Annotated in this window: 109 protein-coding genes, 2 tRNA genes and 5 pseudogenes (1 of these 116 only partly in view); 70 read left to right on the top strand and 46 right to left on the bottom strand. The window is 62.6% G+C overall.

The features are described 5' to 3' along the window. Positions 1 to 162, top strand: partial view of a hypothetical protein gene (locus tag FW796_RS05550; protein ID WP_159898299.1) — the 3' portion only. 45 nt of this gene lie to the left of the window's left edge; only the last 162 of its 207 coding nucleotides appear in the window; the start codon falls outside the window, past its left edge; its stop codon occupies positions 160 to 162. Positions 163 to 250: 88 nt separating this feature from the next. Here FW796_RS05550 and FW796_RS05545 read toward each other — a convergent pair whose 3' ends face one another. Continuing rightward, entirely contained in the window at positions 251 to 835 is a 585-nt protein-coding gene (locus FW796_RS05545; RefSeq protein WP_317069912.1) for a YajG family lipoprotein, read from the bottom strand. Between the two features lie 208 nt (positions 836 to 1,043). Here FW796_RS05545 and FW796_RS05540 point away from each other — a divergent pair, with 208 nt between their 5' ends. Both FW796_RS05540 and mqo read left to right on the top strand, forming a co-directional pair. Continuing rightward, positions 1,044 to 1,277, top strand: coding sequence for a hypothetical protein (locus tag FW796_RS05540; protein ID WP_346633832.1), 234 nt, complete (start codon positions 1,044 to 1,046; stop codon positions 1,275 to 1,277). Between the two features lie 739 nt (positions 1,278 to 2,016). After that, a complete protein-coding gene (mqo, locus tag FW796_RS05535; RefSeq protein WP_123724802.1) occupies positions 2,017 to 3,528 on the top strand; it encodes a malate dehydrogenase (quinone) in 1,512 nt (503 codons plus the stop codon). A gap of 67 nt (positions 3,529 to 3,595) precedes the next feature. Here the strand turns inward: mqo and FW796_RS05530 are convergent, their stop codons facing one another. The 4 genes from FW796_RS05530 to FW796_RS05515 all read right to left on the bottom strand — a co-directional run bounded on the left by FW796_RS05530 (position 3,596) and on the right by FW796_RS05515 (position 5,579). Continuing rightward, complete coding sequence (locus tag FW796_RS05530; RefSeq protein ID WP_346633831.1) at positions 3,596 to 3,883, bottom strand: PA4642 family protein; 288 nt, start codon at positions 3,881 to 3,883, stop codon at positions 3,596 to 3,598. Positions 3,884 to 3,946: 63 nt separating this feature from the next. Next, positions 3,947 to 4,432, bottom strand: a complete 486-nt coding sequence (locus FW796_RS05525) for a hypothetical protein (protein ID WP_102860276.1) — start codon at positions 4,430 to 4,432, stop codon at positions 3,947 to 3,949. Positions 4,433 to 4,544: 112 nt separating this feature from the next. Then, the gene (locus tag FW796_RS05520) at positions 4,545 to 5,018 is read right to left on the bottom strand and encodes a WbuC family cupin fold metalloprotein (RefSeq protein ID WP_446439130.1); all 474 of its coding nucleotides are present in this window, start codon (positions 5,016 to 5,018) and stop codon (positions 4,545 to 4,547) included. Between the two features lie 3 nt (positions 5,019 to 5,021). Next, on the bottom strand, positions 5,022 to 5,579 hold the full coding sequence (locus FW796_RS05515) for a hypoxanthine-guanine phosphoribosyltransferase (protein ID WP_042941423.1): 558 nt from the start codon (positions 5,577 to 5,579) through the stop codon (positions 5,022 to 5,024). A gap of 165 nt (positions 5,580 to 5,744) precedes the next feature. Here FW796_RS05515 and upp point away from each other — a divergent pair, with 165 nt between their 5' ends. Then, entirely contained in the window at positions 5,745 to 6,383 is a 639-nt protein-coding gene (upp, locus tag FW796_RS05510; protein ID WP_346633829.1) for a uracil phosphoribosyltransferase, read from the top strand. Positions 6,384 to 6,385: 2 nt separating this feature from the next. Beyond that, positions 6,386 to 7,660 (top strand): uracil-xanthine permease family protein, encoded by a 1,275-nt coding sequence (locus tag FW796_RS05505; RefSeq protein WP_016965962.1) that lies wholly within the window; start codon positions 6,386 to 6,388, stop codon positions 7,658 to 7,660. Positions 7,661 to 7,715: 55 nt separating this feature from the next. On the opposite strand, the gene hemH is transcribed toward FW796_RS05505, so the two are convergent. Then, positions 7,716 to 8,741 carry a ferrochelatase gene (gene hemH, locus FW796_RS05500; RefSeq protein WP_346633828.1) on the bottom strand — a complete coding sequence of 342 codons (1,026 nt, stop codon included), beginning with the start codon at positions 8,739 to 8,741 and terminating at the stop codon, positions 7,716 to 7,718. A 13-nt stretch (positions 8,742 to 8,754) separates the two neighbouring features. Further along, positions 8,755 to 9,657: a TIGR01777 family oxidoreductase gene (locus tag FW796_RS05495; RefSeq protein WP_446439129.1), complete on the bottom strand. Its 903-nt coding sequence runs from the start codon at positions 9,655 to 9,657 to the stop codon at positions 8,755 to 8,757. Positions 9,658 to 9,851: 194 nt separating this feature from the next. On the opposite strand from FW796_RS05495, the gene FW796_RS05490 reads away from it, so the two are divergent. From FW796_RS05490 to FW796_RS05435, 12 genes are all read left to right on the top strand, one after another. Then, positions 9,852 to 10,838, top strand: a complete 987-nt coding sequence (locus FW796_RS05490) for an NAD(P)/FAD-dependent oxidoreductase (protein WP_346633826.1) — start codon at positions 9,852 to 9,854, stop codon at positions 10,836 to 10,838. Beyond that, entirely contained in the window at positions 10,835 to 11,050 is a 216-nt protein-coding gene (locus FW796_RS05485) for a TIGR02450 family Trp-rich protein (protein WP_346633825.1), read from the top strand. Before FW796_RS05490 ends, FW796_RS05485 begins: the two co-directional genes overlap by 4 nt. A 120-nt stretch (positions 11,051 to 11,170) precedes the next feature. After that, positions 11,171 to 12,121: a YbgA family protein gene (locus FW796_RS05480; protein ID WP_346633824.1), complete on the top strand. Its 951-nt coding sequence runs from the start codon at positions 11,171 to 11,173 to the stop codon at positions 12,119 to 12,121. A gap of 3 nt (positions 12,122 to 12,124) precedes the next feature. Then, positions 12,125 to 13,057, top strand: a complete 933-nt coding sequence (locus tag FW796_RS05475; RefSeq protein WP_346633823.1) for a MerR family transcriptional regulator — start codon at positions 12,125 to 12,127, stop codon at positions 13,055 to 13,057. A gap of 13 nt (positions 13,058 to 13,070) precedes the next feature. Then, positions 13,071 to 14,516, top strand: a complete 1,446-nt coding sequence (gene phrB, locus FW796_RS05470) for a deoxyribodipyrimidine photo-lyase (protein ID WP_446439128.1) — start codon at positions 13,071 to 13,073, stop codon at positions 14,514 to 14,516. Further along, positions 14,509 to 14,934 (top strand): nuclear transport factor 2 family protein, encoded by a 426-nt coding sequence (locus tag FW796_RS05465; RefSeq protein WP_446439127.1) that lies wholly within the window; start codon positions 14,509 to 14,511, stop codon positions 14,932 to 14,934. Before phrB ends, FW796_RS05465 begins: the two co-directional genes overlap by 8 nt. Continuing rightward, a complete protein-coding gene (locus tag FW796_RS05460) occupies positions 14,931 to 15,701 on the top strand; it encodes an SDR family NAD(P)-dependent oxidoreductase (RefSeq protein ID WP_346633820.1) in 771 nt (256 codons plus the stop codon). The genes FW796_RS05465 and FW796_RS05460 overlap by 4 nt, the downstream gene beginning before the upstream one ends. Then, on the top strand, positions 15,698 to 16,945 hold the full coding sequence (locus FW796_RS05455) for an NAD(P)/FAD-dependent oxidoreductase (RefSeq protein ID WP_446439126.1): 1,248 nt from the start codon (positions 15,698 to 15,700) through the stop codon (positions 16,943 to 16,945). The genes FW796_RS05460 and FW796_RS05455 overlap by 4 nt, the downstream gene beginning before the upstream one ends. Continuing rightward, positions 16,942 to 17,757, top strand: coding sequence for a DUF1365 domain-containing protein (locus FW796_RS05450; protein ID WP_404937639.1), 816 nt, complete (start codon positions 16,942 to 16,944; stop codon positions 17,755 to 17,757). Before FW796_RS05455 ends, FW796_RS05450 begins: the two co-directional genes overlap by 4 nt. Then, complete coding sequence (locus FW796_RS05445; RefSeq protein ID WP_446439125.1) at positions 17,744 to 19,015, top strand: class I SAM-dependent methyltransferase; 1,272 nt, start codon at positions 17,744 to 17,746, stop codon at positions 19,013 to 19,015. The genes FW796_RS05450 and FW796_RS05445 overlap by 14 nt, the downstream gene beginning before the upstream one ends. Further along, positions 19,008 to 19,523, top strand: coding sequence for a DUF2878 domain-containing protein (locus tag FW796_RS05440; protein WP_346633816.1), 516 nt, complete (start codon positions 19,008 to 19,010; stop codon positions 19,521 to 19,523). The genes FW796_RS05445 and FW796_RS05440 overlap by 8 nt, the downstream gene beginning before the upstream one ends. Before the next feature lie 54 nt (positions 19,524 to 19,577). Beyond that, a complete protein-coding gene (locus tag FW796_RS05435; protein WP_273923104.1) occupies positions 19,578 to 19,883 on the top strand; it encodes a YkgJ family cysteine cluster protein in 306 nt (101 codons plus the stop codon). 10 nt (positions 19,884 to 19,893) lie between these two features. On the opposite strand, the gene murI is transcribed toward FW796_RS05435, so the two are convergent. Genes murI through hemA form a run of 5 tightly spaced genes read right to left on the bottom strand, consistent with a single transcriptional unit; the run spans position 19,894 to position 24,614 of the window. Then, a complete protein-coding gene (murI, locus tag FW796_RS05430) occupies positions 19,894 to 20,685 on the bottom strand; it encodes a glutamate racemase (RefSeq protein ID WP_446439124.1) in 792 nt (263 codons plus the stop codon). Continuing rightward, positions 20,678 to 21,433 carry a molybdopterin-synthase adenylyltransferase MoeB gene (locus tag FW796_RS05425; RefSeq protein WP_446439123.1) on the bottom strand — a complete coding sequence of 252 codons (756 nt, stop codon included), beginning with the start codon at positions 21,431 to 21,433 and terminating at the stop codon, positions 20,678 to 20,680. The genes murI and FW796_RS05425 overlap by 8 nt, the downstream gene beginning before the upstream one ends. Then, a complete protein-coding gene (gene prmC, locus FW796_RS05420) occupies positions 21,427 to 22,257 on the bottom strand; it encodes a peptide chain release factor N(5)-glutamine methyltransferase (protein WP_446439122.1) in 831 nt (276 codons plus the stop codon). Before prmC ends, FW796_RS05425 begins: the two co-directional genes overlap by 7 nt. After that, positions 22,258 to 23,340 carry a peptide chain release factor 1 gene (gene prfA / locus FW796_RS05415; protein WP_446439121.1) on the bottom strand — a complete coding sequence of 361 codons (1,083 nt, stop codon included), beginning with the start codon at positions 23,338 to 23,340 and terminating at the stop codon, positions 22,258 to 22,260. Next, positions 23,340 to 24,614 (bottom strand): glutamyl-tRNA reductase, encoded by a 1,275-nt coding sequence (hemA, locus tag FW796_RS05410; RefSeq protein WP_011063407.1) that lies wholly within the window; start codon positions 24,612 to 24,614, stop codon positions 23,340 to 23,342. The genes prfA and hemA overlap by 1 nt, the downstream gene beginning before the upstream one ends. A gap of 325 nt (positions 24,615 to 24,939) precedes the next feature. Between hemA and FW796_RS05405 the strand changes: the two genes are divergently transcribed. From FW796_RS05405 to ychF, 8 genes are all read left to right on the top strand, one after another. Continuing rightward, entirely contained in the window at positions 24,940 to 26,664 is a 1,725-nt protein-coding gene (locus FW796_RS05405) for a tetratricopeptide repeat protein (protein WP_346633811.1), read from the top strand. Between the two features lie 4 nt (positions 26,665 to 26,668). Then, positions 26,669 to 27,286 (top strand): lipoprotein insertase outer membrane protein LolB, encoded by a 618-nt coding sequence (lolB, locus tag FW796_RS05400; protein ID WP_123724825.1) that lies wholly within the window; start codon positions 26,669 to 26,671, stop codon positions 27,284 to 27,286. Between the two features lies 1 nt (position 27,287). Further along, positions 27,288 to 28,139 (top strand): 4-(cytidine 5'-diphospho)-2-C-methyl-D-erythritol kinase, encoded by an 852-nt coding sequence (ispE, locus tag FW796_RS05395; RefSeq protein ID WP_346633809.1) that lies wholly within the window; start codon positions 27,288 to 27,290, stop codon positions 28,137 to 28,139. Positions 28,140 to 28,175: 36 nt separating this feature from the next. After that, a tRNA-Gln gene (locus FW796_RS05390) sits at positions 28,176 to 28,250 on the top strand. Positions 28,251 to 28,298: 48 nt separating this feature from the next. Next, positions 28,299 to 29,240 carry a ribose-phosphate pyrophosphokinase gene (locus FW796_RS05385; protein ID WP_003171603.1) on the top strand — a complete coding sequence of 314 codons (942 nt, stop codon included), beginning with the start codon at positions 28,299 to 28,301 and terminating at the stop codon, positions 29,238 to 29,240. A gap of 139 nt (positions 29,241 to 29,379) precedes the next feature. Then, positions 29,380 to 29,979, top strand: a complete 600-nt coding sequence (locus FW796_RS05380) for a 50S ribosomal protein L25/general stress protein Ctc (protein WP_346633808.1) — start codon at positions 29,380 to 29,382, stop codon at positions 29,977 to 29,979. Positions 29,980 to 30,147: 168 nt separating this feature from the next. Further along, positions 30,148 to 30,732: an aminoacyl-tRNA hydrolase gene (gene pth / locus FW796_RS05375; RefSeq protein ID WP_060841030.1), complete on the top strand. Its 585-nt coding sequence runs from the start codon at positions 30,148 to 30,150 to the stop codon at positions 30,730 to 30,732. 23 nt (positions 30,733 to 30,755) lie between these two features. Then, complete coding sequence (ychF, locus tag FW796_RS05370) at positions 30,756 to 31,856, top strand: redox-regulated ATPase YchF (RefSeq protein WP_152686428.1); 1,101 nt, start codon at positions 30,756 to 30,758, stop codon at positions 31,854 to 31,856. Positions 31,857 to 31,914: 58 nt separating this feature from the next. Here ychF and FW796_RS05365 read toward each other — a convergent pair whose 3' ends face one another. Next, positions 31,915 to 33,969: a TonB-dependent receptor domain-containing protein gene (locus tag FW796_RS05365; RefSeq protein ID WP_446439120.1), complete on the bottom strand. Its 2,055-nt coding sequence runs from the start codon at positions 33,967 to 33,969 to the stop codon at positions 31,915 to 31,917. Positions 33,970 to 34,157: 188 nt separating this feature from the next. Beyond that, a complete protein-coding gene (pobA, locus tag FW796_RS05360) occupies positions 34,158 to 35,345 on the bottom strand; it encodes a 4-hydroxybenzoate 3-monooxygenase (RefSeq protein WP_446439119.1) in 1,188 nt (395 codons plus the stop codon). Positions 35,346 to 35,536: 191 nt separating this feature from the next. On the opposite strand from pobA, the gene FW796_RS05355 reads away from it, so the two are divergent. Further along, positions 35,537 to 36,421, top strand: a complete 885-nt coding sequence (locus FW796_RS05355) for a helix-turn-helix domain-containing protein (protein WP_346633805.1) — start codon at positions 35,537 to 35,539, stop codon at positions 36,419 to 36,421. A 74-nt stretch (positions 36,422 to 36,495) separates the two neighbouring features. Here FW796_RS05355 and FW796_RS05350 read toward each other — a convergent pair whose 3' ends face one another. From FW796_RS05350 to FW796_RS05340, 3 genes are all read right to left on the bottom strand, one after another. Continuing rightward, positions 36,496 to 37,713 carry an MFS transporter gene (locus FW796_RS05350; protein WP_346633804.1) on the bottom strand — a complete coding sequence of 406 codons (1,218 nt, stop codon included), beginning with the start codon at positions 37,711 to 37,713 and terminating at the stop codon, positions 36,496 to 36,498. Between the two features lie 87 nt (positions 37,714 to 37,800). Further along, complete coding sequence (locus FW796_RS05345) at positions 37,801 to 38,709, bottom strand: LysR substrate-binding domain-containing protein (RefSeq protein WP_446439118.1); 909 nt, start codon at positions 38,707 to 38,709, stop codon at positions 37,801 to 37,803. After that, positions 38,682 to 38,906, bottom strand: coding sequence for a hypothetical protein (locus tag FW796_RS05340; protein WP_446439117.1), 225 nt, complete (start codon positions 38,904 to 38,906; stop codon positions 38,682 to 38,684). The genes FW796_RS05345 and FW796_RS05340 overlap by 28 nt, the downstream gene beginning before the upstream one ends. Before the next feature lie 30 nt (positions 38,907 to 38,936). Here FW796_RS05340 and FW796_RS05335 point away from each other — a divergent pair, with 30 nt between their 5' ends. From FW796_RS05335 to FW796_RS05305, 7 genes are all read left to right on the top strand, one after another. After that, complete coding sequence (locus tag FW796_RS05335; RefSeq protein ID WP_446439116.1) at positions 38,937 to 40,055, top strand: ABC transporter ATP-binding protein; 1,119 nt, start codon at positions 38,937 to 38,939, stop codon at positions 40,053 to 40,055. A 15-nt stretch (positions 40,056 to 40,070) separates the two neighbouring features. Next, the gene (locus FW796_RS05330; protein ID WP_404937650.1) at positions 40,071 to 40,991 is read left to right on the top strand and encodes an ABC transporter permease; all 921 of its coding nucleotides are present in this window, start codon (positions 40,071 to 40,073) and stop codon (positions 40,989 to 40,991) included. Beyond that, complete coding sequence (locus FW796_RS05325) at positions 40,991 to 41,797, top strand: ABC transporter permease (protein WP_025131815.1); 807 nt, start codon at positions 40,991 to 40,993, stop codon at positions 41,795 to 41,797. Before FW796_RS05330 ends, FW796_RS05325 begins: the two co-directional genes overlap by 1 nt. A gap of 27 nt (positions 41,798 to 41,824) precedes the next feature. Next, positions 41,825 to 42,859, top strand: a complete 1,035-nt coding sequence (locus tag FW796_RS05320) for an ABC transporter substrate-binding protein (protein ID WP_346633800.1) — start codon at positions 41,825 to 41,827, stop codon at positions 42,857 to 42,859. Between the two features lie 72 nt (positions 42,860 to 42,931). After that, on the top strand, positions 42,932 to 44,404 hold the full coding sequence (locus tag FW796_RS05315) for an amidase (RefSeq protein ID WP_446439115.1): 1,473 nt from the start codon (positions 42,932 to 42,934) through the stop codon (positions 44,402 to 44,404). Positions 44,405 to 44,473: 69 nt separating this feature from the next. Continuing rightward, positions 44,474 to 44,550, top strand: a tRNA-Met gene (locus FW796_RS05310). 180 nt (positions 44,551 to 44,730) lie between these two features. After that, positions 44,731 to 45,570 carry a 5'-nucleotidase, lipoprotein e(P4) family gene (locus FW796_RS05305; RefSeq protein WP_404937652.1) on the top strand — a complete coding sequence of 280 codons (840 nt, stop codon included), beginning with the start codon at positions 44,731 to 44,733 and terminating at the stop codon, positions 45,568 to 45,570. A 287-nt stretch (positions 45,571 to 45,857) separates the two neighbouring features. Here FW796_RS05305 and FW796_RS05300 read toward each other — a convergent pair whose 3' ends face one another. Further along, positions 45,858 to 46,850: a cytochrome-c peroxidase gene (locus FW796_RS05300; protein ID WP_346633795.1), complete on the bottom strand. Its 993-nt coding sequence runs from the start codon at positions 46,848 to 46,850 to the stop codon at positions 45,858 to 45,860. A gap of 257 nt (positions 46,851 to 47,107) precedes the next feature. On the opposite strand from FW796_RS05300, the gene ggt reads away from it, so the two are divergent. The 11 genes and pseudogenes from ggt to FW796_RS05245 all read left to right on the top strand — a co-directional run bounded on the left by ggt (position 47,108) and on the right by FW796_RS05245 (position 54,908). Further along, positions 47,108 to 48,943: a gamma-glutamyltransferase gene (gene ggt / locus FW796_RS05295; protein ID WP_446439114.1), complete on the top strand. Its 1,836-nt coding sequence runs from the start codon at positions 47,108 to 47,110 to the stop codon at positions 48,941 to 48,943. Between the two features lie 154 nt (positions 48,944 to 49,097). Next, on the top strand, positions 49,098 to 49,592 hold the full coding sequence (locus FW796_RS05290; protein ID WP_404937654.1) for a GNAT family N-acetyltransferase: 495 nt from the start codon (positions 49,098 to 49,100) through the stop codon (positions 49,590 to 49,592). A gap of 306 nt (positions 49,593 to 49,898) precedes the next feature. After that, positions 49,899 to 50,141, top strand: a complete 243-nt coding sequence (locus FW796_RS05285; RefSeq protein WP_346633792.1) for a hypothetical protein — start codon at positions 49,899 to 49,901, stop codon at positions 50,139 to 50,141. Beyond that, positions 50,128 to 50,445, top strand: a pseudogene (locus tag FW796_RS05280) (helix-turn-helix domain-containing protein). Before FW796_RS05285 ends, FW796_RS05280 begins: the two are co-directional and overlap by 14 nt. Before the next feature lie 465 nt (positions 50,446 to 50,910). Next, positions 50,911 to 51,177, top strand: coding sequence for a DUF3077 domain-containing protein (locus FW796_RS05275; RefSeq protein WP_041119867.1), 267 nt, complete (start codon positions 50,911 to 50,913; stop codon positions 51,175 to 51,177). Between the two features lie 115 nt (positions 51,178 to 51,292). Beyond that, a complete protein-coding gene (locus FW796_RS05270) occupies positions 51,293 to 51,595 on the top strand; it encodes a type II toxin-antitoxin system HigB family toxin (protein WP_041119868.1) in 303 nt (100 codons plus the stop codon). A gap of 5 nt (positions 51,596 to 51,600) precedes the next feature. Further along, positions 51,601 to 51,972, top strand: a complete 372-nt coding sequence (locus FW796_RS05265; RefSeq protein ID WP_325985220.1) for a helix-turn-helix domain-containing protein — start codon at positions 51,601 to 51,603, stop codon at positions 51,970 to 51,972. Between the two features lie 147 nt (positions 51,973 to 52,119). Then, positions 52,120 to 52,932 (top strand): MerR family transcriptional regulator, encoded by an 813-nt coding sequence (locus tag FW796_RS05260; protein ID WP_446439113.1) that lies wholly within the window; start codon positions 52,120 to 52,122, stop codon positions 52,930 to 52,932. A gap of 133 nt (positions 52,933 to 53,065) precedes the next feature. Then, the gene (locus FW796_RS05255; RefSeq protein ID WP_346633790.1) at positions 53,066 to 53,782 is read left to right on the top strand and encodes a polyphenol oxidase family protein; all 717 of its coding nucleotides are present in this window, start codon (positions 53,066 to 53,068) and stop codon (positions 53,780 to 53,782) included. Further along, positions 53,779 to 54,234: a GNAT family N-acetyltransferase gene (locus FW796_RS05250; RefSeq protein ID WP_446439112.1), complete on the top strand. Its 456-nt coding sequence runs from the start codon at positions 53,779 to 53,781 to the stop codon at positions 54,232 to 54,234. Before FW796_RS05255 ends, FW796_RS05250 begins: the two co-directional genes overlap by 4 nt. Positions 54,235 to 54,326: 92 nt before the next feature. Next, a complete protein-coding gene (locus FW796_RS05245) occupies positions 54,327 to 54,908 on the top strand; it encodes a DUF4234 domain-containing protein (RefSeq protein WP_346633788.1) in 582 nt (193 codons plus the stop codon). A gap of 8 nt (positions 54,909 to 54,916) precedes the next feature. Here FW796_RS05245 and FW796_RS05240 read toward each other — a convergent pair whose 3' ends face one another. The 4 genes from FW796_RS05240 to FW796_RS05225 form a co-directional block, all read right to left on the bottom strand. Beyond that, positions 54,917 to 55,270: a gamma-glutamylcyclotransferase family protein gene (locus FW796_RS05240; RefSeq protein ID WP_337153805.1), complete on the bottom strand. Its 354-nt coding sequence runs from the start codon at positions 55,268 to 55,270 to the stop codon at positions 54,917 to 54,919. 31 nt (positions 55,271 to 55,301) lie between these two features. Then, positions 55,302 to 56,396 (bottom strand): D-alanine--D-alanine ligase, encoded by a 1,095-nt coding sequence (ddlA, locus tag FW796_RS05235; protein WP_346633787.1) that lies wholly within the window; start codon positions 56,394 to 56,396, stop codon positions 55,302 to 55,304. Positions 56,397 to 56,439: 43 nt separating this feature from the next. Next, on the bottom strand, positions 56,440 to 56,919 hold the full coding sequence (locus FW796_RS05230) for a GNAT family N-acetyltransferase (protein WP_346633786.1): 480 nt from the start codon (positions 56,917 to 56,919) through the stop codon (positions 56,440 to 56,442). A gap of 74 nt (positions 56,920 to 56,993) precedes the next feature. Continuing rightward, on the bottom strand, positions 56,994 to 57,455 hold the full coding sequence (locus tag FW796_RS05225) for a LysE family translocator (protein ID WP_446439111.1): 462 nt from the start codon (positions 57,453 to 57,455) through the stop codon (positions 56,994 to 56,996). A 238-nt stretch (positions 57,456 to 57,693) separates the two neighbouring features. On the opposite strand from FW796_RS05225, the gene FW796_RS05220 reads away from it, so the two are divergent. The 4 genes from FW796_RS05220 to FW796_RS05205 all read left to right on the top strand — a co-directional run bounded on the left by FW796_RS05220 (position 57,694) and on the right by FW796_RS05205 (position 62,074). Continuing rightward, the gene (locus tag FW796_RS05220) at positions 57,694 to 58,503 is read left to right on the top strand and encodes an AraC family transcriptional regulator (RefSeq protein WP_346633784.1); all 810 of its coding nucleotides are present in this window, start codon (positions 57,694 to 57,696) and stop codon (positions 58,501 to 58,503) included. Between the two features lie 80 nt (positions 58,504 to 58,583). After that, positions 58,584 to 58,970 carry a cupin domain-containing protein gene (locus tag FW796_RS05215; RefSeq protein WP_346633783.1) on the top strand — a complete coding sequence of 129 codons (387 nt, stop codon included), beginning with the start codon at positions 58,584 to 58,586 and terminating at the stop codon, positions 58,968 to 58,970. Between the two features lie 258 nt (positions 58,971 to 59,228). Beyond that, positions 59,229 to 59,843 carry a biliverdin-producing heme oxygenase gene (locus tag FW796_RS05210; RefSeq protein WP_346633782.1) on the top strand — a complete coding sequence of 205 codons (615 nt, stop codon included), beginning with the start codon at positions 59,229 to 59,231 and terminating at the stop codon, positions 59,841 to 59,843. Further along, positions 59,840 to 62,074 (top strand): ATP-binding protein, encoded by a 2,235-nt coding sequence (locus FW796_RS05205; RefSeq protein ID WP_446439110.1) that lies wholly within the window; start codon positions 59,840 to 59,842, stop codon positions 62,072 to 62,074. Before FW796_RS05210 ends, FW796_RS05205 begins: the two co-directional genes overlap by 4 nt. Positions 62,075 to 62,110: 36 nt before the next feature. Here FW796_RS05205 and FW796_RS05200 read toward each other — a convergent pair whose 3' ends face one another. Continuing rightward, positions 62,111 to 63,010 (bottom strand): LysR substrate-binding domain-containing protein, encoded by a 900-nt coding sequence (locus FW796_RS05200; RefSeq protein WP_446439109.1) that lies wholly within the window; start codon positions 63,008 to 63,010, stop codon positions 62,111 to 62,113. Positions 63,011 to 63,112: 102 nt separating this feature from the next. Between FW796_RS05200 and FW796_RS05195 the strand changes: the two genes are divergently transcribed. Continuing rightward, the gene (locus FW796_RS05195) at positions 63,113 to 64,042 is read left to right on the top strand and encodes a DMT family transporter (RefSeq protein ID WP_346633780.1); all 930 of its coding nucleotides are present in this window, start codon (positions 63,113 to 63,115) and stop codon (positions 64,040 to 64,042) included. Positions 64,043 to 64,049: 7 nt separating this feature from the next. Here FW796_RS05195 and FW796_RS05190 read toward each other — a convergent pair whose 3' ends face one another. Beyond that, the gene (locus tag FW796_RS05190; protein WP_346633779.1) at positions 64,050 to 65,456 is read right to left on the bottom strand and encodes an MFS transporter; all 1,407 of its coding nucleotides are present in this window, start codon (positions 65,454 to 65,456) and stop codon (positions 64,050 to 64,052) included. Between the two features lie 97 nt (positions 65,457 to 65,553). On the opposite strand from FW796_RS05190, the gene FW796_RS05185 reads away from it, so the two are divergent. Then, positions 65,554 to 66,438, top strand: a complete 885-nt coding sequence (locus tag FW796_RS05185; protein ID WP_446439108.1) for a LysR family transcriptional regulator — start codon at positions 65,554 to 65,556, stop codon at positions 66,436 to 66,438. A gap of 7 nt (positions 66,439 to 66,445) precedes the next feature. Here the strand turns inward: FW796_RS05185 and FW796_RS05180 are convergent, their stop codons facing one another. Together FW796_RS05180 and FW796_RS05175 are read right to left on the bottom strand one after the other, a co-directional pair. Then, a complete protein-coding gene (locus FW796_RS05180) occupies positions 66,446 to 66,952 on the bottom strand; it encodes a YbaK/prolyl-tRNA synthetase associated domain-containing protein (RefSeq protein WP_346633777.1) in 507 nt (168 codons plus the stop codon). A 69-nt stretch (positions 66,953 to 67,021) separates the two neighbouring features. Beyond that, the gene (locus FW796_RS05175; RefSeq protein WP_346633776.1) at positions 67,022 to 67,924 is read right to left on the bottom strand and encodes a LysR family transcriptional regulator; all 903 of its coding nucleotides are present in this window, start codon (positions 67,922 to 67,924) and stop codon (positions 67,022 to 67,024) included. Positions 67,925 to 68,019: 95 nt separating this feature from the next. Here FW796_RS05175 and FW796_RS05170 point away from each other — a divergent pair, with 95 nt between their 5' ends. Further along, complete coding sequence (locus tag FW796_RS05170) at positions 68,020 to 69,102, top strand: SDR family oxidoreductase (protein ID WP_446439107.1); 1,083 nt, start codon at positions 68,020 to 68,022, stop codon at positions 69,100 to 69,102. 1 nt (position 69,103) lies between these two features. Here FW796_RS05170 and FW796_RS05165 read toward each other — a convergent pair whose 3' ends face one another. After that, the gene (locus FW796_RS05165; RefSeq protein ID WP_446439106.1) at positions 69,104 to 69,709 is read right to left on the bottom strand and encodes a flavin reductase family protein; all 606 of its coding nucleotides are present in this window, start codon (positions 69,707 to 69,709) and stop codon (positions 69,104 to 69,106) included. 162 nt (positions 69,710 to 69,871) lie between these two features. Here FW796_RS05165 and FW796_RS05160 point away from each other — a divergent pair, with 162 nt between their 5' ends. The 3 genes from FW796_RS05160 (at position 69,872) to FW796_RS05150 (ending at position 72,245) form a co-directional block, all read left to right on the top strand. Continuing rightward, positions 69,872 to 70,645, top strand: a complete 774-nt coding sequence (locus tag FW796_RS05160) for an SDR family oxidoreductase (protein ID WP_346633773.1) — start codon at positions 69,872 to 69,874, stop codon at positions 70,643 to 70,645. A gap of 109 nt (positions 70,646 to 70,754) precedes the next feature. Then, positions 70,755 to 71,660 (top strand): LysR family transcriptional regulator, encoded by a 906-nt coding sequence (locus FW796_RS05155; RefSeq protein WP_446439105.1) that lies wholly within the window; start codon positions 70,755 to 70,757, stop codon positions 71,658 to 71,660. Between the two features lie 57 nt (positions 71,661 to 71,717). Further along, complete coding sequence (locus tag FW796_RS05150; protein ID WP_346633771.1) at positions 71,718 to 72,245, top strand: GNAT family N-acetyltransferase; 528 nt, start codon at positions 71,718 to 71,720, stop codon at positions 72,243 to 72,245. Between the two features lie 57 nt (positions 72,246 to 72,302). Here FW796_RS05150 and FW796_RS05145 read toward each other — a convergent pair. From FW796_RS05145 to FW796_RS05130, 4 pseudogenes are all read right to left on the bottom strand, one after another. After that, positions 72,303 to 72,737, bottom strand: a pseudogene (locus FW796_RS05145) (methyl-accepting chemotaxis protein); the annotation flags it as partial. A gap of 108 nt (positions 72,738 to 72,845) precedes the next feature. After that, positions 72,846 to 73,619: pseudogene (locus tag FW796_RS05140) on the bottom strand (PAS domain-containing protein); the annotation flags it as partial. Positions 73,620 to 73,809: 190 nt separating this feature from the next. Beyond that, a pseudogene (locus tag FW796_RS05135) lies at positions 73,810 to 74,241 on the bottom strand (methyl-accepting chemotaxis protein); the annotation flags it as partial. A gap of 162 nt (positions 74,242 to 74,403) precedes the next feature. After that, positions 74,404 to 75,036, bottom strand: a pseudogene (locus FW796_RS05130) (PAS domain-containing protein); the annotation flags it as partial. Positions 75,037 to 75,346: 310 nt separating this feature from the next. On the opposite strand from FW796_RS05130, the gene FW796_RS05125 reads away from it, so the two are divergent. After that, entirely contained in the window at positions 75,347 to 75,841 is a 495-nt protein-coding gene (locus tag FW796_RS05125; RefSeq protein ID WP_346633768.1) for a RidA family protein, read from the top strand. 24 nt (positions 75,842 to 75,865) lie between these two features. Here the strand turns inward: FW796_RS05125 and FW796_RS05120 are convergent, their stop codons facing one another. Continuing rightward, on the bottom strand, positions 75,866 to 76,198 hold the full coding sequence (locus tag FW796_RS05120; protein ID WP_346633767.1) for a DUF2790 domain-containing protein: 333 nt from the start codon (positions 76,196 to 76,198) through the stop codon (positions 75,866 to 75,868). A gap of 330 nt (positions 76,199 to 76,528) precedes the next feature. Between FW796_RS05120 and FW796_RS05115 the strand changes: the two genes are divergently transcribed. Continuing rightward, positions 76,529 to 77,857 (top strand): OprD family porin, encoded by a 1,329-nt coding sequence (locus tag FW796_RS05115; RefSeq protein ID WP_446439104.1) that lies wholly within the window; start codon positions 76,529 to 76,531, stop codon positions 77,855 to 77,857. Positions 77,858 to 78,033: 176 nt separating this feature from the next. Beyond that, positions 78,034 to 78,252 carry a hypothetical protein gene (locus FW796_RS05110; protein ID WP_346633765.1) on the top strand — a complete coding sequence of 73 codons (219 nt, stop codon included), beginning with the start codon at positions 78,034 to 78,036 and terminating at the stop codon, positions 78,250 to 78,252. 742 nt (positions 78,253 to 78,994) lie between these two features. Here the strand turns inward: FW796_RS05110 and FW796_RS05105 are convergent. The 3 genes from FW796_RS05105 to FW796_RS05095 all read right to left on the bottom strand — a co-directional run bounded on the left by FW796_RS05105 (position 78,995) and on the right by FW796_RS05095 (position 84,791). Then, complete coding sequence (locus FW796_RS05105) at positions 78,995 to 82,132, bottom strand: CusA/CzcA family heavy metal efflux RND transporter (protein ID WP_346633764.1); 3,138 nt, start codon at positions 82,130 to 82,132, stop codon at positions 78,995 to 78,997. 26 nt (positions 82,133 to 82,158) lie between these two features. Next, positions 82,159 to 83,343 (bottom strand): efflux RND transporter periplasmic adaptor subunit, encoded by a 1,185-nt coding sequence (locus FW796_RS05100; protein ID WP_404937666.1) that lies wholly within the window; start codon positions 83,341 to 83,343, stop codon positions 82,159 to 82,161. A 197-nt stretch (positions 83,344 to 83,540) separates the two neighbouring features. Continuing rightward, positions 83,541 to 84,791 (bottom strand): TolC family protein, encoded by a 1,251-nt coding sequence (locus tag FW796_RS05095; protein WP_446439103.1) that lies wholly within the window; start codon positions 84,789 to 84,791, stop codon positions 83,541 to 83,543. 32 nt (positions 84,792 to 84,823) lie between these two features. On the opposite strand from FW796_RS05095, the gene FW796_RS05090 reads away from it, so the two are divergent. Continuing rightward, entirely contained in the window at positions 84,824 to 84,904 is an 81-nt protein-coding gene (locus tag FW796_RS05090; RefSeq protein WP_430962725.1) for a helix-turn-helix domain-containing protein, read from the top strand. A gap of 272 nt (positions 84,905 to 85,176) precedes the next feature. Further along, complete coding sequence (locus tag FW796_RS05085; RefSeq protein ID WP_123724863.1) at positions 85,177 to 85,851, top strand: heavy metal response regulator transcription factor; 675 nt, start codon at positions 85,177 to 85,179, stop codon at positions 85,849 to 85,851. A gap of 66 nt (positions 85,852 to 85,917) precedes the next feature. Here the strand turns inward: FW796_RS05085 and FW796_RS05080 are convergent, their stop codons facing one another. Beyond that, positions 85,918 to 86,814, bottom strand: coding sequence for a cation diffusion facilitator family transporter (locus FW796_RS05080; RefSeq protein WP_346633761.1), 897 nt, complete (start codon positions 86,812 to 86,814; stop codon positions 85,918 to 85,920). Positions 86,815 to 87,153: 339 nt separating this feature from the next. Here FW796_RS05080 and FW796_RS05075 point away from each other — a divergent pair, with 339 nt between their 5' ends. Beyond that, positions 87,154 to 87,570: a lysozyme inhibitor LprI family protein gene (locus tag FW796_RS05075; protein WP_346633760.1), complete on the top strand. Its 417-nt coding sequence runs from the start codon at positions 87,154 to 87,156 to the stop codon at positions 87,568 to 87,570. A 220-nt stretch (positions 87,571 to 87,790) separates the two neighbouring features. Here the strand turns inward: FW796_RS05075 and FW796_RS05070 are convergent, their stop codons facing one another. Beyond that, complete coding sequence (locus FW796_RS05070; RefSeq protein WP_404937669.1) at positions 87,791 to 88,309, bottom strand: hypothetical protein; 519 nt, start codon at positions 88,307 to 88,309, stop codon at positions 87,791 to 87,793. Positions 88,310 to 88,489: 180 nt separating this feature from the next. Next, positions 88,490 to 89,809 (bottom strand): MFS transporter, encoded by a 1,320-nt coding sequence (locus tag FW796_RS05065; protein WP_404937670.1) that lies wholly within the window; start codon positions 89,807 to 89,809, stop codon positions 88,490 to 88,492. 176 nt (positions 89,810 to 89,985) lie between these two features. Here FW796_RS05065 and panB point away from each other — a divergent pair, with 176 nt between their 5' ends. Beyond that, on the top strand, positions 89,986 to 90,813 hold the full coding sequence (gene panB, locus FW796_RS05060; RefSeq protein WP_404937671.1) for a 3-methyl-2-oxobutanoate hydroxymethyltransferase: 828 nt from the start codon (positions 89,986 to 89,988) through the stop codon (positions 90,811 to 90,813). Here panB and FW796_RS05055 read toward each other — a convergent pair. Together FW796_RS05055 and FW796_RS05050 are read right to left on the bottom strand one after the other, a co-directional pair. Continuing rightward, complete coding sequence (locus tag FW796_RS05055; protein ID WP_446439102.1) at positions 90,801 to 92,189, bottom strand: aminotransferase-like domain-containing protein; 1,389 nt, start codon at positions 92,187 to 92,189, stop codon at positions 90,801 to 90,803. The genes panB and FW796_RS05055 overlap by 13 nt on opposite strands. Before the next feature lie 4 nt (positions 92,190 to 92,193). Beyond that, positions 92,194 to 92,427 (bottom strand): helix-hairpin-helix domain-containing protein, encoded by a 234-nt coding sequence (locus tag FW796_RS05050; protein WP_346633755.1) that lies wholly within the window; start codon positions 92,425 to 92,427, stop codon positions 92,194 to 92,196. Positions 92,428 to 92,541: 114 nt separating this feature from the next. Here FW796_RS05050 and FW796_RS05045 point away from each other — a divergent pair, with 114 nt between their 5' ends. The 5 genes from FW796_RS05045 (at position 92,542) to FW796_RS05025 (ending at position 100,768) form a co-directional block, all read left to right on the top strand. Further along, positions 92,542 to 93,960, top strand: coding sequence for a short-chain fatty acid transporter (locus FW796_RS05045; protein ID WP_346633754.1), 1,419 nt, complete (start codon positions 92,542 to 92,544; stop codon positions 93,958 to 93,960). A gap of 195 nt (positions 93,961 to 94,155) precedes the next feature. Then, positions 94,156 to 95,856, top strand: a complete 1,701-nt coding sequence (locus tag FW796_RS05040) for an acid phosphatase (RefSeq protein ID WP_346633753.1) — start codon at positions 94,156 to 94,158, stop codon at positions 95,854 to 95,856. 192 nt (positions 95,857 to 96,048) lie between these two features. Further along, positions 96,049 to 97,746 carry a molecular chaperone HscC gene (locus FW796_RS05035; protein ID WP_404937674.1) on the top strand — a complete coding sequence of 566 codons (1,698 nt, stop codon included), beginning with the start codon at positions 96,049 to 96,051 and terminating at the stop codon, positions 97,744 to 97,746. 11 nt (positions 97,747 to 97,757) lie between these two features. Continuing rightward, positions 97,758 to 99,479 carry a J domain-containing protein gene (locus tag FW796_RS05030; RefSeq protein ID WP_404937675.1) on the top strand — a complete coding sequence of 574 codons (1,722 nt, stop codon included), beginning with the start codon at positions 97,758 to 97,760 and terminating at the stop codon, positions 99,477 to 99,479. A 116-nt stretch (positions 99,480 to 99,595) separates the two neighbouring features. Beyond that, complete coding sequence (locus tag FW796_RS05025; RefSeq protein ID WP_446439101.1) at positions 99,596 to 100,768, top strand: hypothetical protein; 1,173 nt, start codon at positions 99,596 to 99,598, stop codon at positions 100,766 to 100,768. Between the two features lie 47 nt (positions 100,769 to 100,815). Here FW796_RS05025 and can read toward each other — a convergent pair whose 3' ends face one another. Next, positions 100,816 to 101,460 carry a carbonate dehydratase gene (gene can, locus FW796_RS05020; protein WP_346633749.1) on the bottom strand — a complete coding sequence of 215 codons (645 nt, stop codon included), beginning with the start codon at positions 101,458 to 101,460 and terminating at the stop codon, positions 100,816 to 100,818. Positions 101,461 to 101,612: 152 nt separating this feature from the next. On the opposite strand from can, the gene FW796_RS05015 reads away from it, so the two are divergent. Beyond that, a complete protein-coding gene (locus FW796_RS05015; RefSeq protein ID WP_346633748.1) occupies positions 101,613 to 101,945 on the top strand; it encodes a serine kinase/phosphatase in 333 nt (110 codons plus the stop codon). Between the two features lie 134 nt (positions 101,946 to 102,079). On the opposite strand, the gene rimI is transcribed toward FW796_RS05015, so the two are convergent. Beyond that, entirely contained in the window at positions 102,080 to 102,532 is a 453-nt protein-coding gene (gene rimI / locus FW796_RS05010; RefSeq protein ID WP_047285456.1) for a ribosomal protein S18-alanine N-acetyltransferase, read from the bottom strand. Continuing rightward, positions 102,529 to 103,329, bottom strand: coding sequence for an energy transducer TonB (locus FW796_RS05005; protein WP_346633747.1), 801 nt, complete (start codon positions 103,327 to 103,329; stop codon positions 102,529 to 102,531). Before FW796_RS05005 ends, rimI begins: the two co-directional genes overlap by 4 nt. Before the next feature lie 179 nt (positions 103,330 to 103,508). On the opposite strand from FW796_RS05005, the gene mksB reads away from it, so the two are divergent. From mksB to mksF, 3 genes are read left to right on the top strand one after another with little or no spacing between them, the layout of a single operon-like run. Beyond that, positions 103,509 to 104,786, top strand: a complete 1,278-nt coding sequence (gene mksB / locus FW796_RS05000) for an Mks condensin complex protein MksB (RefSeq protein WP_446439303.1) — start codon at positions 103,509 to 103,511, stop codon at positions 104,784 to 104,786. Next, the gene (gene mksE / locus FW796_RS04995) at positions 104,776 to 105,483 is read left to right on the top strand and encodes an Mks condensin complex protein MksE (RefSeq protein ID WP_015637041.1); all 708 of its coding nucleotides are present in this window, start codon (positions 104,776 to 104,778) and stop codon (positions 105,481 to 105,483) included. Before mksB ends, mksE begins: the two co-directional genes overlap by 11 nt. Further along, the gene (gene mksF, locus FW796_RS04990) at positions 105,480 to 108,329 is read left to right on the top strand and encodes an Mks condensin complex protein MksF (RefSeq protein WP_346633746.1); all 2,850 of its coding nucleotides are present in this window, start codon (positions 105,480 to 105,482) and stop codon (positions 108,327 to 108,329) included. The genes mksE and mksF overlap by 4 nt, the downstream gene beginning before the upstream one ends. A gap of 144 nt (positions 108,330 to 108,473) precedes the next feature. On the opposite strand, the gene FW796_RS04985 is transcribed toward mksF, so the two are convergent. Genes FW796_RS04985 through FW796_RS04975 form a run of 3 tightly spaced genes read right to left on the bottom strand, consistent with a single transcriptional unit; the run spans position 108,474 to position 112,039 of the window. Then, complete coding sequence (locus FW796_RS04985; RefSeq protein ID WP_346633745.1) at positions 108,474 to 110,777, bottom strand: PqiB family protein; 2,304 nt, start codon at positions 110,775 to 110,777, stop codon at positions 108,474 to 108,476. Next, positions 110,770 to 111,393: a paraquat-inducible protein A gene (locus FW796_RS04980; protein WP_346633744.1), complete on the bottom strand. Its 624-nt coding sequence runs from the start codon at positions 111,391 to 111,393 to the stop codon at positions 110,770 to 110,772. Before FW796_RS04980 ends, FW796_RS04985 begins: the two co-directional genes overlap by 8 nt. Further along, the gene (locus FW796_RS04975; protein WP_123724883.1) at positions 111,380 to 112,039 is read right to left on the bottom strand and encodes a paraquat-inducible protein A; all 660 of its coding nucleotides are present in this window, start codon (positions 112,037 to 112,039) and stop codon (positions 111,380 to 111,382) included. The genes FW796_RS04980 and FW796_RS04975 overlap by 14 nt, the downstream gene beginning before the upstream one ends. Positions 112,040 to 112,137: the final 98 nt, after the last annotated feature.

The following is a 112,137-nucleotide window of genomic DNA, read 5'->3' as shown; positions in this document are numbered from 1 at the left end:
AGTGAAGAACAGCAGGCGCTGGTGGACGCCCTGGCCTTCAACGTTCAGGACCGGCACTGGCTGGTGTATTGCGCCCTGGGTGGGCATCAGCATGCGGACCTGCCGGAAACCGATCTGCTGACCGGCGTCAGCATGCTGGACTTCTACGTCGAAGCGGCCTGATCTGCGCCCATAAAAAAGCCCGGCTCGCCATCAGGCAGCCGGGCTTTGGCATTACTTGGCCAGGGCTCAGGCCCCGGCCAGGCACGGATTACTCACCGAGGATCTGGCCCACGGTCGGATCCTTGAACAGACGGGTCAAGGCATCGCTCAGTACATCGCCCACCAGCTTGGTGTTGGTGTCCTGGTTCGGTGCCATGCCGAAACGCTGGTCAAGGGACGCGCCATAGCGACCGCTGTAGCGCCGGTTGGCGTTCTGCACATCGGAACGGAAGGTGGCGCCAATGGTGGCCTCGGTCACGTACAGGCCTTCTTTGGGCGACTGGTACTTGAGCTCGGCCAGGGTCACGGTCAACTGTGGAGCATTGCTGCCGCCCGCCGTCGGGGTGAAGCCCAACAGACGCACCGCGGCTTCGGCCTGGGCCTGCAGCTTCGGCAGGATCTGCGCGCTCTGCACAGTAATGGCACTGGTTTCCGGATACAGGCCGCCACGGGTACCCAGGGTTGGCGATGGACGTCCATCAACCACTTTCACCACCACCGGCTGGCCATGGCCAACGGGGGCCAACTGGGTCGTGAGCTTCGGCTCCGGGCTCAGTTGTTGCGGGCTGTGGGCGCAACCCACCAGCGACAGGCTGGTCACAGTGATCAAACCGAACAACAGGCGTTGCAACATGCTCATCTCTCCAGGAATCAGGCACAAACAGGGCCGCAGTATAGCGGTGCATAACCGCGACGAACCAGCGTCAGGCAAGAGTTAGTCAAGTCTCAGACAGGTGCCGTACAACCAGGTTCCTGTAACCTGCCGTTCACTCGCAATACATCATGATGTAACGGCTCAAGGGCACTCTTATCGTCAATGACACACTCACAGGTGTTCGGTTATGAACTTCCTTCGCTCCCTGTTCGCCCCGCGTCAGCAGTTCCGCAGTTTTGCCCTGCTCGATGGCCAAGGCCGTTGCTGCGCCTTCAAGCACTGCCCCACAGCCCCCGTGGGTGACGGCTGGGTGGAAATCGAAGAGATTCGCCTGAACTGGTTGCACCAGGTATTGCCCGCCAGCGCCCGGATCAGCCCACGCTGCGCCCGGTCCGTGGTGCAACCGATACTGGCCACCTGACCAACAGCCTAATAAAAGTCACGAAACAGGATCATTTCTGCGCATTTCTTCGTTACAATCTCCCCCCGATTATAAGGACGTCTCCTGATCGGGCCTCGCAGTACCGCCAACGCCACTGCATTGGCACCCCGCACCGCCCACAGAGAGCCGCCCACACAGATCGAGTGAAGCTGGCGTGCTTGCTGTACCACCTTGCAAACCTCCACTTTTCGCGAATCTGCAGAGCTGCCATTGCTCGGCCACTGAAGCTGTTTGCCCGTTGTGCCCGCATGCCTTGCATGCCGGCGACACCGCTCGGGCCAGGTGCCAGGCCGAGGCAGCCCTTTTTTGAGGTTCACGTCTTCAAAAGAGCGTGAAAAAACGGGTTTTCACAACTTCACAAGAGTGTGGCGAGCAAATGAATAGTTTTGCGTCTGAACTGGCACCATTAGCCTCTACAACAGCCCAATTACACAGGACCGAGCCCTCCTCAGACACTTGCGCTTGATGCCTGTCCGCTGACGGATTTGGTTGCACGAACGGATGTATCGACCATAAGTCGAATTGCCCGAGGCTCCCCGAGATGCGTTCATATGCACCTTGAGGCCCGATTGGCAGCGTCCGCAGTAGTTGCAAAGAATTGCGAAGATTCGGACATGGCAATCCTGGCCATGGGTAACCTGGGGCATCACGTGAACCGCCCCATCACTCCTGGCAGCCATGCCGTCAATTTGGTGCTGCAGATTTTGGAGACGCGTTAATGGCGCATAACGAAGCAGTAGACGTCGTATTGGTTGGGGCCGGCATCATGAGTGCCACCCTCGCTGTACTGCTCAAAGAGCTCGACCCCGCAATCAAGCTGGAAGTCGTCGAGCTGATGGATTCGGGTGCCGCGGAGAGTTCCAACCCGTGGAACAACGCCGGCACCGGCCACGCAGGTCTCTGTGAGCTGAACTACACGCCACAGGCCGCCGATGGCAGCGTTGATATCAAGAAAGCCGTGCACATCAACACCCAGTTCGAGGTGTCGAAGCAGTTCTGGTCCTACTTGACCAAGCAAGGCACGTTCGGCTCGTCCAAGTCATTCATCAGCCCAGTGCCGCACCTGAGCTTCGTGCAGGGCGACAAGGGTGTGTCCTTCCTCAAGAAGCGTTTTGAAGTGCTGAGCCAGCACCATGCCTTCGCGGACATGGAATACACCGAAGACAAGGCCAAGATGGCCGAGTGGATGCCGCTGATGATGCCGGGCCGCCCGGCAGACGAAACCATCGCCGCGACCCGGGTGATCAACGGCACCGACGTCAACTTCGGCGCCTTGACCAACCAGTTGCTCAAGCACCTGACCAGCGCCCCCGATGCCCAGGTCAAGTACTGCAAGCGCGTGACCGGCCTCAAGCGCAACAAGGACAACGGTTGGACCGTGAGCATCAAGGACGTCAACAGCGGCAACAGCCGTGAAGTCGACGCAAAGTTCGTGTTCCTCGGTGCGGGTGGCGCGGCCCTGCCGCTGCTGCAGGCTTCAGGCATTGAAGAAAGCAAAGGCTTCGGCGGCTTCCCGGTGAGCGGCCAGTGGCTGCGTTGCGACAACCCGGAAGTGGTCAAGCAGCACCAGGCCAAGGTCTACAGCCAGGCCGCCGTGGGTTCGCCACCAATGTCCGTGCCGCACCTGGACACCCGCGTGGTCGATGGCAAGAAGTCCCTGCTGTTCGGACCTTATGCCGGCTTCACCACCAAGTTCCTCAAACATGGCTCGTTCCTGGACCTGCCGATGTCGGTACGCGCCGGCAACATCGGGCCGATGCTGGCCGTGGCCCGGGACAACATGGACCTGACCAAGTACCTGGTCAGCGAAGTCATGCAGTCCATGGAGCAGCGCCTGGAATCCCTGCGTCGCTTCTACCCGGAGGCCAAGGCCGAAGACTGGCGCCTGGAAGTGGCCGGCCAACGGGTGCAGATCATCAAGAAGGACCCGAAGAAAGGCGGCATCCTGCAGTTCGGTACCGAGCTGGTGGCGGCCAAGGACGGCTCTCTGGCCGCCCTGCTCGGCGCTTCGCCGGGTGCTTCGGTGACCGTTTCGATCATGCTGGAACTGATCGAGCGCTGCTTCCCGGCCAAGGCCAATGGCGAATGGGCTGCAAAGCTCAAGGAAATTTTCCCGGCGCGGGAAAAGGTCCTGGAAACCGACGCGGCGCTCTACCACAAGATCAACAGCGAAAATAACCTGAGCCTGGAGCTGGTCGAGCCAAGCAAGGAAACCGAAAGCTGCGCCTGATCTGACGCCCATAAAAAACGCCCCGGCCTGCAAAGGACGGGGCGTTTTTTTATGCCTTTTGAGCGGTTCAGCCGCGGGCGTTGTCCATCAGTTCGATGTAGTCGGCGGCGTTACGCTGATCCTTGATCAGGTCGACGAAGGTCTGGCCGTGCTCATCCTTGCCGTCCAGATCCAGACCGGCTGCAACGAAGAAGGTCAGGAAGCGCTCAAAGTCGTCGATACGCAGGCCACGATAGGCCTTGATCAGTTTGTGCAGGGACGGCGAAGTGGCGTCGACCGGCTCGAAATCGAGGAACAACTTGATCTGCTCATCGCCGATCTCGTCACCAATCACTTGTTTCTTATCTTTACGCATCGCCGACTCCAGCTCGCAGACATTTCACGGGGCGGGCAGTTTACCCTCAGCCCGCCTCAGGCCTCAACGCGGACGCACGCTGCCGGTGTGCAAGTCAGCCCAGATATGGCCATTGGCATAACTGAGGAACTGGCAATACACAGTGTCGTTACGCAACAGGTCCATCACCGCCCGGTACTGGGCCAGGGGGTAATACAAGGTCAGGGTTCTGGACTTGGCATCGTACTGGGGCTTTTTCAGGCTTTTGCTTTCACCATCGAAATTCACCAGCACCTGGCTGATGGTGGCGCCCTTGTTCAGCGGCTTGCCCTTGAGTCGCACCCATACCGGCGATGTCACCGGAATCGGCTGCTGATTGGATTGGCGCTGGCTGCCGATCACCACGGAATACTCGGTGACCTGCAACAGCTGCTGCTGTTCAGGGACCGAGTCGCGCAGAGTCAGGTCGTCAGGCGGCAGAAATTGCCCATGCAGGGGCGCCGGGGCGGCTGCCAGGGGTAGGCTCAAGCTCAGAAGAAGGGCCGCGCTAGTGCGAATCAACAGGCTCATGACAGGCTCCAATCAAGGGCTGAGCACTCTAGCACGGGTTTTTACCGCAAATCCTGCGCCGCAGTCTGAGGCGACTGCCCCAGGCTGCGGATGCGACAAGCGGGGCACACCATCAGTCGAATTGCGCGCGCATCCAGGCCTGGTATTGCGCCACACCGGGTTCGCCTTCCCGAGGGGCCCAACTGGCCTGCTCGCCCTCGCCCACCGGACGGTAAGGCCCGGCCTTGCACTCGAACATCAGGCTGTCGGGCTCAAGCACCACCAGACCATGGAAGACCCCGGCCGGCAGATCAACACCGATGCAGTCACCACCGGCCTGCAAGACCCGTTTGCCCTGGACCTGGCCCGCTTCATCGAAAATCAGCACGCCAAGCCGCCCCTTGAGCACCAGCAGGGTCTCGGCCTTGTCGGCACTCAGGTGCCGGTGCGGCGGAACGTAGGTGCAAGGTTGCAGCGCCACTGCCATGCGATGGCAGGGCTCTTCCATGGCATGGAAGTTGTGATGCTGACGACCACGGGGATTGGCCGAGGCCTTCTCAGCCAGGTCGCTGAACAACGCTTGATCGAGAAAGCTCGGCCCGGACATGTCTTACATCCCCTTCACGGCGTAAATGCCGGCTGCGTTGCGCCAGTAGCCTTTGTAATCCATGCCGTAGCCGAAGACGTAACGGTCGACGCAAGGCAGGCCCATGTAGTCGGCCTTCAGGTCCGGACGGGCCTTGCGATCGTGTTCCTTGTCGATCAGCACCGCGGTGTGTACTGCACGGGCACCGGCGTGCTTGCAGAAGTCGATGATGGCGCCCAGGGTGTGACCTTCATCAAGAATGTCGTCGATGATCAGCACGTCGCGATCAATAAAGGAGACTTCCGGCTTGGACTTCCAGAACAGCTCGCCGCCGCTGGTTTCGTTGCGATAACGAGTGGCGTGCAGGTAGGAGGCTTCCAGGGGGAACTGCAGGTGGGTCAGCAGTTTGCCGGCGAAGATCAGGCCGCCGTTCATGACGCAGAACACCACCGGATTGCGCTCAGCCAGTTCTTCAGTGATTTGTGCACCGACACGGGCGATGGCCGCCTCGACTTCAGCTTCGGTGTACAGGCAGTCAGCCTCGCGCATGATTTGACGGATATGCTCGAGATCAGCGGACATGGCGCTCTCCAAGGGGGTGGCAGTTTCGGAAAAGCGGGCAAAGGTACGCATCCGGCCCGATCAGATCAAGCGTTTCTGGACTAACGTACTTTATGTCTATAGGACAACAACCCCGGATAGATTAATCTAGGCCGTTTTTTTTGCCCGCCGCCGGAGCCTTTCCCTATGCCCATCCGTGAGATCCGCCATCCGCTGATCCGACACAAACTTGGCCTTATGCGCCGCGCAGACATTAGCACGAAGAACTTTCGCGAGCTCGCTCAGGAAGTCGGTGCCCTGCTGACGTACGAAGCCACCAAAGACCTGCCCCTGGAAAGCTACGAGATTCCAGGCTGGTGCGGCCCTGTCCAGGTCGAGAAAATCGCCGGCAAGAAGATTACCGTAGTACCGATCCTGCGCGCCGGTATCGGCATGCTCGAAGGCGTGCTGAGCCTGATCCCGGGCGCCAAGGTCAGCGCCGTGGGCGTGGCCCGCAACGAAGAAACCCTGCAGGCCCACACCTACCTGGAAAAACTGGTTCCGGAGATCGACGAACGTCTGGCGATGATCATCGACCCGATGCTGGCCACCGGCAGCTCCATGGTCGCCACCATCGACCTGCTGAAAAAAGCCGGCTGCCGGGATATCCGCGCCATGGTCCTGGTGGCCGCCCCGGAAGGCATCGCCGCCGTGGAAAAGGCCCACCCGGACGTGACCATCTACACCGCATCCATCGATCAGAAGCTCAACGAGCATGGCTACATCATTCCAGGTCTGGGTGATGCCGGTGACAAGATCTTCGGCACCAAGCAGAAGGACTCCTGATCATGCAGGACGAGTTCAACGATCCGCTCTGGCGCCAGGTATTGTCTGGCGCGCAGATGCTCTTCGTGGCCTTTGGCGCCCTGGTGTTGATGCCGCTGATTACCGGTCTTGACCCGAACGTGGCGCTGTTCACGGCGGGTCTCGGGACTCTGTTGTTCCAGGTAGTGACCGGACGCCAGGTGCCGGTCTTCCTGGCGTCGAGCTTTGCCTTCATCACCCCGATCATTCTCGCCAAGGGCCAGTTCGGCCTCGCGGCGACCATGGGCGGGGTGATGGCGGCAGGCTTCGTCTACACCTTTCTGGGGCTGGCGGTGAAGATCAAGGGCACCGGTTTCATCGACCGTCTGCTGCCACCCGTGGTCATCGGCCCGGTGATCATCTCCATCGGCCTGGCCATGGCCCCGATCGCCGCCAACATGGCCATGGGCAAGGCTGGCGATGGCAGCGAGCTGATTCATTACCAGACGGCGATGATGATCTCGATGCCGGCGCTGCTCACCACGCTGATTGTCGCGGTGTTCGGCAAAGGCATCTTCCGTCTCGTACCGATCATTTCCGGGGTGCTGGTGGGCTTTGCCCTGTCCTTCTACTTCGGCGTGGTGGACACCGCGAAGATCGCCGCCGCTCCCTGGCTGGCACTGCCGCATTTCACTGCTCCGGAGTTCAACTGGCAGGCGATCCTGTTCATCGTCCCGGTCGCCCTGGCTCCGGCCATCGAACACATCGGCGGTGTGATTGCCGTCGGCAGCGTCACCGGTCGCGACTACCTGAAGAAACCCGGCCTGCATCGCACCCTGTTCGGTGACGGCATCGCCACCACCGCTGCCGGCCTGTTCGGCGGCCCGCCCAACACCACCTATGCCGAAGTCACTGGTGCGGTGATGCTGACCAAGAACTACAACCCGAAAATCATGACCTGGGCGGCGGTCTTCGCCATCACCCTGGCCTTTATCGGCAAGTTCGGCGCGCTGCTGCAAAGCATCCCGGTACCCGTGATGGGCGGGATTCTCTGCCTGCTGTTCGGTTCGATTGCAGCGGTAGGCATGAACACCCTGATCCGTCACAAGATCGATCTGGGGGAAGCCCGCAACCTGGTGATCGTTTCGGTGACTCTGGTGTTCGGCATCGGTGGCGTGCTGGTGGGAACCGGTACCGGTCCGGACGACTTCGGCCTCAAGGGCATTGCCCTGTGCGCCATCGTCGCCATTGTGCTGAACCTGGTGCTGCCGGGTAACGACGGCTGGAAGAACAAGAAGGCCGACGAGCCTCTGATCTGAAGACGCGTTCGCCGGCAAGTCTGCTCCGTAGGAGCCGGCTTGCCGGCGAAGCTGTTTACAACGCCAACGGCGCCCTGGCGCACAAGGTGTTCAAGGCCTGAGCCCATTGCGGGTCGTCATTCAGGCACGGGATCAACACCAGATCCTCCCCTCCGGCTTCGCGGAACTGCTCAAGACCGCGATCACCAATTTCCTCCAGGGTCTCGATGCAATCGGCGACAAATGCCGGGCACATCACCATGACCTTCTTCACCCCCTGCTTGGCCAATTCATCAAGCCGCGCCTCGGTGTAAGGCTCGATCCATTTGGCCCGTCCCAAACGCGACTGGAACGACACAGACCATGTGCCATCCGCCAACCCCAGGTACGCGGCCAGGGCCGACGCCGTCCGCATGCACTGGGCGCGATAACAGGTGGCCAATACCGCCGCAGATGCATTGCGGCAGCAATCGGCGTCCTTGAAGCAATGCTGGCCGGTAGGGTCCAGCTTGGTCAGGTGACGCTCCGGCAGGCCGTGAAAGCTGAGCAGCAGGTGATCATGTTCCTGGGCCAGGTACGGTTTGGCACTGGCCGCCAGGGCCTCGATGTACTCCGGCTGATCGTAGAAGGGTTGCAACACGCTGAACTGCACATCCAGCTTGCGCTCGCGCACCACGCGCTTGGCCTCTTCGATCACCGTAGTCACGGTACTGTCGGCGAACTGTGGATAGAGCGGTGCCAGGGTGATTTTCTTCTGTCCCTGGGCCACCAGCTTGAGCAGCGCCGACTCGATCGAAGGCTCGCCGTAACGCATCGCCAACTCCACCGGGCCCTGCTTCCACTGCTCGCTCATCACCTGTTGCAGCCGGCGGCTGAGCACCACCAGCGGCGAACCCTCCTCCCACCAGATCGACGCATAGGCGTGAGCGGACTGCTCAGGGCGCTTGATCAGGATCAGCGACACCAGCAAGCGCCGCACCGGCCAGGGCAGGTCGATGACATAGGGGTCCATGAGGAATTGGTTGAGGTAGCTGCGCACATCCGCCACCGAGGTGGAGGCCGGCGAACCGAGATTGACCAGGAGCAACGCGTGATCGGTCATGCAACGTCCTATTTCAAAGGCGGCTGGACACATCGTCCAGGGCCGCGGACAAATCAGTGAACTGGAAAGTGAATCCTGCCTCCAGCAACCGCGCGGGAACGGCACGCTGGCCACCCAGCAAGAGCAACGACAACTCACCCAGCGCCAGGCGCAAGACAAAAGCCGGCAGCGGTATCAGCGCCGGCCGGCGCAGCACGCGCCCCAGGCTCTTGGCGAATTCGCGGTTGCGCACCGGCTTCGGCGCGCAGGCATTATAAGGACCACGTGCCTCATCCTGATGCACAAGAAAATCAATCAGAGCGATTTGGTCGTCGATATGAATCCACGGCATCCACTGACGACCGTTGCCAATCGGCCCGCCCAGCCCCAGCTTGAACGGCAGCAGCAGGCGCGACAAAAAGCCGCCCTCGGCCGCCAGCACCAAACCAGTGCGCACCAGCACCACACGCACGCCCATGGCTTCGGCACGTTGGGCAGTTTCTTCCCAGGCAATGCACAACTGGCTGGCAAAGTCCTCGTTGACCGGAGGCGAATCCTCGCTCAGCTCCCGCTCGCCACCGTCGCCGTACCAACCCACTGCCGAACCAGAGACCAGTACCCGTGGCTTTTGCTCGCGACTTTCAAGCCAGGCCAGCAGGGTTTCGGTGAGGGTGATACGACTGTTCCACAGCAGCGCCTTGCGCTTGTGGGTCCAGGGTCGACCGGCAATCGGTGCTCCGGCCAGATTGATCACCGCGTCCAACGGCGTCTGGTCCAGCTCTTGCAAAGTCTTGATGGCCCGTACCTGGGGACCGCACAGGGCGGCAACTTTTTCGGGTTGGCGAGTCCATACACTTAGCTGGTGACCCTGGGCCTGCCAATGACGACACAGTGCACGCCCGATCAAACCAGTACCGCCGGTCAGCAATATATGCATGACATCTTCCTCACGTGGCGTTTTACCCGAATCACTAGTCTATTTTTATAAGCAGGGATCTTTTCAAGCGGACAGGCTGTTATCTAACGATAGACAACCTGCCCAACCGATGACGCCGAAAGCTATACCAAAAAACAATATTGTACAGGTTTTAGTAGCGGCGTAATCTGTACAGAATGGTAAACGAGGCCCCTATGACAGTACCCATCGCAATCATTGGTACCGGCATCGCCGGACTCTCCGCCGCCCAGGCACTTCGAGATGCCGGGCACAGCGTCCAACTCTTCGACAAAAGCCGCGGCAGTGGTGGGCGTATGTCGAGCAAACGCAGCGATGCCGGCAGCCTGGACCTGGGGGCCCAGTATTTTACCGCCCGCGACCGCCGTTTCGTGACCGAAGTCCAGCGCTGGCAAGCCAAGGGCTGGGTCGCCGAATGGGCGCCGCAACTCTACAACTCCCACGGCGGACAACTCAGTCCTTCTCCCGATGAACAGACTCGCTGGGTCGGCACGCCGCGCATGAGCGCCATCACTCGCGCCCTGATCGGCGACCTGGAAGTGCACTTTGCCTGCCGCATCACGGAAGTCTTCCGCGGCGAACAACACTGGCACCTGCAGGACGCCGAAGGCTTTACCCATGGTCCCTTCAGCCACGTTGTGATCGCCACTCCGGCGCCCCAGGCCACGGCCCTGCTGGCAGCCGCGCCGAAGCTCGCCGGAGTCGCCGCCGGGGTGAAAATGGACCCGACCTGGGCGGTCGCCCTGGCCTTCGATACGCCTCTGGAAACCCCCATGGAGGGTTGCTTCGTCCAGGACAGCCCACTGGACTGGCTGGCCCGCAACCGCAGCAAACCCGGACGCGACAGCCATCTCGACACCTGGATTCTGCATGCCACCAGTGCCTGGAGCCGGCAACACATTGACCTCAGCAAAGAGGCCGTGACCGAGCAACTGCACGGCGCCTTCGCCGAATTGCTGCACAGCGTCATGCCTGCCCCGACCTTCAGCCTGGCCCATCGCTGGCTCTACGCCCGACCGGCAACCAGCCATGAATGGGGCGCGCTGGCCGACGCCGACCTGGGGCTGTACGTATGTGGTGACTGGTGCCTGTCCGGTCGGGTCGAAGGCGCTTGGCTCAGTGGCCAGGAAGCCGCACGCCGTTTGCACGAGAGCCTGCAGTGAATCGACTCAACCCGCGCAAACTGCTGCTGTCGAAATGGACAGCAGCCCACCCGCAACACCGCGAGAAACACTTCCTGGTCACCGAGCTTTTCTGCGACGAAGAAGGCACCGTGCTGGACATCGAACTGCAAGCCGTACTCACCCGACGCAGCCAGCGCCTGAATTGGCAAACCCTGCTCAACGACAGCGACTGGCGAATGGGCTGGCAGTAACCCGACAACCTATCGAGCAATACCTATACAAATAATTTGACTTGTACAACTTTAATTCTATGATGAAGACAAGTTGTACAACGTTGCTTTTTTGTACAGGTAAGCCCCGGAGGTTGCACCATGTCCACCAAGCCGAAAATTGCCATCAGCGCCTGCCTGATGGGCGTCGAGGTCCGCTACAACGGTGGACACAAGGAGTCTCGTCTGTGCAGCCGAGTACTCAGTGACTACTTCGATTTCGTGCCTCTGTGTCCAGAAGTTGCGATCGGCATGGGCACCCCCCGCGAACCTATTCGACTGGTCGGCGACCCCGAGCAACCTCGGGCCGTAGGCACCGTGGATGCCAGCCTGGATGTCACCCTGCCCCTGGCGGAATATGGCGAGCGCATGGCGGCCCAGGTAGGCGATATCTGTGGCTACATCTTCATGCAGAACTCACCATCCTGCGGGCTGGAGCGGGTCAAGGTGTACCAGGCCAACGGCATTCCCCATAGAAACGGCGGCCGGGGCGTCTATGCCCAGGCATTCTGCGCACAGCATCCCAATCTGCCGGTGGAAGAAGCCGGACGCCTGAACGACCCGGTACTGCGGGAAAACTTCCTGACCCGGGTCTACGTCTATCGCGACTGGCAGGCGCTGCTCAAGCAAGGCCTGACCCGCCGCGCCCTCACCGACTTCCACTCGCGCTGCAAATACCTGCTGATGGCTCACCATCCCGTACAGTACAAGACCCTGGGCAATCTGCTGGGCAGCATGGGCAAGGGCGATCCGACCCTGATCGGCCCGCGCTACTTCAGTGAACTGATGGCAGCATTGAGCAAATGCGCGACCCGTGGCACCCACAGCAATGTCCTGCAGCACCTGAGCGGCTATCTCAAGCAGTCCATCAGCGCCGAGGACAAGCAGGAAGTGCAACACGTAATCGGCCAATACCGCCACGGCATCGTGCCTCTAGTCGTGCCGCTGACCCTGCTCAAGCACCACTTTCGCCAACACCCCGACCCCTACATCGCGCAGCAGTTATATCTGCAGCCACATCCGGAAAATCTCAGCCTGCGCAACGCGATCTGAGCCATGAAACAACTCGCTCAAGAAGCCGACAACAGCGCCCAGTACCGACGCGCCCTGGAACAGGGATGGCTGCCGATTCGCGAAGTGGCGCGCCAGACCGGGGTCAACGCCGTCACCCTGCGCGCCTGGGAGCGCCGCTACGGATTGATCGTGCCCCTGCGTACGCCCAAGGGCCATCGCCTGTATTCCCAGGATCAGGTGCAAGAAATCCTGACCATTCTTACCTGGCTCAATCGCGGGGTCGCGGTCAGCCAGGTCAAGCACTTGCTGGACAGCGCCCCAAGCATCAGCACACCGGCCGAGAATGACTGGCAGCGCCTGCGCCAGACCCTGAGCCTGGCCATCAGCCAATTGGCGGAACGCAAGGTCGACGACACCTTCAATCAGGCCATGGCCCTGTACCCGCCCCGCACCCTGTGCGAGCACTTGCTGATGCCATTGCTGGCGGAGCTGGAACAGCACTGGCAGGGCCAGTTCGGCAGCCAGATGGAGCAGGTGTTCTTCTATTCCTGGCTACGCAGCAAGCTGGGGGCGCGGATCTACCACAACAACCGCCAACTGCAGGGCCCTCCACTGCTGCTGGTCAACCAGTCGGACCTGGCCCTGGAACCCCATCTGTGGCTGACCGCCTGGCTGGCCAGCAGCGCCGACTGCCCGGTGGAGGTCTTCGACTGGCCGTTGCCCGGCGCCGAACTGTCCCTGGCCATCGAACGCCTGCAAGCCCGCGGCCTGCTGCTGTATTCCAGCAAAGCGCTCAATCCCGCGCTGTTGCCCAGGCTGCTCAACGGCATTGCCTGCAAAAAAATCATTGCCGGCCCCGCGGTGTGCATCCACCCCGCCGACTGGTCCGTATGTATCACTGAAATCGCTGATCTGTACCTGGCCCAGGACCCGATCTCGGCCTGCCAGGCACTGCTTGAGCGAGGACTCTTCTGAACCGGGAATCAGCATGCAATTGATCTGGCTGCGCAGCGACCTGCGCCTACATGACAACACCGCCCTGAGCGCCGCCGCCCAGCGTGGCCCCACCGTGGCCGTGTACCTGCTCAGCCCGGAACAGTGGCAAGCCCATGATGATGCACCGTGCAAGGTCGACTTCTGGCTGCGCAACCTGCAAACCCTGAGCAGCGCCCTGGGCCGCTTGAACATACCCTTGCTGATCCGCAGCGCCAGCACCTGGGACCAGACACCCCAGGTGCTGCTGGAACTGTGCCGGCAACTGCAGGTACGCATGCTGCACTTCAACCAGGAGTACGGCATTCACGAGAGCCGCCGCGATGCCGCCGTGACCCGGGTCCTGGAAGAAGCCGACATCAGCGTCCAGAGCTACCTCGATCAATTACTGTTCCAACCCGGCACCGTGCTGACCAAGAGCGGCGGCTACTTCCAGGTCTTCAGCCAGTTCCGCAAAGTCTGCTACAGCCGCCTGCACAGCGCACTCCCGCCCTTGGTGAGCGGCCCCAGGGCGCAACTGCCACTCTCGATCAATGCCGACCCGTTGCCGCGCCGGATCGAAGGTTTCCCGCAGCCCAGCCAGGCTCTGCGTGACCTCTGGCCCGCAGGTGAAGATGAAGCCCTGGGCCGTCTGGAACAGTTCACCGACGAGCAGATCAACTACTACCAGAGCGAACGCGACTTCCCGGCCAAGCCCGGCACCAGTCAACTCTCGCCCTACCTCGCCGCCGGGGTGATCTCGCCCCGACAGTGCCTGCACGCCGCCTTGCGCTGTAACCAGGGAGAGTTCGAAAGCGGTAATCCCGGTGCCGTCACCTGGATCAACGAACTGCTGTGGCGCGAGTTCTACAAACACATCCTGGTGGGCTACCCGAGGGTTTCCCGGCACCGCGCCTTCCGTCCGGAAACCGAAGCCGTGGCCTGGCGCGACGCACCCGAGGAACTCGCTGCCTGGCAGGAAGGCCGCACCGGCCTGCCGATCATCGATGCCGCCATGCGCCAACTGCTGGAAACAGGCTGGATGCACAATCGCCTGCGGATGGTGGTGGCCATGTTCCTGACCAAGAACCTGTTGATCGACTGGCGTGAAGGCGAGCGTTTCTTCATGCGCCACCTGATCGACGGAGACCTGGCGGCGAACAATGGCGGTTGGCAGTGGAGCTCCTCCACCGGCACCGACGCCGCGCCCTACTTCCGCATCTTCAACCCGGTCAGCCAGTCGGAACGCTTCGACGCGGAAGGACGCTTCATCAAGCACTGGTTGCCACAACTGGCGGGGTTGAACAAAAAAGATATCCACAACCCTGGCGCCATGGGCGGGCTGTTCGCTGTCGCCGATTACCCGGCGCCCATGGTCAACCTGTCGATGTCCCGGGATCGAGCTCTGGCGGCGTTCAAAGCCCTGCCTTCGCGCCTGGATGCGGGAGACGCCCATGAATGACTTCCTCGACCGCTTTGCCCGGGATTTCTCCAGCCTCGACAAGCACAGCTTGCAACGCCTGGACCAGCTCTACAGCGAGGACATCCAGTTCACCGACCCGCTGCACGAGATCAATGGCCTGCCGCGCTTGCGGCACTACTTTGCCGAGCTGTACGCCAACGTCAGCGAACTGCGCTTCGACTTCCATGGCGCGGCCCCCTGCGGCGAGGACCAAGGCTATCTGCGCTGGACCATGAGCTACTGCCACCCGCGCCTCAAGGGCGGCCAGATGATCCGGGTCCCCGGCTGCTCGCACCTGCACTGGCGCGACGGCAAGGTCTACCGCCACCGGGACTATTTCGACGCCGGTGCCTTGCTCTATGAACACCTGCCCGTGCTCGGTGCGGTGATCGCCTGGCTGAAAAGGAGGCTCGGATGAACCCTGCAATGCCCCGGCGGATCTGGCTCACCGGTGCCAGTAGCGGCATCGGTGCGGCGCTGGCCGAAGAACTGCTCAAGACCGGCGCCCAAGTGGCCATCAGTGCTCGCTCGCGCGAGCCCCTGGAAGCGCTGGCCCTGCGTTATCCGGGCCGGGTGCTGGTGGTGCCCGGCGATCTCACCGACGCCCTGCAGGTGCGCGAGATCGGCAAGCGCATCGCCCAGGCCTGGGGTGCCCTGGACACGGCGATCCTCAATGCCGGGACCTGTGAATACATCGATGTGCAGCAATTCGACGCGGCGTTGATCGAGCGTGTGCTGAACAGCAACCTGCTGTCCGCCAGTTATTGCATCGAGGCTGCGCTGCCGCTGCTGCGCGCCGGCAATCGCCCCCATCTGGTGGGCGTGGCCAGTTCCGTGACCTATCTGCCGCTGCCACGGGCCGGCGCCTATGGTGCTTCAAAGGCCGCCTTGCGCTACCTGCTGCAATCCTTGCGCATTGACCTAGCCGCCGAGGGCATCGACGTCACCGTGGTCAGCCCCGGGTTCGTCGATACCCCGCTGACCGCGCGCAACGACTTTGCCATGCCCATGAGTTGGTCCGCCGAGAGGGCCGCCCGACACATCCACAAGCATCTGTCACGCCGGGATCTGGAGATCGCTTTCCCCGCCCCGTTCATCTTCGGCCTCAAGCTGCTGTCCTGGCTGCCCGGCCGCCTGCAACTGGCCATCGCCAAACGCCTGGCCCGCACGGGGAATGCATCGTGAAAATCGCCATTATCGGTAGCGGCATCGCCGGCCTGACCTGCGCCTACGTCCTGAACCGTCGCCATGACATTCGGGTCTATGAGGCCGGCAGCTGGATCGGCGGCCACACCCATACCCTGGATGTCAGCCTGAACGGCGAAACCCAGGCCGTGGACACCGGTTTCATCGTCTTCAACGACTGGACCTACCCCAACTTCATCCGCCTGCTGGGGCAGATCGGGGTCAAGTTCAAACCCACCGAAATGAGTTTCTCGGTGTGCGATCCGGCCTCGGGCCTGGAGTACAACGGCAACAACCTCAACAGCCTCTTCGCCCAGCGCCGCAACCTGCTGTCGCCCGGGTTCTGGGGCATGCTGCGGGACATTCTGCGCTTCAACAAAGCGGCCCTGCGCGACTTGCAGCAGCAACGCATCAGCGCTGACACCACCCTCGGCGACTACCTCCGGGACCAGAGCTACGGCGAGCGTTTCATCCAGCATTACATCGTGCCCATGGGCTCGGCGATCTGGTCGATGTCGCGGGTGCAGATGCTGGGTTTTCCCCTGCAGTTCTTTGTGCGTTTTTTCAAGAACCACGGCCTGCTGTCGGTGAGCAATCGTCCGCAGTGGTGCGTGATCGAAGGCGGCTCAAGCCGCTACATCGAGCCGCTGACCGCCTCGTTCCGCCAGCACATCCGCCTCGACTGCCCGGTGCAGCGAGTCGAGCGTGACGAACTGGGCGTGGTGATCCACAGCGCTGCGGGCAGCGAGCGTTTCGACAAGGTGGTGTTCGCCTGTCACAGCGACCAGGCCCTGCAGCTGCTGGCCAGCCCCAGCCGGGCCGAACGGGAGATTCTCCAGGCCCTGCCCTACGCCGACAACGAAGTGGTGCTGCACACCGATACCCGGCTGTTGCCTCGGCGGCGCCTGGCCTGGGCCAGCTGGAACTACCGCCTCGACGCCAGCGGCGAGAAAGCTGCCGCCGTGACCTACGACATGAACATTCTGCAAGGTCTGAAGAGTGACACCACCTTCTGCGTCAGCCTCAACCAGACCGCCGCCATCGATCCGACGCAGATCCTCGCCCGCTTCACTTACGCCCACCCGCAATACAGCCTCGGCGCGGTAGCGGCCCAGGGGCGCTGGGGTGAACTGCAAGGCGCCCAGCACAGCTTCTACTGCGGCGCCTACTGGGCCAACGGTTTCCACGAGGACGGTGTGGTCAGCGCGCTGCGCGTGGCCCAGGCCTTTGGTGAACAACTGTGAACAGCGCCCTGTACAGCGGCTGGATCAGCCATCGGCGCTTTGCCCCCAAGGGCCATGCCTTCCGCTACCGGATCGGCCTGCTGTACCTGGATCTGGAAGAGCAGGACAGGGTGCTGGGGCTTTCGCCCCTGGCAGGCCAGAGTCGCTTCGCGCCGTTCGCCTTCCGCGAAAGCGACTACCTCAAGGGCTTCACCGGCCAGGGCATGCGCCTGATCGACGCCGTACGCCAGCAAGTGGCTGAGGCGATCGGTCATGTGCCCGGGGGCTCAGTGCGCCTGCTGACCCAGGTTCGCAGCTGGGGCCTGGCGTTCAACCCGGTGAGTTTCTTCTACTGCTTCGAGGCCGACGGGCAACTGGCGGCGATTCTCTGCGAGGTCACCAACACCCCCTGGCGCGAGCGCTACCACTATGTACTGCCGGCCCGCCCAGGCAGCGCCACCGCTCCCGAGCACCAGCACTTCGCCGTGACCAAGGCCTTTCACGTGTCGCCGTTTCTACCGCGGGACCTTGAGTACCGCATGAGCTTCAGCCCCCCGGCCGAACGGCTCGGGGTGCACATGGCCGACTGGCAGGGCGAGCTCAAGGTGTTCGACGCCACTCTCAGCCTGCAACGCCAGCCCCTGGACCGCCGCAGCCTGCACCAGTATCTGCTGCGCTTTCCGTGGATGACCGCCAAGACCTGCCTGGCGATCTACTGGCAGGCCCTGCGCCTGGCCGCTAAGGGCATCAAGTTCTTTCCCCACGAGGCTGCCGACGGCGCCTATCGCACAGCCGCTGTACAACCCAAGGATCGCCGCCATGAAATCCTCTAGCGTATCGGCCAGAAACACCCTGTTCAGCACCCACAGCCTCACTGCCAGTCTGTTGCGCCGTGGCGTACTGCGACAACTGGGGCAACTCAAGCACGGGCAACTGCTGATCGTCGAAGACGGCGAGCGCCTGGTCTTCGGCAGCAACAGCGCGCCCCTGATCGGGGAAATCCACATTCATGACAGCAGCGTCTGGGGGCTGGTGGCCAGCAGCGGTTCGATCGGCGCCGGCGAGGCCTTTATCCATGGCTACTGGAGCACTCCGGATCTGACGGCGGTGATCCGCGTATTCGTCAGCAACCTTGAGGTACTGGACGCCATGGAAGGCGGCCTGGCGCGACTCGGTCGGCCCCTGGTGCGTGGTCTGCACTGGCTCAATCGCAACACCCGCAAAGGCTCGCAGAAAAACATCGCCGCCCACTACGACCTCGGCAATGAGCTGTTCGAGCAGTTTCTCGATCCCACCATGATGTATTCCGCCGCACAGTTTCGCAGCGACGACGACAGCCTGGAGCAGGCCCAGTTGAACAAGCTGGAACGCATCTGCCAGAAGCTCGCCTTGCAGCCCGAGGATCACCTGCTGGAGATCGGCACCGGCTGGGGCAGCATGGCGCTGTATGCAGCCCAGCATTACGGCTGCCGCGTGACCACCACCACCCTGTCCAAGGAGCAGTTCGCCTTTACCCGGCAACGCATCGACGCCGCCGGCCTGCAGGATCGCGTCACCCTGCTACTGGAGGACTATCGCGACCTCACCGGGCAATACGACAAGCTGGTGTCCATCGAAATGATCGAAGCCGTGGGCCATCGTTTCCTGCCCACCTACTTCAAGCAGTGTGCGCAGTTGCTGAAAAGCAACGGCCTGATGCTGCTGCAGGCCATCACCATCCGCGACCAGCGCTACGAACAGGCGAAGAACGGCGTGGACTTCATCCAACGCTACATCTTCCCCGGCGGCGCCCTGCCCAGCGTGCAGAAAATGCTTGAAGTGGTCGGTCGCGACACCGACATGAATCTGTTGCACATGGAGGACTTCGGCCTGCACTACGCCCGTACCCTGCGCCTGTGGCACGAGAACTTCCGGCGCGCCCACGGTCGCCTGAGCGAGCTGGGCTATGACCCGTACTTTCTGCGGCTGTGGGAGTTCTACCTGTGCTACTGCGAAGGCGGCTTCATGGAACGCAGCATCGGCACCGCGCAGATGCTCCTGGCCAAGCCCTCGGCAGTGCCGCAACCCTTGCTGGGCCGTTTCGATGCGTAAGCAACTGGCCAACGCCCTGCTGTTCCAGCTGGGCTGGTTCATCTGCGTGCTGTCTGGCGACAGCCCCTGGCTGCTGCTGGGGGTAGCCATCCTGCTGGCGCATTTACGCTGGATCGGCAGTTGGGCCGGGGAAGGTCGAATGATTGTCGGCATCGCCCTGATCGGCATCACCCTGGACAGCTTCCTGCACTGGCTGGGAGTGCTCCAGTTCAAGGAAGTGAGCCTGCTGATTCCCCTCTGGCTGATGCTGCTCTGGATGTTGCTGGGCACCACTCTGCGCCATTGCCTGGCATGGACGGCACGTCCCTGGTGGCTGGCCTGCATCCTCGGGGCGCTGTGCGGACCGCTGTCCTACTACGCCGGGGGCCGCTTGGCCGGAGTGACCTTTGCCTACGGCCTATGGCCAACCCTGCTGGGGCTGAGCCTGCTCTGGGCAGTGCTCCTGCCGCTGTTCCACGTGCTTGCACGTCCCACTGTCGAAGCGCCTCAACCGGCCATTCAGGACTGAGCGTCCGTCAGGGCTTTCACACAGCCCTGGCCCACTGCCTTACACTGCGCGCCTATGACTAACATCCCCGTTACCCCCATACCCGAACCGGCCATCAGTTGCTCGACCTGCGCTGCTTGCTGCTGCCAGCTGGAAGTCATGCTGATCACCGACACCGGGGTGCCCGAACGCTTTATCGATACCGATGATTGGGGCGGCGAAGTCATGCGCCGCCTGGACGACGGCTGGTGCGCAGCACTGGATCGCGACAGCATGCGCTGCACCATCTATGAGTTGCGGCCGCTGATCTGCCGCGAGTTCGAACTGGGAGAGGCAGACTGCCTGAGCGAGCGCCGGGGAATCGCCACGGCGTATCGCTGAACCGGCTTTTTCACAAGTCGAAACGCTGAACGCTACCCGGATTGTTCCATAGCAGAGGAAGCACCTGAGCAAAGTGCTGGACATCGCCACTGGTCCAAAAGCGCGCCTCACGGGCGACTCCCCGGGCACGCAGGTCGCTCTCGTCCAACAGGCGCTGCAACTGCCGGGCAACCGCAGCACCGGTGTCGATCAGGCTGATGTGGGCAGGCAGCATCTGCACCAGCACCGGCTTGAGAAACGGGTAATGGGTGCAGCCCAGAATGATGGTGTCGCAACCGGCGGCCAGCAGCGGTTCGACATAGCCCTGCAACAGTTGGCACAGGGCGCTACTGTTGAGGTCGCCGTTTTCGATCATTTCCACCAGGCCGGGGCAAGGCTGGGTGACCACCTTCACATCAGCGGCAAAACGATCGAGCAAGGCGGCGAACTTGGCGCTCTGCAAGGTGCCGGTGGTCGCCAGCACCCCCACCACACCGCTGCGGGTCGCAGCCGCTGCGGGCTTGACCGCAGGTTCCATGCCGACGATGGGCCAGTCCGGAAAGTCCCGGCGCAGCTCGGCCACTGCGGCCACGGTCGCAGTGTTACAGGCCAGTACCAGCGCCTTGGCGCCCTGCTCGCGGAAGTAACTCGCCATCAGTGCGCAGCGCTGGCGAATGAACTCCGGGGTCTTCTCGCCATAGGGGATATACCCGCAATCGCCAAAGTACAGCAACGATTCGTTGGGGAGTAGTTGCTGTATTTCCGCCAGTACCGACAGGCCGCCAACACCGGAATCGAACACCGCAATGGGCGCTTCACTCATGATGAACTCCGCAGACACTGCAACCGGGATCACGCTTGACTCGCAGTTCACGAAAGCGCGTGCCCAAGGCATCGATCAATAACAGTCGGCCCACCAGTGGCTCACCAAATCCGGCCAGCAGTTTCAGGGCTTCCAGCGCTTGCAGACTGCCCACGGTGCCCACCAGCGGGCCAAGCACCCCGGCTTCACTGCAGGTCAGCTCGGCTTCGCTGCCATGCCCGTACAAGCAGTGGTAGCAAGGGCTTTCCGGGCGCCGCGGGTCGAACACCGACAACTGCCCTTCCAGGCGAATCGCCGCGCCACTGACCAAGGGCTTGGCGGCCGCCACGCAAGCGGCGTTCACCGCCTCGCGGGTGGTGAAGTTGTCAGAGCAATCAAGCACCAGGTCCACCGCGGCCACGGTAGCGGCCAGGCTGTCGACGTCCAGCGCGTGACGATGAGGCACCAGGCGGATTTCCGGGTTGAGGGCAGACAGCCGGCTGATGGCCGAGTCCACCTTGCTGACCCCGACACTGGCACTGTCGTGAATGATCTGCCGTTGCAGGTTGGTCACATCCACCGTGTCGAAGTCTGCCAAGTGCAGCTCACCGACACCGGCGGCCGCCAGGTACAAGGCCGCCGGGGCCCCCAGGCCACCCAGGCCGACTATCAGTACCCGGCTTTGCTTGAGGCGCAATTGACCGTCGATATCGACGTGTTGCAACAGAATCTGCCGGCTATAACGCAACAGTTCCTGATCGGTCAGCATGGCAGGCAACCGAGAGTGATGCGCTCATGCCCACCCAGGTCAACGCGGCTGTGGACCTCGATAAAACCCTGGGCCGTCAACAATTCGCGCACCGCTGCAGCCTGGTCGTAACCGTGCTCCAGCATCAGCCAGCCGCCGGCTTCCAGATGTTGCGGAGCCTGGGTGACGATCAGGCGCAGGTCATCCAGGCCGTCCTGGCCCGCCACCAGGGCGCTTTCGGGCTCGAAACGCACATCGCCGGCCACCAGATGGGGATCGGCCTCGGCAATATAAGGAGGGTTGCTGACGATCAACTGGAAGCGCTGGGACTCGACCGCGCTGAACCAGTGGCTGCTGAGCACGGTGACGTTGTTCAGTTGCAGGCGCTGGCGGTTGCGCTCGGCCAGGGCCACGGCTTCCATCACCCGGTCCACGGCCGTTACCTCCCAGGCTGGACGTTCGCTGGCCAGGGCCAGGGCGATGGCGCCGCTGCCGGTCCCCAGGTCGAGGACCTTGGCCGGGCTCGCCGGCAGCAGCTCCAACGCCGCCTCCACCAGCAGTTCAGTGTCGGGACGCGGGATCAGGGTGTGCGGTGCCACTTCCAGATCCAGTTTCCAGAAGCCCTGCTGGCCGAGGATGTAGGCCACCGGTTCGCCGGAACGGCGTCGTTGCAGGTATTCAGTGAACAGCAACACGGCCTCGCTGGGCACGATGCGCTCTGGCCAGGTATGGAGAAAACTCCGCGGCTTGCCCAGGGCTGCCGCCAGGAGCAGTTCGGCATCCAGGCGCGGCGTCGGCGAATCGGGCAATTGGGCTGCGCGCAGCAGGCTGGCGATGATGGTCATTTACTCACCCAATGCCGCAAGTTGATCGGCCTGATATTCGGCCAGCAGCGGTTCGATCACCGCCTCCACGCCCCCGGCAAGGATTTCGTCCAGGGAATACAGGGTCAGGTTGACCCGATGATCAGTGACCCGGCCCTGGGGGAAGTTGTAGGTACGAATGCGCTCGGAGCGATCCCCCGAGCCCACCAGCAACTTGCGCTCGCTGGCAATGGCGTTGGCCGCAGCGCTGGTCTGCTGGTCGTTGAGCTTGGCCGAGAGCCAGGACATGGCCCGGGCCCGGTTCTTGTGCTGGGAACGCTCTTCCTGGCACTCCACCACGATCCCCGAAGGAATGTGGGTGATGCGGATCGCCGAGTCGGTCTTGTTCACGTGCTGACCGCCGGCACCCGAGGAGCGATAGGTATCGATGCGCAGGTCCGCCGGATTGATCTCGATGGTTTCCTGCTCATCCGGCTCCGGTAGCACCGCCACGGTGCAGGCCGAGGTGTGGATGCGGCCCTGTGATTCGGTGGCCGGTACCCGCTGCACACGGTGCGCGCCGGATTCGAACTTCAGCTTGCCGTAGACGTTCTCGCCTTCGACCCGGGCAATGACTTCCTTGTAGCCGCCGTGCTCACCCTCGTTTTCCGAGAGGATCTCCAGCCGCCAGCCACGCCGCTCGGCGTAACGGGAATACATGCGGAACAGGTCGCCGGAGAAAATCGCCGCCTCATCGCCGCCGGTACCGGCGCGGATTTCCAGGAACACGTTGCGACCGTCGTTGGGGTCCTTGGGCAACAGCATGCGTTGCAGGGCGCTTTCCAGCTCGGCCAGTTGCTCCTTGGCCTCACGCACTTCCTCGGCAGCCATTTCTCGCAGGTCCGGGTCGTTGTCCTTGAGCAGCGCCTGGGCACCTTCAAGGTCGGACTGGAGTTTGAGTACCTGTTTATAGGAGGCGACGATCGGTTCGACTTCTGCGTATTCCTTGGAGTAGGCGCGGAACTTGGCCTGATCGGAAATGACCTCAGCATCGCCGAGTAAGGCGGTCAGTTCCTCGAAACGGTCCTGGAGAATGTCCAGCTTACTGAGCAGTGACGCTTTCATTACGGGGTTTTATCCGATGAGCCCTCACCGAGGGCAAAGAGTTCTTGGGCCATGGCCAGCGCATCGAGGCGGCCTTCGGCGGAGAGCTTTTTCAACTGCACGCTCGGCGCGTGCAACAATTTGTTGGTCAGGCCGCGGGCCAGTTGGGCCAGCACGTCCTCGGCGCCGCTGCCATTGGCCAGCATGCGCAGGGCTTTCTGCAATTCTTCGTCGCGCAGGCGCTCGCTCTGTTGACGATAGGCCTTGAGTACGTCCACCGCCGCCAATTCACGCAGGCGCACCATGAAATCCTCGGCGCCGATGTTCACCAGCTCCTCGGCGGCCTGGGCCGCGCCCTGACGGCTCTTGAGGTTTTCCGCGACCACTTCGTGCAGGTCATCGACGGTGTAGAGGTAAACGTCGTCCAACTCGCCGACTTCTGGCTCGATATCCCGGGGAACGGCGATATCCACCATGAAAATCGGCTTGTGCTTGCGCAGCTTCAGAGCGCTTTCCACCGCGCCCTTGCCGAGGATCGGCAACTGGCTGGCAGTGGAACTGATGACGATATCGCTGTGCACCAGCTCCTGGGGGATGTCCGACAACAGCACCGCGTGGGCGCCGAACTGCTCCGCCAGGAGACTGGCCCGCTCCAGGGTGCGGTTGGCAACGACGATGCGCTTGACCCCAAGGTCGTGCAGGTGCCGGGCCACCAGGGTAATGGTCTCGCCCGCGCCGATCAGCAACGCCTGGCTGCGCTGCAGATCACTGAAAATCTGTTTCGCCAGGCTCACCGCAGCAAAGGCCACGGACACCGGGTTCTCGCCAATGGCGGTATCGGTGCGTACTTGCTTGGCGGCACTGAAGGTAGCCTGGAACAGCCGCCCCAGCAGTGGGCCGACAGTCCCGGCCTCCCGGGCCACAGCGTAGGCGGACTTCATCTGCCCGAGAATCTGCGGCTCGCCCAACACCAGCGAATCCAGCCCCGAAGCCACCCGCATCATGTGACGAACTGCCGCATCATCTTCATGCACATAGGCGCTGGCACGAAGCTCGTCTAGGCTCAGGTGGTGATATTCCGCCAGCCAGCGCAGCACCACATCCGCAGAAAGATGATCCTGTTCTATATAGAGCTCACTGCGATTGCAGGTGGAGAGGATCGCAGCTTCGCGGCTGTCGGTGAGTCGGCAGAGCTGCTGCAAGGCCTCAACCAACTGCTCAGGGGTAAAGGCCACGCGCTCGCGGACGTCTACAGAAGCAGTCTTGTGGTTAATACCGAGTGCAAGGAAGGCCATTCAAGGTCGCTGATGATGTCGAGAAGCCGACAATTGTCCTACTTCGACAGACGCAGAACAACTACCGCCGACTATTGTCCTAGTTTTGTGCCAAAACTCGCCGAGCGAAGATCAGGCAAGGCGAAAACAGGCGAGGAAGCGGAGTTTAGGGGCCTAAATGAGCATTCCGAGCCTGTTTTCAACGCAGCATGATCGAAGCGCAGGCAGTTTTCGCGCAGAAACTAATAGACTGCCTCTGTTCTGGCATCCCGTTGAGTCTCGGTTATGTTTGGCCGAAGGCTTGTGTCATGATGATCCGACCGCAGGTTAGTCGCCCTCTTCCTATATGAATAGATCTTCCGCGTTGCTCCTCGCCTTTGTCTTCCTCAGCGGTTGCCAGTCACTGGCCCCCGTTTCATCGGACGCTACGTCGCCGGTGGAAGACAGCACCCCCGCCCCTGAAAAGCCCAAGGTCTATTCATCGTTCAGCGAAGACACCATCTTCAGTCTGCTGAGCGCTGAACTGGCGGGCCAGCGCAATCGTTTCGACATTGCCCTGGACAACTACGTGACCCAGGCCATCAACACCCAGGACCCGGGCATCTCCGAGCGTGCCTTTCGCATTGCCGAGTACCTGGGAGCCGACCAGGCAGCCCTGGACACTTCGCTGATCTGGGCAAAGAACGCTCCCGACGATCTGGAAGCGCAACGGGCTGCCGCCATCCAATTGGCACGAGCCGGACGCTACGACGACTCCATGCTGTATATGGAGAAGGTTCTGCAGGGCAAGGGCGACACCCACTTCGACTTTCTTGCGCTGTCGGCTGCCGATACCGACCAGGACACACGCAACGGTCTGATGAAAAGCTTCGATCGTCTGTTGCAGAAGCACCCGCACAACAGTCAACTGATCTTCGGCAAGGCCCTGTTGATGCAGCAGGATGGCGACGCCAAGGATGCCCTGACCCTGCTGGAGCAGAATCCCCCGGAAGACGGCGAGGTGGCGCCGCTGCTGTTGCGCGCCCGCTTGCTGCAGAGCCTGAACCGCGGTAAGGAAGCCTTGCCGCTGCTGGAAAAAAGCATCCGCAAGTACCCGGACGACAAGCGTCTGCGCCTGACCTACGCCCGCATGCTGGTGGAGCAGGACCGCATGGAGGACGCCAAGACCCAGTTCTCCAGCCTGGTCCAGCAATATCCGGAAGACGATGAACTGCGCTATTCCCTGGCACTGGTCTGCCTGGAAGCCAAGGCCTGGGAAGAGGCCAAGGGTTACCTGGAAGACCTGATCGCCCGGGAAAGCCACGAAGACTCCGCACACCTGAACCTGGGACGAATCGCCGAAGAGCTCAATGACCCGCAAGGAGCGCTGATCGAATACGCTCAGGTCGGACCGGGTAACGATTACCTACCGGCGCAACTGCGACAGGCCGATATCCTGATGAACAACGGCCGCACCGACGAGGCGCAAAAGCGCCTGGTGGCGGCTCGCGACGCCCAACCCGACTACGCCATCCAGCTATACCTGATCGAAGTCGAGACACTGTCGGCGAACAATCAGGGCGATCGCGCCTGGAAAGTTATTCAGCAGGCGCTGCAACAGTATCCCGATGACGTGAACCTGCTCTATACCCGTGCCATGCAAGCGGAAAAACGCAATGACCTGGCACAGCTGGAAAAAGACCTGCGCCTGATCATCCAGCGTGAGCCGGATAACGCCATGGCCTTGAATGCCCTGGGCTACACCTTGTCGGACCGCACGACCCGCTACACCGAAGCCAAGGCACTGATCGAGCAAGCCCACCAACTGACCCCGGAAGACCCGGCGGTACTGGACAGCCTGGGCTGGGTAAACTTCCGTCTGGGTAACCTCGACGAAGCCGAGCGCCTGCTGCGCCAGGCCCTGGAGCGCTTCCCGGATCAGGAAGTGGCCGCACATTTGGGCGAGGTCCTGTGGAACAACGGCAAGCAGCGCGAGGCCAAACAGATCTGGAGCAAGTTCATCAAGGACCAGCCAGACAGCCCCGTATTGCGCGACACCATCAAACGCCTGACCGGATCAGAGACTCTTTAAGACTATGTTTTTGCGCCACGTTATTGTTTTCAGCTTTATCGCCCTACTTGCCGGCTGCGCCGGCTTTGGCGCCCGTGAGTCCGTCCAGGGCCAGGGCAACCCTGCCCAATGGCGCCAGCACAAGGATCAGTTGACCGGCCTCGACGGCTGGCAGATCAACGGCAAAATCGGCATTCGGGCCCCCAAGGATTCCGGCAGCGGCACGCTGTTCTGGCTACAACGCCAGGACTATTACGACATTCGTCTGTCCGGTCCGCTGGGCCGTGGCGCTGCACGCCTGACCGGCCGTCCCGGCCAGGTCAGCCTGGAAGTGGCCAATCAGGGTCGTTACGAAGCGGCCAGTCCGGAAACCCTGCTTGAAGAACAAATGGGCTGGAAACTACCCGTCTCCCACCTCGCCTGGTGGGTTCGCGGCCTGCCCGCCCCCGACAGCAAAAGCCGCCTGACCCTGGATGGCGACAGCCACCTGGCGAGCCTGGAGCAGGATGGCTGGCAAGTGGAATACAGCAGTTACTCCGAGCAGAACGGCTACTGGCTGCCCGAGCGGATCAAACTGCATGGCAGCGACCTTGACGTCACCCTGGTGATCAAGGAATGGCTGCCTCGCAAGCTGGGGCAATGACATGTCCGTGGAAAAACTGACACTGCCCTCCCCGGCCAAGCTCAATCTGATGCTGCACATTCTGGGTCGCCGTGAAGACGGTTATCACGAGCTGCAGACCCTGTTCCAGTTTCTCGACTACGGCGATGAAATCACTTTCGCCCTGCGCGATGACGGCGTGATTCGCCTGCACACCGCGTTCGAGGGCGTGCCCCACGACAGCAATCTGATCGTCAAGGCCGCGAAAAAACTCCAGGAACAGTCCGGCTGCACCCAGGGCATCGACATCTGGATCGACAAAATCCTGCCTATGGGCGGCGGCATCGGCGGCGGCAGTTCCAATGCCGCTACTACCCTGCTGGGCCTCAACCATCTGTGGCAACTGGGCTGGGACGAAGACCGCTTGGCAGCACTCGGACTGACCCTGGGCGCTGATGTCCCGGTTTTCGTGCGTGGGCATGCAGCCTTTGCCGAAGGAGTCGGGGAAAAACTCACCCCTGAATACCCCGAAGAACCCTGGTATCTGGTACTGGTCCCGCAAGTGTCTGTTAGTACAGCAGAAATTTTTTCCGATCCGCTGTTGACACGTGACACTCCGCCCATTAAAGTGCGCCCCGTTCCCAAGGGAAACAGCAGAAATGACTGCCTTCCGGTAGTTGCAAGGCGTTATCCAGAAGTTCGTAACGCATTGAATTTGCTAGGTAAATTTACCGAAGCAAAACTGACTGGAACTGGAAGTTGTGTGTTTGGGGGCTTCCCAAGCAAAGCTGAAGCTGATAAAGTCTCGGCCCTTCTTACAGAGACCCTTACAGGGTTTGTAGCGAAAGGAAGCAACGTTTCGATGTTGCATCGCAAGCTACAGAGTCTGCTCTAAAGGAACCGAGTGCCAGGCACTCGAAGCAACAGATACAGGGGCGTCGCCAAGCGGTAAGGCAGCAGGTTTTGATCCTGCCATGCGTTGGTTCGAATCCAGCCGCCCCTGCCATTTTCCTTATACTCATCCAGGTATACCCTCAGCCTTCAGGTACTGCGCGTGTCCAAGATGATGGTCTTTACGGGGAACGCTAACCCCGATCTGGCTCGGCGTGTCGTACGTCAGCTGCATATCCCTCTCGGTGACATCTCTGTTGGAAAATTTTCCGACGGCGAAATTACTGCCGAGATCAATGAAAATGTCCGCGGTAAAGACGTCTTCATTATTCAGCCGACTTGCGCTCCGACCAACGATAACCTGATGGAACTCGTGGTGATGGCCGACGCCTTCCGCCGTTCCTCAGCAACTCGTATCACTGCTGTTATTCCTTATTTTGGTTATGCCCGTCAGGATCGCCGTCCGCGTTCCGCACGTGTGGCTATCAGCGCGAAAGTCGTGGCTGACATGCTCACCGTAGTCGGCATCGACCGTGTCCTCACGGTTGATCTGCATGCTGACCAGATTCAGGGTTTCTTCGATATTCCGGTAGATAACATCTACGGCTCCCCCGTTCTGGTGGATGACATCGAAGACCAGCGTTTCGAAAACCTGATGATCGTGTCCCCGGACATTGGCGGCGTCGTGCGTGCACGTGCCGTGGCCAAGTCCCTGGGCGTGGATCTCGGGATCATCGACAAGCGTCGTGAGAAAGCCAATCACTCCGAAGTGATGCATATCATCGGCGACGTCGAAGGACGCACCTGCATTCTGGTCGATGACATGGTCGATACCGCCGGCACCCTGTGCCACGCGGCCAAGGCCCTGAAAGAGCATGGCGCAGCCAAGGTCTTTGCCTACTGCACACACCCTGTGCTGTCGGGTCGGGCCATCGAGAACATTGAAAATTCCGTGCTGGACGAGCTGGTGGTGACCAACACCATCCCGCTGTCCGCTGCAGCACAAGCCTGTGCGCGTATCCGCCAACTGGATATCGCACCGGTAGTTGCCGAGGCGGTCCGCCGCATCAGCAATGAAGAATCGATCAGCGCGATGTTCCGCTAAGGGCTAGTCCCTGGCAAAACATCCCGATGACGAAAAGCGCCCCGTCCCAACCTGTGTTGGGACGGGGCTTTTTTGCCCATATCGCCTTTAGCGCTGGTCGCAAACGCTGGGGCGAGTGTGGTTATTTTGGAGATACAACATGAACGATTTTACTCTGAATGCTGAAGTGCGTTCCGACCTGGGGAAAGGTGCGAGCCGCCGCCTGCGTCGTCTCGCAAGCCTGGTTCCAGCTGTAGTTTACGGTGGCGACAAAGCCCCTGAATCCATCAGCATGCTGGCCAAAGAAGTGGCCAAGCTGCTGGAAAACGAAGCTGCCTACAGCCACATCATCGAACTGAACGTTGGTGGCACCAAGCAGAACGTCGTGATCAAGGCCCTGCAACGTCACCCGGCCAAAGGCCACGTGATGCACGCTGACTTCGTTCGCGTAGTTGCTGGTCAGAAACTGACCGCCATGGTTCCAGTGCACCTGATCAACGAAGCAGCACCGATCAAGAAAGGCGGCGAGATCTTCCGCGCAGCCACCGAGATCGAAGTTTCCTGCCTGCCGAAAGACCTGCCTGAGTTCATCGAAGTCGACATGGCTGAGACCGACATCGGCACCGTGATCCACCTGTCCAACCTCACCGCTCCTAAAGGCGTTGAGTTTGTTGCTCTGGCACACGGCAACGACCTGGCAGTAGCCAACGTCTACGCACCACGTGTTGCTTCTGAGAAAGAAGAAGGCGCTGCAGAGTAATTCACTCTGACGCCGGAGTTGAGCGGAACACATCGCGGACTGGAACGTAGCGAGAAAGCGGGCGAGAACGCGAAGTTTGCCGCAAGGCAACCAAGCTCTTGTCGTCCCCTTTCGCCGTAGCACCGGTTGCGGCGATGTTATCCACCACTCCAAAGAAGGGCCCCTATCGTGACTGCCATCAAACTGATCGTTGGCCTGGGTAATCCAGGCGCCGAATACGAACAGACCCGGCATAACGCAGGGGCCCTTTTTGTTGAGCGCATCGCTGAAAAACAAGGTGTCAACCTTGTTGCCGATCGCAAATATTTCGGCCTGACCGGGCGCTTCAGTCACCAGGGTCAGGACATTCGTCTGTTGATTCCCACCACCTACATGAACCGCAGCGGCCAGGCCGTGGCGGCGCTTGCCGGCTTCTTCCGCATCAAGCCGGAAGAGATCCTGGTGGCCCACGACGAACTCGACTTGCCACCCGGCGTCGCCAAGCTCAAGACCGGCGGCGGGCATGGCGGGCACAACGGACTGCGGGACATCATCGCGCAGCTCGGTAATCAGAATACCTTTCACCGCCTGCGGCTCGGCATCGGCCACCCGGGTGTTGCCAGTATGGTTTCAAACTTTGTCCTGGGTCGTGCGCCACGCGCCGAACAGGAAAAACTCGATGCCAGCATCGATTTTGCCCTCGGCGTGCTGCCGGATATCTTCGCCGGTGAATGGAACCGTGCGATGAAAAACCTGCACAGCCAGAAGGCCTGACTCTACTCCTAGGGGAATACACCATGGGATTCAATTGCGGCATCGTCGGCCTGCCTAACGTCGGCAAGTCCACCCTGTTCAACGCCCTGACCAAATCCGGGATCGCGGCCGAGAACTTCCCCTTCTGCACCATCGAGCCCAACAGCGGCATCGTGCCGATGCCCGACCCGCGCCTGGACGCCCTGGCCGCCATCGTCGTGCCTGAGCGCGTGCTGCCGACCACCATGGAGTTCGTCGATATCGCCGGCCTGGTAGCCGGTGCCTCGAAAGGTGAAGGCCTGGGTAACAAGTTCCTGGCCAACATCCGCGAAACCGATGCCATCGCCCACGTGGTCCGCTGCTTCGAAGACGACAACGTGATCCACGTGTCCAACAGCGTCGATCCCAAGCGCGACATCGAGATCATCGACCTGGAACTGATCTTTGCCGACCTCGACAGCTGCGAGAAGCAACTGCAGAAAGTCGCCCGCAACGCCAAGGGCGGTGACAAGGATGCCGTGGCCCAGAAAGCCCTGCTGGAGCAGTTGATCGCCCACTTCACCGAAGGCAAGCCGGCCCGCAGCCTGATGAAGGACATGAGCGCCGACGAGAAGCTGATCATCCGTGGCTTCCACCTGCTGACCACCAAGCCGGTGATGTACATCGCCAACGTTGCCGAAGACGGCTTCGAGAACAACCCCCTTCTAGACGTGGTCAAGGCCATTGCCGAGGAAGAAGGCGCGATCGTGGTGCCGGTGTGCAACAAGATCGAGGCGGAAATCGCCGAGCTCGATGACGGCGAAGAAAAGGACATGTTCCTTGAAGCCCTGGGCCTGGAAGAGCCTGGCCTGAATCGGGTGATCCGTGCCGGCTACGAAATGCTCAACCTGCAGACCTACTTCACCGCAGGTGTGAAGGAAGTTCGCGCCTGGACCGTGCGTGTCGGCGCCACCGCGCCACAAGCGGCCGCCGTGATCCACACCGACTTCGAAAAAGGCTTCATCCGCGCCGAAGTCATCGCCTACAACGACTTCATCCAGTTCAAGGGTGAAGCCGGTGCCAAGGAAGCCGGTAAATGGCGCCTGGAAGGCAAGGAATACATCGTCAAGGACGGCGACGTGATGCACTTCCGCTTCAACGTGTGATCCCCTTCAGCCCCATTGCCTGGCAATGGGGCTGATTCCCCCGCTACATCCAGCGGCCTCAGAAGTAAGTGGTCGCCCCCGCGAAAAACGCCCGTCCGGGCACATAGAAGTTGGTCGATCCGTCCCGCAGGTCCTTGTCCATCAAGTTCTGTACCCCGCCATTCAGGGTCAGCCACTTGGTCACCGCCAGATTCGCCGTCAGGTCGTAAGTGGTGTAGGACTGCACGAAATCAGTGCCTATGCCCCGTTGCTTGCCGACGTGCTGCGCCGACAGTTCGGTACTCAAACGGTCGTTGACCTGCCAGTCCAACGCACTAAACGCCGACAGCTTGGGCGAGCTGATCAAGTCTTCGCCGGTAGACAGGTTCTTGCTTTCCAGCATGTAGGTGGCGTTGGTACGCCACGTCACGGAGTCACCCAGCGGAACCCGGGTGGTGCCTTCCCAACCACGGGTGCGGGCCTTGTCGACGTTTTCCAGCATGGTCCACCAGCGGCCCTGGTACTGGCCCAACGGACCGTATTCGATCTTGTCGGTGAAGTCGGTGTGGAAGTAGGTCAGGCCGGCTTCCCAGCCGTCATGATCGAACGACACCCCCATTTCCTTGTTGGTGCTGGTTTCCGGCATCAGGTTCGGATTGCCGGCCATCCAGCAACTTCCGGTGACATAGCCCAACGGACGCAAGGAACCACAACCACGGCCACCGGATTCAGTCGCCGCTCCCGCACTGCCTTCCTTCAGGCTCGGCGCACGAAAGCCCTTGGAAACACCGCCACGCACGGTCCAGTCCGGGTGCGGGTGATAAACCACATAAGCCCGCGGACTGTTGTGGTTGCCGTACTTGTCACTGTGGTCGAAACGGTTGCCCAGGGTCAGGGACAGGTTGTCCAGCAGAAACAACTCATCTTCGATAAAGGCCGCCGAGTAATCACCCTTCAAGGTCGAGCCATTGACGGGCGTGCCCTGGTAATCCACCGGTACGGTGCCAAGGGTATTGGTGTTGGTCAGCTCCTCGCGCTTCCATTGCCCACCCAGCGTCAGGCGCTGATCCACCAGCAGCTCGAAAGGCAGATTGAGACTGCCCTCGACAATCTTCTCCTCGGAGTTGGCTTTGCCCATATCCAGGTCGTTGCGGTACTTGTTCAGGTAGGCATCGAGCTTCGTGGTACCAAAGCTCCAGTCACCAGTGTGGGACAGGATGTAGCTGTCGCGAGTCAGTCGGCTGGGGCCAAAGGCGCCACCAATGGTCTCGTCCCAATAACCAAAGGTCTTCTTTGATGCCCAGGAACGTTCCACGCCATGCACCGCCTCGAAGGACAAGCTCTGTTCCTCGTTGATCTGCCAGTCCAGCAGTGCATTGAAGCTCTGGTCCTTGGAACCGCCCGCGCCGTCGTCGTACATGAAATCGCCTTGGGCATCGCGCCGCGCCTCGACCTCATCCGCAGCCCGACGCGTGACGTTGGCCCCCAGGCGCAACCCCAGGGATTCGGTCAATGGGCCCGACGCATTCACGCTGTACTGAGTGGTCTGGCCGCGATCGGAGTCCTTGGGCACGGTGATGTTGGTGCTGGCCGAACCGGTCCAGGTCCGCGAGACCTTGCGGGTGATGATGTTGATCACCCCGCCCATGGCGTCCGAGCCATAGAGTGACGACATCGGCCCACGCACGATCTCGATGCGCTCGATCATGTTCGGCGAGATCCAGTTCAGATCCTGGCGCGCCAGATCCCGGCGATAACTCAGGTCACTGGAGCTGCCGACACGTTTGCCGTCCACCAGGATCAACGTGTATTTGTCGTCCAGGCCCCGCAACTTGATCTTCGACTGCTCGCCCACCGGGCCGAAACCACCGGTCACTCCCGGCACACGGCGCAACAGCGTATTGAGGTCATAGACTGGCTGGCGTTCGATTTCCTCACGGGTGATGACGCTGACACTGGCCGGAGCATCCTTGAGATCCGTGGCGCCGCCGGTGGCGGTGACGAAGGCGGTGTCCAGTTCCAACGGCGCCGGTTTGACCTCTTCTGAGGCCTCGCCGGCCTGCGCCAGCGGAGCCAGCAGGCCGACACCGGCGCTGAGCAGAAGCGAATTGAACAGGCAGGAGCTGACTTTCATTACAAACGATCCTTGTCGATGCAATGCACCTTGGTGGTGCATCAAGGGAGAGGGGATCGAAGTGTAATGCTAATAAATATCATTTAGAAATAGGAATGTTTCTCGACCGATACATTTCGGCCCCTGCCTGGCTGCAAACACTGCCCTGAAACCACCCCCTATGCGCAGGCGGTTCCAAGGCCGATGGTTCAGCAGATTTCTTCGTAAGGCAGGCCCACATAGTTCTCGGCAATGTTCACCAGACCCGCGTGGGAATTGAGGAAATACTCCCGATCGGCCTGCTGCATCTTGTGGTCCCAGGCGTCCTGATGCTCGCCGAAATCGTGCAGCAGGTTAGTCATGAACCAGCTGAAACGCTCGCCCTTCCAGACCCGTCGCAAGGCCAGTTCGGAGTATTTTTCCAGCAGGTCGCGGCGCCCTTCGCGATAGACCTTGACCAGGATGCGGTACAGGTAGCACACGTCGGACGCCGCCAGGTTCAAGCCCTTGGCTCCGGTCGGCGGAACGATATGGGCCGCGTCTCCCACCAGGAACAGCTTGCCGTACTGCATCGGTTCAACCACAGAGCTGCGCAACGGCGCGATGCTTTTCTCCAGGGACGGTCCGGTGATCAGATCGTCCGCCACCTGCGCCGGCAAGCGGGCCTTGAGCTCATTCCAGAAGCGCTCATCGGACCAGTCTTCGACCTTGTCGGTCAGTGGCACTTGCAGGTAATAGCGGCTGCGGGTCAGCGAGCGCTGGCTGCACAGCACAAAGCCACGCTCATGCTGGCCATAGATCAGCTCATGGTTGACCGGCGGCGTATCGGACAACAGTCCAAGCCAGCCGAAGGGGTACTCGCGCTCGTAGTGAGTCAGCACATCCTCGGGAATACTCTTGCGCGCCACGCCATGAAAACCGTCGCAGCCGGCGATGTAGTCGCAATCGATGCGATGCAGCTGGCCGTCCTTTTCATAGGTGATGTAGGGCTGTGCGCCCTTCATGTCATGGGGCTGCACCTGATTTGCCGAGTAGATGATCGGTGCTCCGCTGGCGGCGCGCGCCTCCATCAGATCGCGAGTGACTTCGGTCTGGCCATAGACCATCACCGTCTTGCCGCCGGTCAGGGCCTTGAGGTCGATGCGCACACGCTTGCCGCCCATCAACAACTCCACCCCTTCGTGAACCAGGCCTTCGGCGTCCATGCGCTGCGCCACTCCAGCCTCGCGCAGCATGTCTACCGTGCCTTGCTCCAGCACGCCGGCGCGAATTCGGCCCAGGACGTAGTCCGGGGTCTGGCGCTCGACAATCACCGTATCGATGCCGGCCTTGTGCAGCAGTTGGCCCAGCAGAAGGCCGGAAGGTCCGGCGCCAATAATCGCAACCTGAGTTTTCATGCTGTCATCTCATTAGGGCATTCCAGTCACCGCGCAGGCGAAATCCGGAATTTATGGTTATTGTTGTACCCCTGCATTTTTGCCGACAAAAACCGTAAAAAAAGGTGATTTACCGGCGTAAAAATGCACTTTTGATAACAGCGTTCGATTATCGAGCATTCCTACGTCGCACATCCGCAGGGTCGCGCCCAATGAAAGCCAACCGCTCCAGCATCCCGGTGTTCAAGCTCTATGGTGAAAACCAGGCTTGGCCGACCCCGGACCTGCTGCACTGCGAATCCATCCCCAAGCGCAGTAGCCTGCACCATTGGGAAATCAAGCCGCACCGCCACGCCGACCTCTATCAACTGCTCTACGTGCAAGGCGGCCAGGCCCTGGTGGACGTCGAAGGACAGCGCGAGGAAGTGCGCGAGGCGGCGATCCAGGTGGTTCCGCCGTTGATGGTCCACGGTTTTCAGTTTTCCGAAAATATCGAGGGCTACGTACTGACCCTCGGAGCCCCGCTGGTGGCTCAGTTGGAAAGCCAGCTGGGCGCACCACTGGCGGTGCTGGCCGCTGCCGGCTGCTATCCGGTGGGCCGTGACCGGCGCAGCCTCAACAGCTTGTTCAAGACCCTGCTGGAGGAATACGAAGGCAGCGCCTCGGCACGGGACCTGTTGCTGCATTCGCTGGTCAACGTACTGCTGGTGTGGATCAGTCGTCGCCGCCAGCAGAACGTAGCGCCGAGCAATCGCAGCGAGCGCAATCAACAGCTGCTGGGGCACTTCATAAAGCTGGTGGAGCAGCACTACCAGGAGCACCCCACCGTGGAATCCCTGGCCCACCGCATCGGCCTGTCCAGCGTGCACCTCAATACCCTGTGCCGGGAACTGGCCGGACAGACCGCACTGCAGATCCTCCACCAACGCCTGATGCTGGAGGCCAAGCGCAGTTTGATCTACACCAACATCAGCATCAGCCAGCTCTCGGACAACCTCGGCTTCAGCGACCCCACCTACTTCTCCCGCTTCTTCAAGCGCCTCAGCGGCCAATCGCCCAACACTTTCCGCCAGGGCGCCGGCTCACAGGACGGCTAAAGCACTCCGAAATGCAAAACGCCCGAGGCCAAAGCCTCGGGCGTTTTTGCATCAACCACTCACACAGGCGGCTTTCAGGCTTTCCTGGTGCGCGGCAGGAAAATGGCCAGCACCCCGAACAACGGCAGGAACGAGCACAGGTAGTACACGTATTCGATACCATGGATGTCCGCCAGGTGCCCCAGCAGCGCCGCGCCGATCCCGCCAAAACCGAACATCAGGCCGAAGAATACCCCGGCGATCATGCCGACATTGCCCGGCACCAGTTCCTGGGCGTAGACCACGATAGCGGAGAACGCCGAGGCCAGGATAAAGCCGATCACCACGCTGAGGACGCTGGTCCAGAACAGGTCGACATGGGGCAGCAACAGGGTGAACGGCGCCACCCCGAGGATCGAGAACCAGATCACTGCCTTGCGCCCGATCTTGTCGCCAATCGGCCCGCCGAAGAAAGTCCCCGCCGCCACAGCTCCCAAGAACAGGAACAGATGCAATTGCGAGCTGGCCACCGACAGGTCGAATTTCTCGATCAGGTAGAAGGTGAAGTAGCTGGTGAAGCTGGCCATGTAGAAATACTTGGAGAACACCAGCAGCCCAAGGACCACCAGGGCGCTGATCACCCGGTTCCTCGACAGGCCATGGGTCGCCGCCTGGCCCTGCTTGAGTTTGTACAGGCGCAGATGGTTGGCGTACCAACGGCTGATGGCGTAGAGCACCACCAGGGCAAACAGCGCAAACAGGCCGAACCAGGCCACATTGCCCTGGCCGTAGGGAATGATGATGGCCGCGGCCAGCAAGGGGCCGAAGGCGGTGCCGGCATTGCCGCCGACCTGAAAGCTCGACTGGGCCAGGCCATAGCGCCCGCCCGAGGCCAGCCGCGCGACCCGCGAAGCCTCCGGATGGAAGGTCGAGGAGCCAATGCCGATCAATGCAGCCGCCAGCAGGATCAAGGGAAAGCTGCCGACCTGAGACATCATCATGATGCCGATCAGGGTGCAGATCATTCCCGCCGGCAGCAGGAACGGCAGGGGCCGCCGATCGGTGTAAAAACCCACCCAGGGCTGCAGCAGGGAGGCGGTAAGCTGGAACGTCAGGGTAATCAGGCCGACCTGGGTGAAGGTCAGGCCGTAGTTGTCCTTGAGCATCGGGTAGATCGCCGGCAACACCGCCTGGATCAGGTCGTTGATCAAGTGCGCCAGGGCCACCGCGCCAATGATGCGCAGGACCAGTGGGCTGCTTTGCGAAGCGGGAGATGCTGTCGCTGCGACGCTCGGGGAGTTGCTGCTAGCCATAGAATTTTCCGTACAACGGGTGGGTGCACAGGGGCAGGTGCGTCAATGTGCCATTTTTTAGTGCGCCCGCGCCATCCCATTAGCTTGCTAACGACCCACTATCCGCGCCTCGGGGAAATCCGCTTCAAGCTCGGTCTTGAGCCATTGGATGAACCACTCGACGTCCTCCGACCACTCAGTGGCCGGGGTCAGCACTCGGTAGCTTTCCAGCTTCACCTGATCCTCCAGCACCCGTACCAGCGTGCCGGCCTTGAGTTCCTCGCGCACCAGCACTTCATTGGCCAGGGCAATGCCGCCACCGCTTTCAGCCACCGACAGGGCATGATCGTTGTTCACATAGATCAGGTCGGACGTGAGGTGGATATCCAGGCCATTGGCGGCAAACCACAGGTTCCACCACTCACCGTCATCAAAATGGATCAGCTCGTGACGGGCCAGATCCGCCGGGCCCTTGATCGGCTCGATTCCGGCCAGGTAAGCCGGGGTGCAGATCGGAAACACCCGAGGGCAGATCAGACCGACCCGGGACTCGGCATATTGCCCGTCCAGGCCATAGGCGATGCCCAGGTCGGCGCTCTTGGCGTCGACTTCGGTGAAGGTGGAGTTCGGCTCGATGGCGAACTTCAAACCCGGACGCACATGCCGCAGCGCCTCCAGGCGCGGAGTCAGCCAGCGCTTGGCGAACCCCGGCACCACCATGATCCGCAACCAGCGCTCGGCGGCCTTGGGCTGCGCCTCGCGTCCGGCCTCGATGATCAGTTGCAAAGCGGCGGCGATCTTGCGGTGGTACTTCTCCCCTGCCGGCGTCAGGGTCACCCCACGGGAGGTGCGCTCGAACAACTGCACGCCAAGCCAGTCCTCCAGCAACTTCACATGACGGCCAATGGCGGGCTGGGTCACGTGCAGCGCCCTGGACGCTTCGACATAGCTGCCCAGACGCGCCGCGGCATCAAAAGCCCGCACCGCATTCAATGGCGGCAAACGCTGTTCGGCCATGGTTCTGCACGCTCTCTGCTATTAAATTTTTTAACAGCCGGTATGTTAAAATTGATGTTTCGCCCCTGCAACCCCTCACTGATAATCAGCCCCAGCAGAACAATAAAAACTCCCTGAGAAGCCTGGAAAAACAGGCTCTTCAGACACCCGAACACATCTCGATCCTGCCCAAGAAAAACAATATCCATGGCCTGCACGGCAGCTCATGGGGGAATCGGAGGTAAGGCATGAATGCTCTGCATTCGCTGCAAACACTGGCGGTGTCCATCCGCTCGGTGCGCAAGGTTTACGGCGATCCACACAGCGGCCCGGTGGCCCTGAAGAACATCGACCTGAATATCCGCGACAACGAATTTTTCACCCTCCTGGGGCCCTCCGGCTGCGGCAAGACCACCCTCTTGCGGATGATCGCCGGGTTCGAATTCCCGACCCAGGGCGAGATCCTCCTTTATGGCGAGAACATCGCCGACCGTCCGCCCTTCGAGCGTCCGGTGAACACCGTGTTCCAGCACTACGCCCTGTTCCCCCACATGACCCTGGCCGAGAACCTGGCCTTTGGCCTGGAATCCCGGCCCATGGGTCAGGTACTGAGCAAGGCGCAGATCGCCGAGCGGGTGCGCGAGATGCTGGCCCTGGTACAGATGGAACGCTTCGCCGGGCGCAAGCCCAACCAGTTGTCCGGCGGCCAGCAACAACGCATCGCCCTGGCCCGAGCCCTGGCGCCCCATCCCAAGGTGCTGTTGCTGGACGAACCGCTGTCGGCCCTGGACCTCAAGCTGCGTCAGGCCATGCGCGAAGAACTCAAGGCGATCCAGGCCAAGACCGGCATCACCTTCATCTTCGTCACCCACGACCAGGAAGAAGCCCTGACCCTCTCCGACCGTATCGCCGTGCTCTCCGAAGGCGAAGTGCAGCAAGTCGGCCGCCCGGAAGAGATCTACGAGCAGCCGCGCAATCGCTTCGTCGCCGACTTTATCGGTGAGACCAACTTTATCCAGGCCACCGTCAGCCGCATCGAAGCAGGCCTGGCCTGGTTCAGCGGCCCCGCCGGACAAGCCTTGCCGGCGCAGCCCTGCAAAGAGGTGCAAGTGGGCCAGCAAGTGACGCTGTCGGTACGCCCCGAGCGCCTGCACTTGTGCAGCGCTGCCACTGACGGCGCCTTGCCCTGCCGGATCGAAACCCAGATCTACCTGGGCACCGACCTGCAGTACCAAGTCAGTCTCGGCGACGGCACACGCCTTACGGTGCGCACGCCCAACAGCGTTGAGCACAACCAGCGCCTGGCCGTGGGCAGCAGTGCCGGGCTGATGTTCGAACGCGGCAGCGCCAGCGTCCTGCTGGATTGACCACGAGGATCCGCCATGCACGCCTCATCGATTTCCCTCCATCTGGAACGGCGCAAAGCCTTGCGCAGTGTGCTCGGGGTCAGCCCGGCGCTGATTGCCATCGGCCTGTTTCTGATCGTGCCGATCCTGATCGTCATCGGTTACTCACTGATGGAAGCCAACCCCTACGGCGGGGTGAACAAGGTTTTCAGCAGCGACGCCTACACCTCACTGCTGTTCGAACGGCAGCTGGATGACAGCCTGGCCTTCGCCGACTCCTACCTGCTGATCGCCCTGCGCTCCATCGGCATTGCCGGGCTGACCACCATCATCACCCTGCTGATCGGATTTCCGGTGGCGGTGTGGCTGGCCATGCAACCGGTGCAGCGTCGGGGCCTACTGATCTTCCTGATTACCGTGCCGTTCTGGGCCAACCTGCTGATCCGCACCTACGCCTGGATCCTGCTGCTGCGCAACACCGGGGTGATCAACAACAGCCTGATGGGCCTGGGGGTCATCCACGAGCCGTTGCAACTGCTGTACACCGACGGCGCGGTGCTGCTGGGTCTGGTCTACACCTACGCGCCCTTCGTGGTACTGCCGATCTACGCCACCCTGGAGAAAATGGACATCCGCCTGCTGGAAGCGGCCCAGGACCTCTACGCCGGACGCTGGCGCACCTTGCGCAAAGTGGTGCTGCCAATCGCCAAACCGGGGATTTTCGCCGGCGCGATCCTGACCTTCGTGCCCTGCCTGGGGGCGATGATCGCTCCGGAACTGCTGGGCGGCGGCACTCGGATGATGCTCGGCAACCTGATCTTCCGCCAGTTCAGCGACGCCCGTAACTGGCCCTTCGGCGCGGCCCTGTCCCTGGTGCTGATGGCCGCGGTGATGCTGGTGCTGACCGTCTACGCCCTGCGCGCCCAGCGCCAGAAAACCCTTCAGGAAGGTGCATGATGATCAGCCTGTTCAAACGCAACGGCCTCGGCGTCCAGGACTTTCCCGGCTTCGGCGGTTTCAGCTTCCTGTTCTACCTGTACCTCTACGCGCCGATCCTGGTGCTGGTGGTGTTCTCCTTCAACGCCAACCAGTCGGCCACGGTGTGGAGCGGCTTCAGCCTCGACTGGTACCGCGCGGCGTTCGCCAACCAGGCCCTGCGCCAGGCGGCGGGCAACAGCCTGCTGATCGCCGTGTGCGCCAGCATGGCGGCCACCGCCATCGCCACCCTGGCGGCTCTGGGCACCTCACGCGGGGCGAAGTTCAAGGGCCTGCAACTGTCCATGGGCGCCATCATGCTGCCCCTGGTGCTGCCGGAAATCGTCGTCGGTGTGGCCACCCTGGCGCTGTTCTCCACGCTGGGGCTGTCCCTGGGCTACGGCAACCTGATCATCGCCCACACGGTGTTCTGCATCCCCTTCGCCTATTTGCCGATCCGCGCCCGCCTCAACGACATGGACCTGTCCCTGGAGCATGCGGCGGCGGACCTGTACGCCGGCCCCTGGCGCACCTTCCGCAAGGTGACCCTGCCGCTGCTGATGCCGGGGATCGTCTCCGGGCTGATGCTGGCCTTCATCGTCTCCCTGGATAACTTCGTGATCTCGATGATGGTGTCCCAGGCTGGCACCACCACCCTGCCGATCTTCATCTTCGGCCTGTTGCGCATGGGCGTGACACCCGACGTCAACGCCGTGTCGACGCTGATCCTCGGCGTCTCGGTGCTGTTCGTCAGCCTCTCTTATCTGCTGAGCAAGAAACACGCTTGAACCTTCCACTGACCTTGGGGAAATGACATGAGCAAGTTGATCGCAAGCCTGGGTACCTCGTTGTTGCTGAGCCTGCCACTGGCCGTGCAGGCCGCCGAGAAACTCAACGTCGTGAGCTGGAGCGGCTACTTTTCGCCGGAAATTCTCGCCAAGTTCCAGAAGCAGACCGGTATCGAGGTCACGGTGGACTCCTACGATTCCAACGAAACCCTGCTGGCCAAGCTTAAACAGGGCGGCACCGGCTATGACGTGGCGATCCCGTCCCACCAGTTCATCCCGATCCTGATCAAGGAGCAGTTGCTGGAACGCTTCGACCCGGCCAAGCAGTCCTATTACGCCAGCGTGGTCGACAACCTGAAGCAGCCCACCTGGGACCCGGAAGGCGCCTACTCGGTGCCCTTCATCTGGGGCACCACCAGCGTGGTGCTCAACGGCGAACGCTACACAGGCCCGAGCGACAGCTACAAGGTGCTCTACGAGCCGCCGGCAGAGCTGCAAGGACGGATCAACATGTTCGACTCGGTGAGCGAAGTGATCGACATGGCCAGCCTGTACCTGAACATCCCGCTGTGCAGCGAGGACCCCAAGCAGATGCAGCAGATCCTTGGCCTGCTCAAGGCGCAGAAGCCCTTCGTCAAGACCTACAGCTCCAAGGCCGGGGCGATCCGCGAGAACCTGGCGGCCGGGGAAATCGACATGTCGATGTTCTGGGGCGGCTCGTCGATGCGTGCCCGGGAGATGAAGCCCGGCCTGAAGTACCTCTATCCGAAAGAAGGTGTGCTGGCCTGGGTGGACAACATGGTCATCCCCAAGGGCAGCAAGAATCCGGCGAACGCCAAGGCCTTCATCGCCTTCCTCAGCCAACCTGAGAACGCCGCCATGACCCAGAACTTTCTCAAGCACCAGAGCCCGATCAAGGGCGTCGAACCCTTCCTCGACGCCGGGTTGAAGGATGCCCCCGAGCTGCACATTCCCGAGGGCACCAAGGTGGTCTTCAGCCAGACCTGCGGCGAAGGCGCGATCCGCCTCGCCGACCGTCTGTGGACCAACCTGATGCGCTGAGCTGCGTCGACTTCTGTCGCCCCGGCCTGGATGCCGGGGCGTTTCTAAAGCCGTTTGAAAGGCCCTCCTGCCATGATCGCCACCCCCCCCAGCGAACTGGTCCTGCTCCAGGCCCATGAACTCGCCGAGCGTATCCGCCTGCGTCAGGTTTCCTGCCGGGAAGTGATGCAGACCTACCTTGCCCACATCGAAAGCTACAACCCCAAGGTCAATGCCCTGGTCAGCCTGCAACCGGCCGACAGCCTGCTGGCCCAGGCCGAGCAGCGCGATGCTGAACTGGCCCGTGGCGAATATCGCGGCTGGATGCACGGCCTGCCCCACGCGATCAAGGATCTGTCCCTGACTCAAGGCATCCGCACCACCCTGGGTTCGCCGCTGTACCGGGATTTCATCCCCGAGCGCGACGGCATCATGGTGGAACGAATCAAGGCCGCCGGTGCGATCCTGATCGGCAAGAGCAACACCCCGGAGTTCGGCCTCGGCTCCCAGACTTACAACCCGCTGTTCGGCGCCACCGGCTGTGCCTATGACCCGAGCAAGACCGCCGGCGGCAGCAGTGGTGGCGCCGCCGCGGCCCTGGCCTTGCACCTGGTGCCGGTGGCCGACGGCAGCGACATGATGGGCTCGCTGCGCAACCCGGCGGCCTTCAACAACATCTTCGGCTTCCGACCGTCCCAGGGCCGGGTGCCCTTCGACGACAGCAGCGATCTGTTCATCGACCAGCTCGGCTACGAAGGGCCCATGGCCCGCAGCGTGCGCGACGCGGCCCTGCTGCTGTCGGTACAGGCCGGCGGCGATGCCCGGGCGCCGCTGTCCATCGCCGAATCCGGCCAGGGCTTCGCTGCCCCACTGGAGCGCGACTTCAAAGGCACGCGCCTGGGTTGGCTGGGGGACTTCAACGGTTACCTGCCGATGGAAAAAGGAGTAATGGAGCTCTGCGAAAAGGCCTTGGGCGATTTCCGCAGCCTGGGCTGCAGCGTTGAACCGGCCAGCCCCGACTTCGCCCCCGAGCGCCTGTGGAGCAGCTGGCGCACCCTGCGCCACTGGATGGTCGCCGGGTCTCTGGGCAGCACCTATGCCGATCCACAGAAGCGCACACAGCTCAAGGACGAGGCCATATGGGAAGTGGAGAACGGACTCAAGCTCTCCGCCAGTCAGGTATTCGAAGCCTCGGTGATTCGTAGCGACTGGTACCGCGCCATCTCCCGGCTGTTCGAACGCTTCGATTACCTGCTGCTGCCCAGCGCCCAGGTCTTCCCTTTCGACAAGAACAGCCCCTGGCCGCGCAGCATCGAAGGCGTGACCATGGACACCTACCACCGCTGGATGGAGGTGGTGATTCCCGGCACCTTGTCCGGCTGCCCAGTGGCCAGCGTCCAGGCCGGCTTCAATGCCAGCGGCCTGCCCATGGGCTTGCAGATCATCGGCAAGCACCAGGCCGACTTCGCCGTCCTGCAACTGGCATACGCCTACGAACAGGGCAGCCGCTGGTTCCAGCGCTGCCCGTCGCCGCTGATTTTCGGGGGGGAAGGGATAAACGGTTGATAGCGTAGATAATTTTTTTATAAAAACGCTTGACGCATTGTCGTTCTGCGCGAATAATGCGCGCCACTTGGCTACATAGCTCAGTTGGTTAGAGCATAGCATTCATAATGCTGGGGTCCGGGGTTCAAGTCCCTGTGTAGCCACCAAGTACTAAAAACGGCTTACCGCAAGGTAGGCCGTTTTTTTATGCCTGCAGAAAAGTGCCGGAGATTACGCCGCATTGATCCACAAACGCGACACCTGCATTGAGCCCCCGCCCGGGGTGAGATAGAACACCGGGGCAGTGTTTGTGAGAGCTGCGCAATCCTCACTTCAAGGGCTCGATAATGACAATAAAAAACCACAGGACTTCAGTCGCCCCCTGGCTGTTCTCGCTCCTGGCAATCACCTGTACTCCAGCCTTCGCCGAACAGGCCCCTACCCCGCCCTCCAACCTGCTGACCGCCGCCGTCGCCTGGAAACAGACCGCCGCCGAATTCGAGGCGCTGTACTATCAGGGCTTCAACATCGCCCGCCTGCAACTGGATCGCGCCCTGCAAGAACACAAGGCCGGCGACCGGCCGCTGGCGATCATCAGCGACGTTGACGACACGGTGCTCAGCAGCAACAGCTACTGGGGCTACATGATCAATTCGGGCAAAGAGTTCTTCGATGACGAGGCCTGGGACAAGTGGGTCGCCGACAATGGCCCGGTAGCCACCCCAGGCGCTGTGGAATTCCTCAAGTACGCGCAATCCAAGGGCGTCGAGGTGTTCTACGTCACCAGCCGCGATCAAGGGGAAAAAACCTACGAATACGCCCTGGCCAACCTGCGCAAGAACCAGCTGCCCTATGCCGACGAGCAGCACCTGACGGTGTATCGCGACAGCTCCAACAAGGAACCGCGGCAGCAGGAAATCGCCAAGGAGCACAACGTGGTACTGATGCTGGGCGACAACCTCAACGACTTCAAACGCAAGTACTACGTGGCCGACGTCAAGCAACGCAACAGCCTGATGACCGAGGACAAGGAACAGTTCGGGCGCAAGTTCATCCTCTTCCCCAACCCCACCGACGGCCATTGGCTGAAGGCGATCTTCGGTGATTCCGAACCGCCGGCCACCCCGGAAAACCGCGCCAAGTTCAAGGCGGCGGCCGCGTCAACGGCCTGGCAGGACAAGCCCTGACAGGACTTGGCAGACTGTGCGCAGCGCTGGCCCGCAATGGCCAGTGTTGCGCGCGCCCTGGGACGTCATAAACCGCCAGCCCCTGTATTCAGGGACCAGTCCCCCTATTCGATGGGTTCTTGTCCCCAGCGCTGGCAACGCGCCGAAAGCTGCCGCAGCCCCGGCGACTTAGAACCCTCGCCTGGCCACACCATCGATGACCGGTTCAATTGCGCCACCGGGGACAAGCAGGGCTGACCCAGAACGTCGGGCTAAAAAAACCGCAGCAAGCCGCGGTTTTTTTTCGCTCAGTTGAACGGTTGCGGACGCGGTGTCTGCGCCGAGGATGGCGGCAGGATCGGCAGCTTGAAGTCCGGCTGATCACCGGTCAGGGTCTCGAGGAACGCCACGATCTGCTGGATCTCCTCATCGCCCAGTTTGCGCCCCAATTGCAGGCGGGCCATCACGTCCACTGCCTCTTCCAGCTTCCAGTAGGCGCCATCGTGAAAGTAGGGGTAAGTCAGCGCCACGTTGCGCAAGGTCGGAACCTTGAACAGCATGCGGTCGGCATCCTTTCCGGTCAGCCCGGCCACGCCCTGGGCCGGGTTCTGGGTGACATAGGGTTCGATCATGCCCATCTTCTGGAACGAGCCGCCGCCCACCGCCTCACCGTTGTGGCAAGCCACGCAGCCAATGGACTTGAACAGTTGATAGCCCTTGAGCGCCGTCGGGCTGATCGCCGCCTTGTCGCCCTTGAGCCAGCGGTCGAACGGCGCATTGGGCGTCACCAGAGTGTCTTCGAACGCGGCAATGGCGTTGGTGGCGTCCTCGAACTTGATCTCATCGTTGCCATACACGTGCTTGAAAGAGGCCCGGTATTGGGGAATGGAACGCAGCACGTCCACCGCCAACTCATGGGTGAAGCCCATCTCCCCCGGGTTGGTGATCGGGCCGCTGGCCTGTTCCTGGAGCGTGGCCGCACGGCCATCCCAGTACTGGGCGAAGCTCAATCCGGAGTTGAGCACGGTGGGCGAGTTGATCGGCCCCTGGTGCCAGTTGTGGCCGATGGAGGTGGGCAGGTTGTCGCTGCCGCCCATGCTCAGGTTGTGGCAGGAGTTGCAGGAAATGAAACCGGACTTGGATAACCGTGGATCGAAGAACAATTGCTTGCCCAGCTCCACCTTGTCCACATCGGTAATCTTCGCCGGCTGTATCGGCAAGATCGGTTCACTGGGGGTTTCCCCCCGTACCTCGCCCCCCAACAGCAATCCGAACACAAGTAACCACTTACAACGGTGCATGGCGTCCTCTCATCAGGCTTATGGTTTGCTGCACCATGTGCCCAACAGTCCCCAGTTACCCTGACTCAGATCAAGCGGTGATCGAGTGCGACAGTGGCTGCGACCCCGTGAACAGGGGAGATCGCCGTTTCATGTCACCTTGCCGCTTCCATGGCCAGCACGCCCCTGAACCGCGTTCGGGGTCCAACTGCCAGCGCCACTGCTGTACATTCCCCCCACGGACGACACCTCATTTCCCAGTGAACGGAGCTCAACGCGTGTTCTCGATCTTCCATCCGCGTCACCACCGGCTGGCCCGCCTCAGCCTGCTCGCCGCCGCCCTCAGCCTCAGCGCCTGCAACAACCCGCCCTCTTCCAGCGCCCTGCCCGCCGCCCCGGAGATCGCCTCGGGCTACCGCAGCGACATGCAGACCCGGCACGCCGACAAACACATGGCGGCCGCCGCCAACCCCCTGGCCGCCGAAGCCGGGCGCGAGATGCTGCGCAAAGGTGGCTCGGCCATCGACGCGGCGATTGCCATGCAAGCGGTGCTGACGCTGGTGGAACCACAGTCCTCGGGGATTGGCGGCGGCGCGATGATCGTGCTCTGGGACGGCAAGGCCGTGCGCACTTATGACGGTCGGGAAACCGCGCCGGCCGGCGCCACCGAGCAGCTCTTCCTGCAGGCGGACGGCAAGCCCATGGCCTTCCCTCAGGCGCAGATCGGTGGACGCTCGGTGGGCACCCCAGGCGTGCTGCGCGCCCTGGAAATGGCCCACCAGAAACACGGCCGCCTGCCTTGGGCACAATTGTTCGAACCGGCGATCCGCCTGGCCGAGCAAGGCTTCGCCATCTCGCCACGGCTGCACACCATGATCAGCGCCGATCCGTTCCTGGCGCGCTCGCCGGACATGGCCGCGTACTTCCTGAATGCCGACGGCACGCCAAAAGCCGTGGGCACCCTGCTGAAGAACCCGCCACTGGCCGCGGTGCTCAAGCGCATCGCCAAGGAAGGTCCGGACGCTCTGTACAAAGGCCCGGTGGCCGCAGAAATCGTCGCCAAGGTCCAGGGCCACGCCAACCCCGGCAGCCTGTCGCTCAACGACCTGCAAGGCTACCGCGCCAAGGAACGCGCACCGCTGTGCAGCGACTACAAGCGCTGGCAGGTGTGCGGCATGCCGCCGCCCTCTTCCGGCGGCGTGGCGGTGGCGCAGATTCTCGGCACCCTGCAGGCCCTGGAACAGCGCGACCCGCGCTACACCCTGGCCAACCTCAAACCGCAGAAAACCAACCTGCCCGCCGGCCTGGAGCCAGCGCCACAAGCGGTACACCTGATCGCCGAAGCCGAGCGCCTGGCCTATGCCGACCGTGGCCTGTACGTGGCCGACAGCGATTTTGTGCCAGTGCCGGTGGCCGGCCTGATCGCCCCGGACTACCTGGCCAAACGCGCCGCGCTGATTGGCGAACGCAGCATGGGCAAGGCCGAACCGGGCAAGCCCCAGGGCATCCAGGTGGCCTACGCACCGGACCGTTCGCCAATGCGCATCTCCACCTCGCAAGTGGTGGCAGTGGATGACCTGGGCGGCGCCGTATCGATGACCACCACCGTGGAGGCGGCGTTCGGCTCGCACCTGATGGTCCAGGGCTTCATGCTCAACAACCAGATGACCGACTTCTCCTTCATCCCCGAGGAAAATGGCCAGCCGGTGGCCAACCGCGTCGAACCCGGCAAGCGCCCGCGCTCGTCCATGGCGCCGACCCTGGTCTTCGACCGCGCCAGCGGTGAACTGCTGGCCAGCGTCGGCTCCCCCGGCGGCTCGCAGATCATCGAGTACGTGGCCAAGTCGCTGGTGGGCATGCTCGACTGGAACCTCGACCCGCAAACCGCCGTCGGCCTGCCCAACTTCGGCAGCCGCAATGGCCCCACCGAACTGGAGAAAGGCCAATTCAGCCCGGCGCTGAAACAGGCACTGCAAGCTCAGGGGCATGAGGTCAACGAGATCGACATGACCAGCGGCACCCAGGCCATCGTTCGCGTGCGTGATGCCCAGGGCAAGGCCTCCTGGGCCGGCGGCGCCGATCCACGGCGTGAAGGGGAAGCGCTGGGGGATTGAGAGTAATCGGATGAACCCGAGGGCTGGCCGTGAGGCTGGCCCTTTTTTGTGGGCGGGAAACAACGACGCTGTATGCAAAATTTTGCGGCGGTCTGTGTCTGACCCGGCCTGGGGATCTGCCCTAGCATCGTCCCTGTCCACCGAGGAACCGACGATGAACGAAATTGCAGCCGACCTAGATATCCCAGGCCTGAGTCCACGACGCCTGACGCCCCAGGACCTTGAACTGATCTGCCGCCATCGCCAGGCGATGTTTCTCGATGCGGGTAAGGATCTCTGCACCTTGCAAGTAATGACCGAGCACTTTCACCCCTGGTTGCGTGAACGCCTGGAGGACGGCCGCTACTACGGCTTCGCCCTGATGGACGCCGAGCAGAGCGTGGCCAGCATCGGCCTGATGAGCATCGACTGGCCGCCCCACCCTTCCCATCCGACCCAGGATCAACGCGGCTACGTGCTCAACGTCTACGTCGAACCGGCCTACCGGCGGCGCGGCCTGGCTTCGGCGCTGATGAAACTGGCAGAGGCCGAGTTCAGCCAGCGCGGGCTGGGCTTTGCTGTGCTGCATGCGACTGAGGCTGGCAAGCCGCTGTATCAGGGGCTGGGTTGGGCGGCGACCAGTGAAATGGCGAAGGTGTTGGAGGGTTGAGTGAGCGGCTTCGAATCATGGAACCGCCCTGAGCAGAGTTGCCCGGGTTTCAGGTCATGCAAAAGGTGACATCGGGGGCATGGATCACACACAAGAAAACGAATGGGCTGACTGGAAATCAGGACTCCGCTCATTGGAGTTGCAACTCCACGTTCTTAATCTTTCAGGAGTCATCTCCTAGCACCCACCATTGCCGCAAGGTACGTCAAAGACGTAAAACCCTCCCGCATGCTGGCGATCATAGAATCTCCGCTGTTTTCCAGACTCTGGCCCGATTACTGGTCCGAAGAAGAGCGTGGAGCGTTCATGACATTTCTTGCCAGCGACCCAGAGCCCGGCGTTGTCATCCCGGGTTCTGGCGGTTGCAGGAAAATCAGATGGAGCGTTGATGGACGTGGAAAAAGTGGCTCGGTGCGGGTCATCCATACCACCCAGCTCGCATGCGGAGCCCTGGTTGCGCTGGTGATCTATGGCAAAGGCGCTACCGAAAACATTCCAGCACCTGTTCTACGCAGAATTGCGAAGGAGATGAATCATGCCCCTTACTGAAAAAGAACTATTGGAGCGCGATGCCAAGCGCAATATCGGCCTGGAGCTTCTGGACGCGATCATCGATGTCAAAGCCGGCCGGCATGGCCATACCCATAGCATTCCGCTCACCAAGGCCGCCGAAGCGCGCGGTAAAACCGGGTTGTCGTAACCCAAGTTTGCCCAACTGCTTGGCGTCTCGGTAAGGACCCTTCAGGAGTGGGAGCAAGGTCGGCGCTCGCCTTCCGGAGCGGCCCGTTCATTGCTGCATATCGCGATGCTCAGGCCCGATGTGTTTCGTGAGGTGCTGGCACAACCTCTGTAGCCGCTGCGGCAGGCTGCGATAAGGACCGAAGGGCCTTCGGCGCCTGGGAGATCGCTGCGACCGTTCCGATCGTTCGCAGCCTGCGGCAGCGGCTAAAGGGTTGGTTCACAAAATGTCGCAGTAATGCCGTTGCGGCGCCCCCTAGTCCAACCTATGGTTCGACCGTCGCTGCAAAATCAGCGAACAGGCTTGGCGGCCTGATAGAATCGAGGCGCAACAGCGCCCCCACCAATCATGCAGGCGCTTTTTTTGCGCCCGCATACCTGCGTTATGGCGGGTTGCGTGGGAGAACCTTCGGGTTCGCCGGTTCCTTGATTCCCGGTCCGCCAATCCTGCGCAATCCGCCACCCTGATCTGCTTGGCGGCAGACGGTGACGGTCCTTCGAATCAAGGAGTCGTGACCATGAACTGCTTCTGCAATCTGCTTCCCCAACACCTCCCGTCACACAAAACCGGAGGTGCCCGATGACCACTCAATCGCCCCTGACTACCCTCGGTGAAATCCGCTTTTCCCACTGCGGCGAACACTCGTATCCGCTGTTTCGGGTGAATGCCGACGTGCCGATCAACGACGCCCTGGAACACGCCTCGACCCTGTTGCATCTGGCAAAGCAATTCACCCTGGAGGCGGCCATGGAGCCCCGGTGCGACCGCTATGCTTGGGCGGCACACTACCTGGCGGAGATGGGCAAGGCACTGATGGACGACGTGCACGCCACGCTCTCTGCATGACCTGATCGTCACCGAGCCGACGTCGCCTGCGCGGGCAGATCCAGCGATCTGCCCGTACATCGCCTGATGCACTTGGTGACTTGTTTAAGTCCCATGACGGGACTAGGATCGCGCCATGAGAATTATTGCAGTCAGTCAGTTGAAGGCCTTCTGGGAGAAGTACCCGGATGCAGAGCAGCCTTTACTGGCTTGGATCGATGAAGCAAGGAATGCCGAGTGGTCCAACCCTGCGCAGATCAAGGAGCAGTATCGCAACGCAAGCATTCTCAAAAGCCGCAGGGTGGTCTTCAACATCAAGGGCAACGAGTATCGGCTGGTCGTTGCCGTGGCCTATCGTTTCGGCGCGCTGTACATCAAGTTCGTAGGCACCCACCGGCAGTACGACGCCATTGATGCCGACAGCGCAGACATGGAGTAACCCAGATGAACATCCGCCCTATCCACACCGACCAGGACTACCGCGCCGCGCTGAAAAGCGTCTCGCCCCTGTTCGACAACGAACCGCAGCCCGGAACACCTGAAGGCGATTACTTCGACGTGATGATCACCCTGATCGAGGCGTACGAAGCCAAACAGTTTCCCCTGGACCTGCCCAACCCGATCGAGGCGATCAAGTTCCGCATGGAACAATCCGGGTTGTCTGCCGCCGACCTGGCCCCCGCCATCGGCCGCACCAACCGCGTCTACGAAGTGCTCAACGGCAAGCGCGCGCTGACCCTGCCCATGATCTGGAAACTGCACCAGCTGTTCGGCATTCCCGCCGAGAGCCTGATCAAGCCGACCAAGTCGTCCTGAGCCGGGGCCTCATCGCCTGGCGCTGCATGGCAGGCAGTAACAAGACCCGATTGGGAGGGCACGTCGCCGGCGTTGAACCAGGACTTGAGCTTGCCCTTGGGTAAACCCTCAGACTGCCGTCCAGCCCCACCACCCAAAGGACGCTCCATGCTCACCATCGGACAAATGGCCCGCTGCCACAGCCTCACCACCAAAACCCTGCGCCACTACGACAGCATCGGCCTGTTCACCCCGGCCCTCACCGGCCGTGACAACGGCTATCGCTACTACAGCCCGGAGCAGATCGTGACCCTGGGCCGCATCGTCTGGCTGCGGCAACTGGGCATGTCCCTGGAAGACATCCGCGCCCTGGCGGATCAAGGTGGCCTGGACAGCGTGCTGCACATGCAGCAATCACTGCAGAACCACGCCCGGCATCTGGAAAGCGAGATTGCCCGCAGCCAGAAGGTGCTCGGCCATCTGCAACGCTATCTGGCGCAACCGCAACGCCAGATTCCTGCGCCGCAAACGCCGGAAAAAGTGCTCTTGGCGCCGCTGCGGATCATCGGCATGGCCTGGCAGCAGGATGATCCGGGCTCCATCGCCGAACTCTGGCAACGCTTCGAACCCCGTGAGCAGGAGATCCAGCGATTGGCCGACCCCGTTGGCACTTACGGTATCTGCCAACCCCTGAACGACGGCCACTGGCGCTACATAGCCGGCTTGCCGGTGGCGGCCGACGCGCCCTTGGTGCCGGGCATGGTGGAGTTGCAAATCCCCGGCCGCCACTACGCCAGGGTCGAGCATCACGGCACGGTGCAAACCTTGCCGGAAACCTTCCGCGCCGCCTACAGCGAGTGGCTGCCTGCGGCCGGGCTGCGGCCCATCGAAGCCCTGGAATTCGAGTACAGCGGCGAACGCTTTCTCGGCCCCATGAATCCCCACAGCGTGGTGGAGCTGTATATCCCGTTGAGCGCCTGAAACGCCCGGCAGACGGGCCCGCACTGGGACGACCGCTGGTCTGGCACCCTGCCCGGGCCAGTCGTTGTCAGCAAAAGTACCGCAGATGCCGTTATGCTCTGCAACCATTCCCAGGTAACCGAGCGAAGGCCCGATGAGTTTCCAGGCAGGTGTGTTGCAGCAGATAACCGGTATCCGTCATGACTTTTCCATCGTGGGCGCTGCCCTGCCGGCCAATCTGTTCTTCTGCTCCCAGGTCCACAGCGGCGAAGTGGTCGAAGCCAGTACCACCCTGCCCAGCGGCATCATTCGCGGCGACGCGGTGCTGACCCGCTCGAGCCGGCCGATTGCGGTGGTCACCGCCGATTGCCTGCCGATGCTGATCAGCAGCCACGATGGCGCCTGGGTGGCAGCGGTGCACGGCGGCTGGAAAGGCCTGCACGGCGGGATCATTGCCAATGTGCTGGAACACTTCGCCGCCCGGGGCATCGGCGTGCATCAATTGCGCGTGGCCATCGGGCCGTCGATCAAGCCTTGCTGCTATGAAGTCAGCGCGGATTTCGTCAATCACCTGTCTGCCAGCCAAGGCCATCTGTGGCCCGCAGCGCAGGCCCCCTGGAGTCGTCAGCAACCGGCCCCATTGCTGCCGCCCGAGATCACCCCGCCGCAACCCACTCAGGAGGGTTCACTGTGGTTCGACCTGAGCCGCTATGCCCTGTACTTGCTGCGTGCGGCCGGGGTGAATGATGAACAGGTCGAGTTCAGTCCGCTGTGCACCTACTGCTCGACCCCGAAGCTGGCCAGCTACCGGCGCCGGGGCCATCGAGGTGACGAGAAGGCCTTTCAATACTCCTGGATTGCCCGCACATGAGCCCGGCGATTGCATTGCTGGCCACCACCGTGAACGATCTGGAAACCCTAGTAAAAATGCGTATAACGGCCATGCGCGACAGCCTGGAACGCATCGGACGCTTCGACCCGCAGCGCGCCCGAGAACGCTTTGTGGCAAGTTTTGCTTGCGAACGATGCGAATTCATCTGTCTCAACGGACAGCATGTAGGCTTCATTCAGAGCCAAGCCTATAGCGATCATTTGCTTTTGCAGCACCTGTACGTCATGCCTGATTTTCAGGGGCAGGGCATCGGCGAGAAGGCCTTGAAACCGCTGATTGATCGATCAACCCTGGAACAGTTGCCGATCCGCCTGGATGCTCTGCGTGGCAGTGACTCGAATCGTTTTTATCAACGCCTGGGTTTTGTTCAGGCCAGTGAAAGCGAATGGGATATTCATTACCTTCGCCCGGCAGATCCGCTGGGTCGTTGAGGCATCCTACGCAGACCTGCCTGAATGCCAGTAGGCGTCCCCCCGAGCGGCGCTAACAATGCCGCTTCTTCAGACCCAACCAAGGAGTGCCCGTGTCTGACAACCTCTATGCCCCGCCCAAGGCGGAACTAGTCACCCCTGATGCCCAAGCGCCGCTACAGCCCTTCTATGTGGTGTCCCGGGTCAAGTTCATCACCCTGTACATCGTCACTTTCGGCATCTACCAAGTGTATTGGGCCTACAAGAACTGGCATCAATTCAGGCATGCCAGCGGCCAGGAGCTGTGGCCGGTGGCCCGGGCCTTCTTTGCCATCTTTTTCACCCACGCGCTGTACCGCGAAGCCGATGCACAGCTCAAGCGCGACGGCCGTAGTCATGACTGGCGGCCCGGTGAGCTGGCAACCCTGTTTGTAGTGGGGCTAATCATCAACAACGTGGTGGATGCGCTGTCGCGCAAGAACATCGGCTACCCGGTGACCGACATCGCCAGTCTGGCGCTGCTGCCCGTTCTGGCGTGGATCACCTGGCTCGGCCAGCGGGGTCTGAATGCTGCAGCGGGCGATCCCGAGGGTCGCAGCAACGCCCGCTTCACACCGATCAACTATGTGTTCATCGTGCTCGGGGCGCTGCTGCTGGCGCTGGCTTGCATCGGGGTGATGCTGCCACCGGAATGAGCCCGGAATCAGGCGCTGACGTAGACCCAGGCTTCGATCCCGGAGGCCAGGGTCACGCTGACCCGCTTGTAGTCCGAGACTTCATAGCTGTCGGCCGCCGCCAGCTCCTTGGGCGTGATGCGAAACACCGTGCCGGCGATCGGCGCGCTGTCTGCCGACCCCGGGCGCAGGATCGGGTGATGGGTCTTGCCGCTGGCAGCCAGGACGTCGGGGTCGGTGATTTCCACCCAGCTCTGCTCGTAACCAAGCATCGCGTCCTTGCTGCCCTGTAGCTCACGGCCGAAGTTGGCCAGTTGAACCGCTTTGTCCTGCAAAGTGCCGTAGGAAAAAAGAAAAACCGATGCTTCTGTTACCACGCTCATCCGTTACTTCCCTAGTCAATTGAGCCCCACCTCAGCGGGTGATTTTCAAGGTTTGGCGCTCGCCATGACGCTCCAGGGCCAGCTCGATCAGCCGGCTGACCAGCTCGCTGTAGCTCATGCCGGCGGCCTGCCAGAGTTTGGGGTACATGCTGATACGCGTGAACCCCGGCAGGGAATTGATTTCATTGATCAGCACTTCACCACTGTCGGTGAGAAACACGTCAACCCGGGCCAGCCCGGAGCAACCCAGCACCTGAAATGCCTCGATGGCCAGGGCCTGAATCCGCTGGCTATCAGCCGGGCTGATCGCCGCCGGTACCACCACCTGGGCCGCCTGCTCGTCGATGTACTTGCTGTCATAGGAATAGAAACCCTTGCTGACCACGATCTCGCCACAGCCACTGGCAAGCGGCTGGTCATTGCCCAGCACTGCGCATTCGATTTCCCGTCCGCGCACTGCCGACTCCACCAGCACCTTGTGGTCAAAGCCCAGCGCCAGCTCCACAGCGGCCAGATAATCGGCTTCGTTTTCGACCTTGCTCACCCCCACCGACGAGCCCTGGTTCGCCGGTTTGACGAACAGCGGCAGGCCGAGCTTGTCCCGGACCTGAGCAAAACCGTAGCGGCCACGACTGGCTCGGGTCAGGGTGATAAACGGCGTAACCGCCAGCCCGGCATCGCGCAGCAGGCGCTTGCTGATGTCCTTGTCCATGCACACCGCCGAGCCCAGCACATCGGAGCCGACAAAGGGCAGGTCGGCCATGCGCAACAAGCCCTGCAGGCAACCGTCTTCCCCCAGGGTGCCGTGGACGATGGGGAAGATCACATCGACATGCCCCAACAGTTCCTGGCTGGAGGTCTCCACCAGTTGCTGGCTGGCCTTGCCCGGTACCACCGCCAGTTCGCGGTTGGATTGGTTGAGGGCGATCAGTGCAGGGTTTTCCTGGTTGATCAGAAAGTTCGAGGTGTCATTGAGGTGCCAGTGGCCCTGCTTGTCGATGCCGATCAGCACCGGCTCGAAACGCGAGCGATCCAGGGCATCGACGATGTTGCGCGCCGACTGCAGCGACACTTCGTGTTCGGCCGAACGGCCACCAAAAATAATTCCGACCCGCAACTTGCTCATAAATGGTTTCCGTTGAAAAAGTGATTGCTGACGGCTGTTGGTTTCAGCTGGGGCTGTAGCGCAAATGGATCAGCGCCACCCGCTCCTGCTCCTTGTTCTTGCGCTCTTCGATGGCGAACGGCACAAAACCCAGCTTCGGATAGAGCAGCAACCCCGCCACGTTGCTGTTGAAGCACGACAGCGTCACCTCGCAGGCTTGGTGCTTGCTGTGGGCGATGTGGATCATCTGCCCGATCAGTTGCGCCGCCAGGCCCGCGCCGCGCACCTCTGGGTCGACGATGACATTGCCGATGGTGCAGGTGCCGCCGCTGGCCCAGCGGTAGAAGTTGGCAAAACCCACCACCTGCCCGTCACGCTCGATCACCGTCGAGTCGCTGCGCTGGGCGATGGAATCGCGCAGTTGCGCGTGGGTCAGTGGCCAGGTGGCGGCAGGAAAGAAGAAATACAACTCCTGGGGATTGCCCACGAAACTGCAGATCCGCGGAATGTCCGCCTCTGCCACCGGGCGAAAAACAACAGCCATGTTCAGTCTCCTGATACGGGGACGGGTCGTCCTTGTTGGGGGGCGTATCCTGGCCAGCGCAAGGCGCCGGCCGTTCAGCGGTTGGCCAGCAGATGCCCGCCAAACAGCACATAACAACCACCGGCCAGACGGTCCAGCCAGCGACGGGCCCGGGCGTAGAACCCGGCCACCCGGCTGCTGGCGAAAAACAGCGCCACGCAGCAGTACCAGGACAGCGACAGGCCGGCCATGGTCAGCACTGCCAGCCCAAGCAGCAGAGGTGGCGGGGAAGCCGGCATCGACGTGGCAAAGATAGTGGCCACGAACAGCGCCGGCGCCGCGCTGAACAGCGACTTGATGCCCAAACCTCCCGCCAGCCCCCAGAGCACGGTGCCGCTGGCCACCCCCAAGGCGGCGAACAGACCATGGCGCCGCGAGTTGCCCGCCGCCAGTTGTGCGGTGGTGAAAAAGTTCGGTCCGGGGGTGATCACCGCCACGCTCCAGAGCAGGGCCAGCGACAACAGCGGGGCAAGGTAAACCAGGTGTGGGGCGTGCATGAGTGCGAGTGGCCGTAAAGGGGGTCCGGGGGAACGACGCTACTCCACTCGCGCCTGCCCAGGCAACCGCCGATTGGCCTCGAAACCCGGCTCAGGCAATAGGCCGCGCGGCACCGGAGCCCTCCTGCAAGGCCCCCGGCTTCCGGCATCACCGCCACGGCGTGAACCGAGGGGCAAGACAGCCAGCGCGCCCCTGAGTTAACGTACCGCCCTCGGTTTCATCCATCAGGACCGTTCCATGGCCAAACCCGCAGCTGTCACCGACTGGGTTCACCGCGCGCCGCCCGCCCGGGGCCTGGAGCGCATCGAGGCGTATTTCGCCGGCCATGGCTATGACATGCACCGCCACGACACTTACGCCATCGGCCGCACCCTGCGCGGGGTCCAGAGCTTCCAGTACCGCGGCGGCTGGCGCCATAGCCTGCCCGGCGCCACCATGGTCCTGCACCCCGATGAAGCCCACGACGGCGAGGCCGGCACCCATGACGGCTTTCACTACCGCATGCTGTATGTCGAGCCGGCGCTGATCCAGCAGATCCTCGGCGGCCAGCCCCTGCCCTTCATTACCGGCGGCCTGTCCAACGACCCGCGACTGTTCGCCGCTACCGAGGCCCTGCTGCGCGGGGTCGAAAGCCCCATGGACCCGCTGGAACAGGAAGACGCCCTGTTCGACCTGGCCCATGCCCTGAACAGCGTCTCCGGTGTCGCCCAATCGCGGCAGCGCTTCGACTATGTGGCGGCCGAGCGAGCCCGGGAATACATTCACAGCGCCCTGGACCGTACCCTGACCCTGGAGGAACTGGCGGCCCACAGCGGGCGTGACCGCTGGAGCCTGTCCCGGGATTTTCGCCTGCTGTTCGGCACCAGCCCCTACCGTTACCTGAGCATGCGCCGCCTGGACCTGGTCCGCGCGCTGCTGGTGCAGGGCCAGACTCTGGCCAACGCCGCACTGATCGCCGGCTTCACCGACCAGAGCCACATGACCCGGCAGTTTCGCCAGACCTACGGCCTGCCACCGGCACGCTGGCTGAAGATGCTCGGCCGCTGAGCCACACACGATCGTTCAAGAAACCTTCGCCCCTGGCTGTTTACCCTCAGTGCTCATTCATCACTGAGGTGGACCGCAACATGCAAAACCCTGCCCCGCAAAACGCCTACCAGAGCATCAACTTCGCCCAGAAACTCGGCCTGTTCAGCGAACACTGGACCCCCAAGGTGATCGCCGAGATGAACGACTACCAATTCAAGATCTCCAAGCTGCAGGGAGAGTTCGTCTGGCACTGCCACGCCGACACCGATGAAACCTTCATCGTGCTCGAGGGCCTGCTGCACATCGACTTCCGTGACGGCCGGGTGACCATTGGCAGTGGCGAGATGTTCGTGGTGCCCAAGGGCGTCGAGCACAAGCCCTGGGCCGAACAGGAGGTCAAGCTGCTGCTGATCGAACCCAAGGGCGTGCTCAACACCGGCGATCAGGGTGGCGAACGCACCGCCCAGAACGACGTCTGGATCTAACCCTCACCGCAGAATCCGCGAGACGGAAAAAGGAATTTCTGCCTCATTAACGGAGTCAGACACAGCAACACGTCATCGATCAACTACCCTTTGCCGACCAATGGTGCGTCAAAAACTGTACGTCGGTGCAAAAAGCACAGGTAGAGTGACGCTCTCATTTTTCTGTGCGATGGCTCTAGTGCAGGGACTACAGCCTGGTCCCGGCTTTCGATGACGCCCATGGCGCGTCCATTACCTGTTGCGACCCCTGATCCCTGAATGCCCAAACCGCACCAAAACACTGCCGCTCCCACCCTGCTTCAAGACCTGCGCGCCGGCACCGCGACCTTGCACGTAGCCCTGGAAAAACGCCTGCCGTTTTTCTCCGAGCATCTTGATGGCGCCTGGTATCGACGCCTGATCCAGGCCTACTACGGCTTCTATCAGCCCCTGGAGGCGGCCCTGCATGACAGCGGCCTGATCCCTGCGGGCTACGATCCGAGCCAACGCCTGAAGACCCCGGCCCTACGAGGGGATCTGCATGCCCTGGGCTTGAATGCAGCCAGCATCGAGGCCCTGCCCCGCTGTGAGCAACTGCCGCACCTGAGCAGCGCCGGTGCCTGCCTCGGCACCCTCTACGTACTGGAAGGCGCGACCCTGGGCGGACAGATCCTGCGCCGGGAGATGGCCCAACGCCTGGATCTCGACGCCGATAACGGTGGCGCTTTTCTGGACATCTATGGCGCGGCCACCGGCCGGCGCTGGAAGGACTTTCTCGATTATCTGGGGCGCATGCCCGAAGACGCGAAGGCACGCCAACAAGTGGTCAGCGCCGCGCAATCCACATTTGCCTGTTTCGAACGCTGGCTCGACCGCCGCGAGGTGCTGCTATGACCCCACAAGACTCCCAAGCCTTCGAAAAGCTACTGGCCAACTGCGCCAACGAGCCGATCCGCTCCCCGGGAGCGATCCAGCCCCACGGTGTGTTGCTGACCCTGTCCGAGCCGCAACTGCGCATCCAGCAGATCAGTGCCAACGTCGACATCCTATTGGGTCGGCCGGCCGAACCGCTGCTGGGTCAGCCCCTGGAGCAATTGCTGGGAGAAGCGAATGGCCAACGCATCCGTGAAGTGCTGCAACTGGATCGGCTGTTCGATGCCCCGCCGCTGCACCTGTCACTCAACGGCACGCGCTTCGAAGGCTTGTTGCATCGCCATCAGGGGGTGCTGATGCTGGAGCTGGAAATCCAGCCCGATCACCCGCAACACCAGCACCTCAAGCAGCAGACCGAGAATCTCGGGCGCCTGCTGCGGCGCCTGCAAGCGGCCAAGACCTTGCACGAGCTGTACAGCATCAGCGTCGCCGAGATCCAGGCCATGACCGGCTACGACCGGGTGCTGATCTACCGCTTCGAAGAGGAAGGCCACGGCCAGGTGATCGCCGAAGCCACCCGCCCCGACATGGAGGTGTTCAACGGCCTGTTCTTCCCCGCTTCGGACATTCCGCAACAGGCGCGCGAGCTGTATCGCAGCAACTGGCTGCGGATCATCCCCAATGCCGACTACCAGCCAGTGCCGCTGCTGCCGACCCTGCGCCCGGACACCCAGGAGGCCCTGGACCTGAGTTTCGCCACCCTGCGCAGTGTGTCGCCGATCCACTGCCAGTACATGAAGAACATGGGCGTGCTGTCGTCCATGAGCATTTCCCTGCTCAAGGACGATCAGCTCTGGGGCCTGATCAGCTGTGGCAACCGCCAGCCGCTGCTGGTGCCCCACGAGCTGCGCATTGCCTGCCAGACCATCGGCCAGGTGCTGTCGTTGCAGATCAGTGCCATGCAAGCCCTGGACATCAGTCGCCAGCGAGAAGAAAAAGTCGCCGCCCTGGCCAGCCTCGACCAGGCCATGCGCGACTCCCCCGACAGCGTCTTCGACGGCCTGGCCCAGGCGTCGCAACAGCTGCTGGAACTGACCCAGGCCGGTGGCGTGGCGATCATCGAGGACAAACAGCTGCACTGCTTCGGCAACTGCCCGCCCCAGGACGAAATCCGCGCCCTGTACCGTTGGCTGCAAGGCACCGGGCAAGCGGTGTTCGCCAGCCATCACCTGGCCAGCGTCTACCCGCCGGCGGCGAGTTATCAACAGGTCGCCAGCGGCGTCCTGGCCATGAGCCTGCCCAAGCCTGTGGATAACGGCGTGCTGTGGTTCCGCCCCGAAGTGAAGGAAAACATCAACTGGAGCGGCAACCCGGAAAAGCCCCTGGACCTGGAAAACTCAGACGCCGGTCTGCGACCGCGCACCTCGTTCGAGATCTGGAAGGTGGAGATGGCCGGCATTTCCAGCAAGTGGAGCCACGGCGACCACTTCGCCGCCAACGACCTGCGCCGCTCGGCTCTGGAAAACGACCTGGCACGCCAGGTACTGCGTGAACAACAGGCCGTGCGCGCCCGAGACGAGCTGGTGGCGGTGGTGTCCCACGACCTGCGCAATCCGATGACGGTGATTTCCATGCTCTGCGGCATGATGCAAAAAGCCTTCAGCTCCGACGGCCCACACACGTCACGGCGCATTTCCTCGGCCATCGACACCATGCAACAAGCCGCCAGCCGCATGAACAACCTGCTGGAGGACTTGCTGGATACCTCGAAGATCGAAGCCGGGCGCTACAGCATTGCGCCGCAGCCGCTGGAGGTCAGCCAGATCTTTGAAGAAGCCTATTCGCTGCTGGCGCCCCTGGCTCTGGACAAGGCCATCGACATCAGCTTTCACGCCGAGCCGGACCTGACCATCAATGCCGACCCCGAGCGGTTGTTCCAGGTGCTGTCGAACCTGGTGGGCAACGCCATCAAGTTCACCCCCAAGCAGGGCAAGGTCGGGGTGGTGGCGATGTCCGACGGCGAGCAGATCGTATTCAGCGTCCGCGACACCGGGGAAGGCATTCCCGCCGATCAGCTACCGTTCATCTTCGATCGCTACTGGACCCTGAAGGAAGGCAACCCCAACGGCACCGGCCTGGGGTTGTACATCACCCAGGGCATCATTCATGCCCACGGTGGCAAGATCGAGGCCCACAGTGAAGTGGGCAAGGGCAGCGAGTTCCGCTTCAGCGTGCCCCGGGCCAGCCTCTAGACCGCACTCCGGGGCTCCCTGCCGAGCCCCGCCCCCTCATTCAACAGATTGCGCCACCAGCCAGTCGCGAAACAGCTGGCCGCTGGCGGACAGGCGCTTGTGCCGCACATGCGCCAGAAAGTCTGCCTGCCCGGTGCGAAACGCCCACTGGCCGACGCGCTGCAACTCGCCCTGGGCCACCAACTCACTGGCCATGAAATCCCAGCCCAGGCCAACCCCCATGCCCTGCTGCACGGCACTGAACATCAGCGTCAATTGGTTGAACCCCATGGCCCCTGGCGGTGCGCTGTAGTCCAGTCCGAAATGCCGGAACCAGTCGCGCCAGTCGATGCAGTTCCAGGCTGAGGCATCCAGCTGGATCAAGGGCAGCTCGGCCAGTTGTGCCAGCGCGTCAATGGCCGGCAACTCCAGGCGCCGGCTGGCGATGGGATAGACCATCTCGGCGAACAACGGCGTGGCGGTCAGGGACGACCAGTGCCCGGCGCCGTAGAGAATGGCGAAGTCGTGCTCGGCCACGCTGGACTCGTCCATGTCGTTGTTGGCGTGGATGCTCACGGTGATGTCCGGGTGTTGTTTGTTGAACGCCAGCAAGCGCGGAAACAACCAGAACTGTGCCACTGCATGGGTGCATTGCACGGTGATGGTGTTGGCGTCGCGCCCGGCCCGCAGACGGCTGACGCTGCGCAGTAACGCTTCCAACTGGGTACTGACCTCAGCAAACAGCGAGGCACCGCTGACGGTGAGTTTCACCCCCCGGGCCTGGCGCTCGAACAGCTCGGTCTTGAGCGACAGCTCCAGGGCACGAATCTGCTTGCTCACTGCACTCTGGGTCAGGCACAGCTCGGTGGCGGCGCGGGTGAAACTGGCGCTGCGTCCCACCGCCTCGAAGGTCACCAGGGTTTCCAATGGTGGTAAATGGCGGGCAAAGCGGCTCATCAGGCATTCCCCAGAAGAATAGGTGGGTGCCTATATATCCTTTGTCCGGTCGGTCAGCAATGACTAGGCTGCGCGCTTTGATGAATCGCTGCGAGTGTGTGCATGAAACGCGGAGTTGCTTACGCCGCCCTGGCCGGCGCGGTCTGGGGCCTGGCCATTGTGGTGCCCAGCCTGTTGCCGGAGTTCAGTCCGCTGATGCTCAGCTGTGCCCGCTTCACGCTGTATGGCGCATTCTCCCTGCTCCTGGCTGCGCCCCAGGCCCGGGAGCTGCTACAACGCCTGACCTGGGGCGACGCCGCCTTGCTGGTGAAGCTGGCGCTGACCGGCAACCTGATCTATTTCATGCTCCTGGCCACTGCCATCCAATGGGCCGGAGTGGCCAGCACCGCGCTGATCGTCGGCCTGCTGCCCCTGACCATCACTCTGGCCGGACGCGCCGACGCCGACGCGCTGCCCCTGCGCCGACTGCGCTGGCCGCTGCTGCTGGTGTTCGCCGGCATCTGCTGCATCAACCTCGACACTCTGCTCACGGCACACAGCGATTCCGTGGAACTGGGCCAACGGGCCCTGGGTCTGCTCTGCGCTTTCGGTGCGTTGCTGTGCTGGACCTGGTTCGCCACCGACAACGCCCGTTACCTGAAGAGCAGCCGCTTCAACAGCGGTCAGTGGTCGACCCTGTGGGGCATCACCACCGGTCTGATGAGTGCCGTGGTCTGGCTGCTGGCCCAGGGCTTTTCACTGCCGGGTACCCAGATCGAGGCCAGCGATCAACGCTGGATGCTGTTCTGGGGCCTGAGCCTGTCCAGTGCCGTGTTGGGTTCCTGGTTCGGCAATCGCATGTGGAATGCCTCGACCCGGCGCTTGCCCTTGACCCTCAGTGGCCAGTTGATCGTGTTCGAGACCCTGTTCGCCCTGCTGTACGGCTTTATCTGCCTGCAACACCTGCCGAGCCTGATGCAAAGCTCGGCAGCCCTGCTGTTGCTGGCCGGGGTGCTGTGGGCCGTGCGCCGCCACTTGCCCCAGCCCGATTAAATCCCCCTCAGCCCTGGGCCACGGAACAGGCCGGCAAGGCCGCTGAGGCCCGGGGCAGGCGCAGCGCCAGGAGTGCCCCGAGCAAGGCCAGCAAGGCGCTGGCCGCAGTGGCCATTTCGATGCCATAAGCCTGGTTGCCCGTAGGGCTCAAGGTATTGGCCAGGGACACCAGCAACGCCAGCCCCAGCGCCCCGCCGATCTGCTGGCTGGTGGAGGCCACCCCCGCTGCCACCCCTTGCTCGGACGCAGCGATACCCTGCCCGGCCGAGACCCACATTGAGGTCCAGGTCATGCCCTGGCCGATGCTCATGACCACGATCCCCGGCAACAGGCCGACAAAACCGCTGCTGCCGGGCAAGGCCAGGTACATCATGCCGATGCCCACCGCCCCAAGCAGCAAGCCGCTGACCAGGGTCGCCCGCAAGCCGATACGCAGCAGCGCCCGCTCCGCCACCCAGATCCCGGCCGTGCACAGCAGGGTCGAAGGCAGGAACGCCAACCCGCTCTGCAACACGCTGAACTGGTAGACCTGTTGGAAATACAGGCTGAGAAAGTAGTACTGCACGCCAAAGCTGCTCATGAACAATGCGGTAATCACCATGGCCATGCGCAGTTGTGGATAACCCAGCAAGCGCAGCGGCATCAAGGGGTCCGGGCTGCGCTGTTCAAGTCGGACAAACAGCCAGAGCAACGCCAGGGACAGCATCAGGCAAGCCAGGGTCGCCGGCGCGGTCCAACCCCACTCCGGCCCCTGAACAATGGAAAACACCAGCAGAGTGCCCCCCAGGGTCACAGTCAGGGCACCGCGCAGATCGAACTGGCGACCGCGCTGGCGCGCCGGGTCGGCGGGAATCCAGCGCCGGGCCATCAGCGCGCAGGCACCGGCCAGGGGCACGTTAACCAGGAACACCGCTTCCCAGCCCCAGTACTGGGTCAACACCCCGCCCAGCAACGCCCCCAGGGCCAGCCCCGCCGCCGAGGCCGCGCTCCACACCGCAAAGGCGCGGTTACGTGCCGGGCCTTCGGCGTAGTAGGTGTTGATCAGGGCCAGGGTGGCCGGGAACAGCATCGCCCCGCCGACGCCCTGCACGGCCCGGGCCAGCACCAGCAACAGGGCGCTGCCTCCCAGGCCGCCGGCCAGTGACGCCAGGGCGTACAGGGACTGGCCAATGATGTAGAAACGCCGCTTGCCCAGCAGGTCCGCCGCACGCCCGCCCAGCAGTAGGAAACCGCCAAAGGCCACGCTGTAGGCACTGACCACCCATTGCAGTTGCTGGGCGGAGAACCCCAGACGCTGGCCAATGTCCGGCAGGGCAACAAAGACGATGGTGGCGTCCAGGGCGATGATCAACTGCGCGGTGGCCAGCAGTAACAGCATCCAACCCGACGGCTTGGTTAACGGGGTCGCGGACATCGCGAAAATCCTTGTATGAAATTAAGCGGCGGCCAGTGTCATCGATGCCGTTTAAATGATAAACAAGCCATTCTCTCTTTCAGTAATGACTTTAATCATGGATCTGAACGCCCTTCGCCTGTTGGTCCGCGTGGCCGAGACCCGCAGCTTCACCCGGGCCGCCGGCGACCTGGGGTTGACTCAATCCGGCCTGTCCCGGGCCATCTCCCGCCTGGAACAGCAACTGGGCGTGCGCCTGCTGCAGCGCAATACCCGCAGTGTCAGCCTGACCCCGGACGGCCAGGTCCTGGTGGACCGGGCAGGACCGCTGCTGGCGGAACTGGCCCATACCGAGCATCTGCTGCTGGACCGCCGGGACTCTCCCACCGGAGCGCTGAAGATCAGCACGCCCTCACTGTTCGGGCGCAAGGTAGTGATGCCGGTGATTGGCGAGCTGACCGCCCGCTATCCCGAGTTGAGCATCGAGGCGGTAATGACCGATCGGGTGGTGGACATCATCGACGAAGGCTTCGACGCGGTGCTGCGTACCGGGGTGATCAACGACCAGCGCCTGATCGCCCGGCCCCTGGCGCCCCTGCGCTGGGTAACCGTGGCGGCGCCGGCTTATCTGCAGCGCCATGGCACGCCCCGGCAACTGGCGGACTTGCAGCAGCACAACTGCCTGACCGTGCGTAACCTGCGCAGCGGCCGCCTGGGGGAATGGCAGTTCATGGACCAAGGCAAGCCCCTGGACCTGGCGGTCCAGGGACGGCTGATCTTCGACATCGGCGACGCCCTGGTGGACGCGGTGCTGGGCGGCTTCGGCATCGCCCAGTTGATGGAGTTCGCCGTGCGCGATGCCCTCGACGCAGGCCTTGTGGTGCCGGTTCTTCAGGCCCATGACGGACGCTGCCGGGAACTGTCCCTGGTCTACCCGCCCTCACGCCAATGCTCGCCGAAGCTCAACGCCTTTGCCGACGCCCTGGGGCAGGTGAGCTGGTAGCCAAGGCTCAGTCGGGGGCGGTGCTCTGGGCTTGCAGATCCTGGGTCACGTCCAGCAGACGAGGCTGGGCGATCCTCAGGTAGTCCTGGGTATCGAGCACCATGGACGCATCCAGGCGCCCGGCATTGAAAGCAACTTGCGCGTAGCGTTCGATCAGGTGCGGATCGACGATCAGCAGGATGCGCGGATCGAAACTCAGCGGTGGAATGGCACCGATCACACAACCGGTCAGTTCTCTGGCCAACTCCGCCGATACCAGTTGCGCCTTCTTGCCCCCCAGGGCCGCACCGACCTTTTTCATGTCGAGCTTCTGGTCCCCGGAGAGAATCACCAGCCCATACACATCACTCGCTCCCTTGAGACTGCAAAGCATGGCCTTGGCCCCCTGCCCCGGTTCGGTACCGCGAATCTCGGCAACCCGCGCCGACTGCCCTTCGGCCGGGTGCAGGATCACCCGATAGCGCGCCTGGTGGCTGTCAAGCAGGCTCACCAGACGCTGGAAAACTTCATGCATGTTCTGTCCTTGGAAAAGTCGCCAGGGGGTTGATTCAAGCATCCGCCGCCGCACCTGACCAGAGGCAGGCTACAAGCGCACCCGCTGCGCCAGGAAGTCGACGAACACCCGTACCCGCGACGGCACGTGGCCGCCCTGGCCGACATAGAGCGCATAAAAACTTTCCAGCGGCGCCTGGTTGAAGGCTTCCAGCACCGGCACCAGCCGGCCGCTGGCCAGGTCATCGGCGATGGTGAAGGCCGCCAGTTGCGCCAGCCCCGCGCCGTGCAACGCCAGATGGCGCAAAGCTTCGCCGTCGCTGGCCTGGACCCGGCCATTGGGCTGCAGCAGCTGGCTCTCGCCCGCCACGCCCAGGCGCCAGCCCGGCACTGCCCGGGCGTAGTCGAAGCCGAGCAAGTGGTGCGCGGCCAGATCCTCCAGGGTCTGCGGTACGCCGCAACGGGCCAGGTAGGCCGGGGAGCCGACGACAACGCCGCGGGTTTCCCCGAGCTTGCGGGCAATCAATTGCGAATCCGCCAGCGGCCCGGTACGGATCGCCACATCGGTCTGCTCCCCCAGCAGGTCCACCAGGGCATCGCTGTGCACCAGGTCCAGGGAAACTTCCGGGTACAGTTGAAGAAACTCCGCCACCAGGGGCGCCAGCACATGCAGGCCAAAGGACGCGCTGGTGTTGACCCGCACCCGGCCCACCGGGGCCCGGGCGCTGCTGGCCTCGCCTTCCACTTCACGCAGGTCCGCCAGCAGGCGCACGCTGTTTTCATAGAAGCCGCGCCCCTCCGGGGTCAGTTGCAACTGGCGCGTGGAGCGGTTGAGCAAGCGCACCCCCAGGCGTGCTTCAAGCCGCGCCAGCAACTTGCTCACCGAGGAAGGCGTCACCTGCTTCAATCGTGCCGCGGCCGACAAGCCGCCACACTCCACCACCGCGATAAAGGTTTCCATCTCGGCAAACCGGTTGATCTCGCTGCCCGCCATATGAATTCAACTCACAGATGCTGTGCCGGCCGGCAGTCTATTTCACTCAAGGGCCCGACTCTATGCTGGCGATCCCTTTATTCGAGGTATCCCCGATGAGCGTTTCAACTTCCCCGGACCGTCACTTGCTGGTGATCGGCGGCTATGGCGTGGTCGGCACCGCAGTGGTCGAGCTGATGCACCGTACCCCGGGCTGGCAACTGACCACCGCCGCCCGCCGCAGCCCACCAGCCAGCCTGCTGGACGGCAGCCCGGCACCGGCCCATCTCAGCGCCGACCTACTGGACGCCGCCGGCACCGCCCGCGCCTTTGCCGAACTGGGCAGCGTCACCGACCTGGTGTTCTGCGCCTACAGCGAGCGGGAAACCATGGCCGCCACAGTGGCACCGAACCTGGCGATGCTCGACCACAGCCTCCAGGCCCTGCGTCAGGCCGGGGCGAAACTGCGTCAGGTGGTGCTGATCGGCGGCGGCAAATCCTACGGTGAACACCTGGGGCCCTATAAGACGCCGGCCAGGGAGAGCGATCCGCGCTTCATGGGGCCGATCTTCTACAACGATCAGGAAGACCTGCTGTGGCGCGAAGCCGAACGCCAGGGTTTTGCCTGGACGGTGTTGCGCCCGGACGGAATCATGGGCCCCAGCCTCAACTCACCGATGAATATCCTCACCGGCATCGCCAGCTTCGCCGCCATCAGCCAGGCACTGAAGCTGCCGCTGCGCTTCCCCGGCAGCCTGCAGGCCTGGTCGGCGCTGCACCAGGCCACCGACTCCCGGGTGCTGGCCCAGGCCGTGCTCTGGGCCCTGACCTCACCGCAGGCACAGCAGCAGGTGTTCAACGTGACCAATGGCGATCACTTCCGCTGGCAGCACCTGTGGCCAGAAATTGCCGCTTTCTTCGGCCTGGACTGCGCAACACCGCAACCGATGCACCTGGGGGTGCAGATGGCCGACAAGGCACCGCTGTGGGCACGCATTGTCCAGGAGCAGCAGCTGCGCCCCACGCCCTGGGAACAGATTGCCGCCTGGCCCTTCGTCGATGGCTGGCTCAACGCCGGCTACGACATGGTGCAAAGCACCATCAAGATCCGCCAGGCCGGCTTTACCGGCTGCATCGACAGCCATCAGAGCGTGCTCGAACAGTTGCAGCGGCTGCGTGACTATCGGCTGATTCCCTGACTCAGGACTCGCCGACCAAGGGCAACTGGTGACCGTCAACGGCGCCACCGATGGTCAGGAAGTGCCCGCCCGCCACATGGTGCAAAGTGCGCAGCGGGTCCTGACCGTCGAAGTGCCAACGCCCTTCGCTGAACACCCGGGCATCGGCCTGGGCGGCAATCACTTCGCCAAGGAACAGGTCGTACTGCTGGTGGTTGTGGGGCTCGGGCAACAGCCGGCATTCCAGCCAGGCTACGCAGCCTTGCAGCAGCGGAGCCTCAAGGGCCTGGCCGGCAAAGGTCGACAAACCATAGGCGGTAAACTTGTCGCGGCCGGCGTGGTTCAGCTCCAGTCCGGAGCTGTTGCCCAGGCTCTGCACAATGTCCACTTGAGCGGCGCAAGGCACGTTGAGAACGAAGGTGCCCGAAGCCTCCAGCAGTTGCCGGGTCCAGGTGGACTTGTCGAGTACCACCGCCACCTTCGGCGGCTCGAAATCCAGGGGCATGGCCCAGGCAGCGGCCATGATGTTGCGCTGGCCGCCCTGGGCGGCGCTGACCAGCACGGTCGGCCCGTGATTGAGCAGGCGGTAGGCCTTTTCCAAAGGGACCGGACGACGAAATGCGGGCATGGCAGGCTCCTGAAAAAATCCGATTGTAGCCCTATCCAGCCCCCGGGCAGACCACAGCATTAGATGGATTTTCTGGATAATCCGTCCAGCCGTCGACGGCTTATCCGTACCCCTCCAGAGACTAGACTCAGCCTTCACCTCAACCGTCGAAGGAGCCGCACCATGGCTGATCATTCCTTGAACAACAAAGTCGTGCTGATTGCCGGAGGGGTGAAAAACCTCGGCGGCCTGATTGCCCGTGACCTTGCCAGCCACGGGGCCAAAGCGCTGGCCGTGCACTACAACAGCCACGCCAGCCAGGCCGATGCCGAACGCACCCTGGCGGCGCTCAAGGCCCTGGGGGTCGAGGCCCACGCCTGGCAGGCCGACCTCACCAGCGCCGCTGCCGTGGAGCGTCTGTTCAGTGAGGTCAAGGCGCGCTTCGGCAAGATCGACATCGCCATCAACACCGTGGGCAAGGTGCTGAAAAAACCCATAGTCGACATCAGCGAAGACGAGTACGACCAGATGTTTGCGGTCAATGCCAAGAGCGCTTTCTTCTTTATCAAGGAAGCCGGCAAACACCTGGAGGACAATGGCAAGCTGGTGACCCTGGTGACTTCGCTGCTGGGGGCCTTCACCCCGTTCTATGCCGCCTACGGCGGTTCCAAGGCACCGGTGGAACACTTCACCCGGGCCGCGGCCAAGGAGTTCGGTGCCCGGGGCATCTCGGTCACCGCTGTAGGACCAGGTCCCATGGACACGCCGTTCTTCTACCCTGCCGAAGGGGACGACGCCGTGGCCTACCACAAGAGCGCCGCGGCGCTGTCGCCTTCGAGCAAGACCGGACTCACCGATATCGAGGACGTGGTGCCCTTCATTCGCCATCTGGTGACCGAGGGTTGGTGGATCACCGGCCAGACCTTACTGATCAACGGCGGCTACACCACCAAGTAATCCTGGCGTTCAAGGGGTAAATTGGCCTGCCGAGCCGCTGCATCGATCGCCTCGGACGATGCAGTAATTCACTGCCGCTCGGCGTCCCCGAACCAGGATCGTTCATACGATGGATAAGCTTGAACAATACCGCGTGTTCATCCAGGTGGCCGACATGGGCAGCTTCATCAAGGCTGCCCATACTCTGGAGCTGCCACGGGCCACCGTCTCCTCCGCCGTGCAGCAACTGGAAACCGGCCTCGGTACTCGCCTGCTGCACCGCACGACCCGGCATGTGCAATTGACTGCCGACGGCGCCATCCTCCTGGAGCGAGCTCGGCGCCTGCTGGCGGATGCATCCGAACTCAGCCAACTGTTCCACCATCGCCAGGTGGACGTCAGCGGGCGCTTGAACATCGACGTGCCCAGCCGTATCGCCCGGCGCCTGATCGTACCTGCCCTGCCCCAATGGCTGGCGCAATACCCGGGCCTGCAACTGTCCCTGGGGGCCAGCGATCGCAGCATCGATCTGGTCCAGGAAGGCATCGACTGCGCGATCCGCGTCGGCAGCCTGGCGGACAGCAGCCTGATCGCCCGCCCCCTCGGGCGCCTGGCACTGATCAACTGCGCCAGCCCCGCCTACCTCGCCGAACAAGGCGAACCCCACACGCCCCAGGATTTGCAGAACGGCCAGTGGATGGTCGGTTACGCCTCCCCGGACACTGGCCGCGAACAGCCCTGGGAATACCTGCTGGAAGGTCGCGAGCACCTGCTGGGCCTGCCCAGTCGGGTGATCGTCAACAACGTCGAGAACTACATTGCCTGCTGTCGCCAGGGCCTGGGGCTGATCCAGGTGCCGCGCTTCGATGTGCAGCACCTGCTGGAGCGTGGCGAATTGGTGCAGGTGCTTCATGAACTGCCGGTGGCGCCCATGGAAATCAGCGCACTGTACCCCGACCGCCGCCATCGCTCGCGCCGTCTCAATGTGTTTATCGAATGGTTCGCCGAGCTGATCAAACCGCACCTGGAGGCTTGAAGCCGACCTGCAGAACGTGAGATGAAGGCGCCTTCAACGGATTGAGGCCACCGGACCATGACGCACCTGTACATCACCGCCCCACAGCCTGACGACGTGCATGAACTGCTGACTTTTGAAGAAGAAAACCGCGCTTTTTTCGAAGCCTCGATCAACGCCCGACCCGCTGCGTACTACTGTGCCGAAGGCGTCGCCGAGGCCATCGCCCAGGCTCGACAGGACGCCGAAGCGGATCGCGGCTATCAATTCCTGATCCGTGAAAACTCACAGCTGGTGGGACGCATCAACCTGCACCGGGTGCAGCGCCCCTATTTCAATTGCGCCGAACTGGGCTATCGAGTGGGCGCCCGTTTCAACGGTCGCGGCATCGCCCGGGCAGCGGTGGAGCAAGTCCTGCAACGAGCCTTCGGGGAGTTGCAACTGAGCCGTATCGAAGCCAACGCCCGACCGGAGAACCTCGGCTCGGTGCGCGTACTGGAGGCGTCCGGGTTCTCCTGCTACGGCCATTCACGCCGCAGCTTCCTGCTGCACGGGCAGTGGTTCGACCGTTTGCATTACGAATGCCATGGGCCGTTGCAGCACTGAGACCCTCCGCGTCCGCTGGGCCAGGCGGACGCGAAACTTGAACCCTCAGCGTGGCACTCAGTTGGACAGCTGACTGGCAAACTGCCCCACCGCGCCCACCACTTTCTGCGCACCGTCCTGGATCTCGACAATCACCGTGCCGGCCTCCGCCGCCAGGGTCAGGCCCTGCTCGGCCTGCTGCCGACCTTCGGCCATCAGTTCCACGGCCGAGCGGGCCATGTCCTGGTTGTGCCGGACCACACCGACGATTTCGTCGGTGGCCTTGCTGGTACGCGAGGCCAGTTGTCGGACCTCATCGGCGACCACGGCGAAACCGCGCCCCTGTTCACCGGCCCGAGCGGCCTCGATGGCCGCGTTGAGGGCCAGCAGGTTGGTCTGTTCGGCAATCCCGCTGATGGTCTTGACGATGCTGCCAATCACCAGGGACTGCTCGTTCAAGGCTTCGATACCGTCACCGGCCTCTTGCATGCACTTGGCCAGGTCACGCATCACGTCCAGGGTTTCGGTGACCACTGCCGAGCCGCGCTGGGCACTGGTGTCGGTTTGCCGGGAGATGCTGTAGGCGATGTCGGCGGCCTCGGCCACCGAGCGTTCCTGATTCACCTGATCAGTGATCAGGGTGGCGAACTTCACCACCTTGTAGAGTTGGCCGCTGGCATCCAGCACCGGGTTGTAGGAGGCGTCTAGCCACACGACCCGGCCCTGGCTGTCGATACGCTTGAAGCGGTCGGCGACATACTCGCCAGCGTTCAAGCGCGCCCAGAACTCCTGGTACGACGCCCCTTCATATTCCTGGGGTTCGCAAAACAGACGGTGGTTCTGCCCCTGGACTTCATCGAGGCGGTAACCCATGCACGCCAGAAAGCGCGGGTTGGCGGTCAGCACCCGGCCTTGCAGATCGAACTCGATCACCGCCGTGGAACGCAGCAACGCCGCCATCAGGTTTTCATGCTCGCAGGCGCTTTCCACCGACGCCGTCTGGTCGGTGCAGATCAAGGTGTAATGGTCGAGCCGCCCGGCACCGTCGCGAATCGGCTGAACACAGGTATGCAACCAGGCATCGCGGCCGTTGCCACGCTGCAGGCGCAGTTGACCGACATAGCTTTCATTGCGGCCCAGAGCCGACTTGAAGGCACGGTACAGCTCAGTCGCTTGTGGGTGGCGCGACACGATGCGCTCCAGGGAGTGTCCACAGAGCTGTTGGCCGTCGAGGTCCAGCACTTGAGTGAAGTTCTGGTTGATCCGGCGGATCATCCCCTCGCCATCGAGCTCGATGCTGAGCACCTGGGTTTCCAGACAGGCCTTGAACTGCTGCAGAGCATTGAGCTCGTCGCTCAAGGTGGCAAGCTGTTGCTTCAAACGTTTGTTGAACATGGATACACCGACAGACTGAGAGTGGATACAGCGATCCTCTTGCCATCGGCGCCCCGTAACCTTTCTCCAAGCCGTGTTCGGCGTTTCAGAATATTCTTAAGGCCTCTTCGGAAACATCCTAAAGGCTGTCGGGGCCGGCGAGCGCCGCCCCGGGAGGATGAGCTGTGCCCCGTCACCGGGGCCCCACGACTCAGGTCGACAGTTGATTGGCGAACTGCCCGACCGCGCTCACCACTTTCTGTGCGCCGTCCTGGATCTCGACGATCACCGTGCCGGCTTCCGCGGCCAGGGCCAGGCCCTGCTCCGCCTGCAGCTTGCCTTCGGCCATCAACTCCACGGCTTCACGCGCCATGTCCTGGTTCTGCCGGACCACGCCGACGATTTCCTCGGTGGCCTTGCTGGTACGCGAGGCCAATTGCCGGACCTCATCGGCGACCACGGCAAAACCCCGTCCCTGCTCACCGGCACGGGCCGCCTCGATCGCCGCGTTGAGGGCCAGCAGGTTGGTCTGCTCGGCAATCCCGCTGATGGTCTTGACGATGCTGCCAATCACCAGGGACTGCTCGTTCAGGGCGCCGATGCCTTCGCCGGCGTCCTGCATGTGCTTGGCCAGATCACGCATGACGTTCACCGCCTCGGTGACCACCGTGGTGCCACGCTGGGCGCTGTTGTCGGTCTGCAAAGAGGTGCTGTAGGCAATGTTCGCCGCCTCGGCCACCGCCAGCTCCTGGTTCACCTGATCGGTGATCACCGTGGCGAACTTCACCACTTTGTAGAGCTTGTTGTTGGCATCCAGCACCGGGTTGTAGGAGGCCTCCAGCCAGACCACGCGACCATGGGCATCGATCCGCTTGAAGCGTTCAGCGATGAACTCCCCGGCATTCAGACGTCTCCAGAACGCCTGGTAGGCCGCGCTGTTGTACTCCTCCGGCTCACAGAACATGCGGTGATGCTTGCCCTTGATCTGCGCCAGGCTGTAACCCATGCCGACCAGGAAACGGTCATTGGCGGTCAGCACATGGCCATTGAGGTCGAACTCGATCAGCGCGGTGGAACGCATCAGCGCGCCGATCAGGTTCTCGTGCTCGCGGGAGGCTTCGATGGTGCGGGTCAGGTCGCTGGAAAAGATCGCGAAGTACTTGATCCGTCCCTCGGAGTCACGAATCGGCTGGGAAATGGAGCGCAGCCAGGCTTCCTCACCGTTGCCCCGCAGCAAGCGCACCGCCCCGGCAAAATGCTCGCCCCGTGCCAGGGTCGCCTTGAAGCGTTGATGGAACTCGTCGTGCTTGACGTGATCCGGAACGATGTCCTCCAGGGCACGGCCCACCAGATCACCCCCCTTGTAGAGCATTTCCTGGGCGAAGTTGTGGTTGACCGATTGAATCCGTCCATCGGCGCTCAAATTGATCACGAGCATCTCGCTTTCAAGACTTTCCTTCACTTGCTGAAGGCTCGAGAGTTCTTCACGAAGCGCCGACAGCTCTTGCTTCAAGCGTTTATTGAACATGAGGATGCACCGGGGGCGGGGGACTGAAAAAATAGGCTGCTTTGGGCCTAACATCGGCCCTGAAAGAATTTTCTTAATAGCAACTGCGACTTGTCCGACAAAAAAACTTCAACGGCAGGCAAAGCCCGTCGATACGGGGCTTTCACCGAAGATTCATCGCCGCGTTGGAGCGCGTATAGTCGGCTTCGGGAAATTCCACGGCGATCGACGGAGTTGGACTATGGATGCAACACGCAAGACACTTTTCCAGCAGGCGGCAGCCCGGATCGGGCACAGTTTCGAAGGCGAGATGCGCATTGGCGGCAACTATGTACCGGCGGTGCGCAATGGTGATGAGGTCTATGTCAGCGGGCAGATCCCGCGCATCGAAAACACCGTGATGGTGGTCGGCCGGGTTGGCGCCGAGACCTCCCTGGAACAGGCCCGGCACGGGGCACAGATCTGTACCCTGCGAGCTCTGGCGATCCTGGAACAGATGCTGGGCGACCTGCAGCGGATCAAGCGCATTCTGCGAATCAACGTCTATGTGCAGAGCGCTGCGGATTTCACCCAGCAGAGCGAAGTGGCAGATGGCGCCTCAGAGATCCTGTATTCGGTCTTTGCCGAGGCCGGCGTGCACACACGCACTTCGCTGGGGGTCTATCAATTGCCGAAAAACGCCTCGGTGGAAGTCGACATGATCGTTGCCCTGCACCCCGAGCCGGGCGACGCCTGAGGGCACGGCATCAAGGGCCCAGAGTCAGCTGCCGTTGTTACGGCACTGACCCACGACCTGATATTCGAGGGTCTTGAGCTGGCCGGCGGAGTCTTCATAGGTCATGCGTGAGGGCACCACCTCGCAGGACTTGATCGGAGGCGTCACGTTGACCACCCTGGCGATATCCAGCGCCATACCATAGCGGTAGTTCTGCACCACCGGGGCCGGTTTGCCCTGGCTCGCGGCATAGCGCTCCATGGCCTTCTGGTTCTCCACCATGGCGCGGGTAAAGGTGCGATCACCGCCGCCCTCGGCCAGAGCCAGGGAAGAAATGGACAGCAGCAGCGCGGCGATACTCAAGTTGAAAGGCTTCATGACAGTTTCCTCGTCCAGTTGACACCAGCGAGGATAAGGAACCGACCCTGTCAGAATGATCGCGGGCACATTACTTATCTGTAATGCCCCTTCAGGCAACCTCGTCCCTCATCGCCAGAGCCCCTGTTCATAGGGGATTCAGAGGCTTTTGCCGACCGCTATCACGGCGCTTTCTTGCACAATTGTAATCACCGGGTCACCCCGCCGTTATCGACTGTTTGCAACTATCGACCGCGACTTTCATGGCGTTTCTGCGCCTGTCAGTCCCCCCAATAAGAACGCCTCTGGCGATATAAAAGTTGATAGCTGCCAACACTCAGGAGCGACCCCATGCGAATCAATCCCCCTCTGTCCCTGTCCGTGCTTGCCGCGGTACTGGGGCTGTGTCCCGTGGCGGCGGTAGCCGCCGAGGAACAGCCCGAAGGCTTTGTCGAAGGCAGCCGCCTCGACCTGCTGCTGCGCAACTTCTACTTCAACCGCGATGATCGCAAAGGCCAGTCCAGCCCCACCGGCAACGGCTACTCCGAAGCTTGGGCCCAGGGCCTGATCGGCAAGTTCGAGTCAGGCTTCACCCAGGGCACTGTCGGATTCGGCATCGATGCCTTCGCCATGTACGGCCTCAAGCTGGATTCCGGCACCGGTCGCAGCGGTGGCGGTGGCTCCTTCGGCATGCTGCCGGTGAACCACGACAACGAGCCCGCCGACGGCTACGGCAAGGCCGGGGGCGCGGTAAAACTGCGAGCCCTGGATACCACGCTGAAAGTGGGCGACGTGTTCCCCAAGACGCCGGTGGTGCACTACGGCGACTCGCGCCTGCTGCCGGAAAGCTTTCGCGGGGTGACCCTGGAGAACACCAGCATCGACGGCCTGGATTTGCAGGGCGGACGCCTGCACGCCATGAGTCAGCCCGACAGCAGTGGCATGCGCGATGGCTTCGCCACCTTCTACGCGGGCAAGGTGGATTCGCCCTGGGTCGGCTACTTCGGTGGCGACTACAAGCTCAACTCCAACCTCGGTTTCAGCCTCTACAGCAGCCGCCTGAAAGACGCCTGGGATCAGTACTACCTTGGCGTCACGGGCAATTACCCGCTGTCCGACGAGTTGAGCCTGTTCAGCGGCTTCAACTATTACAAGGCCGTGGATGAGGGCAAGAAACTGTTGGGCGAGTTCGACAACAACATCTGGAGCGCCAAGGTCGGCGCCACCTACGGCGCCCACACCCTGGCCCTGTCGCACCAGCGCAACAACGGCAACGACGACTTCGATTATCTGCGCCAGTCGGACTCGATCTTCCTCGACAACTCGATCCAGTACAGCGACTTCAACTCGCCCAAGGAGCGCTCGTGGATGGTCCGCTACGACCTGGACATGCAGACCCTGGGCATCCCCGGCCTGTCGTTCATGACCCGCTACGGGCGCGGCAGCGGCGCCGACTACAGCAACGCCAACTCGGTATATATGCGCCGCGACGCGGCGGGTGATCCGCTGACCGATCAACGTCGCTGGGAGCGGGACATCGAAGCCAAGTACGTGTTCCAGGGCGGCACACTCAAGGACCTGTCCCTGCGTATCCGCCAGGCGACCATCCGCTCCAGCCAGTTCGAGTCCGACCTGGAAGAGTTCCGACTGATCGTCGAGTACCCCCTGGCCCTGCTCTGAAGTACCTGGCCGGGCAGGTTGACGCCTGCCCGGTGTTAAAACTTCTTCACAGACTCATGGCTTTCAGAACTGTAATATCGGCCTCACCTTCTCGTTAGGTTGGTCTCCATATACTCCCGAACACACTCGAATCCGCCGTGATTCCCCCGGCCGGCGAGCTTGTCAGGAGAAGCACCATGGGTCCCACCCGACTGTTGTTGATCGGCCTTCTGGCCACTACCAGCTCCGCCATCTGGGCTGCTGATGGCAGCGAACGCCCACAGCAGGCCCGCCAAACCTTCCTGGCCAGCCAGGAACAGATTCACGGCGACGCCAACCAGGAAACAGCCGCCGCTGACACCGGCACTCCCCCTTGCGACGCTTGCGCATCCGCTGCGGCCGAGGAAGATATTTAACGGCGATTGCCTACCGAGCACATTCATCTCTTGAAGCGTTTTTTTGATGCTCCTTTGGAAAGAGATGAATTTTTAGCGTCCCGCATGGGGCGCTTTTTTTTGCCTGCCCATTGAGCAGCGTCCTGCAGGAACTGACTTGCCGGCGCAGACATCCTCAAGAACGCCTTCGCCGGCAAGCCGGCTCCTACAGAAATTGACGCGATGTGCCTGTCCTCCGTAGGAGCTGGCTTGCCAGCGAGGACACCCTCAAGATCGCCTTCGCCGGCAAGCCGGCTCCTACAGAAATTGACGCGATGTACCTGCCCTCCGTAGGAGCTGGCTTGCCAGCGAGGACACCCTCAAGATCGCCTTCGCCGGCAAGCTGGCTCCTACGAGAATTGACGCGATGTGCCTGCCCTCCGTAGGAGCTGGCTTGCCAGCGAGGACATCCTCAAGAACGCCTTCGCCGGCAAGCCGGCTCCTACAGAAATTGACGCGATGTGCCTGCCCTCCGTAGGAGCTGGCTTGCCAGCGAGGACACCCTCAAGATCGCCTTCGCCGGCAAGCCGGCTCCTGCAGGAAGTGACGCGATGTGCCTGCCCTCCGTAGGAGCTGGCTTGCCAGCGAGGACACCCTCAAGATCGCCTTCGCCGGCAAGCCGGCTCCTACAGGAATTGACGCGATGTGCCTGCCCTCCGTAGGAGCTGGCTTGCCAGCGAAGACGCCCGCAAGAGCACCTTCGCCAACAGTCCAGCTAAAGGGGCTAGTCCTCTTCCTTGCGATGCGCCCATTGATACAGCGCCGGCAAGACCAGAAGAGTGAGGATGGTGGAGGACAGGATGCCGCCAATCACCACGGTAGCCAGGGGCCGTTGCACTTCAGCGCCGGTGCCGGTGGCCAGGGCCATGGGGATAAAGCCCAGGGACGCCACCAGGGCGGTCATCAGCACCGGGCGCAAGCGGGTCAGGGCACCTTCATGAATAGCCATGGACAGGGAACGCCCCTCCTCCCGCAGGTTGCGGATGAAGGCAATCATCACCAGGCCATTGAGCACCGCCACCCCCGACAAGGCGATAAACCCCACCCCCGCCGAGATCGACAGCGGAATGTCCCGCAGCCACAGGGCCATGATCCCGCCGGTCAGGGCAAAGGGGATGCCGGTGAAGACCAACAGGCCGTCCTTGAGGTTGTTGAACATCATGAACAACAACCCGAACACCAGCAGCAGTGCCACCGGCACCACCACTTGCAAACGCTGGGACGCTTCCTGCAATTGCTCGAACTGGCCGCCCCAAGTGGTCCAGTACCCCGCAGGGACCTTGACCTTCTCGCCGATCAACGCCGTGGCTTCCTCGACGAAGGAACCGATATCGCGCCCGCGCACGTTGGCGCTGACGATCACCAGGCGCTTGCCATTCTCGCGGCTGACCTGATTGGGACCCAACACCAGATCGAGACTGGCCACTTCCGACAGGGCGATAAAGCCGATCTGCCCATTGCCACTGCCCGCCGTCGCCGGGATCGGGATCAACAGCCGCGACAGGCCGTCAATGTCAGTACGCAACTGGTCGGACAGGCGCACCACCATATCGAAACGGCGGTCGCCTTCGTACAAGGTGCCGGCCTGGCGCCCGCCCACGGCCACCGCAATGGTGTCTTGCACATCGCCCACGTTCAGGCCGAAGCGCGCCGCCTTGTCGCGGTCGATATTGATGGTCAGTACCGGCAGGCCGGAGGTCTGTTCGACCTTGACTTCCGAGGCACCGGACAACCCCTGCAGGGCCGTGGCGATTTCATTGGCGGTCTTGTTCAGCACGTTCATGTCGTCCCCGAAAACCTTGACCGCCACATCGCTGCGCACCCCGGAAATCAGCTCGTTGAAACGCAACTGGATCGGCTGCGACAGTTCATAGGCGCTGCCCGGCACCAAGGCGCTGGCGCGCTGGATATCGGCAATCAGCGCCTCCCGTGACTTGCCCGGGTCCGGCCATTGCGCCTTGGGCTTGAGCATCACGTAACTGTCGGAAATATTCGGCGGCATCGGGTCCGAGGCAATCTCCGCGGTGCCGGTGCGGGCAAACACCCGCTCGATCTCCGGCACCTGCGCCAGCAGGGTTTTCTCCAGGCGCTGCTGCATGTCCACCGATTGCGTGAGGCTGGTGCCGGGCACCCGCAGAGCCTGTTGGGCGAAGTCGCCTTCGCTGAGGCTGGGAATGAATTCACTGCCCATGCGGCTGGCCAGCAGACCGCTGCCCAACAGGATCGCCACGGCCAGGGCGAAGGTCGGCGCACGATGGCCCATGACCCAATCGAGCACCGGCGCGTAGCCGCGCTTGGCGCTGCGCATCAGCAGGTTTTCCTCTTCCTTGACCTTGCCGGTGACGAACAGCGCAATGGCCGCCGGGACGAAGGTCACCGAGAGGATCATCGCCCCCAGCAGAGCCATGACCACGGTGAAGGCCATGGGATGGAACATCTTCCCGGCCACCCCGGTGAGGGCGAAGATCGGCAGGTACACCACCATGATGATCAACTGACCGAAGATCAGCGCACGCCGGGCCTCCTTGGCTGCGGCGAAGACTTCATGCAGGCGTTCGGAGCGGGTCAGCATGCGGCCGTGGTGCTGCTGGGCATGGGCCAGGCGGCGGATGGCGTTCTCCACAATCACCACCGCGCCGTCGACGATGATGCCGAAGTCCAGGGCGCCGAGGCTCATCAGGTTGGCACTGACCTTATTGCTGAACATGCCGGTAAAGGTGAACAGCATCGACAGTGGAATCACCAGTGCGGTGATCAATGCGGCGCGGATGTTGCCCAGGAACAGGAACAGAATCACGATCACCAGCAACGCGCCTTCGAAGAGGTTCTTCTTCACCGTGGCGATGGCTTTTTCCACCAGGTTGGTGCGGTCGTACACCGTGACTGCCACCACCCCTTCAGGCAGCGAGCGGTTGATCTCTTCGAGCTTTTTCGCCACGGCCTGGGACACGCTGCGGCTGTTCTCGCCAATCAGCATGAACACCGTCCCCAGCACCACTTCCCGGCCGTTCTCGGTGGCCGCGCCGGTACGCAATTCGCGACCGATCTGCACCTGGGCGACATTGCGCACGCGGATCGGCGTGCCGTCGCTGCTGCTGATGACGATGTTGGCGATGTCCTCGATGGACGCCAGTTGCCCTGGCGCACGGATCAGCAACTGCTCGCCGCTGCGCTCGATATAGCCGGCGCCGACGTTGGCGTTGTTGCGCTCCAGGGCCGTCACCAGATCATTGAGGGTCAGCTTGTAGGCCGCCAGGCGCTTGGGGTCCGGAGCGATCTGGTACTCCTTGGCGAAGCCGCCGATGGTGTTGATCTCCGCCACGCCCTGAACGTTGCGCAGTTGCGGCTTGATGATCCAGTCCTGAATCACCCGCAAGTCGGTGGGGGTGTAGGGGGTGCCATCTTCCTTGCGGGCACCGTCCTCGGCCTCCACGGTCCAGAGGAAGATTTCCCCCAGCCCGGTGGAGATCGGCCCCATCACGGCCTCCACGCCTTCGGGCAGTTGCTCCCGAGCCACTTGCAAGCGCTCGTTGACCAATTGCCGGGCGAAGAACAGGTCGGTGCCGTCCTTGAAGATCACCGTCACCTGGGACAGTCCCGAGCGCGACAGCGAGCGGGTCTGCTGCAACCCCGGCAAGCCGGCCATGGCGGTCTCGATGGGAAAGGTGATGCGCTGCTCGGTTTCCAGGGGCGAGAACCCTGGCGCTGCGGAGTTGATCTGCACCTGGACGTTGGTGATGTCGGGGACCGCGTCGATCGGCAGTTTCTGGTAGCTGGCGATGCCGACCCCGGCCATCAACAGCACCGCCAGGAGGACGATGATGCGCTGCTCGATGGCGAATTGAATGATGCGCTCAAACATGGGAAATCACTCTGTGCTGTGACCGATCAATGGCCATGGTCGGCCGAGCCTTTGCCCAGCTCGGACTTGAGGGTGAAGCTGCCACGGGTGGCGACCTGGGCACCGGCGGCCAGGCCTTCGCGGATTTCGACGAAACCGTCTTGAGTGGCTCCGGTGACCACCGGCGTGGCCTGGAAGCCCTCGGCTACCCGGACAAACACCGAAGGCCGGTCTTCCAGGGTCTGGATCGCCGTCTGCGGCACGCTGACCGGTGCTTCGAAGGCTTCAGTGGCCACTTGCACCGAGACGAACAGTCCCGGGCGCCAGGCGTCATCAGGGTTGGCCAGGGTCACCCGCACGGTGGCGGTCCGGGTCTGCTCCCCCAGCAGGCTGCCGACGTAGGCCACCTTGCCCTGGACCTGGGTCCCCAGCTCACTGGAGCTGACATTCACCGCCTGGCCGACCCGGACTTTGTCCAGGTCCTTGGGGAATACCCCGAAGGTGGCCCAGACCCGGGACAGATCCGAAAGGGTGAAAGCGGCGCTGGTTTCACCCACCACTTCGCCGACGCTGAGGTGTTTCTCCACCACCACGCCATCGAATGGCGCGCGCATTTCATAGCGATTGCCTCCCACCAACTGCGCACTGCCACTCAAGGCACTCATCTTCTGCCGGGCGTTGTTGAGGGCGATTTCCGCTTCTTGCAGGGTCTGGCGCGCCAACAGGTAATCCTGCTCGGCGGAGATCTGGTCGACCCACAACTGGCGTTCGCGCTCGAAGGTAGTGCGGGCCAGCTCCACCCGCCGCCCGGCAGCCGCCAGTTCGCTGCGCTGGTCGGACACCTGCTGGCTGGCAATGACCGCCAGCAGTTCGCCACGCTTGACCGCCTGACCGAGATTGACCTGCACCGACTCCACCACGCCGGCAGCCCGGGGCACGATGTGGGAGGTGCGATCCTCGTCAAAGCGGATTTCCCCCGGCAGGCTGAGCAGGCGGTTGAGGCGCCGGGGCCCGGCCTCGACCAGTTCGATACCGGCCGCCTGGATCTGCTCGGGGCTGAGCTCCAGATGCCCTTCAGGTTCTTCCTCGCCATGCCCGGCCGGCTCTGCCACTGCAGGTGCCTGGGTGCGGGCGGGGGTCGGGGTAGCGAACAGGTCCGGCAGCAGCAAGGCCGCCGCTCCCAGGCCGACCACCGCTGAAATGGCCATGACAAGGCTGCGTTTTTTATCCATGGGTGCTCCTGACAATCGATGTTCGGCAGCGCGAAAAGCGCCTTACGAGGTAGGCGGAAAGAAAAATGCGTCGAGAGCCCGGTGCCATTCATGGACACACCAGTGCCGGGGCGGCTCATCCGGCGGCGCCAGTGGTGCACCGCTGCAATCGCTGACCAGCAGGGCGGCCAGGCACGCGAGGCCCCTCAACCAGGCTTTCACCAACGGCTGAGGTCGCCGTAGATGCGTTCGATCCGCACCCAGGCCTCGGTGGTTTGCGCCACGGCGGCAAGGTACTGGCTGCGGGCGCCGATCAAAGTGCGCTGGGCATCCAGTACTTCGAGGAAGCTGAACTTGCCCATCTCGAAGCCTCGGGTGGCACTGTCCACCGCGCGTTGGGCCGCGGGCAGGATGGTCTGGTTGAACGACTGCACCTCGCCCCTGGCAGTGCTCCATTGCTCCAGGGCCTGGCGGGTTTCGGTGCGCAGACGCAGCTCGGTGGCGTTGCGCAGGTCCCGGGCCTGATCGGCGCGACGGGCGGCGGACAGCACATTGCCCTGGTTGCGGTTGAACAGCGGCAGCGGCATCGACAGCCCCACCAGGTTCACCCGTTCACGGGCGGTGGCGTCGTACTGACTGCCAACGCTGACGTCGAGGTCGGGAATGCGCTGGGCTTTTTCCAGGCCCAGAGACGCCTCGCGCTGGACAATCTCCTGCTCCGCCAGACGCAGTTCTGCGGTCTCCTGCAACCGATTCAGCAATTGCGCCGAAGCCGGCAAAGTCGCCACCGACAGCGAAGGCTCCTGCACGGCGGCAAAGTCCGTGGTGGCTGCGCCCGTGACCCGGGCCAACTGCCGATAGGCATTGTCCTGCTCCATCTGGCCACGATTGAGCTCCAGGCGAACTTCCGCCAACTGCACCTGGGCCCGGGTAGCCTCCACCGGCGAGGCCTTGCCGGCCTTGACCCGGCCCTGGGCCACCGTGACACCACGCTCGGCCAGGGCCAGGGAACGCCCGGCCAGTTGCGTGCGCTCCTGGGCCCGCAGGGCGGCGTAGAAAGCCTCCAGGACATCGGCCCGCAGTTGGTTGCCCCGTCGTTCCAGCTCCAGGGCCGCCAGCGCCTGTCCGCGGCTGGCCACCTCCACCCGCGCTCCGCGCTTGCCTCCCAGTTCCAGCGCCTGGCTGAGTTTGACCGAGGTGGTGCGCGTATCCCTGCGGGTGTCCTCGGCATCCACCGACAGCACCGGATTGGGCATCAGCCCAGCCTGTTGGCGAGCGCCCTGGGCGATTTCGATCTCCCAGCGCGCGGCGGCCAGTTCAGGGTTGTTGGCAAAGGCATTGGCCAGAGCGTTGTCGAGGCTCAGCGAGGCGGGCTCGGCCGCACTCGGGGACTGCGCCAGCAGCGCCAGCAGCAGCGCCGCGGAGCAGCGCCAGGCGGCCCGGGGAAGTGTTCTCGGGAAAGTCGGCATAACAGGTTCCGGCCCCTACAGAGGCAAAGTTTCTGCGAAAGTGCGGCGGAACATATCGGTGGTTATTCAACAGAGCCCTGGCCGATATGAAACTGCAACATTCCGCCCATTGACAGGGAGAGTTTCAATATCGACCAAGGGTAACTTTCGCTGCTTATCAGCAGGGTGGCGCAAAGATTACAAATCCGTTAGTAAAGGCTCTGGCTCAATGTTCTGTATTAATATTCCGCCATCCAAAGACAGTGCCAGACACACTTTCAAAGCGCCCAGCACAAAGTTAAAGGCGCCTCAAGCCGTCTGTATAAAAGTGCACTTTCAAATTATTACCCCAGTCATTTACAGCAACTTCCCTTTATTGCCGCTTATCGCCGAGAACCTCATCAGCATGCGTATCCTGGTTATCGAAGACGAACTCAAAACTGCCGACTACCTGCATCAGGGACTGACTGAAAGTGGTTATGTGGTGGATTGCGCCAATACCGGCGCGGATGGCCTGCACCTGACCCGCCAGCACGCCTACGATCTGGTGATCCTGGACGTCAACCTGCCGCAGATCGACGGCTGGGGGGTGCTGTGCCAGATCCGCGAGGACAGCAACACCCGAGTGATGATGCTCACGGCCCAGGGACGGCTGGCGGACAAGATCCGCGGGCTGGACCTGGGGGCCGATGATTACCTGGTCAAGCCGTTCGAGTTTCCCGAATTGCTGGCCCGGGTCCGCACCCTGATGCGCCGCAGCGAACAGGCACCAGTGCCCGACGTACTCAGGGTGGCCGACCTGGAACTGGACCAAGGGCGGCACCGGGCCTTTCGCGGCAAACAACGCATCGACCTGACCACCAAGGAGTTCGCCCTGCTGCACCTGCTGATGCGTCAGAGCGGGGTAGTGCTGTCCCGGACCCAGATCATCTCTTTTGTCTGGGACATGAACTTCGATTGCGACACCAACGTGGTGGAAGTCTCGATCCGCCGCTTGCGCGCGAAGATCGACGACCCTTTCGAGCGCAAACTGATCCACACCCTGCGGGGCGTGGGCTACGTACTCGAAGAGCGTGACTGAGCCGCGCACCAGCCCCACCGCCCCGTAGGAGCCGGCTTGCCAGCGAAGAGGCCGGCAAGGCCACCTTCAATGCTCATCCACCTGCTGATGAAACCCCGCCTGCTCCACCTGCAGGGTGACGTGGGCGATCTCGAACCGCTCCTGCAGCAACTCGGTGACCCGGGCCAGGACCTCCTGTTCATCCCGGCCCTGCAACTGCGCCACCAGATGGGCACTGAGCACGTTCTTGCCACTGGTCAGGGCCCAGATATGCAAGTCATGCACATCGCTGACCCCGGGCACCTCGCGAATGCCCTGCTCCACCTGCTCGATATCGATCCCGTCCGGCACACCTTGCAGCAGCACGTTCATGCTCTCCTTGAGCAGGGTCCAGGTCCGTGGCAGTACCCAGAAGCCAATCGCCGCCGCCACCACGGAATCGACCCAGCCCCAGCCGGTGAACAGAATCACCAAGGCGGCGATGATTACCCCCAGCGAGCCAAGCATGTCGCTCCACACCTCCAGGTACGCGCCCTTGACGTTGAGGCTCTCGCTGCTGGCCGAGGCCAGCAGGCGCATGGAGATCAGGTTGACGATCAACCCCAGGATCGCGATCACCAACATCCCGATGGACTGGATCTGCGCCGGTGCCTGCACCCGTTGCCAGGCTTCGAACAGGATGTAGAACGCCACCACGAACAACAGCAAGGCATTGAATGCGGCGGCCAGGATTTCGAAACGGGCATAACCGAACGTGCGCTTGCGGTCCGCCGGGCGCTTGGCAACCTGGATCGCCACCAGGGAAATCGCCAGCGCCAGGGCGTCGGTCATCATGTGGGCGGCATCCGACAACAGCGCCAGGCTGCCGGTGACAAAAGCGCCAATGACCTCGGCAATCATGAAACTGCCGGTCAGGCCCAGGGCCATCCACAACTTGCGTTCATGCCCGGCTCGCACCTGGCCGTGACTGTGTCCTGCACCCATGGAACATCCTCCCGTGGCTTAAACAAGCGTCGGCCTGATGATAGTTCGATTGCCCGCCGCACCTGCACTGGATAACCCCATTGTCATGCTGCCGTTAGCGGGCGGTTATCTGCAGCCAGGCATCGTTAGCCGGGCAGCGAATGCGCCAAAAGCAGGCAAACACCCGCCGATTGCCGTCGGCGCCCTGTTCAGCGCCCCGACCCAAGGCCCTAAGCCGGGCCTCCGGTTCGGCGATGGTCGCCATTACCACGGCCGCGCAAGGGGCGTACGCGTACGCCCCTTCTGCATCGGCAACAGCTCTGTAGAATGCCTGCTCCATTCTCAGCGCAAGGGACCGACATGCCTCATCAGCCATGGATCTTTGGCCTTGTCATCGCCGTACTCGCCAGTACCGCTGGCTGGGCGCCTGCCCGAGCCGCTGCGCTGGACTGCGAGCACATCAGCGTCAGCGAACAGGTCGATCGCTGCGCCCAGCAGGACAAGGATCGCGCCGACGCTGCGCTCAACCAGAGCTATCAGGCGCTGCTGGTGCGGGTTCACAACCTGTATCCCAGCAGCCTGCTGCAAGAACAGGAATACCTCGGCAAATTGAAGAATGCCCAACGTGCCTGGATCAAATTCCGCGACAGCACCTGCGTGCTGGAGGCTTTCGAAGTGGAACCGGGCAAGCCGGCCCACGTCACCCTGATCAACCTCTGCGTGACCCGCCTGAGCAACGAACGCACCCGCTACCTGGACCAACTGCTGCCCCAGTAACCGCCCCACTTGCCCTATAGCAGCTGGCTTGCCAGCGAAGGTGTCCATGAGGGCGATGTGGGGCTTGAAGGACTTCGCCGGCAAGCCGGCTCCTACGGAAGAAAGGTGTACGGCCGCCTGTTGTAGGAGCTGGCTTGCCAGCGAAAGCGCCCCTGAGAGCGATGCAAGGCTTGAGGGCCTCTTCGCCGGCAAGCCGGCTCCTACGGGGCGGGGAAGCTCATCAGCGTTCCGTTCGCCGGGAGAACGGGCGGGGGCGGTAGGTGTGCAGCAGCAGGCAGGCCAGACTGACGAGCCAGGTAAAGCACAGCATGCCCAGGGAAGACTCGCGCCCGCGTAGGCGTTCCTGGCACTGCTCGGCGTTGATGCACTGGGCGGTGCACCACGGTTGATCGTCGCGACTGCAACTGAGCAGGTAACCCCGCAGGTGACTCAGTACCAGGGTCTGCCCTGTCAGTTGCGTGAGCGGCACCTGGAGTTGACTGAGGTCGCGACTCAGACGTAAACGCTGGCGCTCCCCAGTGTCGAGTTGTTCCACCAGCAGCGCCCCCGTCTCCACCGCCAGCACTCGGGCACTGAGGCTGTCGGGACTGGCGCCCTCCAGGCCGTAGTCCACCAGGTTGCAGGTCCAGGCCTCGATCAGGGCAAAAACCAGCCCCAGCACAAAGCTCACCAGCGCCACTTGCAACAGTGGCTCCAGGGTGGAGAAATTTCGCAAGGAACACAGCGTCGAACGAATCAAGACAGCTCCCGGAAACCCAAGCGCAGGCCGCGCATTCCGGGAGAGTAGCGGGAAAAAACCTTGGGGCTGAAGGCGAATTTTCAGCCCGATTGCTTCCTGGATTCAGAGGTTGAATGGCAAGGGCTCTAGCTCGCTGTTTCGCACAATCGCAATCCTCTGAAGAAAATTCAGCGAAGCTGATCAGTAGCAACCATCACTGTGCGCTGATGCGTGCCGAGCCCCACCCACGCGCCCACCAAAGTAGCCGGCACTGGCCGCCCCCACCGCCCCCATCACCGCGCAATAGATCACGCAGATCCATGGGCTCCAGGGCATCAGGGCAATCAGCAACAACGGCGTGGTGCTGGCCCAGAGGGCATAGGCGATGTTGTAGGTGAAGGAAATGCCCGAGACGCGAATCCGCGGCGGAAACAGGCTGACCATCACCGAGGGCACCGCCCCCACCACCCCGCAGCCCAGGCCGGCGATGGCGTAGGCCAGGCCGATCCACTCGCCGCCGCTGATCAGACAGCCATAGAGCACGGCAATGCCCAGGGGCAGCAGCAGGCTGTAGAGCATCACCGTGCGCCAGGCGCCGAGGCGGTCGACGATCAGCCCAGCCAGGATGCAGCCGATGTTGAGGAAAACGATGCCCAGGCTGCTCAGGGCAAAGGTATGGCTGGCGCTCATGCCGAAGCTCTTCTGCATCATGGTCGGGGTGATGACCACGAACACCACCACCGCCGAGGTCAGCACGCAGGTGAGGATCAGCGCCGGCAGGATCGCCAGCCGGTGCTCCCGCAGCACGGTCCGCAGGGGCAATTCGCCGGCGCTGTCGCGTTGGTTCTGCAGGGCCATGAACACCGGGGTTTCACTCAGCCAACGGCGCAGCCAAACGCCGATCACCCCAAACACCCCACCCAGCAGGAAGGGGTAGCGCCAGGCATGATCGAGGATTTCCTCGGGGCTGAAGACCCGCGCCAGCAGGGTCGCTGTCAGCGCGCCCAGCAGGTAGCCGAAGGTCAGGCCGGCCTGGAGGAAGCCCAGGGCATAACCGCGATGGGCCCGGGGCGCGTGCTCGGCGACGAACACCCAGGCGCTGGGCACTTCACCCCCCACCGCGGCGCCTTGCAGCACGCGCAGGGCCAACAGCAGCAAGGGCGCGAAGTAACCGATCTGGGCATAGGTGGGCATGATGCCGATCAGCAGGCAAGGCAGCGCCATCATCAGGATGCTCAGGCTGAAGACCTTCTTGCGCCCCAGCCGGTCGGCGAAGTGGGCCATGAGAATGCCCCCCAACGGCCGGGCCAGATAGCCGGTGACAAAGATCCCGAAGCTTTGCAGCAGGCGCAGCCATTCAGGCATTTCTGGAGGAAAGAACAGCTGACTCAGGGTCAGGGCGAAAAATACGAAGATGATGAAGTCGTAGATTTCCAGGGCACCGCCCAGGGCGGCCAGGCCCAGGGTCTTGTAGTCGGAGCGGGAAAAGCGCGCCGGCGACGATTCTGTGGAGGGGGTCATAAAGGCAACTCGGGTGGCAGTCCAAAGCGAAGGCGCCATGGTCTACGCAAAAGATCCGGTGAACAACCCGTTGCGGGGCCTGGGTCGGTTTTCCGCGGTTCTCTGTGTATTGAATGCCCGGGCGCCGAGCCAATAATCGAGCACTTTCCAACCCCAGCAGAACCAGGAAAGTCGTCATGAGCATGCATACCCGCACCCGCCGCCTGAGCGTCCCGCAACTGGTGGCCATGAAAGGCCGGCAGAAGATCGTCTCCCTCACCGCCTACACCAGCCACATGGCACGGCTGATGGACCCTTACGTGGACTTCATCCTGATCGGCGATTCCACGGCCATGGTCGGCTACGGTCGCACTTCGACCCTGGACATGAGCCTGACGGAAATCATCGCCCACACCCGCGCCGTAGTCGCCGGCAGCCGTCTGGCCTGCGTGATCGCCGACATGCCCTTCGGCAGTTACCAGGAATCTGCGCAACAGGCCTACCGCAACTGCGCCGAGGTCATGGCGCGCACCGGCTGCGACGCACTCAAGCTGGAGGGCGGCAAGGCCCTGGCGCCGACCGTGGAATTCCTGGTGCAACGCGGGATTCCGGTGATGGCGCATATCGGCCTGATGCCGCAATACGTCAATCAGATGGGCGGCTTCAAGGCCCAAGGACTCGATGACGAGGCGGCTCGCAAGATCGAGGCGGATGCCCGCGCTCACTTGGACGCCGGCGCTTTCAGTCTGTTGCTGGAGGGGATCGCGGAACCCCTGGCGCGGCGCATCAGCGAGTTTTCGTCGATGCCCACCATTGGCATCGGCGCCTCACCGGCCTGCGATGGCCAGGTGCTGGTAACCGAGGACCTGCTGGGGCTCGGGGGGCCGCAAGTGCCCCGTTTCGTCAAGCAATACGCCGATGCCGGCGCCCTGATCGGCCAGGCCTGCGAACGCTTCGCGGCGGAAGTTCGGGACGGTGTCTTCCCCGAGGCGCGGCACTGCTATGGGGTGGCTCAGGACGCCTGATCCAGTGCCTGGGCCAACTGGCCCAGGGCTCCGGCGATGTCCTTGCTCCAATCCAGGGTGTAGCTCAGGCGCAAGTGATGCTGCCACAGGCCTTGCTGGCTGAAGATGGTTCCCGGGGCGATCACGATGCCCTGGGCCAGCAGTTGTTCGTACACCCGGGTCATTGCCACAGGCCGGCGTGCTTCGACCCACAAGGTGGCACCGCCGGCCGGGATCGGCGCGAACAATTGCGCCCCGGCCTGCTCCGCCAGCAACTGGCGCAACTGGTGCATGCGCTGTTGCAGCATGCCCCGCAGCTTGTGCAGGTGCTGGTCGATGCGCCCGGAGCTGAACAGACGGGCCACGGCTTTCTGGCGGATCGGTGAAAGCCGGAAGGAGCGCTCGAGAAACTGCCGATGCAGCTGCGGGCCCAGGCTACGATTCAACACATAACTGAAGGGCGCTTCGGCCCCTATGGCCTTGTCCAGGCTGGCAAACACCAGCAGGCGCTCGGGATCGGCGAAATCCCGATAACGGGCAGCCTCGGGGACAAAGCTGAATTCACCATAGTTGTCGTTCTCCAGCAGCCAGATCCCCCGTTCGGCAAACCAGCGACACAGCTGCTGTTTGTCAGCGGCGGGCATCAGGCTGCCGTGGGGGATGTTCACCGTCGAGGAGAGCACGGCCAGGCGCACCGGCTCGTGCTTGAGCAACACCTGCACCTGTTGCAAGTCGAAGCAGCCGGCGGCATTGAGCGGCAGTTCGATGATCCGCAGGCGCGCGGCCCGCAGTTGCCGCAGCACCGCCCAGGAACAGGGAGACTCCACCAGGGCCACGCCGCCGCCCAGGTCCAGCGCCTGCAAGGACAACTCCAGCACACTGCGCATATCCGCCCCTAGAAACACCTGGTCGGCCTGCCAGTAATCGCAGGTGGAGCGGGTGTAGCGCCGGGCCAGCTCGCTGCGCAGTTCCTGCTCGCCCAAGGGCTGGTACAGCGGCGCCTGGGTTCGCGGGTACTGGCGCGCCAGTTCGCGCTCGGTCATCAGCAACGGTTGCTCCAGGGACAGCAGCATTGCCGGTGCGTCGCTGCACAGTGCCAGGCGCCCAGGCTGGCGGGCATGGGCATAGAGGTCGTCAAGCAAGGCGGGGCCGGCCACGGGCAGAAGTGCGCCGGCCTTCACCCGGGTGAAGTAACCCTGGCGCGGACGCGAGCAAATGCGCCCCTCGTCCTCAAGCAGGGCGTAGGCGTATTTGGTGGTGGACAGGGAAACCTTCAAGCGCAGCGCCAACTCCCGCAAGGACGGCAGGCGCTGCTCCTGATCGCTGGCAACGCTGTCGAGCCACTGCAACAGGTAGCGATACACCGCCTGATAGGCGAAGGGCTGATCGCGGCTCACGCCTTCAGTTGCCCTTGGCCATGGCGATGGCGGCCTGGATCGCGGCGCGGGCCTGGGGGCTGTTTTTCCAGCAGCTGGACCCCACCAGGGCCGAAGCCTGGGTAACGATATCCAGGGCATCGGCGGCGGCCAGCTGGCTCAGGGAAATGATCCCCAATTGCTCCAGGCGACCCACCACGGTAGGCCCGACACCCTTGACCTTGAGCAGTGCGGCGCGTTCTTCAGGGGAAAATGACATCGACGTTCAGTCCTTTGCAGTCCGTGGCAATTGCCGCATTCTTGCACAGTTCTCGGCCGCCTCTGCCTGGGGCGGCCGACCTCCTGATAAACATAAGAAATCCGAGGTATTTCCGTGGCCGCTGATATTCAAGATAGCCGCTCCGCCCGCTTTGCCCTGCGCTGTTCGAACTGGGCCGAACGCTGGTTCCCCGACTCCTGGGTGTTCGCCGCACTGGCGGTGATCATCGTAGCCCTGGCCACCCTGGCCATGGGCGCCAGGCCCACCGATGCCGCCATGGCCTTCGGTGACGGCTTCTGGAGCCTGATTCCCTTCACCATGCAGATGGCCTTCGTGGTCATCGGCGGTTATGTGGTGGCCAGTTCGCCGCCGGCGGTGAAGCTGATCGACAAGCTGGCACGCATTCCCAAGAACGGCCGTTCGGCAGTGGCCTGGGTGGCGCTGATTTCCATGGTCGCGTCCCTGCTCAACTGGGGCCTGTCCCTGGTGTTCGGCGGCCTGCTGGTACGGGCCCTGGCCCGGCGCACCGAACTGCGCATGGACTACCGCGCGGCCGGTGCGGCCGCCTACCTGGGCCTGGGCGCTGTCTGGGCCCTGGGCCTGTCGTCCTCGGCCGCACAGTTGCAGGCCAACCCCGGCAGCCTGCCGCCATCGATCCTGGCCATCACCGGGGTGATTCCCTTCACCCAGACCATCTTTCTCTGGCAGTCGGGGGTGATGCTGCTGGCCTTGATCGTCGTCTCGCTGATCGTCGCCTACGCCACAGCTCCGGGGCCAAACAGTGCCCGCGATGCCCAGGCCTGTGGCGTCGACCCGAGCTTCAGCATGCCCAAGCCTCAGCCCCGTACCCGTCCCGGCGAGTGGCTGGAGTACAGCCCGTTGCTGACCATTCTCCTGGCGCTGCTGGCCGCCGGCTGGCTGTATCACGAGTTCGCCACCAAACCGGCGATCACCGCGATCTCCGGGCTCAACACCTACAACTTCCTGTTCCTGATGGCCGGCGCCCTGTTGCACTGGCGGCCCCGCAGCTTCCTCGATGCAGTGGCCCGCGCGGTGCCCACCACCACCGGGGTGCTGATCCAGTTCCCGTTGTACGGCTCCATTGCCGCGCTGATGACGGTGGTCAAGGGTGTGGACGGCCAGACCCTGGCCCACCACATCTCGACCTTCTTCGTGCAGATCGCCTCCCACGACACCTACGCCCTGCTGATGGGCCTGTACTCGGCGGTGCTGGGCTTCTTCATTCCGTCGGGCGGCGGCAAGTGGATCATCGAGGCGCCCTATGTGATGCAGGTGGCCAATGACCTGCAATACCACCTGGGTTGGGCAGTGCAGATCTACAACGCTGCCGAGGCCTTGCCGAACCTGATCAACCCCTTCTACATGCTGCCGTTGCTGGGAGTGCTGGGCTTGAAGGCCCGGGACCTGATCGGTTTCTCCTTCGTCCAGTTGCTGGTGCACACCCCCCTGGTGCTGGCCCTGCTCTGGGCCCTGGGCACCACCTTGGCCTACTTGCCGCCCGTGATTCCCTGAGGGCACCCCGAGCCCGCTCCGTCGTAGCGGAGCGGGCCTGTGGATAAGTCTTTGTCGACACGGATTTCAGACTTTTCACCGCTCATCGCAGTGGACTCTTGAAGCATTCCTGTAGTCTTTGCGTCATATTCGGTTGTTACCGTGCGACCGAAATAGTTTGTAACGAATTTTCAGATCGACGTGCAAGGAGCCGACATGAGCGACGATACCGACCAGCGCGACACCGCCGAAACCAACACCGACCACCCCACCGACACCAGCCGCCGCCGCTTCCTTGGCGGCGTTGCCGTTCTTGGGGTCGGCGCCACCCTGAGCGCTTGCAGCAAATCCGGCGAACCCGCAGGCCAACCGGATGAGCGCCCGCTGTCCCCCACTGAGCTGGACAAGGCGCTGCGTGATCAGGTCAAGAACGTGGTGGTGCTGTTCGCCGAGAACCGCAGCTTCAACAACCTGTTCGCCAACTTCCCCGGCGTGGAAAAACCGCTATCGGCCCTCAAGCCCGAAGCGTTCCAGCAACGGGACCGCGATGGCAGCCTACTGTCGAAACTGCCACCGATCTGGGGTGGCATTCTCCAGGTTGGCCCACAAACCCTGGATGGCATTACCTACCCGGTGGAAACCCAGTTCCAGGAAAACCTGCCCAATGCGCCGTTCGCCCTCAAGGGCCCGAGCGGCGAGGACCTGCCTCTGGGCCTGGTGACCCGCGACCTGTGGCACGTGTTCTACCAGAACCAGATGCAGATCAACGGTGGCAAGAACGATGGCTTCGTGGCCTGGGCCGACTCCGGCGCCCTGACCATGGGCCACTACGCCCAGACCCGTTACTCCCTGCGTCTGTGGGATGTGGCGCGGGAGTTCGTGCTCTGTGACAACTTCTTCCAGGGAGCTTTCGGTGGCTCGTTCCTCAACCACCAGTACCTGATCAGCGCCAAGGTGCCGTTCTACCCCGATGCCGCCAACTCGGTGGCCAAGTCGCAGATCGCCACCTTGCAGGGCGACGACCCCAAGGGCACTCGCCTCAAGCCCCTGGACAAATCCCCGGCCAGTGCCATGGAAGGTGCGCCACAGTTCGGCCCCAGCGCCCTGACCCCGGACGGTTACGCGGTCAATACCATGGCCCCGCCCTACTGGCCGACCTGGATCCGCGATCCGGAGCGCCCGGACTACGCCAAGCCCGACCTGCCCAGCGTGCTGGTGCCACAAACCCACGAGCACATCGGCGACAAGCTGTCGAAGAAGAACGTCGACTGGGCCTGGTACGGCGGCGCCTGGCAGGCGACCCTGGAGCAGTTCAAGGATTCCGGCGGGATTCCCAAGATCCCCAACTTCCAGTACCACCACCAGCCGTTCAACTACTTCGTGCGCCAGGGGCCGGAGAATCCAGCCGAACGTGCCAAGCGCCTGCGCGACGGCGGCCTGGGGGACGAGTCGAGCACCAACAAGTTCTTCGCCGACGCCGAGGCCGGCAAGCTGCCGGCGGTGACCTTCTACAAACCCCAGGGCAACCTCAACCTGCACGCCGGTTATGCCGACGTGGCCGCCGGCGACCGGCATATCGACCGGGCGCTGAAAGTGCTGCGCGAGAGCCCGCAATGGAAAAACATGGTGGTGATCGTCACCGTCGACGAAAACGGCGGTTGGTGGGACCACGTGGCGCCGCCCCAGGGCGATCGCTGGGGCCCGGGCACGCGGATTCCAGCCCTGGTGGTGTCACCGTTCGCTCGCAAGGGCACGGTGGATCACACGGTGTATGACACCGCCTCGATCCTGCGGCTGATCACCCGGGTATTCCAACTGGAGACCCTGGACGGCATCAAGGAGCGTGATGACGCCATGCTTGCCCGGGGCCAGAAACCCATGGGCGACCTGACCAACGCCCTGCACTTCAAAGTCTGACCCCGGCGGGGCCCGCAACGGGCCCGCCAACCACCGCAGAACCGAAGCTCAAGACCCGCTTCGGCGCTGCGGCACCGGCGCCAATGATAGCCATCTAATATCACGCACTTTACCCATCCACCCGACGGGTAATATCCTGCGCGCCACTTATTTGTTTCATCAGTTTTCCGATTGCAAAGGGAGTTCGTCGTCATGATCGTAGGCATCGACCTGGGGACCACCAACAGTCTGGTGGCGGTCTGGCGCGACACCGCCAGCGAGCTGGTGCCCAACGCCCTGGGCCAATTGCTCACCCCCAGCGTGGTGGGCCTCGACGACGAAGGCCGGATCCTGGTGGGGCAAGCCGCCAAGGAGCGCCTGCACACTCACCCGCAGCAGACCACCGCGCTGTTCAAGCGCTACATGGGCAGCGCCACCGAAGTGCGCCTGGGGGATCGGACCTACCGCCCGGAAGAGCTTTCCGCGCTGGTACTCAAAAGCCTCAAGGAAGATGTCGAGCGCGCCTACGGCGAGCCGGTGGAAGAGGCGGTGATCAGCGTGCCGGCCTATTTCAGCGACGCCCAGCGCAAGGCCACGCGGATCGCCGGCGAACTGGCCGGGCTCAAGGTGGAAAAACTGATCAACGAACCCACCGCCGCTGCCCTGGCCTACGGCCTGCACCAGCGCGACAAGGAAACCTCGTTTCTGGTCTTCGACCTCGGCGGCGGCACCTTCGACGTGTCGATCCTGGAACTGTTCGACGGAGTCATGGAGGTCCGTGCCAGCGCCGGCGACAACTTCCTCGGCGGTGAGGACTTCGACAGCCTGCTGCTGGAGCACTTCATCGAACAGCAAGGCCAGGCGGCGGACTTTCCCGAACGTCAGAGCGTGCTCCAGGCCCTGCGCCGGGAAGCCGAGCGGGTGCGGCGCGCCCTGGGCCAGGAACCCAGCGCCGAGTTCAGCTTGCGGGTCGACGGCCGGCAATGGACCCAGACCATTACCCAGGCGCAACTGGCCAATCTCTATACGCCGTTGCTGGAGCGCCTGCGGGCGCCCATCGAACGCGCCCTGCGCGATGCGCGAATCCGTGTCAGCGACCTGGATGAGATCCTCCTGGTGGGCGGCGCCACCCGCATGCCCCTGGTGCGCAAGCTGGCGGCCGGGCTGTTCGGGCGCTTTCCCTCCATCAGCCTCGACCCCGACCAGGTAGTGGCCCAGGGCGCGGCGGTCCAGGCGGCCCTCAAGGCACGGTCCGCGGCCCTGGAAGAAGTGGTGCTGACCGACGTCTGCTCTTACACCCTGGGCATCGAGACCTCGCAGCAGTACGGCAACCAGATCGAGAGCGGGCACTACCTGCCGATCATCGAGCGCAACAGCGTGGTGCCGGTGAGCCGGGTCAAGACCGTACAAACCCTGCACGACAATCAGGAACAGGTGCTGCTGAAGATCTTCCAGGGCGAGAGCCGGCTGGTGCGCGACAACGTCGCCCTGGGCCAGCTGGAGATCAGCGTGCCCAAGCGCCCGGCCGGCGAAGTGTCACTGGACGTGCGCTTCACCTACGACATCAACGGCTTGCTGGAAGCCCAGGTGAGCATTCCCCTGACCGGTGAAAGCCACTCTCTGGTGATCGAGAACAACCCCGGCGTACTGACCCCGGAGGAAATCCAGGAGCGCCTCAAGGCCCTGGCGCAGTTGAAGATTCACCCCCGCGACCAGCAGGCCAACACCCTGCTCAGCGCCCGCCTGGAACGTCTGTATCAGGAGAGCCTTGGGGAATTGCGCGAACAGATCGGCTATTGGGCCGGGCAATTCCAGCAAGTGCTGGAGACCCAGGACGAGCGCAAGATCCGCGAAGTGCGCAGCCAGCTCAACGAACAACTGCAACGCCTGGAAAATGGCCACTGGCACTGAGGAGCAGCGACATGGATTGCTGGGCCCTGCTGGAACTGCCGGACGATGCCGATGAGCGCAGCATCAAGCGCAGCTATGCCCGGCAGTTGAAGATCACCCGCCCGGACGAGGATGCCGAAGGCTTTCAGCGCCTGCGCGAAGCCTATGAGCGCGCCTTGCAGCTGGCCCGCTGGCGGGCCGAGATCGAGGACGAGGTTGCCGAGGCCCAGACCGCCCCCGCGAACACAGCGCCCCCGGACAACCTGCAGCAATGGGCCAGCCTGGTGGAACTGGGGCTGCCGGAACCAGCGCCAGCACCGCTGCTACCTGTCCAGGCACAGCCCTGGGCCGGCCTGACCGAGGGCTACCCGCTGTCCGTCGAGCCGCTGCCGGACTGGGTCCCGCCAGCCCCAGCCGAGCCCGTCCCAACGCTCGCCCCCGCCTCTGCCGCATTACCGCTGCTCAAGGGACTGAGCGTCGAAAACCTGGCAGAGCGCTGGCAACAGGCTCAGCAGCAAGCATGCGAGGAGGACTTCCTACAACGCCTGCTGGTGTCCTGTTGCGCACACCCAGAGCAATACGCAGCGATCCTCGCCTGGACCGCCGAGCACCTGGACTGGCTGACGCCCTGGCAGCGCCCATCGATGGAAGCCTGGCAGGAAGCCTTCCTGGTGAAGACTCTGTTGCAGGAATACCGGCGGACGCTGGAGGAGTTGTTGCAGGCAGGCCAGGAACGGGCCTTCCTCGAACGCCTGACAAACTACTGCGCACAACCCTGGCTGCGGATCTTCGACCATCGCCAGAACTGGCAGCATGAAATGCTGCAGTTGCTCCAGCAGCAATCCTGGCAGGTGCCCTTGTTTGACCGGGTGTGCCAGTTGTTCGGCTGGGACGAAAGCCGCGGCAACACCCCCGAACCGGCGTGGATCTGGCAGTCGCTGATCGAGCGCTGCCGCCAGGAGGCGTTCTATCAGAACCTGGTGGCCAACGCCGGAAAAACCGGCGCGGCGACCCCGCACATCGCCGCTGCGCGCCTGCTGCTGAACCCCTTGCCGCGCCGGCGCCAGGTGGCCCTGGCGCGGGAGTTCGAGGACGAGCACTGGCAAGCCTGCATGGAGTTGTCGAACACCCTGGCCTCACGTTTCCCCGAACTCCTGAAGCGCCTGCCCCGCAGCGACGTGTTTTTCTGGCAAGAACTGATGCCTCGCCCACTGGGTGTGGATAACTGGATCAGGTCGGGGCTGGCCACCTGCCTGGCGCTGTGCCTGTTCTTCATTAACCTGCCGCGACACGACCCGGTAGCGGCGGTGATGCTGGGGCTGCTCTGTGGTGTAGCCCTGACGATGTTCGGGCTGGTCTTGCTTAGCAACTGGGTCCCCGCTATCGCCCACCTGCTGGCCATCGACCTGTGGCTGAGCGACCGCCTGGTGCCCAGGCGCCTGAACCCGCACCAGCACTGGCTGGTGCTGCGCCATGGCGTGCCGCAAGTGCTGATGCTGGGTTTTTTCGGCTTCTGGCTGGGGTTGCTAGGCGTACTGGCCTACCTGGGCTTTACCCTGATCGGCCTGCTGCATGCACGACGCATCGGCCAGCCGGACCCGGAGTTCTGTGCTCGCAGTCCCTGGCTGGGCGCCTTGCACTGGAATCATTTCAGCCCCTGGCAGCCGGTCTACCTGCTGTTCATGGTGGTGCTCATCCGTGCCTGCCAGATCCATGCCCCCGGTTTCCCCTGGACGCGCCTGATCCCGGGCTGAGCCCCGAGCAGCTGGGAGCCGCGGATATTTTTTTGCTCCTGGCTTCTTCTGCGCGCCGGGCTGTTTCAGTATGTCTTGCCCCCTTCGAAGGGGTTCACGCTGAAAAGGATCTGAGCATGTTCAAATTCGCAGGAATCCCCCTGGCCCTGGCGGCCGCAGCCCTGAGCACGATGGCCCAGGCCGATGTCGAGGTCGATCTGGGCAGTCCCCAGCGCGTCACCCAGCTCTTCGCCTACCCCAACAACTGCAATGTCATCTGCTATCGCAACTGGACCCTGGAAGAGACGGTGGCTCACTACCTGACCCAGAGCGTGCAGCGTGACGGCTATAGCGCTGCAAAAGTCAGCGTCAAGACCGCCGGCGACAAGGTCCTGGCCTCCATCAGCGGGGTGCCGGAGGGCTACGCCAAGCCCTTGAGCGCCCTGCTGGATGCCGGCGACCTGGCCTACAAGGGCGCCAGCCAGCTCAATGCCGATGGCAAATGGGCCTACAGCTGGTACCTGTTCCTGCCTCTGGGCATGGCCCTGGAAAACCGCAAGAGCGTCGAGCTGCTGCACTTCCCACCGGACTATTCATTGACCCAGGCCCAGGACTATCTGGAGTCGGCCACCACCGACCGCTGGGCCACCCTGCTCACCGTCAACGGCATTGCCGCCGAGCAGACGCCGGCGTACCAGACCATTGTCGACATCGCACCGATCGCTGCGCCATCGAGCGCCGGCAAGGACCTGGAAGGGGTCTACAGCTACTTCAACAGCTACCAGACCACCATGGTCAAGCAGGTCAGCCAGAACGCCAACGGCGCAGCCCTGCCGATGGTGGCCTTCGGCGCACCAGTGCGCAATTGGCTCAAGCAGCAGTACGGGGTCACGGTGAATGTGCTGGGCCTGGCACAGATCAGCCCCAGCGAGGGGGTCAAGGTGCCGGTACTGGGCTCCAACCACCCGAGCTATATCTGGTACGCGGCAGACCCGGCGAACTACGACGATGACCAGGCCAAGGCCGACGCCGCAGGGCTGAAAGTCATGGGACAGGATTTGAGTGCGGCCTGCTGGCAGGCCGGTATGGGCAGCAAGCCGGGGACGGACCCGAGCACCCTGCTCAGCCGTTGCACCCAGACCTGGCAAGTGACGCAGAAAGTCCAGACCTGCGAGTTGTTCTACACCTCGGTACGCAAGCTGACCGAGCAACAGGCCGCGGCCAAATGCACCAGCACGCCGGTCAAGACTCAACTCAACCAGCTCAAGGCGCCGGCCCCGGCGCCAAGCACCGAGGTACCGCACATCTGAAGTCCGCCGCTGGCCGCTGCGCTTTCGACGCAGCGGCCAGCCAGCGCTCAGACAGCGCCGAGGGGACGCAGGCGATATTGCGGTGGCAGTTGCTCGAAACCGCTGATGGTCGCGTTCAGACTCTTCCAGCGACCGTCCTTGATCCCGTAAATGCAACCGTGGATCGACAGGCTCTGCCCACGATGCCAGGCGTTCTGCACGATGCTGGTGTGGCCGACGTTGGCCACCTGCTGGATCACGTTCAACTCGCAGAGACGGTCGACCCGCTCTTCTTCCGTGGCCAATTGCCCCAGCGCCTCACGGTGCTCGTAGTACAGGTCGCGGATGGAACGCAGCCAGCCATCGATCAGGCCAAACTGGCGATCCTGCATCGAGGCACGCACACCGCCACAACCATAATGGCCGGTGACCAGGATGTGCTTGACCTTGAGTACGTCCACGGCGTACTGGATCACCGACAGGCAATTGAGGTCGGTGTGCAGCACCACGTTGGCCACGTTACGGTGCACAAACAGGTCACCCGGCAACATGCCGACGATCTCGTTGGCCGGCACCCGCGCGTCCGAACAGCCGATCCACAGGTATTCCGGAGTCTGCTGGCGAGCCAGCTTGGAGAAGAAGTCCGGATCTTCCTGCTTGATCGCCTCGGCCCAACGCTCGTTGTTATCAATCAGATCTTGTAGTTCGTTCATGCTGTGAAGCCTCAAGAATGATGCGCTGCTTTGACAGACGACCGCCTGCCGGGGTCACGCGCGTTGCTGCAGATACCGGTCATCCCATGCGCGGGAATCTTCAGAGGGACCACGGGTCCACCCTTCAAGCCCCTGAAGTATGAGCAATTGCCATGACCGAATCACGACGTCCCTTCACCGCTCCCCAGCCCGAACCCATCGACGATGACCAGGATCGCATGGGCTCCATGGAAGAGCTGCATTTCGATGACGATGAACCGGGTGCCAGAAGCAGCGGCACCCTCACCAGCGATGGCTGCAGCGACGATGACCTGAGTCCGCAAACCCTGATCCGCGAGGATGGAGCCCGTTCCGCCCGGGAAGTCGGAGCTGATAAACCGGCGGACTGGGATCTGAGTATTGTCGATGGCGCAGACATTGGTGGCGGCGCAGGTCTGGATGAGGCCGAACTCGCGCGCCGCGACCCGCTGGACGGCAAACCCTGAGCCTGGTGCTGATTTACTGGCGCCCTCTCCCGTAGGAGCCGGCTTGCCGGCGAAGAGGCCCTCAAGCCATGCATCGCCCCGAATGGCGTCTTCGCTGGCAAGCCAGCTCCTACAACCAGCGTGCGATCAAAGGCTCAGTCGACCAGGGTGCAGGCCATCACCAGGGCGTCTTCGCGGCCACCCACTGCCGGGTAATAGTCGCGGCGGCGCCCCACTTCATTGAAGCCATAACGCTCGTACAGCCGATAAGCGGTCTGGTTGCTGGAACGCACTTCCAGGAAGCACTCGCGCGCGTCCTTCTGGTAGGCACGTTTCATCAGTTCTTCAAGGAGTCGCAGACCCAGGCCACGGCCCTGGCTTTCCGGCTTGACGGTGATGTTCAGCAAATGGGCCTCATCGATGATCACCTGAATCACCCCGTGGCCCACTTGCTGGCTGCCTTCGAACATCAGCCAGACTTCGTAGGACTTGAAGGCATCCATGAAAATGCCCCGGGTCCAGGGATGGCTGAACGCCGCATATTCGATTTTCAGGATGGCATCCAGGTCCGCTTCGGTGGCCAGGCGGAAGGTCAACGCGTCACTCATTGGTCATTTTGCTCATCAGTGCTTTTCCAGCGCGTCATCAATCGACGCATGGCTTGCCAGACATCAGCCTTACGCTGTGGCTCTTCCATTAATAGTTCCAGGCCGGGCAAGGCCCAGGCCGAACCCAGGCCTTCGACCTGAAGTTCGCGGTTGTAGGATTCAGCGTTAGCTTCCCCGGCGAAACGTACCGCCGGCAGACCGATCAGCCACAGGCAGACGCAGGGCTCTTCTTCGATTCGCACACCGACAAAGGCCTGGACGAAGTCCCGGGCGGCTTCCGGGCCCTGGTCGAGGTTACCTCGGGTGAGCATCGGCCAGCGCACGGGCTCGGCAAGGATCTGCGGGCTGTCCGGCAGGCCGGCGGCGCGCAACATATCCTTGAGCAGCAGATAGGCCGGATCGCGGCTCTGAAAGGCTTCCCCTGTGGGTAACTCCACCAGCAGCAGGCAACGGCCGGCTCGCAGCAGTTGCAGGGCAAAGCGCGGCGGCGGTACCACCGGCGCCTTGACCACCGGGGCCGGGGCTTCTTCGCCTTCGACCACGGGCTTGCTGGCCGAGCGCGCGGGCGTGGCGGATGGCCGCGGCACTTCGATTTTCGGCCGCTCGCTGGTCCTTGCCGCCGGCGCCGCCGGGGCTTTGGCCTCGACCACAGGGGCAGGCGGCGCCGCAAGCTCCGGTTCCGGCAGGGCCAGCAACTCGGGGCGCGAAGGGGCGGCAAAGGGCAATTCGCTGCGCGGCAGCCAACTGACCACCTGCATGGCGGACAGATAAGCGCGACGACGGGACTCGATAAGCAAAGGTCGGCCACTTGTGGATAACTGAGGTGGGGGATTCTACCGTCCTTCGCCAAAGATCGCCTGCTGTTGATTGCCCACAAAAGCGACTGTCCGTCTCATACCTGGACCTGGGGGTGAATCGTCAGCCCCCTGATGCAGTACAATCGCCGCTTTTCATTGCCAACCAGCCGGCCATTCCGATGATCGAACCCAAGCGCGTCTTGCGCGCCCTCGCCGAACACTGGGCACTTCTGGAGCCGCTGTGCGAGCACTTCGACCAAGGCACCCTGAGTCTTGCCGAACTGCGTTCACAGCTGTCTGCCCAACAACTGGACAGCACGCCCCAGGACATCACCCACCTGCTGGACGTATGGATACGCCTGGACATCCTGGTCCCGGTGGCGAAAAGCCCGAACCGTTTCGAGCTCAATGCGCAGATCCACGACTTCCTCGCCTACCTGCGCCGTGAACACCGCCTGGGCCTGTGCCTGGAGATCGAAGCCTACCTGCGCCACCTGGAGCGCCTGGCCGGTTACATCCAGGACGCCTTCGACGTGCGCGACGGCAACGACCTGGCTCGTCAGTTGCGGCTGCTGGACATGCGCGTGCGCGATGTCCTGAAGAAGCTCGCCAACGACGAACAGGCCCTGGTGGCCGTGGCCGAACGGGCCAAGACCAGCGACCGGCAGATCCCCCTGCGCCAGCGTTACGCCGAGGTGCTGGCCACCTGGGACGAATACGTCGAGCCGATGATCCAGCTGGTGAACGCCGACGGCGCCTTCGAACAGGGCGTGCGCAAGGTGGAGAACGTCCTGCTGCGCATGCTCACCGAGCAACAGCGCCTGGGCCACCTGGTGGACGACGACATGCTGTTGCGCACCCACGCGCGCATCCTGGAAATGCAGACCAGCGCCCAGCTGACCCTGCGCCACGCCCGGGAACTGCTGCTGCCGCTGCGTGAGGAAGCCCGCCGCCACAACGCCGTGACCCGCGGTGCAGCGCTGGCCCTGTCGGCGATCCGGCGCAAGGGCATCGACGCGGTGCCTCAGGCCGCCATGCCGATGTTCACCCGTCCGCAAAGCACCTTTCTCGGCAGCTCCGGCCAAGTGGAAGCCTATGTCTACGCCCTGGCCCGCTTCGAACCCAAGCCGGCGCGTTTCCCCAAGGCCCACAAGACCCACAAGGGCGTGGCCCCCAAGGCGCCGCGCACGATCCGGGAAATGCTCGAGCGCTGCGAAGACGCTCTGCCGATGCCGGACCTGATGAGCTGGCTGCTGGACCAGGAGCCGGATGGCGCCACCGACGAATTGCTGTACTGGTTCTCCCGCCTGTCCCGGGAAAAACGCTTCAAGCGCGAGCGCCTCGAACGTCGCGATTACCACACCCAGGAGCACCAGGTCAGCCTGCGCTCCTTCGCCCTGCTCTCGGCCCGCGATGACGCCGCCGAGCATTCTGCGAGCAACGCCAATGCATCTTGATCTTTCCGAACTGTCCCAGCTGGCGCCGATCTTTCGCGAGCTGTTCAAGGGTTATCACGTCAGCCGCCGCGACCCGGAGCTGTACGCCCAACTGTCGAACTTCCAGGACCAGTACCGCACCCTGTTCAAGGCCCTGGGCTTCGAGCTGGTGTGCGATACCCGCGGCTTCTACTACTTTGTCCCCGACAACGCCGCCGCCCAGGTGAACAAGACCGCCCAGCGCCTGGCGCTGTTCACCTTCATCCTGGTGGAGCACCTGGCCGACCAGGGTCGCGACCCGATCGCCGTGCTCGATGGTGGCAGCCTGGGCCGTGACGAACTGCCCTCGCTGCTGGAAAAGTACCGCGACCTGTTTATCCAGGCCGAAGTACAGACCCAGGAAGAGCTGGAAGAGAAAATCATGCGCCGCATGACCCAGCTGGGTTTTGCCGCCGAGGAGCCGGGGATCTACCGCTTCCTGCCACCGATGCACCGCTTCCTCGATGTCTGCCTGTCGGTGCAGCAGGACCGTGACCTGGCCGCCAGCCTGCACAGCGTGCTGCCGTTGCCGACCCCGGTGCTGGTGGACAACGACAGCGACGAGAAACTGCTGCAGACCGATGACCCGCTGGACCTGAGCGAATTCGACGAGTCCGAAGAAAGTGAAGAAGACGCGCTGGCCCGGGCCATCGCCGAAGAACAGGAGCTCGACGCATGAGCAAGGAACGCTACGGCATCCGCCGTTTTGCCCTACTGAACACCGCCGGCTACAGCCTTGGCCTGTTCCCCCTGGAAGAGCCGCTGTCGGTCTACGGGGCCAACAACCTGGGCAAGTCGGCGTCGATCAACGCCCTGCAATTCCCGATTCTGGCGCGCATGTCGGACATGAGCTTCGGCAAGTACAGCCTGGAGCAATCCCGGCGCTTCTACTTCGCCTCGGACACCAGTTACATCCTGGTGGAAGTCTCGCTGCCCCACGGCCCTCATGTGATTGGCGTGGTCGGGCGCGGTCCGGGCGGCGGTTTCGGCCACCAGTTCTTCGCCTACGCCGGACAGCTGGACCTGGCGCATTACCAGAAGGACGACACCTGCCTGCGGCAGAAAGAGCTGTTCACCAACCTGGAGCGCCAGGGCCTGAAGGCCTATGAACTCAAGCCGGATGAACTGCGCCGTCTACTGGTGGGCGGCCATACGTCGATCCCCCTGGACCTGACCCTGATCCCGCTGCGCTCCACCAGTGAACAGAGCCTGAAGACCTTCCGTGCGCTGTTCATCAACCTGCTGCACATGCGCGAGATCACCGCGGCCAAGCTCAAGCAGCTGTTCCTCGATGCCTTCGAGCACAGCTTGCGCTCCGGTAGCGTCGACTACATCGCCGCCTGCGACGAAGCCTTCCGCGATGTGCGACGCATGGAGCAAGACTACAACTCCCTGGTGGCCGCGGGCCCTCTGGTAGAAGCCCTGGCCAACGGCGTGAAGCAGCGGGACATTCTGCGGGGCAAACTGCATCGCCTGTCGCCACTGCTGGATTCGCTGCTGGGCACTTGGTCGGACTACGCCGGCGCCCGCAAGGAAGAGCTGACCATCCAGGCCGAGCACTACCGCAACGAGCAGGACGCGCTGCAAAACGACCAACGCAGCAGCACCCAGGAAATGATGCGCCTGGAACGGGAAATCACCGGCACCCAGCGCTGGCTCGGCGAGCTGTCGGTGCTCAAGCACCGCTTCGCCCTGGTGGATGACGTCAAGGTCCTGGAACAGCAACTGCTGGCGGCCAAGGATGCCCACGATGAACTGGCCGGCGCCCTGGCCCAGTCCCGGCAGTTCTCCGCCGAAGACCTGGAAGAGCGCCTGCGGGACCTGGAAAAACGCCTGAAGTCGGTCAAGCAACAGCTCGATCACGCCGACAACAACAGCTACGCCCGTCTGCGCGAGGAGTTCTCCCAACAGGACGTGGAACGCCTGATGCGTCTGTTCAACAGCGCGCTGTTCAGCCTGCCCCTGGGCGAGCACGGCATTGCCCTGGACGACAACGGCGAGTGGGTGAAGTCCGTGGAGCTGATCCTCGATGGCTTCAAGGGCGAGCGTTTCGAAGTGCCGGGGCTGTCCATCGACATCTCCCACATCGAGCCGCCAGCCTTGCAGGCCCTGGCTGACCGTGCCGCGCTGCGGGATCAGAAGGAGCGCCTGGAAAAAGAACTCAAGCAGCTCAAGACCCAGGCTGCCGTGGCTGCCGACCGCGCCGCGAGCAAGACCCAGACCGAAGCCCTGTACCAGCAGGTACTGGATGCGCAGAAGGCCCTGGAAGACTTCCGCCGTGCCCAGACCCTGAGCGCCGAGGAAGGCGAGAAGCTGGAGCAGCTGGCACAGATGGAAGCCGCTCAGGACGAACTCAAGCGCTCCAGTGACGCCTTCACCGAACGCGTCCAGCAACTGTCGGCCAAGCTGCAACTGGTGGGCCGGCAGATTGCCGACATGGAAGCCAAGCAGCGCACCCTCGACGACGCCCTGCGCCGCCGTCAGTTGCTGCCGGCGGACCTGCCGTTCGGCACGCCGTTCATGGACCCGGTGGACGACTCCATGGACAACCTGCTGCCACTGCTCAACGACTACCAAGACAGCTGGCAGGGTCTGCAACGGGTCGACGGACAGATCGAGGCGCTGTATGCCCAGGTGCGCCTCAAGGGCGTGGCCAAGTTCGACAGCGAGGATGACGTTGAACGCCGACTGCAGTTGCTGATCAACGCCTATGCGCACCGCACCGACGAAGCCCTGACCCTGGGCAAGGCACGCCGCGCGGCGGTGACTGATATCGCCCGGACCCTGCGCAATATCCGCAGCGACTACGACAGCCTGGAACACCAGCTGGCGCTGTTCAACCGCGAGATCAACAAGCGCCAGGTGTCCAACCTGCAGAGCTTCCGCATCGTCCTGGCGCCGAACAAGGAAGCCCTCAAGCACATCGATCAGATCATCCACAGCGCCGGGCAGTACGAAGAAGGCGAGACCCTGTCGGTGTTCGACCTGAGTCAGAGCGCCGAGCAGGACAACAAGAACGAAGAGGCCAAGGAGTACCTGGCGCGGTTGGTAGCAGCCAACCACAACCAGCTGGGCCTGAAGGACTTGTTCGAACTGGCGTTCGAGATCACCAAGGTCAATGGCCAGCCGGTGATCCACACCGACATCGATGGCGCGGCGTCCAACGGCACCACCATGACCATCAAGGCGCTGACCAACATGTACCTGTTGCTGCACTTGATGGACCGCGACCAGGCCGGGCGCATTCGCCTGCCCTACTACCTCGACGAGGCCGCGGACATCGACGAACGCAACCAGGCGGCGCTGCTGGAAACCAGCCTGCAGCTGGGCTTCGTACCGATCCTGGCCAGTGTGAAGCCGCAGGTGTCGGCCCAGGTAGCCATCGACCTGGAAGGCGGCAGCGGACCGAACGGTATCTACATCGACGAGGCGGACTGGAAGTTCATCCGTCGTCATGATCAGGTCAAAGCGACTCTGAACGTGGAACCCGAAGCCGAGGCAGAAGCGGAACTGGACGAAGTCTGATTTGCTAACGCTGTAACGAAGAAGGCCGCACTCTTTCGAGTGCGGCCTTTTTATTGGATAGCTTTTGTAGGAGCTGGCTTGCCAGCGAAGGCGTCCTCTGCGCTTGAAGACCTTTTCGCCGGCGAGCCGGCTCCTACAAGAGGGTTATTTGCCCAGGGGGATCTTGGGGGCCCAGGTCAGCCATTCATCCTCGAACTTGTCGAACAGCGGGAACGTCTGTTGCGGGCGGGCCGGGTTGCCCATGCGCTCGCCATCCGGGGTAGCGAATGCAATGCCGCCCTGGATCAGAGTTTCCAAGGATTCGGTGCGCACTGTGGCGCCCTTGAACAGACCAAAGTCCACGCCAAATCCACTGCTGTTCCAGAAGCGCGTACCACCGCGAATCAGCGGCGCATACTTGGGCTCGATGAGGATATGGATCAGTACCCGATCGGCGGTCTGTCCCAGTTCGTAGCCCGTAACCTTGCCCACTGTCACTTCGCGATAAGTCACGGGTACACCCACCTTCAACGAGCCGCGGCGAGCAGCGCTCAATACCAGACTCAGACCCGCTTCCTGGACGCTGGCTTCCGGCGGCTGCGGCAAGGCGACAAAGCTGGTTTGCACGCCCAGGTTCTTCGCTGCGGGCTGGACCTCGAGGTATTGACCGGTGACCAGGGTTTCCAGGTTCGAAGTTTTCATCAGGCCCAGCTCCGGCTTGACCACCCAGAACTGGCTGCCGACTCGGGCAATACGCTCGGGCACTTCGGTGATCCGCGCCTTGAGCATCACTGACTGCATGTCGGCGCTGAGAGTCACCGCTTCCAGCTTGCCTACATCCAGGCCCTTGAAGCGCACTGGAGTACCGGCACGCAAGCCATCGGCACGATCGACCTTGATATTCACCAGGATCCCCCGCTGTGCGGCTTCTTCCTGGTTAGCGAACAGACGGAAGCGCGGGATGCGTTTTTTCAGCGGGACGTTGGGTTGTGGTGTCTCGAAGGAAATGCCACCGGCCATCAGGCTTTGCAACGACTCACTCTTGATCTGGATGCCGCCGGTGAGGCCGCCCGTGAGGGTGATGCCACTGACGTTCCAGAAGCGCGTCGAGCCATTGACCAGCCCCTCGTACTCTTTCTCGATATGAACACCGATCACCACTTGCTTACGGGTGTGGGAGAACTGGTAGCTCTGTACCGAACCGACCTTGACCTGCTTGTAGAGAATCGGACTGCCCACATCCAGAGAGCCGAGATTGTCGGTAAACAGCACCATATGCAGGCCAGGTGCTCGCAGGTCCAGGGGAGGCGCCTTGGCCCGAGCTTCAAATTCCCGCTGGGGGGCGGCGCCCTTGTCACCGGGGCGGATGGCGATGTAGTTACCTTTCACCAGGGCCTCGAGCCCCGTGATACCCGCCAGGGAGATCGAGGGTTTGACGGTCCAGAACTGAGTGCCCTGGACCAGATAGTCCTCGGCCAGTGGATCGAGGGTCAGTTCGGCGGTGGCGCTGGTGAGATCGGAGTCGACCTTCAGGGCTTTCAGGCTGCCGACCTGGATGCCTTTGTACATCACGGGCGTGCGCCCAGCCTGCAGGCCTTCGAAATCGGTGAGCTTGACCTTGACCCGGATACCGGCCTGGGCGGCATCGAAATCTTCGTAAAGGCGGAACGGCAGGCTCGGGTCGGTAGGCGGACTGTCCCTGCGATTTTCCGGAGTGGCGAACGCGATACCGCCGGCCACTATGCTGGACAGGGACTCACTGCGCACTTTTACCCCGGACAGATTGGCGTCGATGCTAATGCCGCTGGCGTTCCAGAAACGCGTGTGTTTGCGCACCAGATTGGCGTAGGTCGGTTCGATGTAGACCTTGAGCTCCACTGTGTTCTGGTCTTCGGAAAGCAGGAAGCTCTTGATCTGTCCGACCTGGATCTGTTTGTAGAAGACCGGGCTGCCGCGGTTCAACGAACCCAGGCGCTCGGCCTTGATGGTCAGGTGCAGGCCGGGCTTGGCATCCGATAACGGCGGCTCTTCGGCCAGGGCCTTGAACTTGCGCGTGGGTTCTCCTTCTCCGGGATTGACCGCAATGTAATTGCCTGAGACCAAGGTTTCCAGACCGGTGATCCCGGCCAGGCTGACACTGGGCTTGACCAGCCAGAAGCGGGTGTTGGTCTTCAGGTACTGCTCGACATCCTTGTTCATTTCGACCGTGGCGATCACTCCCTTGGAGTTGCCCTCATCGTCCAGAGCCAGAGTCTTGACCTTTCCCACGGGCATGCCTTTGTAGACCACTTCGGTCTTGTTGGCCTGTATCCCTTCACCGCTTTCAAAGCGCAACTGGATCTCGATGCCGGTCTGGCTGTAGGCACGCCAGCCCAGCCAGCCGCCAATGATCAGGGCAATCAGGGGCAGCACCCAGATAGCCGACCAGTTGGAGGCCGGGCGGGTTTTGGCAGTAGGCAAATCACTCATGGTCGTCGTCCGACTCCGTGTTATCCCAGATCAGTCGGGGATCGAAAGTTACTGCGGCCAACATGGTCAGGATCACCACGCTGGCAAAGGCGACCGCACCGAGATTGGCCTCGATACTGGCCAGCCGGCCAAAGTTGACCACCGCCACCAGAATGGCGATGACGAAAATATCCAGCATCGACCAACGACCGATGAACTCGATAAAGCGGTACATGATGATCCGTTGCCGCGCTGACAGTGGCTGGTGACGCTGCACCGAGAACAGCAACAGGGCAATGCCCACCAGCTTGAAGGTGGGCACCAGAATACTGGCGACAAACACCACGGCGGCGATGGGGAACATACCGTGCTGCACCAGCTGGATGACTCCGGACATGATGGTGCTGGGATCGCCCTGACCCAGTGAGCTGACGGTCATGATCGGCAGGACATTGGCGGGAATGTAGAGAATGGCGGCGGTAAGCAACAAGGCCCAGGTGCGCAGGATGCTATTGGGACGCCGTGGGTGTACCAAAGCTCCGCAACGAGTACAGGTCTGCTCGTCGCTGTCGGCCTCCTGCCGGTTCAATTCATGGCATTCGGTACAAATCAGAATGCCTGCATCAATCGCCCGCATGCACATCTTCTCCAGATAACGCCTGCCAGATCTGGTGCGGCGACATCACCACTTCCAGCCAGACCTGCACCAACAACAAACTGATAAAACACACAAGGCCAAGGCCCACGGTAATGGACGCCATATCCGCCAGCTTGACGATGGCCACCAGGACACCCATCAGATAGACCTCGAGCATGCCCCAATCGCGCAGATGATGATAAATGCGATAGAGCAGCAGGCCGTAACTGCGGCCGATGTCCCAGCGAATGCTCAACAGGACCAGCAGCTGGCAAATCAGCTTGAGCAATGGAATGCCCATGCTGCAGAGGAACACCACCAGCGCTACACCTTCCATGCCGGTATCGAACAGGCCTTGCACGCCGCTCCAGACGGTATCTTCGGAAGACTGTCCCAATAGATTGAGTTGCATGATGGGAAGAAAGTTCGCCGGCACGTAGAGCAACAAGGCGGCAATTACCAGAGCCAGACTGCGCTCAACGACATTGTGCCGATGGGCGTACAGCTCATAACCACAGCGCGGGCATTGGGCTTTCTCACCGTGGGCGAGCTTTGGCTTGCGCATCAGCAAGTCGCACTCATGGCAGGCAACCAGGTCGTCCAGTGGTAGTTCTGACAACCCGGAGGCGTCAACCGGATCTGACATAGAGGGCTCTGGAAGTGAAAAGAGTAGCGGCTATTCTAGTGTTCCAATTTGAAAATAACTGTGCAAATTTGTTTGCGAATAAGAACGATTTTTTCTCA

This window comes from Pseudomonas sp. 910_21, assembly GCF_052850735.1.
The sequence above is the reverse complement of the archived record's forward strand: the minus strand, read 5'-3'. Positions and strand labels throughout refer to the sequence as shown.

Coding starts and splice junctions, on each gene's coding strand:
- FW796_RS05030 (WP_404937675.1), top strand. CDS start 97,758: ATGGATTGCTGGGCCCTGCTGGAACTGCCGGACGATGCCGATGAGCGC.
- FW796_RS05505 (WP_016965962.1), top strand. CDS start 6,386: ATGCAGGACGAGTTCAACGATCCGCTCTGGCGCCAGGTATTGTCTGGC.
- FW796_RS05530 (WP_346633831.1), bottom strand. CDS start 3,883: ATGCGTAAAGATAAGAAACAAGTGATTGGTGACGAGATCGGCGATGAG.
- FW796_RS05270 (WP_041119868.1), top strand. CDS start 51,293: ATGAGAATTATTGCAGTCAGTCAGTTGAAGGCCTTCTGGGAGAAGTAC.
- pobA (WP_446439119.1), bottom strand. CDS start 35,345: ATGAAAACTCAGGTTGCGATTATTGGCGCCGGACCTTCCGGCCTTCTG.
- FW796_RS05085 (WP_123724863.1), top strand. CDS start 85,177: ATGCGTATCCTGGTTATCGAAGACGAACTCAAAACTGCCGACTACCTG.
- FW796_RS05215 (WP_346633783.1), top strand. CDS start 58,584: ATGCAAAACCCTGCCCCGCAAAACGCCTACCAGAGCATCAACTTCGCC.
- FW796_RS05190 (WP_346633779.1), bottom strand. CDS start 65,456: ATGTCCGCGACCCCGTTAACCAAGCCGTCGGGTTGGATGCTGTTACTG.
- hemH (WP_346633828.1), bottom strand. CDS start 8,741: ATGACCGATCACGCGTTGCTCCTGGTCAATCTCGGTTCGCCGGCCTCC.
- FW796_RS05185 (WP_446439108.1), top strand. CDS start 65,554: ATGGATCTGAACGCCCTTCGCCTGTTGGTCCGCGTGGCCGAGACCCGC.
- hemA (WP_011063407.1), bottom strand. CDS start 24,614: ATGGCCTTCCTTGCACTCGGTATTAACCACAAGACTGCTTCTGTAGAC.
- FW796_RS05155 (WP_446439105.1), top strand. CDS start 70,755: ATGGATAAGCTTGAACAATACCGCGTGTTCATCCAGGTGGCCGACATG.
- FW796_RS04985 (WP_346633745.1), bottom strand. CDS start 110,777: ATGAGTGATTTGCCTACTGCCAAAACCCGCCCGGCCTCCAACTGGTCG.
- FW796_RS05325 (WP_025131815.1), top strand. CDS start 40,991: ATGATCAGCCTGTTCAAACGCAACGGCCTCGGCGTCCAGGACTTTCCC.
- FW796_RS05120 (WP_346633767.1), bottom strand. CDS start 76,198: ATGAAGCCTTTCAACTTGAGTATCGCCGCGCTGCTGCTGTCCATTTCT.
- FW796_RS05490 (WP_346633826.1), top strand. CDS start 9,852: ATGACAGTACCCATCGCAATCATTGGTACCGGCATCGCCGGACTCTCC.
- FW796_RS05095 (WP_446439103.1), bottom strand. CDS start 84,791: ATGCCGACTTTCCCGAGAACACTTCCCCGGGCCGCCTGGCGCTGCTCC.
- FW796_RS05365 (WP_446439120.1), bottom strand. CDS start 33,969: ATGAAAGTCAGCTCCTGCCTGTTCAATTCGCTTCTGCTCAGCGCCGGT.
- FW796_RS05255 (WP_346633790.1), top strand. CDS start 53,066: ATGAGTTTCCAGGCAGGTGTGTTGCAGCAGATAACCGGTATCCGTCAT.
- ychF (WP_152686428.1), top strand. CDS start 30,756: ATGGGATTCAATTGCGGCATCGTCGGCCTGCCTAACGTCGGCAAGTCC.
- FW796_RS05240 (WP_337153805.1), bottom strand. CDS start 55,270: ATGAGCGTGGTAACAGAAGCATCGGTTTTTCTTTTTTCCTACGGCACT.
- FW796_RS05380 (WP_346633808.1), top strand. CDS start 29,380: ATGAACGATTTTACTCTGAATGCTGAAGTGCGTTCCGACCTGGGGAAA.
- FW796_RS05250 (WP_446439112.1), top strand. CDS start 53,779: ATGAGCCCGGCGATTGCATTGCTGGCCACCACCGTGAACGATCTGGAA.
- FW796_RS05315 (WP_446439115.1), top strand. CDS start 42,932: ATGATCGCCACCCCCCCCAGCGAACTGGTCCTGCTCCAGGCCCATGAA.
- mksF (WP_346633746.1), top strand. CDS start 105,480: ATGAGCAAGGAACGCTACGGCATCCGCCGTTTTGCCCTACTGAACACC.
- FW796_RS05435 (WP_273923104.1), top strand. CDS start 19,578: ATGACTAACATCCCCGTTACCCCCATACCCGAACCGGCCATCAGTTGC.
- FW796_RS05405 (WP_346633811.1), top strand. CDS start 24,940: ATGAATAGATCTTCCGCGTTGCTCCTCGCCTTTGTCTTCCTCAGCGGT.
- FW796_RS05065 (WP_404937670.1), bottom strand. CDS start 89,809: ATGACCCCCTCCACAGAATCGTCGCCGGCGCGCTTTTCCCGCTCCGAC.
- prmC (WP_446439122.1), bottom strand. CDS start 22,257: ATGACCATCATCGCCAGCCTGCTGCGCGCAGCCCAATTGCCCGATTCG.
- FW796_RS05305 (WP_404937652.1), top strand. CDS start 44,731: ATGACAATAAAAAACCACAGGACTTCAGTCGCCCCCTGGCTGTTCTCG.
- murI (WP_446439124.1), bottom strand. CDS start 20,685: ATGAGTGAAGCGCCCATTGCGGTGTTCGATTCCGGTGTTGGCGGCCTG.
- FW796_RS05180 (WP_346633777.1), bottom strand. CDS start 66,952: ATGCATGAAGTTTTCCAGCGTCTGGTGAGCCTGCTTGACAGCCACCAG.
- panB (WP_404937671.1), top strand. CDS start 89,986: ATGAGCATGCATACCCGCACCCGCCGCCTGAGCGTCCCGCAACTGGTG.
- lolB (WP_123724825.1), top strand. CDS start 26,669: ATGTTTTTGCGCCACGTTATTGTTTTCAGCTTTATCGCCCTACTTGCC.
- FW796_RS05460 (WP_346633820.1), top strand. CDS start 14,931: ATGAACCCTGCAATGCCCCGGCGGATCTGGCTCACCGGTGCCAGTAGC.
- FW796_RS05200 (WP_446439109.1), bottom strand. CDS start 63,010: ATGAGCCGCTTTGCCCGCCATTTACCACCATTGGAAACCCTGGTGACC.
- mksB (WP_446439303.1), top strand. CDS start 103,509: ATGATCGAACCCAAGCGCGTCTTGCGCGCCCTCGCCGAACACTGGGCA.
- FW796_RS05230 (WP_346633786.1), bottom strand. CDS start 56,919: ATGGCTGTTGTTTTTCGCCCGGTGGCAGAGGCGGACATTCCGCGGATC.
- FW796_RS05050 (WP_346633755.1), bottom strand. CDS start 92,427: ATGTCATTTTCCCCTGAAGAACGCGCCGCACTGCTCAAGGTCAAGGGT.
- FW796_RS05115 (WP_446439104.1), top strand. CDS start 76,529: ATGCGAATCAATCCCCCTCTGTCCCTGTCCGTGCTTGCCGCGGTACTG.
- FW796_RS05445 (WP_446439125.1), top strand. CDS start 17,744: ATGAAATCCTCTAGCGTATCGGCCAGAAACACCCTGTTCAGCACCCAC.
- rimI (WP_047285456.1), bottom strand. CDS start 102,532: ATGAGTGACGCGTTGACCTTCCGCCTGGCCACCGAAGCGGACCTGGAT.
- FW796_RS05100 (WP_404937666.1), bottom strand. CDS start 83,343: ATGGATAAAAAACGCAGCCTTGTCATGGCCATTTCAGCGGTGGTCGGC.
- FW796_RS05080 (WP_346633761.1), bottom strand. CDS start 86,814: ATGGGTGCAGGACACAGTCACGGCCAGGTGCGAGCCGGGCATGAACGC.
- FW796_RS05260 (WP_446439113.1), top strand. CDS start 52,120: ATGCTCACCATCGGACAAATGGCCCGCTGCCACAGCCTCACCACCAAA.
- FW796_RS05125 (WP_346633768.1), top strand. CDS start 75,347: ATGGATGCAACACGCAAGACACTTTTCCAGCAGGCGGCAGCCCGGATC.
- FW796_RS05300 (WP_346633795.1), bottom strand. CDS start 46,850: ATGCACCGTTGTAAGTGGTTACTTGTGTTCGGATTGCTGTTGGGGGGC.
- prfA (WP_446439121.1), bottom strand. CDS start 23,340: ATGAAAGCGTCACTGCTCAGTAAGCTGGACATTCTCCAGGACCGTTTC.
- FW796_RS05205 (WP_446439110.1), top strand. CDS start 59,840: ATGACCCCACAAGACTCCCAAGCCTTCGAAAAGCTACTGGCCAACTGC.
- FW796_RS05285 (WP_346633792.1), top strand. CDS start 49,899: ATGACATTTCTTGCCAGCGACCCAGAGCCCGGCGTTGTCATCCCGGGT.
- FW796_RS04975 (WP_123724883.1), bottom strand. CDS start 112,039: ATGTCAGATCCGGTTGACGCCTCCGGGTTGTCAGAACTACCACTGGAC.
- FW796_RS05350 (WP_346633804.1), bottom strand. CDS start 37,713: ATGGCTAGCAGCAACTCCCCGAGCGTCGCAGCGACAGCATCTCCCGCT.
- FW796_RS05160 (WP_346633773.1), top strand. CDS start 69,872: ATGGCTGATCATTCCTTGAACAACAAAGTCGTGCTGATTGCCGGAGGG.
- mksE (WP_015637041.1), top strand. CDS start 104,776: ATGCATCTTGATCTTTCCGAACTGTCCCAGCTGGCGCCGATCTTTCGC.
- FW796_RS05195 (WP_346633780.1), top strand. CDS start 63,113: ATGAAACGCGGAGTTGCTTACGCCGCCCTGGCCGGCGCGGTCTGGGGC.
- FW796_RS05465 (WP_446439127.1), top strand. CDS start 14,509: ATGAATGACTTCCTCGACCGCTTTGCCCGGGATTTCTCCAGCCTCGAC.
- mqo (WP_123724802.1), top strand. CDS start 2,017: ATGGCGCATAACGAAGCAGTAGACGTCGTATTGGTTGGGGCCGGCATC.
- FW796_RS05220 (WP_346633784.1), top strand. CDS start 57,694: ATGGCCAAACCCGCAGCTGTCACCGACTGGGTTCACCGCGCGCCGCCC.
- FW796_RS05425 (WP_446439123.1), bottom strand. CDS start 21,433: ATGCTGACCGATCAGGAACTGTTGCGTTATAGCCGGCAGATTCTGTTG.
- FW796_RS05025 (WP_446439101.1), top strand. CDS start 99,596: ATGTTCAAATTCGCAGGAATCCCCCTGGCCCTGGCGGCCGCAGCCCTG.
- FW796_RS05290 (WP_404937654.1), top strand. CDS start 49,098: ATGAACGAAATTGCAGCCGACCTAGATATCCCAGGCCTGAGTCCACGA.
- FW796_RS05330 (WP_404937650.1), top strand. CDS start 40,071: ATGCACGCCTCATCGATTTCCCTCCATCTGGAACGGCGCAAAGCCTTG.
- upp (WP_346633829.1), top strand. CDS start 5,745: ATGCCCATCCGTGAGATCCGCCATCCGCTGATCCGACACAAACTTGGC.
- FW796_RS05525 (WP_102860276.1), bottom strand. CDS start 4,432: ATGAGCCTGTTGATTCGCACTAGCGCGGCCCTTCTTCTGAGCTTGAGC.
- FW796_RS05175 (WP_346633776.1), bottom strand. CDS start 67,924: ATGGCGGGCAGCGAGATCAACCGGTTTGCCGAGATGGAAACCTTTATC.
- FW796_RS05440 (WP_346633816.1), top strand. CDS start 19,008: ATGCGTAAGCAACTGGCCAACGCCCTGCTGTTCCAGCTGGGCTGGTTC.
- phrB (WP_446439128.1), top strand. CDS start 13,071: ATGCAATTGATCTGGCTGCGCAGCGACCTGCGCCTACATGACAACACC.
- FW796_RS05040 (WP_346633753.1), top strand. CDS start 94,156: ATGAGCGACGATACCGACCAGCGCGACACCGCCGAAACCAACACCGAC.
- FW796_RS05110 (WP_346633765.1), top strand. CDS start 78,034: ATGGGTCCCACCCGACTGTTGTTGATCGGCCTTCTGGCCACTACCAGC.
- FW796_RS05480 (WP_346633824.1), top strand. CDS start 11,171: ATGTCCACCAAGCCGAAAATTGCCATCAGCGCCTGCCTGATGGGCGTC.
- ddlA (WP_346633787.1), bottom strand. CDS start 56,396: ATGAGCAAGTTGCGGGTCGGAATTATTTTTGGTGGCCGTTCGGCCGAA.
- FW796_RS05210 (WP_346633782.1), top strand. CDS start 59,229: ATGCCCAAACCGCACCAAAACACTGCCGCTCCCACCCTGCTTCAAGAC.
- FW796_RS05035 (WP_404937674.1), top strand. CDS start 96,049: ATGATCGTAGGCATCGACCTGGGGACCACCAACAGTCTGGTGGCGGTC.
- FW796_RS05495 (WP_446439129.1), bottom strand. CDS start 9,657: ATGCATATATTGCTGACCGGCGGTACTGGTTTGATCGGGCGTGCACTG.
- FW796_RS05105 (WP_346633764.1), bottom strand. CDS start 82,132: ATGTTTGAGCGCATCATTCAATTCGCCATCGAGCAGCGCATCATCGTC.
- FW796_RS05335 (WP_446439116.1), top strand. CDS start 38,937: ATGAATGCTCTGCATTCGCTGCAAACACTGGCGGTGTCCATCCGCTCG.
- FW796_RS05165 (WP_446439106.1), bottom strand. CDS start 69,709: ATGCCCGCATTTCGTCGTCCGGTCCCTTTGGAAAAGGCCTACCGCCTG.
- ispE (WP_346633809.1), top strand. CDS start 27,288: ATGTCCGTGGAAAAACTGACACTGCCCTCCCCGGCCAAGCTCAATCTG.
- can (WP_346633749.1), bottom strand. CDS start 101,460: ATGAACGAACTACAAGATCTGATTGATAACAACGAGCGTTGGGCCGAG.
- FW796_RS05540 (WP_346633832.1), top strand. CDS start 1,044: ATGAACTTCCTTCGCTCCCTGTTCGCCCCGCGTCAGCAGTTCCGCAGT.
- FW796_RS05015 (WP_346633748.1), top strand. CDS start 101,613: ATGACCGAATCACGACGTCCCTTCACCGCTCCCCAGCCCGAACCCATC.
- FW796_RS05320 (WP_346633800.1), top strand. CDS start 41,825: ATGAGCAAGTTGATCGCAAGCCTGGGTACCTCGTTGTTGCTGAGCCTG.
- FW796_RS05515 (WP_042941423.1), bottom strand. CDS start 5,579: ATGTCCGCTGATCTCGAGCATATCCGTCAAATCATGCGCGAGGCTGAC.
- FW796_RS05345 (WP_446439118.1), bottom strand. CDS start 38,709: ATGGCCGAACAGCGTTTGCCGCCATTGAATGCGGTGCGGGCTTTTGAT.
- FW796_RS05355 (WP_346633805.1), top strand. CDS start 35,537: ATGAAAGCCAACCGCTCCAGCATCCCGGTGTTCAAGCTCTATGGTGAA.
- FW796_RS05475 (WP_346633823.1), top strand. CDS start 12,125: ATGAAACAACTCGCTCAAGAAGCCGACAACAGCGCCCAGTACCGACGC.
- FW796_RS05170 (WP_446439107.1), top strand. CDS start 68,020: ATGAGCGTTTCAACTTCCCCGGACCGTCACTTGCTGGTGATCGGCGGC.
- FW796_RS05150 (WP_346633771.1), top strand. CDS start 71,718: ATGACGCACCTGTACATCACCGCCCCACAGCCTGACGACGTGCATGAA.
- FW796_RS05520 (WP_446439130.1), bottom strand. CDS start 5,018: ATGTCCGGGCCGAGCTTTCTCGATCAAGCGTTGTTCAGCGACCTGGCT.
- FW796_RS05225 (WP_446439111.1), bottom strand. CDS start 57,455: ATGCACGCCCCACACCTGGTTTACCTTGCCCCGCTGTTGTCGCTGGCC.
- FW796_RS05545 (WP_317069912.1), bottom strand. CDS start 835: ATGTTGCAACGCCTGTTGTTCGGTTTGATCACTGTGACCAGCCTGTCG.
- FW796_RS05075 (WP_346633760.1), top strand. CDS start 87,154: ATGCCTCATCAGCCATGGATCTTTGGCCTTGTCATCGCCGTACTCGCC.
- FW796_RS05275 (WP_041119867.1), top strand. CDS start 50,911: ATGACCACTCAATCGCCCCTGACTACCCTCGGTGAAATCCGCTTTTCC.
- FW796_RS05265 (WP_325985220.1), top strand. CDS start 51,601: ATGAACATCCGCCCTATCCACACCGACCAGGACTACCGCGCCGCGCTG.
- FW796_RS04980 (WP_346633744.1), bottom strand. CDS start 111,393: ATGCGGGCGATTGATGCAGGCATTCTGATTTGTACCGAATGCCATGAA.